Source organism: Saccharopolyspora sp. NFXS83 (assembly GCF_026241095.1).
In the GTDB taxonomy this organism is placed as follows: Bacteria; Actinomycetota; Actinomycetes; order Mycobacteriales; family Pseudonocardiaceae; genus Saccharopolyspora_C.
In genome coordinates this window covers 225,717-312,155 of record NZ_JAPFGB010000006.1, presented here as the reverse complement: position 1 = coordinate 312,155, position 86,439 = coordinate 225,717, and the positions used below count along the sequence as shown (strand labels likewise).

The window sequence follows — 86,439 nt, the reverse complement described above, 5'->3', positions numbered from 1 at the left end:
ACATCTACGTGGAGACGAACCCGCAGGCCGGGATGCTCAAGGTCGCCCAGGAACAGCCCACGGAACCGGCGCCCGCGAGCCGTGCACTCCGAGTCCGGCGCGCCCGCGCGTGCCGGGCAGGGGCGTGGGTGAGCGGACCGTTCGACCGGTCCCGGGCGAACGGTCCGCTCACGCCGGCGTCGGCCGGTGCGCTCGGGCGATCACTGCGCCGGGGGTTGCTGGACCGGGGCCTGCGGAGCGGGGGCCTGGGCCGGGATCTGCTGGGTGGGCGCCTGCCGGGCGGCGAGGCGGTTGGCGATCGCCTGCACCACGGCCTCGGTGCGGGCCGGGTCGTCGGCTCCGAAGACCTCGGTGACCGACTCGCGGATCGCCGGGCCGGCGGCCTCGGCGATCACCGGGCGCAGCGCCTCGGCCACCGCCTGCGGGTCGCCCGTCGCGCCCGCGTTGATCATCGCGGGGAGCTGGTACACCACGCCGTTGGTGTCCCGGATCGCGTCCACCGCGGGCACCAGCACGTGCTCGGCACCCGGCACCCGGGACGGCCTCGGCCCGAGCAGGGCGTTGAACATGTGCACCAGCAGGCCGATCGCGGTGTGGTTGCCCGCCTCGGTGCCCCAGCCCACGATCTGGCCCTGCGGTCCGCGCGGGCCGAACAGCTCGTGGTGGATCTCGTTGAGCTTCTGCGCCTGATCGGGAGTCAAGTCGTCCTCCGGAGTGGATGAGCTGAGCAGCCCCGCGAGCTCCTCGCGGGTACCGCGGAACGCGTTCGCGTCGACCGGTGCGTGCCCGGCGACGGTGGCGGAACTGGTGAACTGCAGGATCGCGACGCCGAGACCGCCGTAGCCGCCCCACTGGGCGTCGTAGAAGTCCCGGTAGCGCTCGTAGATCTCGCTGGCGTAGCCGCCCTCGTTGCTGGCGTAGCGCGAGTACCACAGCGGTGGTAGTCCGCCCAGCGGTGGCGAGCCGATCTGCTCCCAGTACCAGCGCGGCAGGTACAGCAGCGGCGACCGGTAACCGGCCGCCAGCAGGCGCCCGATGATGTCGCGGGACAGGTCGGGACCGCCGCCGCCGTCCTCCACGTCGAGGATCACCGGCACGTCGGCGGGCACCGTGTTGATGATGTGCCCGGCCTGCGAAGCGGCGCTCGATTCGGCGCGCTGGTAGTGGTAAGCGGCGACGAGCAGTCCGGCGGCGCGGGCGTTGCCGAGGTTCGCACCGAACCTGCTGTCGACGAAGGAACTCCCTTCGGTCGCTTTGAGGAAGGCGAACTCGAATCCCTCGGCCCGAGTGCGGCCCAGGTCGAACGCGCCTTGGTGGTGGGAGATGTCGATGCCGTAGAGCACGACCGGCCTCACCTCGCGTTGGTCGGTGGCGGTAGCGGGACGCCGTGGATGATCAGGGCACTACTGAGGGTAGTCACATTCGCGGGCGGAGTGGTGCTATTAGGAGAAATCGGGCCCGAAAAGCCCCGTGTTGAGACCGCTCGGACCGTTTTCTAGGGTTGGTCCGGAGATCGGCTTGAGCAGGGGAGTTGTTGTGACGCAGACCGCCGTGGTGACCGGAGCGAGCAGTGGGATCGGCGCGGCCACCGCCCGTCGCCTGGCCGGGGACGGTTTCCACGTCGTGGTGGCCGCCCGCAGGCAGGACCGCCTCGCGGAGCTCGCGGAGGAGATCGGCGGGCGGGCCCTGGCGCTCGACGTGACCGATCAGGACTCCGTCGCCGCGTTCGCCGCCGAGCTCGACGCCTGCGACGTGCTGGTGAACAACGCGGGCGGCGCGTGGGGATCGGACCCGGTCTCGGCGGGCAAGCCCGAGGAGTGGCAGCGCATGTTCTCGGTGAACGTGCTCGGCACCCTGCACGTGACCCAGGCGCTGCTGCCGCTGCTGCGCGCCGGTGGCGGCGGCACGATCGTCAACATGACGTCGACGGCCGCGTTCGTCAACTACGAGGGCGGCGCGGGCTACAGCGCGTCGAAGCACGGCGCCCACGCGCTGACCGAGACGCTGCGCCTGGAACTGGCCGGGCAGCCGGTCCGGGTCATCGAGATCCAGCCGGGCATGGTGCACACCGACGAGTTCTCCCGGAACCGCTTCCACGGTGACCAGGACAAGGCCGACGCCGTCTACGCGGACGTCGATCGGCCGCTGACCGCCGACGACGTGGCCGGGGTCGTGGCCATGGCGGTCGCCCAGCCGCTGCACGTCAACATCGACAGCCTCGTCCTGCGCCCCCTGGCCCAGGCGGCGCAGCACAAGGTGCACCGCGGCCCGCTGTTCGACTGACCCGGTCCGGGCTGCACGGATCGAGGAAACCTCAGCGTCGCTCCGGGGTGGTCATCATCGCTGGTGAGGCAGCGTGCGTCCGGCTTGATCACCACGGGTGGGGTGGTCAGCGCTCGGCGGTCGCTCCGACGGCGCCGAGGTAGCGGGAGAGGATCAGCCGGAGCGTCGGGACCTGGTCGAGTGCGTCGAAGTCCGGGGCGACCCCGCTGCGGGAGAACAGGGCGTCGGCCAGGCCCAGGACCCAGTGGGCGGCTCGTTCGGCGTCGACGCCGGGGTCGATCCGGCCTTGCTCGGCGGCCTTGCCGAGCAAGGCCGCGATGCCCTCGCGCAGGTCGCGGTCGTTGCGCGCGACCAGCGTCGCGAGCTCCTCGTCCCGCCCTGCCTGCGCGATCAGCTCGACGACCAGGCCGGAGTTGCGGCAGTCGGTGAGCGGCCGGACCAGGTGGTCGACCAGCTCCAGCAGCGCGGCCCACGGGTCCGGCGCGTTCGCCGCGCGGGTGAGCTGCGCGGCGTTGTCGCGGCCGTCCTGCTCGAAGATCGCGGTGAACACGGCGCGCTTGTTCGGGAAGTAGTGGAACAGGCTGCCGGAGCTGATGCCCGCGGTCGAGCAGATGTCGGCGGTCGTCGTGCGGTCGAAGCCCTTGCGCGCGAAGCACCCGGCGGCGGCGTCGAGGATGTTCCTGCGCCGCGCGGCGTAGCGGTCGGGGTCGACGGTGCGCATCAGTTCTGGTTCCGCTGCGGCCGGGGGCGGACGTACTGCTGCTTCTTCTCGTCGCGGACCAGGAAACCGGCGCGTTTGATCGCGTCGCGCAGCTGCGCGGCATCGGTGTCGTTGCGCTTCTTCAACGCGTGCGCGCGGGTCCGCAGCAGCGAGTCGGCGCGCACGCCGACCGCCGGGGTCTCGGGAACCCACAGCGCGAACTCGCCGCCGTGCGGGTCGGACTTCAGCCAGCGGTAGCCGTGCTCGTGGAACGCCGCGCGCAGGGTGGCGACGGGGATGCCGGTCTGCTCCCTGGCGAGTTCGTCGCCCGCTGAGTCCTGCAGCACCAGCGCGCCCCGGTCGAGGAACGCCGAGTCCACCTCGGTGCCCGCCACCTCGGACGGGGCGCGCCGTCCGCGGCGGAACTCGACGCGTTCCGGGGCCACGTTCACGCTCAGCCGGTCGGCCGCTTTCAGCGAGGAGAAGCCGATGCCGGCGAGCACGCCGAACCCGGCGATGCCGAGCGTGCCCGCGGGCTGCGGCAACGAGGCGATCAGCTCGAACATCCCTTGGAACGGGGCCCAGCGCAGCCCTGCCACCCACCCGGCGGCGAGCGCGACCAGCCAGCCGATCAGCCCGCCCAGCACGGGTAAGCCGATGACGGAGCCGTAGCGGAGTCGGACGGGTTCGACCGCGAGCGTGGCGTTCCCGGTGACCGGGGAGGAGTCCTGCGTCATGGGTCCATTATTAGAGCGCGTGCTCGGTTTAATTTCATCGGGGTCTTCAAGTGGCGATCGCCGGAAGTTCCTTGTGCAATGGGCGCCATGACGACGTCGCGGTGGGTAACGGTGGGAATGCTGCTCGTGGCGGTGCTGGGCATTGCGGGCGCGACCACCCCTGCGCTCGCCGGTCCGGCGGAGCAGGAGATCACGGTGGTCGGCACGGTCCAGGCGGGGGTGGAGCCCCGGTGCTCCCTGCTGCCAGGGCAGGGCCGCACCCCGTACCTGCTGGTCGGCGGCGATCCGTCAGTGGTGAAGCCCGGTGCGCACCTGGTGGTGCGTGGCCGACCGGATCCCGGCGCGCTCACCACGTGCATGCAGGGGACCCCGCTGCACGTGAGCGAAGCGCACCCCGCTTAGGGCCGGACGAGGCGGTACTTCAGCGGGGAACGCCGGCGGGGCCGGTCTGCCGTGGTCGGGGCGGCAGACCGGCCCCTTTTCCCGTCCGGGGCCGGGGCCTCGGGCGAGGAGCGAGGTTCCGGGCGCCGAAGGCGAGCTGCTGGCTTCCGGTCATGGCCCTGTGATGATCCACGATCGCCCACCGGCACGATTCCGGCTCCCGACGCCAGGACACCGGTCGGTGCGGTCGCGGCTGCCTGCGAGACGGGATCGGACGATCATCGGCGGAGCGGGTCCATGGCAATCGAGGAGTCCGCGGTCGCGGACGACGCACGTTTCCTGTCGGCGTTGAGCTCCGCGCTCGGCGGGCTGTCCGGGGTGCTGGCGGTGAGCCTGGACGGCTCCCGTGCCACTGGTGAGCAGCGATGGGGACCTCGCCCTCGGTGGTCGGGAGTGGTGGGAGTGGTGCGCGGTGTCACCTGTCCGGTTGCGCAGCGGACCCGGTTCATCACGCGGTGTGCGGGAGGCCACCACCGGTTAGGGACGAAGGGCCCGGTCGCACGACCCCGAATCGGGGCCACAGTGGGAAACGCACGAACTGACTGGTCCGCGCAAGGGAGAACCATGATGATCCGATCCCCGTTCGGAACGTTCCGCCCCGGGTCCCAGGATGCGGCCGGGTCGAGGGACGAGAGCACCGTCGGCGTTCCCGCACCGCGGGCCGACGAAGCCGCCACCGCGCCACCGCACTCGATGGTGCAGCCGCGCACGGGCACCGCGGCACTGGTGGTGTCCCGTGGCCCGGAGCAGGGGGCGGTCTACCCGCTGGAGCAGAACTGCACGGTGCTCGGCAGGCACCGCGACTGCGACATCGTGCTCGGTGACGTGACCGTGTCGCGGTACCACACCGAGGTTCGGTGGGAGGGCGGCCGGTTCGTCGTCCGCGATGCGGGTTCGCTCAACGGCACCTACCTGAACCGGCGGGTCGTGGACAGCGCCGAGCTCGCCGACGGCGATGAGATCTGGGTCGGGAAGGTCCGCTTCACCTTCTACGAGGGGCGCTGAACTCCCGCGCCAGGCGGCGGATGCCGTAGTCGGGTGCGTTAGTCCCTTTCCCTGCCGCCACACGGGCGTAGCATAAGAGCAGCCGACTCGTTCGGCGAAATATGCGAAGACTGATCGACAAACGATTTCCGGTGTTTGGTGGCGGAACGTCGCGGTCATTCTGCTGCTGGGAGGTCGAGCAATGAAATCACGGATTGCCGCGGCAGTGGCGCTCGGTTACTTCCTGGGGCGCACGAAGAAGATGAAGCTCGCGATCGTGGTGGGTGGCGTCCTCGCGGGGAAGAAATTGCCCACCGATCCGGCCGAACTGCTGCGGCAGGGCGTGAAATCGGTCGCCGGGTCCGACGAACTGAGTTCGCTCACCCGGGATGTGCGCGGTCAATTGGTGGAGGCTGCGAAAGCCGCCGCGACCGCGGCGGCGTCCAGGAAGATCGAGTCGCTCGGGGACAGCCTGAGCGAGCGGGCCGCCGGACTACGGGACGGGGCCGGGGAGGCCTCCCCGACCCGGAACGCGGGAGCCCCGGAGGCCGACGCCCCCGAAGCCCCGGAGGCCGACGCCCCCGAAGCCCCGGAGGCCGAGCAGGCGCCGGAGGCGGGGTCCGAGGCCGAGCAGGCGCCGGAGGCGGAGCGCCCGAGGGCGCGTGCCCGGCAGGGCACTCGGGGCACGCGTCCCGCGCGCCCGGAACACGCAGGTCGCGGGGGTCGCTCCGCTTCCGATCGTCCAGCGCCGCGTCGCGGTGCCGACCGGCCGAGTCGAGGTGAAGGCGATGCCTGAGGCAGGCAAGAGCCCGACCAAGGGCGCGAACCCGCTGCAGGATCTTCCGTGGGGGCGGCTCACGGACGCCGGGCAGGACCTGTTGTCGGCCGCAGCCGAGCGGGCCGCGGGGGCGTTGGGCGACCAAGCGAAGGGCCTGATCGGCAGGCTCACCCGTTACGCGGCCGACGGCGGTGGTGACTCCGGACTGATGGCGGCGGTCACCGGCGGCAAGAAGCTCACCGAAGGAGCCGGGCCGGTCAAGGCGATGCTCAGCGCAGGCAAGGACGTCGCGAAGAAGAAGGTGGGCGAAGTGCTCGGAGTCGGTGGTTCGGCGGGCAGCGGTTCGGCGAAGGTCGTCAACATCGTCGAGCAGTGCGACGTCGGGTTGCCGCTGCGGGTGGTCTACGACCAGTGGACGTGCTTCGAGGACTATCCGAGCTTCACGCGGAAGGTCGAGAGCGTCGAACAGGAATCGGATGAGAAGATCAATTGGCGCGCGCAGATCTTCCTGTCGCACCGGAGTTGGGAATCGACCATTCAGGAGCAGGTTCCCGATACTCGGATCGTCTGGCATTCGACCGGGTCCAAGGGATCGGTGGACGGGACGGTGACGTTCCACGAGATCACTCCGACGATGACCCGAATTCTGCTGGTCCTGGAATATCATCCGCAGGGATTCTTCGAGAAGACCGCGAACCTCTGGCGGGCCCAGGGCCGCCGGGTCCGTTCCGATTTCAAGCACATCAAGCGCCACATGATGACGCGCACGATCTTGGAGCAGGACGAGGTCGAGGGTTGGCGCGGTGAGATCCGGGATCGCGAAGTCGTCCGCACGCACGAGGACGCCGTGGAGCAGGAGCAGGCGGACCGCGAGGCGGAGGACGGTGGCGCTGAGGAAGACGGGTACGACGACCGCTACGCGGAAGACGACGGGTACGACGACGAGGACGACGGGTACGACGACGAGGACGAGTCCGCAGCGGACGGCCCGTCCGACGAGTCCGCCGCGCGGCGGCCGGAACCGGCACGTCGATCTCGGCGCGATTCCCGCGAACAGCGGGGTAGGTGATCTCGTGACGGTGGCCAACACCGGGCAGGGCGGGTCCGCGGTGGAACGCGGATCGGCCAACAGCCTGGCCGACGTGGTCGAAATGATCTTGGATAAGGGCTTGGTGATCGACGCCTTCGTCCGTGTGTCGCTGGTGGGCATCGAATTGCTGACCGTGGACGCGCGGATCGTGATCGCGAGCGTGGACACCTACCTCCGGTTCGCCGAGGCGACGAACCGGCTGGACCTCGATCAGAAGGGCGGCAAGGACCTGCCCGAGCTGATGCAGGGCATGGCGCAGGGCGGTGCCGAGGGCAAGACGAAAGGCGTGCTCGACGCTGCCAAGGACAAGTTCGACGAGGTTCGCGGTTCCGACGCGGAGCCGGAACGGGAACCTGCTCGGCCGCGCCGCGAATCGCGGGATCGGGGGCGGGGCCGATGACGACGCGGACCGATCAGGACGCCGCAACGGTGACGCAGGGCGTGTACGTGTACGGGATCGTCCGGGCGGGAGCGCCGGTGTCCGCGAAACTGCCGACGGTGGGTGGCAGCGGTGCCCTGCTCCAAGTGACCTGCGGTTCGCTCGCGGCGTTGGTGAGTGAGGTGGAACTCGACCGCCCGCTGGGCACGCGGGAGGACCTGCTGGCCCACGAGGAGGTGCTCGACACCGTCGCGGCGGAGTCCACGGTGCTGCCGTTGCGCTTCGGGGGTGTGGTGACCGATGTGGACGCGGTGCACGACGAGCTGCTCACCGAGCATCACGACCACTTCGCCGCGGTGCTGCACGAACTCGACGGCTTGGTGCAGTTCTCGCTGCGCGGTCGGTACGCGGACCAGGTGCACCTGCGCGAGATCGTCGCCGAGGTCCCCGAGATCGGCCGGCTGCGCGACTCGTTGCGCGAGGCCGCCGAGGACGAGGGCTACGCCGAGCGCGTCCGGCTCGGTGAGCTGGTCAGCGAGGCCGTGGAACGCACGCGGGCGCGCGACGTCGAGGTCGCGCTCGCCGCGCTGGACCCGCTTTCCGCGGCGACCGCGGTGCGGAAGGTCAGCGGGCAGGACGACGCGTTGAGCGTCGCGTTGCTGGTCGATCGGGACCGGATCGCGGAATTCGAGGACGGTGTCGACGATCTCGGGCAGCGGTGGGCGGACAGGGTCCGATTGCGCCTGTTGGGGCCGATGGCCCCGTACGACTTCCTCCCGGAGAGCTGACATGGGACTGATCAGCGGGATCCTCACCGCGCCGCTCGCCCCGATCCGCGCGGTGACGTGGGTGGCGGAGCGGATGAAGGAGCAGGCTGAGCGCGAGTACTACGACCTCGGCACGATCCAGCGCGGCATGGCCGAGGCGGATGAGCTCTTCGAGGCGGGCGAGATCACCGAACAGGAGCGGGACGAGTTGCACGACGGCTACCTGGCAAGGCTGTTCGAAGCACAGCGGCGCAGGTCGGGGGAGATGTGATCGATCATGCCGGGTGCATCGGACCGCGCGGGAAGCTCGGAACGGAACCGTCCGAGGCGGCGTCCGCCGCCGGACGAAGGCGCGCCGCCGGAGGCGGCGCCGCCCCGGTCGAGCCGGTTGCGCGCGCCCGAGGTGGCGCGGCTGGCGCTGGAGCAGCTGGAGGAGCTGATCGGGAGGTCGGCCGAGGGCGTGACCTCGTTGCAACGGGGCGAGCAGGGCTGGCTCGTCGGAGTGGAAGTGGTCGAGTCGCGCCGAGTCCCGGCGACGACCGACGTGCTGGCGCTCTACGAAGCGGAGCTGGACGAAGCGGGCGAGTTGTTGTCGTACCGGCGGGTCGAGCGGTACCCGCGCGGCGAAGGCTCGCGGTGACGGGAGGTGGTGGGCGATGACGGGTTCCGACGCCGGCGGCTCACGCGCTCCCGCCTGGTACGGCCAGCAGAACACGCCCGCGCGCCAGGAGGGGGCGAACCTGGCCGACATCTTGGAGCGAGTGCTCGACAAGGGCATCGTCATCGCCGGGGACATCCAGGTGAACCTGCTCGACATCGAGCTGTTGACGATCAAGCTGAGGCTGGTGGTCGCCTCGGTGGAGCGGGCCAGGGAGATGGGCATCAACTGGTGGGAGTCCGACCCGACGTTGTCGGCCGGCCACCGGGACCTGGTCGAGGAGAACCGCAGATTGCGCGACGAAGTCCGCCGACTGGAAGACGCGGCGGACCCGGACGCGATCGAGGAGCAGGGCAGTGACTGAGCCGATGAGCTACGTCTACGCGATCACCCGGGCCGGCGGTGACGCGGGACCGGGTGAGGTCACCGGCATCGGCGATCGCCCGGTGCGAGCGGTGCGCGCGGCGGGCGTGGTCGCGTGGGTGAGCACGGTCGACGCGGCGGATTTCGGCGAGGAGGGCCTGCGGGAGCACTTCGAGGACGTGCGGTGGCTGGAGTCGACGGCGCGAGCGCACAACCGGGTGATCGGCGCCGTTCCCACGCCGGTCGCGCCGTTGAGCCTGGCTACCGTGTACTACTCGGACGACCGGGTGCGCGAGGTGCTGACCGGCCGCGCCGGCGAGCTGCTGGAGGTGCTGGATCGCATCACCGGTCGCATCGAGTGGGGGGTGAAAGCGTTCGCCGATCCCCCCGCCGAAACCCCCGTGGAGCAGCAGCCGGAGGAAGAGTCGTCCAAGCGGCCGGGATCGGCTTACCTGGAGCGGATCAGGCGTCGCCGCGAAGGCGCCGAACGGCACCGGTCGGACGCCGCGGATCGAGCGGAGCGGCTGCACCGGCAGCTTGTCGCGCTGGCGCACGCCTCTCGGGTGCTGCCGGCGCAGAACCGGGAACTGGCGAAGTACGAGGGCACGATGGTGCTCAACGGCGCCTACCTGGTCGACGCCGACCGGTCCGCCGAGTTCCGCGAGGCCGCCCACGCCACTGCCGCCGACGGCGGCCTGCGCGCTGAGGTCACCGGGCCGTGGCCCGCCTACTCGTTCGCGGTGATCGGGGGCGAGGAGGCGTGACCCGGCCGGAGAACGCCGAGGTGGCGCACGCTCGGGACGACGCACCGGTGCGCGATGCCCAGGAGGTCGCGCTGGTCGATCTGCTCGACCGGTTGTTGGCCGGCGGCGTGGTGCTGACCGGGGACATCACGATCTCGCTGGCCGGGGTCGATCTCGTCCGGGTCTCGTTGCGCGCGTTGATCACCTCCATCTACGAGGGTGCCGCGGGTACCGAGCTGGAGGTGGGTGATGGCTGAGGAGGAACGGCGGGCGCGTGGTGGGTTGCCCCGCCGCATCGACGCCGACTCGGAGTCGGTTCAGCGAGACCTGTTCAAGCTGGTGCTCACGATCATCGAGCTGGTGCGTCAGCTCATGGAACGCCAGGCGCTGCGGCGCGTCGACTCGGGTGAACTGGCCGACCCGCAGGTCGAGGACCTCGGAGTGGCGCTGATGAAGCTGGATGAAGCGGTGACCGAGCTGCGGGAGCGGTTCGACCTGTCCGCCGAGGAGCTCAACCTCGACCTCGGTCCCTTGGGCCCGCTGCTGCCGCGTGATTGATCCCGCCCGGTTCACACCGACGAGCGCTGCTGGGCGAGCCGGGCGAAGTGCTCGTTGAAGATGCGGCGGGCCCGCCTGCGCAGCTGATCGCGGGTGGACATGTCGGAGCCCGCGAGCAGCCCGGTGCCGACCACGAGCGTGCCCAGCACGCCGATCTCGTGCGGCAGGTCGAGCCCGTCGGGCAGCTCGCCGTCCGCCACGGCCTCGTTGAGATGTCTGCGCAGCAATGAGCGCCACACCTGGTAGCCCTCGGTGAAGCCGCCCGAGGAGTCGTCCGACCACGACGCCAGCCACACCCGCCAGCAGGTGAGCCGTTCCTCGTCGACCGGCAGCAGCCCCTGGGTGGCGCGTTGCACCGCGTCGAGCCCGCGGCGTTCGCCGACGGCCTCCACGACGCGCTGGGCGGCGACCTTCCCGTTGTGCCGCAGCACCGCGTTGATCAGCTCGGCCTTGTCCTCGAAGTAGTGCGTGACCGATCCCGTGGACACCCCGGCCTCGGCCGCGACGGCGCGCATGGTGGTGGCGCCGAGCCCGCGGGTCGCGAGCAGCCGCCACGCCGCCTCCACGATGTGCTGGCGCGAGCGCGGGTCGCGGATCTTCTTGGCCACGTCGATTCCCCCGAAAAGTCAAAACGATTGTTCCGTAACGCATGCTACGTAACGCTCGTTCTAGATGTGCATCGCACTGTGGAGGGAGCCGACGATGGCCCTGGAGACACCGCCCGCCCGCGGCCCGTTCGCGGATGCGGCGGCGCAGGCGGGGCTGCTGCTGGTGTTCTCCTTGCGGACCGTGCGCGCCGGGGGCCGGGCGCTGCTCGGGCGGCGGCTGTCCTGGCGGGAATGCCTGGAGCAGTCCTGGTTCCTGGCGTCGGTGAGCACGGTGCCGGCGGTGCTGATGACGATCCCGCTGGGCGTGCTGGTGGCGGTGAACATCGGTTCGCTCGCCGGACAGCTCGGTGCGGAGAGCTACGCCGGGGCGGTGGTGGCGTTCGTGGTGGTGGGCCAGGCCGCGCCGCTGGTGTGCGCTCTGATGATCTCCGGGGTGGGAGGTTCGGCGATCTGCGCCGACCTCGGGGCGCGCAAGCTGCGCGAGGAGACCGACGCCATGGAAGTCATGGGGCTCTCCACGATGGAGCGCCTGGTGGTGCCCAGGGTGCTGGCGGCGGTCCTGGTGACGGTGCTGCTCAACGGCGTGGTCATGGCCATCGGTATCACCGCCACGCTGCTCGTGCACGTGCTGCTGGGCGGATCTTCCGGAGGATTCCTCGCGACGCTGACCGCGTACTCCGATCCGGGCGGGTTCCTGATGGCCGAGATCAAGGCGGGGACGTTCGCGGTCCTGGCGGCGCTGGTGTCGGCGTACAAGGGCCTCACCGCCAAGGGCGGCCCGAGCGGGCTGGGCGACGCGGTCAACGAGGCCGTGGTGATGGCGTTCGTGCTGGTGTTCGTGGCGAACACCGTGCTGACCGAGCTGCACCCGCTGCTGCTGCCGCCGAAGGGTGAGTTCTGATGGCAGACCTCCTGGTCCGGGCGGCGCGGCGCGGCGCGGTGCGGCGCACCCGCGGGTTGATCGACCTGCTGGTGTCGTTCGGGGTGCAGGCCACCTTCTACTTCCGGTCGATCGCGTCGGTGCCGTTCGCGCTGGTGCACTACGGCAGGCACGTGGCGCGGCTCGTCGCGGAGATCAGCTTCGGCGCGGCCTCGTTGTTCGCCGGGGGCGGCACCATCGGCGTCATCTTCGCGATGTCGTTCGTGGCCAGCACCCAGGTCGGGCTGGAGGGGTATCGGGGGCTGGACCTGATCGGGCTGACCCCGATGTCCGGGTTGATGTCGGCGATGGTCAACACCCGCGAGCTGGCGCCGCTGGTGGCGAGCATCGCGCTGGCGGCGAAGGTCGGCACCGGGTTCACCGCGCAGCTGGGCGCGATGCGGATCTCCGACGAGATCGACGCGCTGGAGTCGATGGCGGTGCGCTCGTTGCCGTTCCTGGTCAGCACCCGGATGGCGGCGGCGTTCATCTCGGTGGTGCCGCTGTACCTGGTGGGCCTGTTCGCGTCCTACATCGCGACGCGGGTCGCGGTCGTCACCCTGCAGGGCCAGTCGGGCGGTACCTACGACTTCTACTTCCAGCTGCTGCTGACCCCGTCGGACATCGGGTTCTCGCTGCTGAAGGCCGTGGTGTTCGCGATGGTGGTGACGCTGGTGCACTGCTTCTACGGCTACTACGCCACCGGCGGCCCCGAAGGCGTGGGACGTGCCGCGGGACGGGCGCTGCGCACCAGCATCGTCGCGATCACGTTCACGGACATGGTGCTGACGCTGCTGTTCTGGGGCTTGAGCCCCAGCCTGCCCGCGCTGGGGGTGCAGTGATGGTGGACCTGACGCGCGGCGGTGTGAGCCGGACTTCGCTGGCACTGCGCGGGATCGGCGGTGTCGTGGTGGTGCTGGGCGCGGCGGTGTTCGCGGTGCTGGGTGGCGGGGAGGCGTTCGAGTCCGACCCGACGGTGAGCGCGGACGTGCCCGCGGCGGCGGGGCCGGTGCGGGTGAACTCGGCGGTGCAGTACCGGGGAGTGGTGGTCGGTGAGCTCGCCGAGGTCAACGAGGGAACGGCGGGTTCCCGGCTGACGCTGCGGATGGATCCGTCCACGATGGACTCGATCCCGGCGGGCGTGCGGCTGCGGATCCTGCCGAAGACGTTGTTCGGGGACCAGTACGTCGAGCTCGCGGGCGCCGGATCCACGGCTGGCGGCGGGTTGGAGCCGGGGGCCGAGATCGCGGCGGACACCGATGCCGACACGGTGCGGATCTACCACGCCTACACCCGGATGTTCGCCCTGCTGCAGAGCTTGCGGCCCGCGGAGTTGCAGGTGGCGCTGGGCACGATGGCCGACGTGCTGCGCGGGCGCGGCGCCGAGCTCGGCGAGACCATCGACACGCTGCACGACCTGTCGGGCCGGTTCGACCCGGCGGAGGTGGTGGGCGAGCTCGGCGAGGTCGCCGGGCTCACCGAGCAGCTGGCCGGCGCCGCACCGGACCTGCTGGCGACCCTGGACGACGCGGTGGTGCTGTCGCACGCGGTGGTCGAGGAGCGGGAGAACCTCGCGGACCTGCTGGGTGCCGGGACCGAGCTCACCGAGCGGTCCCAGCAGTTCCTGGACGAGAACGCGGCCCGCGCCATCGAGGTCGTGCACGTCGCGCGACCGGCCTCGGAGGTGCTCGGCGGCAACGCGGACCGGATTCCCGAGACGCTGCGCAACCTGCGGGAGTTCACCTCGAACGTGAGCCGCACCTTTGTCGACGACCGCTTCCAGATCCGGGCGCCGGTGACGCTGGAGGACCCGCACCCGTACACGCCCGCCGAGTGCCCGCGCTACCCGGGCCTGGACGGGCCGAACTGCCCGGATGCCACGACGTACGGCGGCGCCGTCGGCAGCGTCGGAACGGCTCGCGAGAAGGGGGAGTTGGAGCGCATGTTCGCCAGTCCGGCCGACGCGCCTTCGGCGTCCGCGAAGGACGAACGCGCAGCGGTGCCGTCCGCCGGGGCCGCGCCGGACAGCGACCTGCTGGGACTGCTGTTCGGCCCGGTCGTGCGCGGAACGCAGGTGGTGACGCGATGAGCCTCACCGCGACCGCCGCCAAGTTCACCGCGTTCGTCGCCGTCTCGGTGCTGTCCGCCGTGCTCGTGGTGAACACGCTGAACCACCCGCTCGACGGCGGCACGCGCACCTACCGCGCTGAGTTCACCGACGCGCAAGGCGTCAAGCAGGGCAGCGAAGTGCGCATCGCGGGAGTGCGCGTCGGGGCCGTCGAGGACGTGCGGTTGCGCGACGGCACCGCAGTGGTGAGCTTCGCCGTGCTCGACGACCAGCCGCTGCCCGGCGGTACGCGCGCCGTGGTCCGCTACGCCGACCTGCTCGGCAGCAGGTTCATCGCGCTCGACGCCGGTGACGGCGGCGGCACGCTGCCCGCGGGCGCGACGATCCCGCTGGAGCGGACGCGGCCGGCGTTGGAGCTCACCGCGCTGATGAACGGCTTCAAGCCGCTGTTCGACTCGCTGGATCCGCAGGAGGCCAACCGGCTCGCCCACGAGCTGATCGCGGTGTTCCAAGGCGAGTCGGGCACGTTGACGAGCCTGCTGGAACGCGTGGTGTCGGTGACCTCCGGGCTCACCGAACGCGACCAGGTGATCGGCGAGGTACTGGTCAACCTCAACGCCGTGCTGGCCACCACGAGCGAGCACCGCGAGGAAGTGCGCCTGCTGATCGGCGGGCTGGGCGAACTGACCTCCGCGGTCGCCGAGGACCGGGGCCGCATCGCCGAAGCCCTCGACGCGGGCGGCACGTTGGCGAACTCGGTGCGCGGGTCGATGGACCAGATCACCCCGAACTTGACCCGCGACGTGGACGCGCTCGGCGCGATGTCGCAGGGCTGGGTGGACAACCAGCAGCGCTTCGACACCGCCGTGCAGGGACTTCCGGAGCTGGTCGCGAAGCTGAACCGGACCCTGGACTACGGCAGCTGGGTCAACATCTACGTCTGCAACCTGCGGGTGTCGGTCGGCGGGGCGCAGGTCGACCTCGGTGGCGGCCCGCACTCGGAGGTGTGCCGATGAGCCGCCGTCGCGACCGCGACCCGATCGTCGTCGGCGCCGTGGGCCTGCTCGTGGCGCTGCTGGTGCTCGGCGGCGTCGTGACCGTGCCGCAGCTGTCGTTCCTGTGGCGAACCAGGGAGTACACCGCGGAATTCGCCAACGCGGGCGGGCTCACCGCCGACGCCCAGGTGCACGTCGCCGGAGTGCCCGCCGGGCGCGTCACCGGCATGGACATCGCAGGGGACCGGGTGCGGGTGACGTTCCGGCTGGACCGCGAGCAGCGCCTCGGCGCCGCCACCTCCGCCTCGGTGCGCCTGGCGACCGTCATGGGCTCCCGCTACCTCGCGGTGGAACCGGCCGGGCTCGGCGAACTCGACTCCGTGATCCCGCGCGAGCGCACCCGCATCCCCTACAGCCTCGACGAGCTCGGCGCCGACGCCACGGGCACCGCAGGCGAGCTCGACCTCGAAGCGATGCGCCGGATGATGTCCACCGTCCGCGAAGCCGCCCCGCAGGACCCGGAGCTGCTGGGACGGGCGCTGACCGGGATCACCGGCGCGGCCGAGCTGATCGACCGCCACGACGCCCAGCTCGACGAGCTGCTCGACGGCGCGCGTGCGACGACGGCGACGCTGGTGGAGCAGCAGGACGCGCTGGTGGAACTGCTCGGGGACGCGGACCTGATCGTGCGCACCCTCACCGAACGCCGGGAGACGGTGCTGCGGCTGATCGACGACGTGGACATGCTCAGCGCGCAGCTCGACGGCTTCCTCGCGGAGAACTCCGCGAAGCTCGGGCCGCTGCTGAGCGATCTGCGCGAGATCACCGCGGCGCTGCGCCGCGACGAGCAGGCCATCGCGCGCACCATCGCCACCCTCGGAACGGCGGGGCGTTCGCTGGCCAACGCCACCGGCAATGGGAGCTGGGGCGACGTGTCGGGACCGGCGGGCCCGCTGCCGGACAACCTGCTGTGCCTCGCCGGGCTGGTCGAGGGGTGCCGATGAGCCGACGACCCTCCAGGTTGATCGCGCTCGGCTGCGCGGCGGCCCTGATCATCGCGGGCGGCTGGTACGTGCTGCTGCGGCCCGCGCCTCCCCGCGCGGTGTCGGCGGACTTCGCCACCGCTGACGGGATCTACCCCGGCAACAAGGTGCACGTGCTGGGCGTTCCGGTCGGCGTCGTGGAGCAGGTGAACCCGCGCGGACCGGTGGTGCGGGTGGTGATGCGGGTTCGCCCGGACATCGCGCTGCCCGCCGCCGCGCACGCCTACATCATGAGCCCGCAGCTGATCAGCGACCGGTTCGTGGAACTCGGCCCGGCCTACGGGGGCGGTCCCGTGCTGGCCGACGGCGCGGTGATCCCGGCGGAGCGGGCGCACTCGCCGATCCGCTGGGACGAGCTGATGTCGTCGCTGGACGCGGTGGTCTCCGCGCTCGGTCCGGACGGCGCGGGCGGAGGTGACGACCTCGGCGCGCTGCTGCACTCGGCGGCGACCGCCGCGGACGGCAACGGGCCGCGGGTGCGCACCGCGATCACCCGCCTCGCGGGCGCCACCGACGTGCTGGCGGGTGACCGGGAGCAGCTCGGTGAGCTGATCGGGAACCTCGACGTGCTGGTCCGCGCGCTCGCCGAACACCGCTCCACCGTGGACTCGTTGGCGGCGGGGGTGCGGCAGGCCAGCGAGGACTACGGCGGGCAGCGGCTGCACCTCGACCAGACCATCGGTCGGCTCGCCAGGTCGCTGGCGGAGGCCGACGCGCTGATCCGGGAGCACGGTGGCGAGCTCACCGGCAGCGTGCGCGACCTCGCGGGCACCACGGCTCAGGTCGCCGGGCAGCGCGAGCAGCTCTCCGAGGTGCTCACCACGCTGCCGCTGGTGTTCGGCAACTTCAGCCGGGCCGTGACCGAGGACGAGCGGCTGCGGATCCGGCTGAACATCTCCTCGAACCTCGCCCAGTTCCCCGCGACCGCGCGGCTGTGCGAGCGGTTCCCGGTGCCGTTGTGCTCCGGGCCGGGGCTGGTGAATCCGATTCCGCTCCCGCCGAACCTCGATCCGTTGCACACCATGGTGGGAGGCGGATGATGCGCAACCACGAGCAGGTCCTCCGGGGCGGTCCGCGCGTGTCGCCGACTGGCGGCTCCGCCACTGGCGAGGCGCCGGTCAGAACCCGTTCCGCGCGGACTTCCGCGCTGCTGCCGCTGGTCCTGGCCACCGCGCTGCTGACGAGTTCCTGCGGGCTGAGCCTGCACGAGCTGCCGCTGGGCGGGGAGGGAGACGGGCCTCGGGTCACCGCCGTGTTCAGCGACGTCTCCAACCTGCCCGCCGGCGGGGTGGTGCGGATCGGGCAGGCCACCGTCGGGCGGGTGCACGACCTGTCCACGGAGGACTTCAAGGCGGTCGCCCGGCTCGACCTGGTCCCCGGTTTGCGGCTGCCGAAGGACACCGCCGCGCGGCTGGAGCTGACCGCGGCGCTCGGCGAGCAGTTCGTGGTGCTGGAACCGCCCGCCGCACCCGCTTCGCCGGGCCTGCTCGCCGACGGCGACACCATCCCGCTGGCGCGCACCTCGCGCGGACCGGACCTGGAGAACACCCTCGCCGCGCTCGGCACCGTGCTCGGCGGCAGCGGCCTGGACCAGGCGCGCACCGTGGTCACCGAGCTCAACACCGCGCTCGGCGGGCGGGAGCAGAAGGTGCGCGACCTGCTGCACCGGCTCGACGCGCTGCTGTCCGAAGTGGACGCGAACCGCGCGGAGTTCGACGCCACCATCGACTCGCTGCACCGGTTGTCGGCCGCGACCGCCGCCGACACGCCGCTGCTGCGGCGGTCGCTGCGCGAGATCACCCCGGCGGTCGACGTGCTGCTGAGCCAGCGCGAGCGGTTCGAGCAGCTGCTGACCGGCGTGACCGCGCTCGGGCGCTCCGCCGACGGCGTCGTGCGGGAGGCAGGGCCCGCGTTCACCGCGCAGCTCGACGAGCTGCGGCCGGTGCTGGACTCGCTGGCCGGTTTCAACGGCGACCTCGCGAGCACGCTGACGGAGCTGCGCACGTTCCAGGTGAAGCTCGGCGGTGCCATTCCGGGCGACTACCTGAACCTCGACGGCACGCTCGACGTGTCCGGCACCCTGCTGCCGCTGCTGACCGGGCAGAACCCACCGCTGCCGAACGGGGCGGCAGATCGGTCCGACCCCGCGCGGGCCGACCTGGCGCCGTTCACGCCGCCCACGCCGCCCGGCTCCGCCGCCGAGCTGCTGACCGGAGGGACCCGATGAACCGCGCCGTGCTGGTCCAACTGGCCCTGTTCCTGGTGATCGCCCTCGGTTGCGGGGCGTTCGTGGCCGACACCGTGCTGGGCGGGAATCCGACGAGTTCGCCGATCCGCGTGGCGGTGCGGCTGCCCGACGCCGCGGGACTCGCCGAGACCTCCCAGGTCACCTACCGCGGCGTGCGGACCGGCGCGGTCGGTGCCGTCGACCTGGATCCGAGCGGCGAAGGCGTGACGCTGCGGCTCCGGCTCGACCCCGGCAGCCGAGTCCCGGCCGACGCGGTCGCCAGGATCAGCATGGACACCCCGATGGCCGTGCAGCACCTGGACCTGCAACCCGCCACCGACGCGCCACCGTACCTGCGCGACGGCGACGTGATCCGGGCCGAGGACACCAGCGCCCCCATGCCGCTGGACACCTTGCTGGTGCACGTCACCGACCTCGCCGAGAGCATCGATCCGCACGACGTGCGGGTGCTGTCCGACGCCGCCTCCACCGGGCTTAACGGGGCCGGTCCCGAACTGCGCCGGATCATGGACAACACCCGCGACCTCACCCGGCTCGCGGCAGAGCGGGAACCGCAGATCACCAACCTGATCGAGCAGGGGCCGCGGGTGCTGGGATCCGTCGACGGGGCGGGCGGCCTGCCGCGCCTGGCGGCCTCGATGCGGGAGCTCGCCGACGAGGCGCGGGCGCAGCAGCCGGCGATCCGCGGCCTCGCCCGGACGGTGCCGGGCACCACGCGGTCGGTGTCGGAGCTGCTCGCGCGCAACGAGGGGGCCGCCAGTGCGCTGCTGGGGAACCTGCTGGTCACCGGCGAGGTGCTCGGTGATCACGTCCCCGCGCTGCGGGAGACGATGACCGCGCTGCCGCAGGGGCTCTCCGACCTCGCGAGCATCGTGCACGGCGACGTCGCCGACTTCTACCTGGTCGCCGCTCAAGGACCCGCCTGCTACTACGGCACCGAGCGGCGCACCCCGACCGAGACGGCCCCGCGCGATCCGCAGCTCGGCTGGAGCTGCGCGCCCGGGCCGGGCCTCGAACAGCGGGGAGCCGACAGCGCCCCGCGTCCCGACTCGCCGTTGGCCGCCGCACCGGAGGCGGCCGTTCCGGCGCGGTACCCGGCGGCGCCGCCGGGTGCGCAGTCCGCTTCCCCGGACGCCGCGCCCGGCGGCGCGGTGAGCGGGGACGGCGGGGTCCTGGGGCCACGGCCGTGGTCCTCGATCATGTTCCAGGGAGTGCGATGACCAGCGACCGAGCCGAATCCGACCGCGACGCCGGGACGACCAGCACCCGCCTCCCGGAGGCGGACGGCCCAGGAACCTCCGCTGAGGGGGCGGAGGATTCCTCGACGGCCGGCGGAGAACCGGCCGTCGCCGAGGACCCGCCGGGCACGGCCGGTGGGGCATCGGAGTCCGCAGTGGAGGGTGACGCGGGCGGTCAGGCGCGGCTGCGCGCGCTGCGCAGGCCGCCCGTCCTCGCCGCCGCGCTGGCGATCCTGCTGCTGCTCGGCGGCCTCACCTACACCGGCGTGCAGCTCCGGGAGGCCGCGGTCCGCGACACCGCCCGCGCGGAGGCGCTCGCGGCGGGCGAGCGGTACGCGCTCGCCCTCACCACCTACGACCACCAGAACCTGCGGGACGACTTCGGGTCGGTGTCCGAGAACGCCTCACCCGAGTTCGCCCGCCAGTACAAGGAGGTCAGCGACGGGCTGACACAGCTCATCCAGCAGTACCAGGCGACGTCGAAGGGCGAGGTGCGGGGCGCGGGAGCGGTCCGGGCGGAGCCGGACCGGGCCGTGCTGGTGCTGTTCGTCGACCAGACGATCACCAACACCAACAGCCCGGAACCGAGGGTGGACCGGACCCGGATGCAGCTCACCCTCGTGCATCCGGACGGCAAGTGGCTCATCGACGACGTGAAGCTGGTCTGAGCGGGCCGGGCGGGCGCGGCCCGTCATCCGATTCCCCTTGATCCGGCAGGTTTTCCGCAGTGAGGAGCGAGTGACGTGACCATCGCAGCAGAGTGCGCCGAGGCCGCCGACGGACTGACCATCCCCGGTCTGCTCGCCCGCAACGCGCGCGACCAGCCGCAGCGGCCGGCGCTGAGCGGCAACGACACCACGTTGACCTGGTCGCAGCTGCGCGACGAGGTGGCGGCCGTGGCGCGCGGCCTGGCCGAGCGCGGGCTCGGCGCGGGGGACCGCATGATGATCATGATGTCCAGCCGCCCGGAGCACTGGATCGTCGACCTCGCCGCCACCCACCTGGCGGCTTTGCCCTGCACCGCCTACGCGACGCTGAGCACCGAGCAGATCGGGTTCGTCACCGCGCACAGCAAGGCCACCGTGGTCGTGCTCGAAGGCGCCGCCGAGCTGGACCGGTGGACGCCCGTGCTGGCCGGGAACACCGAGATCCGCGCCGTGGTGGTCCTCGACCCGGAGGTCGCCACCCCGCCGGGCGACGACCGGTTCGTGCGCTGGCACGAACTCCACGCCGACGGTGCCGCGCTGCACCGCGCTGATCCGGCGGTGTTCGAGCGGTGCTGGGCGCGCATCGCCTCCGACGATCCGCTGGCGATGATGTACACCTCCGGCACCACCGGCGACCCGAAGGGCGTCGTGCTCAGCCACCGCAACGCCGTCTACGAGGCCGTCGCCGTGGACCGCATCGCGCCCACCCCGGACGGTGCGCCCTCGGTGTCCTACCTGCCGCTGGCGCACGTCGCCGAACGCGAACTGGGCATCTACCGCGCGCTCTACAAGGCGCTGCACGTCTCGGTGTGCCCGGACGCGTCGCAAGTGGTGCAGACGCTGGCGTTCTTCCGCCCGCCCGCGTTCTTCGGCGTGCCGCGGGTGTGGGAGAAGATCACCACGGGACTGCAGGCCGTCCTCGCCCGCCAGGCCGAACCGCAGCGCGAAGTCCTCGCCCGCGCCCAGGAACTCGCCCTGCACGCGGTCCGGTTGCGCGGCCGGGGCGAGCCCGTGCCCGCCGAGCACGCGCAACGGCTCGCCGAGGCCGACGCCCAGGTGCTGCGCCCCGTGCGCGCGATGCTCGGCCTCGACGAGCTGCGCTGGGCCAGCAGCGGCGCCGCCCCGCTCCCGCTGCACGTGCTCGAATTCCTCGCGAGCCTCGGCATCGAGGTGCTGGAAGTGTGGGGGATGACCGAGACCACCGGCTGCGCCACCGCCAACACCGCCGACGCCTACCGGCCCGGTTCGGTCGGCAGGCCGGTGCCGGGCGTGGAACTGCGCCTCGGCGCGGACGGCGAGGTCTTCGTGCGCGGGCCGGTGGTCTTCCTGGGCTACCTCGACGATTCCGGCGAGATCGCCCGCGCCACCGACGACGAGGGGTGGCTGGCGACCGGCGACATCGGGTGGATCGACGACGACGGCTACCTGACCATCACCGACCGCAAGAAGGAACTCATCATCACCGCGAGCGGCAAGAACATCGCCCCGGCGAAGGTGGAGGGCCTGCTGCGGGCGCACCCGCTGGTCGGGCACGCGGTGGCCATCGGGGACCGCAAGCCGTACCTCACGGCGCTGATCGTGCTCGACGAGGAGACCGCGCCCGGGTGGGCGGCGGCGCACGGCATCAGCGGCGATCTCGGCGAACTGGCGGCGCATCCGAAGGTGCGCGCCGAACTCGACGTGCTGCTGACCGAGGTGAACGGGCAGCTCGCCCGCGCCGAGCAGATCAAGCGCTACGAGGTGCTGGCGCAGCCGTGGAGCGCGGAGAGCGGCGAGCTCACCCCGACCCTGAAGCTCAAGCGCAAGGTCGTCCAGGAGCGCTACGCCGCCGACATCGACTCCCTCTACGCCTGACTCGGGAGTGAACGGACCGTTCGTCCAAGGAGATCGGGCGAACCGTCCGTTCGCTCGGAGGGGCGCCGGGGCGAGCCAAGAGCGTCGGCGGGCAACCGCACCGCTTTGCGGGGGCCGATGCCGGTGGTGAACCGGTGGGGCTTCGCAACGGCTAGAAGATCGCTGATTCCACGCGGGCGGAGGGCTTTGCGAAGCTGTGGTTTCTCGCCGTCGACCGTGTCGCCGGTGACCGATCCGGCCGGGACGCCCACGTCCAAGGCCTAAATGATCAGTTCCCCGGCCAGGGGCATCGCGACTGAGGACGCCGAAGATCTCGTCATGGACCAGGGAAACCGGTACTTCCCTCCGAATCCTGCCAAGCGGTCGATGCTCCCGCCGTGGTGTTGATCTAGTTCGCCTTGCTGCTGGTGCCGGGCGTGTTGGCGGGCCGACTGTCGGGTCGCCGGTTCGAGGGCCGGGCGGGGCCGTGGGTGCGGGACGCGGGCGGCCAGGTGACGAGCTGCAGGCCCACCGCCGCGTTGAGGCATTCCTCCAGCTGACGTCGACTCCCTCCGCACCGCACCCGGGAGTGAACGGACCGTTCGTCCCACGGGATTGGGCGAACGGTCCGTTCACTTCGATGCGGGTGGGTTCGGGGGCCGGGCGGTCAGCTGGAGCGGCGGAGCCATTCGGGGTCGATGTCGGTGGGGGCCGGTGCGCCCAGGTCCTCGGGGGTGTAACCGCGCGGGTAGTTCGGGTAGGTGCTGTTGCCCGGATCCTGCGCCAGCTTGGATTCGGTGCGTTCCGGCATCCACCGCACCACCGCCGCCCGCAGCTTCAACGCGCCGCGGGCGCCCGCGCGCACCCAGGCGGGCGCCGCGCGGAAGCCGAAGGCGGTGAGCATCGGTTCGTCCAGCAGGGCGCGTGCGGCCAGCGACACCGCGGGGCGCAGCGGCTTGGGGAACCAGGAGCAGAACAGGTCCAGCGTGTAGCGGCCGATCAGGTGGTTCGTCTCGCTGTAGCGGAAGTGCTCGCGCTCGTACTCCGCCTTGAACCGGCGGAATTCGGCGAACGTCGGCGGGATGTCCTTGATGCCCATCCGCCTGCCGACGGCCTGGAAGTAGTGGAACGCCGCGTCGCGCTCGTGGGAGTGCAGGGGCCGCCAGCCGAAGTCGTCGATCCAGTCGATCGGGTCGTAGACGAAGGTCGACAGCACGTACAGCATGTCGTCGTTGGAGATGGTGTAGCGGCCGTGCGCCCGGTTGACCACGCGCAGCGCCTGCTTGCCGCGCTCGGAGTCGTAGCCGTGCTCGGCGATCTCGGCCATCAGCAGCGCGGTGTCGTCGTAGCGCTGCTGCGGGCGCTTCTCGAACTCGCCGGTCGCGGCCAGCAGGGCCGAGATGCTCGGCACGCAGTAGGTCCGGAACAGGGCGAACTCCAGCGCTCGCTGGTAGTCGAAGGGGAACTCGTAGCCGATGGAGATCTTGTAGATCTCGTGGTGATCGGTGACCGGGTCCAGTTCCGCGATGCGCCGCAACCAGGTGCGTGCCATGTCCAACCTCCCTTGCGGCCCGGTGGGCCGAGCCCTCGAGGTGCAACGAAACACGAACGCGGAGCGTGACGCGAGCGGCTGGTGGGGTCGGGCGGGCAACGTCGCGGCGCCGCGTGCGTCGAATCGCTTGCGATGAGCACGGCAGGGCAGCTCCCGTTGCGCTTACGGGCAGCGTAGTGAGGCCGGGGCGACCTTGTGGCGGCACGCGCGGGCTGTCGAGACTGGGCCGAGAGCTCCGCGCGGTGGGGAGAGGTGCTGTGCGACACGACCAATCCGAGCGGTCGTCGGCGGAGCGGGAACGAGGCCCGATCTCGCACAGGCCGGTTGCTCCCGCGCTGGGCGACCGTGCGGCACCGGTCGGCCTGATCGCGCTCCAACGCACGCTCGGCAACGCCGCGACGGCCGAGTGGGTGCGGCGCTCCCGCGAGCGCGGTCGGGTCGAGATCGCGAGCGGCGGCGGGCCGTGGGCACCGGTTCCGGCGGACCGGCACCAGCGAGCTGCCGGGGCGACGGCGCACGCCGTGCAGCGAGTCGAAACCGGTGCCGAACCGGAGGCAGCCGTGAGACCTGTCAGGCGGGGGGACGTCCGCGAACGGGAACGGGCGCTGAGCGAGAAGTGCGGCATCAGGATCGGGCCGCCGCAGGCGCTGGCCAGCTTGCCGCAGGGAGACTCGGGGCCGAACGAGCAGCTGATCGCCATCGAGCCGGACGCGAGCGGCAAGCACACCAGCTCCTACGACGCCGACGAGCGGACCATCGGCATCAGTTCTCGAATCCCCAGGAACGGTTCGCGGATGCCTACGCGGCCTACTACGACCCGGAACCCGTAGGCGATCGGCTGTCCCCCGAGGTGCGCGCTTGGTTCGCGGCTCGCGACGCAGCAGCCGGCGGAGCTCGCTCCGAGTGATCCGCGGTGGCCGCTTGGGGCGACCGCTCACGCCGATCGGTTCGGGGGCAACGGGGGGAACTCCACCGGGCCGCGCTGCCCGAGGCCGCGCACGGCCGCTCGGAAGTCCGGTGCGGTCAAGGATTCGGCCATCAGCCGCACCGATTCCGAGACGGCCCGCGGCCCGTCGAGGTCCATCCCGCGCCACACCTGCTGCTTGATCACCGCCATCGAGCGCGGTGAGCAGTTCTCCGCCAGCAGGCGGGCGTAGTCCTGGGCCGCGGGCAGCACCTCGTGCCGGGGCAGCACGTGTTGCACCAGGCCGAGTTCCTTCGCTTCGGCCGCTTCCACCTTGCGGGCGGACAGCAGCAGGTCCATCGCCGAGGCCACCCCGATGAGCCTGGGCAGCAGCCACGCGGTGCCGTACTCGCCGATGAGGCCGAGCTTGCTGAACGCGGTGGACAGCCGGGCTTGTTCGGCGAGGAACCGCACGTCGGCGAACAGGGCCTGCGCGAGCCCGAGCCCGGCGGCCCCGCCGTTGACCGCCGCGATCAGCGGCTTGCGCAAGGTCATCGGCAGGTGCGGCGGGTGGCCGAGCGAGGTCTCCAAGTCGGGGGCGTCGTGCCCGGCGAGCAGGTGCAGCGTGTCGGGGGCCGCTCCGCTGCAGAACCAGTCGCCGTCGCCGGTGACGACGACGGCCCGGACCGCCGGATCGTCGTCGGCTTCGGCGAGCGCGGTGTAGTAGGCGGCGAACATCGCGCCGTCCATGGCGTTGCGCAGTTCGGGTCGGGCGAGGTGGACGGTGCGCACGCCCTGGTCGGTGGTGCTGCGGATCCCGGTGGAGGTCGTCATGGCCGGTTCTCCTTGCGGTTCGGGCGGAACTGACCGGCGGGGCGCGAGTTCGCGGTCAGCACTGACTGTAACTGACCTGGCGGTCCGCGGGGGAGGACTCGATCGAGGGCGAGCCGCTCGCGGTCCGGCGACCAGCGCGCCGACGGGGTGAGGCAGGGCTCCGCGTTCGCGGACGTGTGAGCAGGCTTGCACCGCGCGTGACCTGTTCGTCCGGTACCGCGGCCTATCCTGTGCCCGAACCGCCGGGGCGAGCGCCGCGGTGGCCGAGGACGTGCCGGGAGGTCGTGGCAGTGGCGGAGACGAGGCCGGGCGGGATCCGCCCGCGCAACCGGCGGGAACTCATCCTCGAGGCCGCCTCGCGCCTGTTCTACGAGCGGGGCTACGCGCGGGTCGGCGTCAGCGACATCGCCGAGGCCGTCGGCGTCGGCCCCTCGGCGCTGTACCGCCACTTCAAGGGCAAGCAGCTGCTGCTGCGGCGGGTCGTGCTCACCCACCTGCAGCCCTTCGAGCGGGTGCTCGACGCCAAGTCCGACGACCTCGACGCGGTGGTGCGCGAACTCGCCGCGGCGGCGCTCGACCACCGGGAACTCGGCGTGCTCTGGCAGCGGGAGGCCCGGCACCTGCCCGCCGAGGACCGCGACGAGCTCAAGGACCAGCTGCGGGTGGTCGCGGGCGGGCTCGCCGACCTCGCGCGGGCCTGGCGCCCGGAGCTGGCCGAGGACGACGCCCGGTTCCGCGGCTGGTGCCTGTTCAGCGCGCTGACCAGCCCGTCCTACCACCGTGTCGAGCTGCCGCGCGCCCAATTCGAGGCCCTGCTGCGGGACATGATCGTCACGATCGTCGCGCTGCCGCCGCTGGTCTCCGGGCGCGGGACGGCGAACTCCGACGCCGACGCGCTGCTGCTGCAACGCGGCGGCGCGTCCCGGCGGCGGCAGCTGCTGTCGGCGGCGACCCGGTTGTTCGCCGAACGCGGCTACGCGGCCGTGACCACCGAGGAGATCGGGGCCGAGGTCGGCATCGCCGGTCCCAGCGTCTACAACCACTTCGCCAGCAAGCAGGAACTGCTCGACGCGGTGATCACCCGCGGCTCGGCGTGGCTGGAGATCGACCTCGGCCGCACGCTGGTCCGCTCCTCGGACGCGGCGGAGACGTTGCGGGCGCTGCTGTGGTCCTACATCACCTTCGCCCTCGACCACGGGGGGTTCATCGACATCCTCGTCGGCGAAGTGGGGCACCTTCCCGACCACGAACGGCACCGGGCGCGCCAGACCCAGCACGAGTACGTCACCGAGTGGGTGTCGCTGCTGCGGGAGGTCCGTCCCGAGCTCGACGCCGCCACCGCGCGGGTGCTGGTGCAGGCGACGTTGACACTGGCCAACGACATGGCCCGAACCGGGACGGTGCGCGCCCCCGAGGCGGTGCGGCGGGTGGGCGCGGCACTCATGTTCAGCAGCGGTCCATGAGTTCTTCTTGTGAAGCGCGTGCTAGCCGCTGTTCACTTCTTGCGATCCGCAGGGCGGTTTTCTAGGTGTTTCGACGTTCGGCGCAGGGTAGGCCGCGCTCACTTCTCGGTTGACTGACCGGGTGGGCTCGAACTAGCCTCCGAGCGGGGGACCCGGGCGTCGCGGACGGGCGGGTTCCGGTCGTGCGGACGCGAGCAACGGCGCGGTCCGCGGCGGTGCGGCCCGATCGCGGGCTCGCCGCCGACGAGGCCGCGACGGGCGGGCCCACGACCACGGAAGTCGTCCACGAGCGAGGAATGGCGGGGTCGCAGGAGCGATGAGCAGCGCGACGGAACCGGTGGGCGTGCCGCCGGCGGAGGAGCCGGACATCCACACGACGGCCGGTCGGCTGGCGGATCTGTACCGGCGCAACCACGAGGCGGTGCACGCGGGTTCCGACCGCGCGATCGAGCGCCAGCACGCCAAGGGCAAGCTGACCGCCCGCGAGCGCATCGACCTGCTGCTCGACGAGGGCTCGTTCGTGGAGCTCGACGAGCACGCCCGGCACCGCTCGACGAACTTCGGCCTCGACGCCGACCGCCCCTACGGCGACGGCGTGGTCACCGGGTACGGCACGGTCGACGGCCGCAAGATCTGCGTGTTCTCCCAGGACTTCACCGTGTTCGGCGGCTCGCTGGGCGAGGTCTTCGGCGAGAAGATCGTCAAGGTGATGGACCTGGCGCTCAAGATCGGCTGCCCGCTGGTCGGCATCAACGACTCCGGGGGCGCCCGCATCCAGGAGGGCGTGGCCGCGCTCGGCCTGTACGCGGAGATCTTCAAGCGCAACACCCACGCCTCCGGCGTGATCCCGCAGATCTCGCTGGTCGTCGGCCCGTGCGCGGGCGGCGCGGTGTACTCGCCCGCCATCACCGACTTCACGGTGATGGTCGACCAGACCTCGCACATGTTCATCACCGGCCCGGACGTGATCAAGACGGTGACCGGCGAGGAGGTGACGTTCGAGGACCTCGGCGGTGCTCGCACCCACAACTCTCGCTCCGGCAACGCGCACTACCTGGCCTCCGACGAGCAGGACGCGGTCGACTACGTCAAGGAACTGCTCTCGTTCCTGCCGTCGAACAACCTCTCCGAGGCGCCCGCGTTCGACGCGGAAGCCGAGGCCGGTTCCATCGCGGACAACGTCGGGGAGTCCGACCTCGAACTCGACACCCTGGTGCCGGACTCGCCGAACCAGCCCTACGACGTGAAGGAAGTCCTCGCCAAGGTCCTCGACGAAGGTGAGTTCCTGGAGGTCTCCGCGCTGTTCGCGCCGAACATCGTGGTCGGCTACGGCCGGGTCGAGGGCCGGAGCGTCGGCGTGGTCGCCAACCAGCCCACCCAGATGGCGGGCACCCTCGACATCGACGCCAGCGAGAAGGCCGCGCGGTTCGTGCGCACCTGCGACGCGTTCAACATCCCGGTGCTGACCTTCGTGGACGTGCCCGGCTTCCTGCCCGGCACCGACCAGGAGTGGAACGGCATCATCCGGCGCGGCGCGAAGCTGCTCTACGCCTACGCGGAGGCCACCGTCCCGCTGGTCACGGTGATCATCCGGAAGGCCTACGGCGGTGCCTACGACGTGATGGGGTCCAAGCACCTGGGCGCCGACATCAACCTGGCGTGGCCGACCGCGCAGATCGCGGTGATGGGCGCGCAGGGCGCCGCGAACATCCTGTACCGGCGCAGGCTCGCCGATGCCGCCGAGAACGGCGAGGACGTCGAGGCGCTGCGCGCGCAGCTGCAGCAGGAGTACGAGGACACCCTCTGCAACCCCTACGTCGCCGCGGAGCGCGGTTACGTCGACTCGGTCATCCCGCCGTCGCACACGCGCGGCTACCTGGCCCGTTCGCTGCGGATGCTGGCGGACAAGCGCGAATCCCTGCCCGCCAAGAAGCACGGCAACATCCCGCTGTAAGGAGCCGTAATGAGCAGCTCAGAGCAGGGCGCTCCACCGGAGCTCAGCGTGGTGCCCGGCGAGGACGACGGCACCGGTTCGGACCGGCGGCCGGTGCTGCGCATCGTGCAGGGCAAGCCCACCGACACCGAGATCGCCGCGCTGACCGCGACGCTCACCGCGCTCAGCGCGAGCGGCGGGGCGGCCGAGCCGGAGGCCCCGGTGTCGTACTGGGCCTCCCGCGGGGACCGGCTGCGGCACGGTCCGGCGCAGGCGTCGCCGAGTCCCGGCAGGGGCGCGTGGCGCTACTCCACCCGGCCGCGCTGATGCGGGCCGACCCGGACGTCGCCGCGCGCGGCGTCCGCGTACCGACCAGGCGATCCCCCGGAGCGGGATCCGCCGAGACAAGACCACTGCGGACAGGGATGGTGTGAACACCATGGGGTTGAAGAAGGTTCTGATGGCCAACCGCGGCGAGATCGCGGTCCGAGTGGTGCGGGCGTGCCGTGACGCCGGCATCGCCTCGGTGGCCGTCTACGCGGAACCGGACGCCGACGCGGTGTTCGTGCGGCTCGCGGACGAGGCGTTCGCGCTGGGCGGCGCCACCGCGGGCGAGTCCTACCTGGACTTCGAGAAGGTGATCTCGGCCGCGGTGCGCGCCGGGGCCGACGCGGTGCACCCGGGGTACGGGTTCCTGTCCGAGAACGCCGATTTCGCGCAGGCCGTGCTGGACGCGGGCCTGGTGTGGATCGGCCCGACGCCGCAGGCGATCCGCGACCTCGGCGACAAGGTCACCGCACGGCGCATCGCGCTCGCGGCGGGTGCCCCGCTGGTGCCCGGCACCAAGGACCCGGTCGCCGACGCCGACGAGATCGTCTCGTTCGCGCAGGAGCACGGGCTGCCGGTGGCCATCAAGGCCGCGTTCGGCGGTGGTGGCCGCGGGCTCAAGGTGGCCCGCACGATCGAGGAGATCCCGGAGCTGTTCGACTCCGCGGTGCGCGAGGCCGTGTCGGCCTTCGGTCGCGGCGAGTGCTTCGTGGAGCGCTACCTGGACCGGCCCCGCCACGTGGAGGCCCAGGTGCTGGCCGACCAGCACGGCAAGGTGATCGTGGTCGGCACCCGCGACTGCTCGTTGCAGCGCAGGCACCAGAAGCTGGTGGAGGAGGCGCCCGCGCCGTTCCTCAGCGAGGCGCAGCGCGCGCAGATCCACTCGGCCGCCCGCGACATCTGCTCGCAGGCCGGGTACCACGGTGCTGGGACGGTCGAGTTCCTCGTCGGTGCCGACGGCACGATCTCGTTCCTGGAGGTCAACACCCGGCTGCAGGTCGAGCACCCCGTCTCCGAGGAGACCACCGGACTGGACCTGGTCGCCGAGCAGTTCCGCATCGCCGCCGGTGAGCACCTGCACCTCACCGAGGACCCGACCCCGGTCGGCCACTCCATCGAGTTCCGCATCAACGGCGAGGACCCGGGCCGCAACTTCCTGCCCGCGCCGGGCACGGTGACGAAGTTCGTCGCCCCGGCCGGTCCCGGCGTGCGCGTCGACGCCGGCGTGGAGTCGGGCAGCGTCATCGGCGGGCAGTTCGACTCGCTGCTGGCCAAGGTCATCGTGACCGGCGCCGACCGCGCCCAGGCCATCGCCCGGTCCCGCCGGGTCCTGGAGGAGATGCAGGTCGAGGGCATCGCCACCGTGCTGCCGTTCCACCGCGCCGTGCTGCGGGACCCGGCCTACGTCGCCGACTCCGGTGCGGAGTCGTTCACCGTGCACACGCGGTGGATCGAGACCGAGTTCGACAACCAGCTGGCCCCGTTCGCCGACTCGGTCCCACCGGAGGAGGAGACCGCGCCGCGGCAGACGGTCGTGGTCGAGGTCGACGGCCGCCGGGTGGAGGTCTCGCTGCCCGCGGAACTGGGCGCGGGTGCCGCCCCGGCCGCTGGTGCGGCGAAGAAGAAGCCGCGCAAGCGGGCGTCCGGCGGCGCGGGCGCAGCCGTCTCCGGTGACGCGGTGACGGCGCCGATGCAGGGCACCCTGATCAAGCTCGCCGTGGAGGAGGGCCAGCAGGTCGCCAGCGGCGACCTCATCGGGGTGCTGGAGGCGATGAAGATGGAGAACCCGGTGACCGCGCACAAGGCCGGCACGGTCACCGGCCTCACCGCGGCACCGGGCGACTCCGTGTCGCAGGGCGCCGCGCTGTGCACGATCAAGGATTGAGGCGCCGTTCCTGGACCCGGTGAGCGACCGGGCGGGATCGCGGGCGGACGCGGCGGAATCCGCGCCCGCCCGCGGCGCCCGATCTCGTTGGCAGGACGGCGTGCGGCGGTCTTCCCGCGGTGCGGATGCATGTCCACTGTGGACCACGATGCGGACGTCGCGGTGCGGGATCCGGGAACCGAACTCCCCGTTGGAGGAATGATGGACGCGTTGTGCACCTGCCTGTGCCGCCAAGCCGGGCACCACGGGATCTGCCAGGAGACGCCGGAGCACGGGCTGCGGCTGCTGAGCCCGCAGCTCACGATGACCTCGACCGGCGAGGTCTGCCGCCCCTGCTACCAGGCCACGTCGGCCAGGTTCGCCGCCATCGGCAGGCGGCTGCCGCAACCCGCCTGACCCGGTCTTCCATCCCGGCCGGCGCGCCCGATGCGGGACTTTGGCCCATGTCAGCCGCCCCGCCCGGCCCTGCATCGTGGATCGCGGGGCAGGTCGGCAACTGCGCCAGGTCACGAAGGGACGAGATCATGGAGGGCGTGTCGGGTTTCCCGGCGGCGCTGGAGCTGGCGCCGGAGCAGGTCGAACAGGTGGTGCGGCTGGCGGGGCGCGCGCCATCCTTGCACAACCGGCAGCCCTGGCGCTTCCGGTTGACGCCCGACGTGATCGAGCTGCACGCGGATCCGTCGAGGCGGATGCCCGGTACCGACCCGCAGGACCGCGAGCTGCGGCTCGGCTGCGGTGCCGCGCTGTTCAACCTGCGGCTGGCGCTGGAACACGTCGGTCTGCGACCGCTGGTGACCTTGCTGCCGCGCGTGCACGAGCCGACGCTGCTGGCCGAGGTGCGCCGCGGCGGTTCGACGCGGGTGGGCACCGAGCAGTCCGAGCTGCTGCGCGCCATCACCACCCGCCGCACCAACCGGCGGCCCTTCCTGCCCACCCCGGTCCCGAAGGTGCACCGCAACGCGCTGTGCGGCTCGGTGTCCGTGGAGCACGCCTGGCTGCACGTCATCGAACGCGCGCAACGCGCGGAGCTGCTCGGCATGGTCCGCAGGGCGCACGACGAGCAGCTGCGCAGCGAACCGTTCCGCGCGGAGTTGGCGGCCTGGACCGGGCTGCGCGAGGGCGCCCCGGAGGGCGTGCAGGCGTCGTCGGCGGGGCCGACGCGGGAAGCGCAGGACGAGTGGGTGCTGCGGGACTACTCCGGTGGCCGGGAACGTCCGCGGGTGCCGGGCAAGGACTTCGAGGACGATCCGCTGACCTTCGTGCTGTGCACCTACAGCCAGGGCAGGCAGGCCGACTTGGAGGCGGGGGAGGCGTTGCAGCGGTTGCTGCTCACCGCGACCTCGCTCGGGCTGTCCTCGTCGATGCTGTCGCAGGTGATCGAAGTGCGGGAGACGCGCGCCGAACTGCGCGCGATGCTCGGCGGCACGCTGGAACCGCAGGCGGTGCTGCGGATCGGCTACGGCACGCCGGTGCCCCCGACGCCGCGGCGCGCGCCGGAGGAACTGCTGATCACCGGGTCCAACCCGGTGCCTGACGTCGTCGGCACCAGGACCGGGCGTTGACGGCCTGTCCTGGTCGCCCTCTGCTGGGCCCGCTCGTCCCTTCGTGGATCTCCTCAGATCCCATGCCGTCCGCGAGGCGCGACGGGCTTCGCCGTCCGTCCGGGACATGATGAGGAGGCGTCGTGCACGACCGCTGTCCGCGCGGGCAGGACCGCCGCTCGGGGCGGCGAACCGGTTTCCCGCCCGCACGCCTGCCGCTGCGCAGGGAACGACCTCCGTGCTCGCCCCGCAAGCCAAGATCGGGAATCGGGCGGTGGCGGGGATCGTCGAGGGCGATCGACGAGATGCCCGCAGCGCAGCGGGCGATCGTGGTGGACGGGGCCGATCGCATCGAGGAAGCGAAGGATCGGACCCGGCTGGACGGCGTGGTCGCCGGAGTCCTCTTCGAGATGAAGAGGATTCCGGGTGCTGAAGGCGCCTCGTGGCCGGAAGTGGAGCGGCAGCCGCGCCTGTGGATCGCTGACGGTGCCGGAGTGCCTGGGGTCGCACTCCCCTCCGGCCTACGGCCACAACCGCCGGCGCCGAAGCGCGGAGCAATCGCTGATCGCGGCGCGGTGGCGGTGACCGGTGCGTCCGGATCTCGCTCCGCCCGGTTCGCGGAGGGAACCCCTGCAGCGATCGTGAACCGTGGATCGACGCCCGGCGATGTGGTTCCCTCCCGGTGGGACGTCCCGCCCACAACGGCGTGAGCGGGCGTCTCGTCAGCTCCCGGACCGCTCGCGGGAGCGGATGAGCACTTCCACGCCGTCCAGTACGCGGGCCAGTCCGAACTCGAAGTGGTGCGCCGCGTTCGTCGCCGCGCCGTGCGCCGAACCCGCCGCGGTGCCCACCTTCGCCGCGGTGGGGAAGTGCTCCGGGTCGATCAACCGATCCAGCAGCGGCGCGTGCGCCTGCCACCATTGCTCGTCGCTGAGCCCGGTGCGGCGTTCGGCGTCGGCGGCCTCCACGGCTCCGCGCGCGGCAGTGCGCGTGTGCCCGAGCACCAGGCTCAGCACGGAGTCCATCTCGACCTCGGTGAGGCCGATGCCGTCGACGGTCCGCAGCTCGCGTTCGTACTTGGCGGTCTCCTGCGGGCCGAGCACCGGCCGGGCGGTCGCGATCTCCAGCGTCCACGGGTGCCTGCGGTGCAGTTCCCAGTTCTGCCGCGCCACGTGTTCGAGCCGGTCCCGCCAGCCGGTGAGCTCGGGGCCGGGCGCCTCGGTCTCGCCGTAGACGGTGTCGAGCATGACGTCGATCAGGTCGTCCTTGCCGGGCACGTAGGTGTAGAGCGACATCGTCCCGGCGCCGAGCCGTTCGGCGACGCCGCGCATGGACAGCGCGGCGAGCCCTTCCGCGTCGGCGAGCGCGATGCCGGCCCGCACGATCTCGTCCGCGCCGAGGCCCGGTTTGCGGGAACGGTGCTCCGGGGCGCGCCACAGCAGTGCCAGCGTCCGCGCCGGGTCCCGTTTCCTGATCACCATGCACGCTCCTGTTCGCCGCCCGATGCTCCGGACGCCGCGTGCCGGGGCCGGATTCGGCCACCTAGCCTAGCCAACCCGCCGCACCGCCTCACCGAACCCGATCACCACACCTCGCCACCCCGGCGCCTCGCGTTCCGAGTGAACGGACCGTTCGCCCAGTCTGGTTGGGCGAAGGGGCCGTTCACTTGAAGCTCGGCGTGCGGTGTCGGCTGGGTTGGATTGGGTGAACGGACCGTTCGCCCAATCCCGTTGGACGAACGGGCCGTTCACTTCGTCCGGGGTGCGGGCGCGGTGCGGTGGTGCGGCGGTATAAGGGGCGTATGCCTGCTGCTGGTACCACCGCTGTGGTGTTTCCCGTGCCCGGAGCCGATGCGGTGCTGCGCGCGGTCGGCGAGCGGTTCCCCGGTGCGGTGCGCACCGGGTTCCCCGCGCACATCACGGTCCTCCACCCGTTCCTGCCGCTGTCCGATGTGGACGATGAGGTGGTGGCGGAGCTGGCCGCGACGTTCGCCCGCCGCGGCCCGCTGCGGGTCGAGTTCGCCGTGGCCGACGAACCGCGCCACTTCGACGAGGGCTTCGTGGCGCTGCGCCTCGAACCGGACGGTGCGCTGCGCGAGCTCACCGCCGAGCTCTGCGCCCGGTGGGGCCTGCGCCCGTACGGCGGCGCCTACGGCGAGCCGGACCCGCACCTCACGGTCGCGCTCGACGTGGCGCCGGAGCAGGCGCGGCTCATCGCCGAGCAGGCGGCGGGCGCGCTCCCACCGCCCGCCGACCTCGCCGAGGCGTGGCTGGTGGTCTTCGACGGTGCCTGGTCGCTGCGAGCGCGCCTCCCGCTGGCTCCCGGCGGAACCCCTCAGTAGGCGCCGTCTTCGCCGTTGGCGGCGCGCAAGGTGCGCATGGCCTCGGCGAGCGCCTCCGACCGGTCCAGTCCCAGCGGTGCGAGCACGCGGCGGCGCAGGATCTCCGCGCAGGCTTCGCGCGCCCGCTCGGCGACGTCCCGGCCGTGGTCGGTGAGCACCGCGTAGGTGACGCGCCGGTCGGTGTCGCAGGGTTCGCGCACGATGAGGTCGGCGGCGGCGAGCCGGTCGGCGACCTTGGTGAACCCGCCGCTGCTGAGTGCGGCTTCGCGGGCGAGCCGGGTCATCGGCATCTTGTGCTCGGGGGAGCGCACCAGGCGCAGCAGGATGTCGAAGGAGCCGGGTGCGAGCGCGAAGCGCTCGGCGATCTCGCTCATCAGGCGGTCCTGGGTGAGGTGGTAGCCCTCGATGACCAGCCCCCACCAGGTGACGATCTCGTCGTCGTCGGTGCTGGGGTCGGGGCGGCTGCCGGGTACCGCCGCGCCGTTGCCGCCCGCTCCGTTGTCTGCGGTTCCGGTCGCCCGGACCGCGTTCGTGGCGCTGCCGCCGCTCACCTGGTCTCCCCTCGAATCGTGCGTTCGCGGTAGCGAGTCTACCTCTCCTATGTCTCGTGCGGAAATATCTTGCGTGGAAGACAAAACTCTCCTAAACTTCGTGCTGCGGAGCCGCGAGGCTCTCGATGTGGAAATCGGCCGGGCCAGTGTCCGGCATCGTGAAGGAGTTGATCATGGCCGACCCAGTCAAGCTCAGCGTCATCTACTACTCGTCGACGGGAACGATCAGCGAGATCGCGAACGCCCTGGTCGCCGAGGCGGAGAAGGCCGGTGCCGAGGTGCGCCTGCGCAAGGCGCCCGAGCTTGCTCCCGACGCGGCGATCGACTCGAACCCGGCGTGGCGCGCGAACATCGACGCCACCGCGTCGGTGCAGGAGGTCGCCGCCGACGACATCGTCTGGGCCGACGCGGTGATCTTCGGTTCGCCGACGCGCTACGGCAACATCGCCGCGCAGCTCAAGCAGTTCATCGACACCCTCGGCGGCGAGTGGCAGCAGGGCTTGCTGGCCGACAAGGTCTACAGCGGCTTCACCTCCAGCGCCACCAAGCACGGCGGCCAGGAGTCCACGCTGCTGGCGCTGTACAACACGTTCCACCACTTCGGCGGGATCATCGTGAGCCCCGGCTACACCGACGGCTCCAAGTTCGTCGACGGCAACCCGTACGGCACCAGTCACGTCGACGCCCAGGGGCAGCTCAAGGTGGACGACGAGACCCGCACCGCCGCCGCCGTGCAGGCGCACCGCGTGGTCGCGATCGCCCAGCGGTTGAAGAACGGCGCGTGAGCGCCCGCTGATCGCCGGTGCGGTGCGGGCCGCATCCCGCGCCGCACCGGTTCTTTCCGCCTGGTCCGTCTCGGTGGCCGTGCGGGCGGCGGAAACGTCAACGGCCCTCCCGCCGGGGGAGGACGCCTTCGGGGGTCCGCGGCGGAACCTCCCGGCGGAGGGTCGCCGAGAGCGCGTGATATCGCTCTCATGGCCGCGCCACCGCGCGCCGGTTCAGGTCCCTCCGTGGACGAGTTCCTTCCCAGGCTGGAGATTTTCGATGAGCATCGCGACGAGCGGTCTGCACCACGTCACGGCTATCGCGGGCGACCCGCAGCGCAACGCGGACTTCTACCTGCGGACGCTCGGCCTACGGTTGGTCAAGACGACGGTGAACTTCGACGACCCGGGCACCTACCACCTCTACTACGGCGACGAGGCCGGACGGCCGGGATCGCTGATGACGTTCTTCCCGTGGAAGGGCGCCCCGAGCGGCCGGCACGGCACCGGGCAGGCCACCACCACGTCGTTCTCGGTGCCGGAGGCGTCGATCGGCTGGTGGAAGCAGCACCTCGCCGCCCAAGGGGTCGAAGTCGGCCAGGTGCACAACCGCGACGGCGAGGACGTGCTGACCTTCCGCGACCCGGACGGGCTCGGGCTCGCGCTGGTCGCGCACCCGCAGGGCGATCCGCGCGCGCCGTGGGACGACGGTCTCGTTCCGGCCGAGCACGGGATTCGCGGGCTGCACTCGGTCACGCTGTCGGTTACCGACGAAGCGGCGACGGCTGCGATGTTCGACGGCCTCGGATTGTCCTTCGCCGCGCAGGACGGCAACCGGTTCCGGTTCACCGCGGGCGAGGGCGGCCCCGGCGCGTTCGTCGACGTGCTGGTCACCCCGGACGTCCCGCAGGGCCTGGTGGCGGCGGGAGCGGTGCACCACGTGGCGTGGCGCGCTCCGGACGAGGCGACGCAGGCGACGTGGCGAGAGGAGCTCCTCGGATCCGGGGTGGACGTGACGTCCATTTTGGACCGCCAGTACTTCCGGTCGATCTACTTCCGGGAGCCGGGCGGTACGCTGTTGGAGATCGCCACCGACGAGCCCGGTTTCACCGCGGACGAGCCGCTGCTGGAACTCGGCCGCGCGTTGAAGCTGCCGCCGTGGCTGGAACCGAAGCGCGACGAGATCGACCGGATGCTGCCGAAGCTGAACCTGCCCGCGGAGAACAACCCGGGGGCCACCGCATGAGCGAGCTGTCGCTGACCCACGACCACGTCGAGGGCGCCGCGGACGCGCCGGTGCTGTTGCTGCTGCACGGAACCGGTGGTTCGCCGGCGGATCTGCGCGGCGTCGCCGGCGAGCTCAACCCGCGATCTCCGGTGCTGGCACCGGCGGGCCCGGTCTCGGAAGGCGGCGCGGCCCGCTGGTTCCGCCGGTTGGCGGAGGGCGTGTTCGACACCGAGGACGTCGTGGCCCGCACGCACCAGCTCGCGGACTTCATCGCCGAGGCCACCGACGCCTACGGCTGGCACGGCAGGCGGCTGGTCGCGGTCGGATTCTCCAACGGTGCCAACATCGCCGCCGCGTTGACGCTGCTGCGCCCGGACGCGTTGCGGGAGGCCGTGCTGTTCGCGTCGATGCTGCCCGTGCCGGAGCCGCCGGAGCTGGACCTGTCCGGTTCGCGGGTGTTCCTCGGCAACGGCGAGGCCGACCCGATGGCCCCGACGGCATCGGCGAACGCCCTCGTCTCGGCACTTCGAACCCGGGGCGCGGAGGTCGCCGAGCAGTGGCATCCCGGCGGGCACCAGATCACTTCGACCGGCGTGAAGTCCGCCGCCGAGTGGATCTCCCGACGCTGACGCAGGTCGGGGAGGGAAGGAACGGGCCGTTCGCCGGGTGGGGTGAACGGCCCGTTCCGCGTCGGCGAGCCGACGTCGCCGGTCGGCCGCGAGCCGGAACGCCGATCATGGCTGCGGGCCGAGCGGCGTGTAGGTCAACGAGGAGGAGACCTCGCAGCGCGTGTTCTCCCCGGTTCCCTGGCACTGCGCCCCGCTCGACGGTCCTCCGGGCGCGTCGGAGCGCGAGGAGAGCTCGGTGTCCCCGTGCCCGGTTCCGGAGGAGCCGACCTCCATCCTCTCCGGTGCCGGCGCCGGAACCTGCGGGACGATCGCGGGCGCGACTTCCGCGCGCTGGCCGGGTGCGGGCGCGTCGGACAAGCACAGCGCGAGCACCGCGGCGGCGATCGGTGCGCCGAACACGACCACGCGACGGGTCCGGGCGGTTTCCCCGGCCCGCCCGATCGTCAAGTTCCCGTGCACCGCGCCGACCTGCACGGTGTGCTCGCTGGTTCCGGAGACGACGTTGTGCGTGCAGTTCGGATTTTCCTCGCTCATGAGACCCCCGTTCCGAGCGGAATCATGAGCAGCAGATTAGCCCGCCGAGCGGTTGCGCGGGAGCGAATCGGGTTCGGGAGACTCGCCCGGATTCATGAGCGGTACTCGCAGCCAGGCCGGATCGTGCCGAGCCGTACTGCTGCCCTTTCTCGCCGTGCCACTCGGCGCACGATTCTGCGCGTCGAGCGATTCACCGGCCGGAATGGGGTTACGCGTTCCTCGTCGCCGGTGCCGGGAAAGGGGAATACCGCACCTGTGCGGGCGGGTGCCGGATCAGGCGAGGAGCCTCTCCGCCGCACAGCAGCCGCAGGTGCGGGTGGGCGGGATCGCCCGAGCCGCCGCAACAACGGCACCGCACAGCAAAACCGAGGACTACGCGTACGAGATCCACCGCGCCGGTCGCTACCTGACCGATCCGCCAGACATCGACGCGCGGGTCGAAGCCCGATTGGAACGCCAACGTCGACTGGTGGATTCGACTCCGTTCGAGATGCGTGCCGTGGTGACGGAGGAGGTGCTTCGCCGACCGGTTGGCGGAGCAACAGCGCTGCGGGGCCAGCTCGAACACTTCGTGTCGATGGCGAAGCAACGGAACATTCTCTTGCAGGTACGGCCCTTGAGCGCTGGCGCCTACGCTTGCCAGACTGGTTCGCTCACCGTCCTCAGGTTCGAGCAGGGCGAGGACGTGGCATTCCTCGAGTATCCGCTGGGAGGCCGCGTCGTGGACTCGCGCGCGGAGTTTGCTGCGTGCCGGTATTTGTTCGTCGAAGTTCGCGCTTCCGCGATGTCGGCCGCTCAGTCGCTCGACCTTGTTCGCGGCATCGCTGACGACATCACGTTGCAAGAACAGGAGCAGGCACGAATGACCAGGGCGCGCCGCAGTGGGCAAGAGCAACCGGTCTCGAAGCGGTGGAAACCGCGTTGAGGTGGCGGTGAACCTGCCGGAGCTTGCCTCGGTCCGCGATAGCAAGCTCGGGGTGACGTCACCGACGGTGGTTGCTTCGACCGACGCCTTCTCGTCGCTCCTGGGGGCGGTCGAAGCCGGGCGCCTCGATCGCTGACGGTGTCGGGGGCGGGCAGCACCAGGTGGGCCGTGTGTAGGGTTTCCGCAGGGCGGTGCCGCGTTCGCCCCGGAAAGCGAGGAGTGTCCTGGTGAGTACCCGGAGCATGACGTTGTTCCTGATCAGGAGCCTCGTGTGCCTCGTCGTGGTGGTAGGTGCGGCCTTCTACATCGGCTGGTCCTGGCCCGTCGGGATCGCCGTCGGGCTCATCTCCCTCGCCGCCGTCGCGCAGGGCGGCGTCATCCTGTGGCAACGCGGGAAGAACCGCTCCCAGTAAGTCAGCTCAGGGCGTCGCAGCGGGTGGCCTGCGGGTCGGTCGCGGCGGCGGGGTCCCACCGGACGTCCGAGAAGGTGACGTCCATGCGCTTCTGGGAGAACACCACGAACGGGGTGTTGACCTTGCCCGGGTCCAGCTTCGACGTCAGTTCGTGGGACGGGACGCCGGTCGGGCGCTCCTTGCCTTCGGTGAAGCACTCCAGCGGGATCTTGACCGTGGTCCGCTTCTCCAGCGGCAGGTCGCGGAACAGGTCGGTGGCGGGGAGTTCGACCCCGCACGGGTAGTCGCAGTGCACGGCGATCCCGGCGTAACCCGTCGGCGGTGCGTGCAGCACCGCGTCGAAGACGAGCGCGCCGTCGGCCAGGTAGGGCGAGAGATCGACCGGAGGCGCGTCCCCTTTGGTCTGCACGTAGATCTGGGCGGGCAGCTTGTCGTTCCAGGCGACCCGGAGACCGCCGGACGTCGACTTGATCTGCGGCCCTTGGGCCAGTCCGTCCGTGAAGGACTCGCCGCGCCAATCGTTCAGCTCGGAAGCGCCGAAACCCGAGAACTCACCGGCGATCCTCTCGTCGTAGATGATCCGCGGGGCAGGAGGCGGCGCAGCGGGCAACTGCTGCGGTGCTCCGGCCGGCGTGGTGCCGCCGGTGGTCGTGATGAACGAGGCGACCGCGGCACCGACGAGCAAGACGGCCGCCGCGGCGATTCCCGGCACCAGCCACTTCCGGCGGAACCTCGACGACGCTCCGGCGGGCACGGTGGACGCGCCGATCGGTATCGAGGTCGATTCCGCCGAGCGCGCAGGCGCGGACACCTGGGCGGCGCCGAGCGCGACGGTGTGCTTCGGGTGCAGCGATCCGCGAACGGGTTTGTCGACTTCCTCGGCGATCAGCTGGGCCACGAGCGGGACGCGGGAGGAACCACCGGCGAGGAGCACGGCGGAGAGGTCGTCGGCGGTGAGTCCGGCGGATGCGGTGGTGCGGTGCAGCGCGTCGATGGTCTGCCGCACCGCGGGCGTGATCATCTCGTTGAACTCGAGGCGCGTGATGGTGACCTCGCGCGCACCGCCGGGCAGCGGGACGTGCAGCAGCACGTCGGGCTCGGAGGACAGCTCCTCCTTGGCCCGCAGGCACATCGCCTGGATCGCGGCGCGCGTCCGCGCACCCTCCGGATCGGACTGGTCGAGCTCGCTGATGGCCCCGTCCAGCCGCTCGTCGAGGTGGGCGCAGATCGCGTCGTCGAAGTCGGTGCCGCCGAGGTACTCGATCCCTTCGGGCGTGCCGAGGATCTCCATCCGGCCGTCGCGCATGCGCAGGATGGTGGTGTCGAAGGTGCCGCCGCCGAGGTCGTAGACGGCGATGACCTCACCGTCGCCGAGGCGGCGTTCGGTGGAGTAGTGGGTGGCGGCGGCCTCGGGTTCGGTGAGGAGCCGGAAGTCCCGGACGTCCGCGAGCCGGGGCACCTCGGCGAAGTGCTCGCGCCGGTACGGGCCCCACATCGCCGGGTAGGTCAGCACCACGGAATCCGGTGGCCCGCCGACGAGCCGGGCGGTGGTGGCGAGCACGTCGCTCAGCTGCGCGGCCATCAGCTCGGCGGGGGAGTAGCCGGTGCCGCCGAGGAACAACGGGGTCGGATCGCCCAAGCGGCGCTTGAAGTTGCGGGCCACGTTCCTCGGATCGGCATCCGGGTGCAGGGCGTCGTCCCCGGTCAGCAACGGGCCGTCGGGGGCGCGGTAGGCCACCGAGGGCACGATCACCGCAGGGGACATCGACACCATGCGAGTGCCGCCCGGCATGCTGAACGCCGCCGAGGTGAACGAGGTCCCGAGATCGATTCCGACGCCGTAACGCACTGCGCGTGCTCCCTTGAGGTCTCCGAAACCGCGGACATCATGAGCGGGTGTGATCAACAATAGCCCTCGCGCGATGCGGGGAACATGCCTTTCTTCTGGTGTTTCGGCGCACCTCCTCCTGATCGCGGCGACACCGGAACCCGGGCGGAACGCCGTCGACGAACCGGCTCCGACGATGGTGCGCCGCCCCCGGAAGTCGGCCTTCCACGCGGTCGAGCGGTGCACTACTGTCGCGTTCGCCCGGTGCCGGCCTGCTCGCGGGTCGGCTGGATCGAGGGTTAGGACGGCATGCCGAAGCCTCGCCGCGCGCACGAGCTCATCGAGTCCGTCCCACCTGGACGGTCCCTCGGGCCTCGTGCGGCGCTGGAGGAGCTGGCGGCGACGTTGCCCCGCCCGGTCCGGTTCGGCGGAGAACTCGGCCCCCGCGCCGGACAGGAGGTCGAATCCGGCTTCCACCACGCGGTCGCCGCCGTGCTGAACCTGCTGGCAGGGGCGGATGCGGCGTCCGAACCCGCGATCACCGTGGAGTTCGGGCGCGACGACGCGATGCGCGCCCGCGTCACGTGCCCGGCCGGGCCGCGATCGGCGAGCTACCTGCGCGCCGCGCTCGGCCGGGACGCCGAACGGATCGCCGCGCTGGGCGGCGCGCTGGACTGCGCGGTGGCGGACGGCACCGCGATCATCACCGCGTCGCTCGCGGACCGGACGGTGGTATCGCGCCGGGTCCGGGGCGGCGCGTTCGACCAGCGGGTTTTCGACCTCGTCCGACGGGGACGGCACGCGGTCGGCGACGGACCGGACCGGCACCGCTGGGACGCCGTCGAAGCGAGGTCGGCGATGCCGCCGCGCCTGGCCGTGGTGACCGACGATCCGGTGGACCCCGAGGCGGTGTCCGGCGCGGCGGCGGTCGGGGTCGACGTGGTCGTCGTGGACGGTCCCGCGGACGCGGCGCTGGCGGAGCGCTTCCTCGGCGAGGACGGTCCGCACGGATCGATCGACGCGGTGTTCTCCCCCGTGCCGCCGACCGCCGCGTTCCTGGCCGCACTGCGTCGAAGCGGGCAGCGGGTGGCGGTGAGCCGGTTCGCCGGGCTCGACCAGGCGGCGCGCGAACTGGCCGAACGGGCACCGGTGATCGCCGCTCGACGCGCGCTCGTGTCGGTGCGCGGCCTGATGTCCGGACTGCCCCAGGAGCACCCGCTGCGGTGGGAGGTGGACCAGCTGGCCACCGAGGCGCACGAGATCACCGAGCTGGACCTGCTCGACGAACTCCTCGCCGGGGAGGTCCGGCTGCACAACGGCGTCGGCGAGGAGGCGGCACGACTGCTCGGCGCGTGCGGCACCGATCCGCGCACCCGGCTCGCGTTGGACGCCGCGGCGGACGAGGAGCAGGTGTGCGCCGCCGCGCAGCGGGAGGTGCTGCGCTGGCGAGCGCAGGCCGGGGCAGTGGGCTTCGGCGGGCGGAACGCGGTGCTGTGCGAGGTCCTGGTGCGCACCGCGGAGGGACTGCTCAGCTCGGCGCGCACCCCCTGACGGCGCTCCGGCCGTTGTGACGGCTTCGTCCCGACGCGGCGCGGCTGCTGTCCGCAGCGGACGCGGTGCTCCGCGGCGTCGGCTCGGCCCAGCCGATTCAGGTGAACGGATCGTTCGCCTGACAGGACTGGGCGGACGAGGCGTTCACCTCGCTCTCCCGGTGGGTGTCCCGTCGTCGGCGGTGGCCGCGTGGCGGCCACGAGCGAGGTTATAGCCTCGACGTGTCGGCGAGTCGGCAACGCGCCCCGCTCAAGCCTCGGTTGCTCTCCGCTGTCGGCCGTATCAGGTGTCGTCAACGTCACGAGCAGTGCCCATGGATCAGTCGGTGAAGTCGGCGGTAGTGATGTGCGAGGCTATAAACATCTGGAAGGCGGGGCATGGACGAAGCAGTGGATGACGCGCGACCACATCGACGTCGGCCTCGGGATCCGGACCAACCGCCTGCTGCGGCGGCTCAGGGAGTGATCACGTCGTGAAGTTCGACCGGCGGATCTCCATCCTGCTGGCGCACGCGGTGCTGACGCAGGTCGTCACGTTCGTGCTCCGTCCCGCGACGACCTACCGCGCGCTGGAGCTCGACGTGCCCGCCTCCTGGCTGGGCGTGCTCTCCGGCAGCTTCGCGCTGGTGCCGCTGGTGCTGGCGCTACCGGCCGGGCACATCGTGGACCGGCTGGGGGAGCGGCGGGTCATGATCGCCGGTGGCGTGCTGCTGTGCGCGTCGGGCGCGTGCTTCCTGCTGCTGGGCGGATCGGTGCCGGGGCTGGTGGCGGGCAACGTGCTGCTGGGCACCGGGCACCTGTGCTCCGTGATCGGCCAGCAGGCGCTGGTCGCGAACAAGACGTCGTCGGCCCGGCTGGACGCGGCGTTCGGGTACTACACGTTCGCCGCCTCGCTGGGGCAGGCGGCGGGACCCCTGATGATCGTCGTGTTCGGCGGGTCGCAGGCCATCCCGGACACCACGCCGATCTTCTGGGGCGCGACGGCGCTCGCCGCCGCGCTGCTGGTGTGCTCGTTCGGCTTCACCGGCGGCGCCCCGTCGGCCGGGTCCGGGCCGGAGGGCTCGCCGGGCGTGCGCGAACTGCTGCGGCTGCCCGGTCTGCTCCCGGCGCTGAGCACGAGTTGCGTGGTGCTCGCGGCGGTGGACCTGTCGCTGGTCTACCTGCCCGCGCTCGGGGCGGAGCGCGGCATCGCCTCCGGCGTGGTCGGCGGGCTGCTGGGCCTGCGGGCCGTCGCCTCGATGGTGTCGCGGTTCTTCCTCGGGCGGAGCACGCGATTGCTCGGTCGCCGCCGCCTGCTGGCCCTGAGCCTCACCGCCTCGGCGGTGGGTCTCGCGCTCACCGCGGCTCCGGTGCCGATCTGGGTGCTCGCGGTCGCGGTGCTCGTCGCGGGTCTCGGGCTCGGGGTCGGGCAGCCGCTGACGATGTCGTGGCTGGCGGAGTCGACCCCGCCGGGGCTGCGCGGTCGCGCGATGTCGTTGCGCCTCACCGGAAACCGCGCGGGCCAGGTCGTGCTGCCCGGCGCGGTGGGCTTGGTGGCCAGCGGCGTCGGTGCCGCCGGAGTCCTGCTCGCCACCGCCCTCGGCCTCGCGGGCACCACCTTCCTCGCCCGCCGCCTCCCGCTCGGCGGCGCTGCGGGCGGGAACGGGAGGAGGTGAACGGACCGTTCGTCCGATCCCGTTGGGCGAACGGCCCGTTCACCCGGTGCCGGACCGCGGGCGGGTTCGACCTGGTCACGTCGTGGTGCAGCAGGCCTCGGTTCCGGTCGGGCCGAAGGTGGGGGAGTCGGCCTTCACCGCGTAGACCTCCCACGGCTCGCGGCCGGGGCCGTGCACCCACACCTTGTCCTGGCGGGCGTAGCAGCAGGTGGTGTCCTGCTCCGGTTCCGCGAACAGGCCGAGCTCGGTGAGGCGAGCGGTGGCGTCGGTGACCTCCTCGGTGCTGCCGACTTCGACGCCGAGGTGGTCGAGCGCGGTGTCCTGGCCGATCTCCCCTTGCAGCAGGACCAGTTTCATCGGTGGTTCGTCGACGGCGAAGTTCGCGTAGCCGGGGCGGAGCTTGGCAGGTTCCGCGCCGAGCAGCTTGCGGTAGAAGGCGATCGAACCCTCCAGGTCACCGACGCGGAGGGCGAGTTGCAGGCGGGACATCACGAACCCCTATCTAGACGTTCATCGAAACAGGCACCACGAGCTTGCGCCGTTGTTTCGACGTGTGTCAAGTTAGAAGCATGTCGAACCAAGAGCTCTGCTGCTCGCCGATGCTGCGGGAGCCGCTGAGCGCGGACCGCTCCGTGGAACTGGCCCGCGTCTTCAAGGCCATCGGTGAGCCGGTGCGGCTCCGGTTGCTGTCGCTGATCGCTTCGCACGCGGGCGGCGAAGCGTGCGTGTGCGATCTGACCGGCGCGTTCGAGCTGTCGGGGCCGACGATCTCGCACCACCTCAAGGTGCTGCGCGAAGCCGGGGTGATCGAAGGGGAACGGCGCGGCACCTGGATCTACTACCGGGTGCGCGCCGAGGCGCTGGCCGCCCTCTCGGACGTGCTCGCCCCCACGGCCTCGGACGTTCCCGCATGACCACCACCACTCCCGAAGCCGCGGTGACGGCGAGGCTGTCCGCGCTCGACCGGCTGCTGCCGCTGTGGATCGGGGCCGCCATGGTCGCGGGGCTGCTCGCGGGACGCTGGATACCCGGTCTCGGCCCGGCGCTCGACGCCGTGCGGATCGACGGCATCTCGCTGCCGATCGCCATCGGGCTGCTGGTGATGATGTACCCGGTGCTGGCGAAGGTCCGCTACGACCGGCTCGACGCGGTGACCGGGGACAAGCGGCTGCTGCTGAGCTCGCTGCTGCTGAACTGGGTCCTGGGTCCGGCGCTGATGTTCGCGCTGGCCTGGACGTTCCTGCCGGACCTGCCGGAGTACCGCACCGGGCTGATCATCGTCGGGCTGGCGCGCTGCATCGCGATGGTGATCATCTGGAACGACCTGGCCTGCGGTGACCGCGAGGCCGCGGCGGTGCTGGTCGCGCTGAACTCCGTGTTCCAAGTGCTCGCGTTCGCCGGGCTCGGCTGGTTCTACCTGTCCGTGCTCCCCGGCTGGCTGGGGCTGGCGCAGGCGGAACTCGCGGTATCGCCGTGGGACATCGCCGGATCCGTGCTGGTCTTCCTCGGGGTGCCACTGGTGGCGGGCTACCTCAGCCGCACGTTCGGGGAACGGATCAAGGGACGTGCCTGGTACGAGGGGACGTTCCTGCCGCGGGTCGGGCCGCTGGCGCTGTGCGGGCTGCTGTTCACCATCGTGATGCTGTTCGCGCTGCAAGGCGAGCAGATCACCACCCGGCCATGGGACGTCGCGCGCATCGCGGTGCCGCTGCTGGCCTACTTCGCGGTGATGTGGGCGGGCTCGCTGCTGCTCGGGCGGGCGCTGGGGATGGGCTACGCGCGTTCGGCGACGCTGGCGTTCACCGCCGCGGGCAACAACTTCGAACTCGCCATCGCCGTCGCCATCGCGACGTTCGGCGTGACCTCCGGGCAGGCGCTGGCCGGGGTGGTCGGGCCGCTGATCGAGGTTCCGGTGCTCGTCGGACTGGTCTACGTGTCGTTGTGGGGCAGGCGGTACTTCGCCCGAGCCTGAACTCGCGCCTTGAATTCGACCGCACGGCGAGGAGGAGCATGCCAGTGCCCGAAGTGCTGTTCGTGTGCGTGCACAACGCCGGCCGATCGCAGCTGGCCGCCGCGCTGCTCGACCACCACGCGGCCGGTCGCGTGACCGTGCGCTCCGCCGGTTCCGCACCGGCCGCCGAGATCAACCCGGCCGCGCGGGAGGTGCTGGCCGAATGGGGCCTCGACCTCTCCCGGGAGTTCCCGAAGCCGTTGCGCGCCGATGCGGTCGAAGCCGCGGACGTGGTGATCACCATGGGCTGCGGGGACGCCTGCCCCGTCTTCCCCGGCAAGCGCTACCTGGACTGGGCGCTCGACGATCCCGCCGGGCAGCCGATCGAGGTGGTCCGCCGCATCCGCGACGAGATCGACGCCCGGGTGCGCGGCCTGCTCGGAGAACTCACCGACGGCGAGGACTGAGCACCCCCGCGCCCCGAGGTCATCGCTGCCGGACGCGAAGTCCGCGGCCGTCCGGAGGAACGCCCTGCCCAGGGTGCTCGGGGATCACGCGGCTGCGGGGTGACGCGAACCGTCGACCTGGGCGCATCCGGCGAACGCCCCGCCACTGCCCGGTTTCCGCGCGTCCCGGAGCCACGGCGTTGGGCCGAACGTCGCCAACCTGCGACGATCCGTTGACAGCGCGCCGGAACCGCGAAGATCGTGGAAGTCGTTCCGCCCGAACTCGGGCGGGTGCCGAGAGGGCTTGCGATGACCGGATACCGGGGCCGGGCGCTCGGTGCGCTGATCGGCCTGCTGCTGTGCGTCCCGCTCGCTTCGCTGGCGATCGCGGCGCCACGAGCGGAGATCTGCAACCGGCACTGCGACGGGCGCGATCCGCGGCTCGCCACCGGAGACCGGATCCCGGTCAGCGCCGACGCGTCCGGGAGCACCGTCGAGCTGCACGTCGACGACGGCGACGCGATGGGCTGGGCCTCGGTCAGCGGCGCGGGCGAAGGCGACCAGGTGTGGCTGGACCGCTCCTTCGACGGCGGCAAGACCTGGGGATCCGGTAGCAGGCTCGGCGACACCACCGTCCCCGCCGGGCAGACCGGGTGGCGCACGCTCATGTTCAACGCCGACGACTGGAACGCGCGCGGAGTCGGCGCCCTGCGGGCCTGCGCCGCACCGGCGGGCGGCGACGCCGCGTGCACCGGCTGGGCGCGGCCGGACTGGAACGCGGGCAGCCGCAGCACCGCCGCCGCGACGGCGCTGATGATGCGCTACCGCCAGGACATCGGGCTGTTCGACACCGGAAACTGGTGGACCTCGGCGAACGCGCTCACCGCCTTGATCGACAACATCCGGGTCAGCGGGATGCGCGGGTACGAGTACGCCATCGCGCACACCTACGACCTCAACCTCGACGCGCAGGGCGGGGATTTCACCAACGAGTACCTCGACGACACCGGGTGGTGGGGCTTGGCGTGGATCGCCGCCTACGACCTCACCGGCGACGGCCGCTACCTGGAGACCGCGCGCGCGGACGCCGACCACATGGCCGCGCACTGGACTTCGGACTGCGGCGGGGGAGTGCTGTGGAACCAGCGCAAGACCTACAAGAACGCCATCACCAACGAGCTGTACCTGCAGCTCAACGCCGCGCTGCACAACAGGATCCCCGGTGACGCGACCTACCTGCAACGCGCTCGCGACGAGTGGGCGTGGTTCGACGCCAGCGGCATGATCAACGCGGCCGGCCTGGTCAACGACGGGATCACCGAGGGCTGCGCGAACAACGGCGACACCACCTGGACCTACAACCAGGGCGTGCTGCTCGGCGGGCTCGTCGAACTGCACCGGGCGACCGGTGAGCAGGAGCTGCTGGACCGGGCCCGCGCCTTGGCCGACGCCTCGACCGCTTCTGAGTACTTGAACCCGGGCGGGGTTCTGCGCGAGCCCGTCGAAGCCGACGACTGCTTCGGCGACGGGGCGTCGTTCAAGGGGCCGTACGCGCGCGGGCTCGGCGTGCTCGATGCGGCGCTCGACGACCGGCCCTACGCCGCTTACCTGGCGCGGCAGGCGGAGGCCGCGCACGCGAACGACCGCGACTCGCTCGACGCCTACGGCCCGCACTGGAACGGGCCGTACGTCGCGCCAGGCGACGGCCACGGCTGCCAGCACAGCGCGCTGGACCTCCTCAACGCCGCTGCGCAGGGCTGACGAGCGCGTTTCGGCCGAACGGTGCTGCGCGCGGGCGGGAAGATCCAGTCGAATTCGATCAGGACTCGCGCCTCGCGCGGGGCCGCACCACGGCGCCGCCCGGAGGAAGTCCACGGATCGATGCCGCATCTCTGCGGTAATCGGGGCATCGTCGTTCATTAGGGTGACGGCGGAATCAGGGGCCGCTCGTTCCGCCCCGGGTTCGCACACGTCGGGTGGTCGCCGGAGCCTGCCCCGACATCGTCCCTTCGTGGAGGTGAGCCATGGCCGGCACCGGTGATTCGCCCGAGACCAGTGACGACGAGCCGACGCTGCCCGAGCGGGCCGCCGCGCTGGTGGAGCTGCTGAGCCGGAACGCGCCCACGGCCGAGCAGCACCGCGAGCTCCCGGACGAGAACGTGCGGGCCCTGCGGGAAGCGGGCCTGTTCAAGGCGCTCACCCCGGCGAGGTTCGGCGGGCACCAGACCGACCTCCGCACGTTCGTGCGGGTCGTCTCCGAACTGGGCAGGGGGTGCGGCTCGACCGCGTGGGTGATCACCCTGATCAACACCTGCCACTGGATGGTCGGGCTCCTCCCCGAGAGGGCCCAGCAGGAGGTGTTCGGGGAGGACCCCGACGCCCGCGTCTGCGGAGTCATCGAGCCGAGCGCGTCCAGCACGGCGGTCGAGGGCGGCCAGGTCGTCACCGGGAAGTGGGCGTTCGCCTCCGGATGCGCGCACGCCCAGTGGGCGCTGGTGGGCATCCCGGTGGTCGACGACGCCGGCGAGCAGATCGACCAGGGCCTGGCGCTGGTCCCGATGGAGGAGCTCGAAGTCGTCGACACCTGGTTCGTCAGCGGGATGCGCGGGACCGGGAGCAACACGCTGGTCGGCGAGGAGATCTTCGTCCCCGAGCACCGCATCCTGTCGGTGTCCCGCGCGCTGCGGGGCGACTACCCGACCGAGCACGAGGACGAGGTGCTGTACCGGTCTGCGTTCGCGCCGGTGCTGATCATCATCCTGGCCGCGCCGCTGCTCGGACTCGCCCGCGGCGGTCTCGACGCGGTGCTGGGAACGCTGCACAAGGGCAAGAAGATCGCCTACACCTTCTACGAGAACTCCGAGCACGCCCCGTCCACCCAGATGCAGCTGGCCGAGGCCGCGCAGCTCATCGACACCGCGGAACTGCACCTCACCAGAGCGGCCACGGACATCGACACCTGGGCGGCCGGTCCGGAGTACATGCCGGAGTTCCACCGCACGCGGGTGCGGATGGACACCGGCTCGATCGCCGTGCGGACGCGCGAAGCCCTCGACCTCCTGCTCAACATCGGCGGCGCGGGCAGCTTCGCCGAGGCCAACCCGCTGCAGCGGATCTGGCGCGACCAGGAGGTCGCCGGGCGCCACGCGGTGATCAACCCCGCGATCGCGACCGAGATCTACGGCCGCGCACTGCTGGGGATCGAAGACCAGATCACGCCGTTGATCTGACCCGTCAGCCCGTCGTGGTGACGACGATGTCCCCGAGCACGGGGGCTTCGTCGCGCTCCAGGACCGACGACGTCGCCACCAGCCGCCCGCCGCCCTCCTGCCAGATCCGGGTGCGGATGGTCTCGCCGGGGAACACGACTCCGGTGAAGCGCGCCGCGTACGACGACATCCGGTGCACCTCGCCGCCGAGCGCGGTGTCGGCGATGGCCTTGCACACCACGCCGTAGGTGCACAGGCCGTGCAGGATCGGGGCGGGGAAACCGGCCGCCTCAGCGAACGCGGGGTCGGCGTGCAGCGGGTTGCGGTCGCCGCAGAGCCGGTAGAGCAACGCCTGCTGCGGCCAGGTGGGGGAGTCCGCGACGACATCCGGTTCCCGCTGCGGCGGTTCGGCCCGCTGCGAGGAGCCGCGGTGCCCGCCGAAACCTCCTTCGCCGCGGGCGAAGATGGTCGAGCGGGCCGTGCACACCGGGCCGGCCGCGTCGGTCATCGTGGTCTCCTGCACGATCACCGCCGCCTTGCCCTTGTCCTGCACGTCGACGATGCGGGTCGTCGCGTGCGCGCCGCCGGCGGCGGGGAACGGGCGGTGCACAGTGATCTCCTGGCCGCCGTGCAGCACCTTCGCCAGGTCGATCTCGACGCCGGGGAACGACAGCGCCGGTGGCTCGAACTGGCGCAGGTTCGGGGCCACCACCGCGAACGACGGCAGCACGTGCAGGTCCTGCTCGTAGGCGTAGCGGAGCTCGCCGGGATCGGTCGGCGGATTCCCGGCGCCGAGCGCGAGCTGGTAGAGCAGCACGTCGGACGAGCTCCACTCGACGTCCTGAGCGGCCACGGTCGCGCCGATCGCGACCTCGGGATCGATGGGCATGGGGTTCCCTCACTCGTAGCTGACGTGGACTTCGGCGGTGACCGGGAGCGACTGGCAGGCCAGCACGATGCCGTCGTCGAGGTCCTCCTGCTCCAGGATGTCGTTGCGCACCATGCTCACCTCACCACCGCTGATGCGGCACGCGCACGCGCTGCACGCGCCCTGCCTGCACGAGTAGGGCGCGTCGATTCCGCGTTCCAGCAGCAGGTCCAGCAGCCGCTGCCGACGCGGCCAGTCGAGCCGGTGGCGGGCTCCGTCGATGTCGACCTCGACGGTCGCGTCGGGCCGGGCGGCCCCGGGCGGCTCCGGCTCGTCGCCCCGCTCGAACGGGTTCTCCGCCAGGGACAGGAAGCGTTCGACGTGCAGCCGGTTCCTGGCGAAGCCGAGGGGCGCGAGCGCGCCGGACGCGACGTCCATGAACGCGCCCGGGCCGCAGACGAACGCCTCGTAGTCCGCGAACGGTTCCGCCAGCGCCCGCAGCGACGGCTCGTCCGGCAGCCCCTGCACGGTTTCCAGCCAGTGCACGACCGCGAGCCGCCCCGGATGCCGAGCGGAGAGCTCCCGCAGCGCCGCGGCGAAGATCACCGACTGCTCGTCGCGGTTCGCGTAGATCAGCACGATCCGGCCGTCGCCACCGGCCAGCACCGAGCGCACGATCGACATGATGGGGGTGATCCCGCTGCCACCCGCGAGCATCAGGAAGTTCCCGTCCAGCGACTTCGGCGTGAACCCGCCGTCCGGAGCCAGCACGTCCACTATGGACCCCGCGGTCGCGTTGTCGCACAACCAGTTCGACCCATGTCCGCCTGGGACGCGCTTGACGGTGACCCGCGGCGCGGAGTCGGTGTGCGGCGAGCTCGACAGCGAGTAGCACCGGGCCACCGACCCGCCGTGCTCGTCGGGGACGCGCAGCGTCAGGAACTGGCCCGGCCGGTAGGCGAACTCGCCGCCGTCCGGGACGGCGAAGACCAAGGAGATCGCGTCCGGGGTCTCCTCGACGACTGCGTCGACCTTCAACCGGTGCACGCCGGATTCGGAAGGTTCGGACATGACGCCCTCCTACTCCTGCTCCTCGACCGCCGAGCGGGTGTCCCGGATCGAGGCGGCGATGCTCTCGTGCAGGTCCGGGCAGCTCTCCACGTGGGCGGTGCTGCCGTCGCGGGCTCGGGCCGCCAGTTCCGGGCACTGCTCGGCCGCCGCCCCCGTCCACTGGATGCTGGTGTGCGACGGGCTGTTCTTCTTCGCCAGCACGCACGCGCCGCACCGGGCGCACTCGACCGGGCGCAGGCCCCCTTCCAGCTGTTCGCGGCGGTCCTCGGCGGTGCGCTCCCGCAGCCGCTCCCGCATGCGCGGGTCGTCGGCGAACGAGGGTGCCTTGGCCCAGCCGCCGCCGGCCGTGCTCACCGCCCGTCCGCTCGGCGCGCGAGGTTGTCGGCGACCTCCTGCTCCCACGCGATGTTCGCGCGGGTGGTGTCCACCTCGAACTCGAACCGCCCGGCCATGTCCTCGGTGACGTCGGCGGCGTCGACGTAGAACTGCTCGTACCAGCGCCGAAGCTGGTACACCGGCCCGTCCTCCTCGCACAGCAGCGGGTTGTCGATGCGGGTCTTGTTCCGCCAGATCTCCACGTCCTGGAGGAAGCCGACGCTGGTGTTCTTGGCGATCTTGCCCGCCATCTTGTCCGCCTGCTCGTCGGTGAGGCCCGGCAGCTTCTTCGCCAGCACCCCCCACTGCAGGACGAACGAGTTCTCCGTGACCGGGTAGTGGCAGTTGATCAGGATGGTCTCGATGGTGTGGCCCTTGTGCTCGTTCCACAGCCTGTCGATCATGTACGACGGCCCGTAGTACGACGCCTCCGAGCGGCCGAAGTTCTCCTCGCCCGCGTAGTTGGACTGCGAGCCGCCGACGTCCGGGCGCCCCTTGGTGTTGAGGTACTGGGTGGCGGTGTGGCCTTCGAAGACGTTCTTGAAGTACGTCGGGAACGCGTAGTGCACGTAGAAGAAGTGCGCCATGTCGACGACGTTGTCGATGATCTCCCGGCAGTTCGACCCCTGGATCAGCTCCGAGTCCCAGGTCCAGTTGCTCCACTCCGAGGAGTGCACCTCGGGCAGTTCCGGCACCACGACGTCCGGCGGCGGCGGGTTGCCCTCCGGGTCGTTCCACACGAACAGCTGCTTGTTGCGCTCCAGGCAGATCCACGCCTTGGTGCGCGCCCGCAGCGGAATCCGCTTGGCGTAGGGGATTCCGACGCAGCGGCCTTCGCCGGACCAGCGCCAGTCGTGGAACGGGCAGGCCACCGCGTCGCCCTTGATGGTGCCCTGGCTGAGGTCGCCGCCCATGTGCCTGCAGTACCCGTCCAGCACGTGCAGTTCGCCGTCGCCGGACTGGAAGACGACGAGCTTCGTGCCGAACGCCTCGACGGCGTGCGGCGACCCGTCCTTGAACGTCTCGGCGAGCCCCAAGCAGTGCCAGCCGCGGGCGAACCTGGTCGGCGGGGTTCCGACGTCGATGGTCCGCACTTCGCTGTCGCCGTTGTTCGACGCCTGCGTCATCGCTGTCTCCTCCGTCCGCCCCTGCCGGGGCTCGAAGCGTGGTTCGTCTCGGCTCGGCCGGTCGCGTCCGCCATGTGCAGCGCGGCCAGGTATCCGAAGGTCATGGCCGGGCCGAGGGTCGCGCCCGGTCCGGCGTAGGTGCGGCCCATGACCGCCGCGCTGGAGTTGCCCGCCGCGTAGAGGCCGGGGATCGGATCGCCGTCCTCGCGCAGCACCCGGGCGTGCACGTCGATGCGCAGCCCGCCCTTGGTGCCGAGGTCTCCCGGCACGATCTTCACCGCGTAGAACGGTGCGGCGGCCAGCGTGGCCAGGCACGGGTTGGGGCGGTTGAACGGGTCGCCGTAGTAGCGGTCGTAGGCGCTGCGCCCGCGCTGGAAGTCGGCGTCCTCGCCGTCGCGCGCGTGCTCGTTGAACCGGTCGACGGTGCCGCGCAGCTGATCGCGCGGAACGCCGATCTTGTCCGCGAGTTCCTCCACGGTGCTCGCGCGCTGGATCACGCCGGCCTCGTACCAGCGCTTCGGGAAGGGCTGGCGCGGTCCCAGGCCCGCGAACACGTAGCGGTCGCGGTAGCGCTGGTCGGCGATCAGCCAGGTCGGGAGGTTGCGCGCGGGCCCGTCGCCCGGCCCGTACATCGCGTGCACCGCGTCCACGTACGGCGCGGCCTCGTTGACGAACCGGCGGCCCTCGCCGTTGACCATGATGCAACCGGGCAGCGTGCGCTCGGCGAGGCAGAACCACGGGCCACCGGTCAGCGGGATCGACGGGCCCCACCAGGCGTCGTCCATCAGGTCCACCGCGGCGCCGAGGTCCTGACCGGTGCGGATCCCGTCGCCGGTGTTGGCCGCCGCGCCGACGGTCCACGCCGCGCCGATCGGTTCCCGCTGGTGCTGCTTGCGCATGACCTCGTTGCGCTCGAACCCGCCCGCGGCGAGCACGACGCCGCGCCGGGCGCGCAGCTCGACCCGCTCCCCGTCGCGGCGCACCACGACCCCGGTGACGCGTCCCGCGTCGTCCTGGACCAGGTCGAGCAGTTCGGTGCCCAGCCACAGCGGCACCCGCTGGTCGCGCAGCCCGGCCCGCAGCCCGGCCGCGAGCGCCTGCCCCCGCACCAGCAACCGCTTGCGCAGCAGGTTGGCGAGCACCCAGCGCGCACCGACCCGCAGGGCGCGCAGCGCGCCGCGCGGGTGGCGGGCGACGAGGTTGAGCCAGCGGAAATCGGCCTGGGTGACGGCGAAGTTGCGCGGGGACTTGGTGAAGTCCGGTTCGAGCCGGGAGAGTTCGTCGCCGAGCAGGTGCCCGTCCAGCGGTTTCGGTTCGATGGAGCGCCCGCCGGGACGGCCGCCGGGAGCCTCGGGGTAGTAGTCGGAGTAGCCCGGCACCCAGCGCATCCGCAGCGGGGTGGCGTCGAGCACGGTCGAGAGCATTGCGGGGCCGTGGGCCAGGAAGGCCCGCCGCAGCTCGGCGGGCGCGGTGTCGCCGACGATGTGGTCGAGGTAGGCGTCGGCCGCCTCGGCGGTGTCCGGGAGACCCCTGCGCGCGAGCACCTCGTTGTTCGGTACCCACACGCCGCCGCCGGAGCGGGCCGTGGAGCCGCCGAAGCGGGCGGCCTTCTCCACCACCACGACGTGCAGGCCCGCCCGCGCGGCGGTGATCGCCGCGGTCATCCCCGCGGCTCCGCTGCCCACCACCACGACGTCGACCTGGGAGCCCGCCGGGTCCGGTGTCGGGACGGATGCGCTCATGTCACCTCCATCGCTCTCAATACTGAAACAGGTTATAGTTTTATCCGCAGTGGCGCTACGGTGATTACCGGAAACATGGACTCGGGTCGGGGTTGTCGATGGAGAACCGGTTTCAATCGGAGGACGTCGTGACGGAGGAGCTGTGGGCGGACGTGGTGGTCGTGGGCTTCGGCGTCGCGGGCGCGTGCGCCGCCATCGAAGCCGCCCGCGGCGGAGCTGAGGTCGTGCTGCTGGACCGGTTCTCCGGAGGCGGTGCGAGCAAGCTCTCCGGCGGAGTCGTCTACGCGGGCGGCGGGACCCGCCTGCAGCGGGAAGCGGGCGTCGTCGACTCGGTCGAGGACATGTACGAGTACCTGCGGCTGGAGACCGGCGACGCGGTCTCCCCGGGCACGCTGCGGCGGTTCTGTGAGCAGAGCCCCGAGATGATCGCCTGGCTGGAGGAGTGCGGCGTGCCCTTCGGCAGCGGCCTGGCCCCCTACAAGACGTCGTACCCGAGCAACCGCCACTACCTCTACTACTCGGGCAGCGAAGCCTCCGGCGGTTTCCGCGACGTCGCCCGCCCCGCACCGCGCGGACACCGCGCCTACGGGCGGGGGACCTCCGGCAAGGTCCTGTTCGCCGCGCTGGCCGCCGCGGTGCGCGCCGCAGGCGTGCGGATCGTCGGCCAGACCCGCTGCACCGACCTGATCACCGACCCCGCCGGCCAGGTGCGCGGAGTGCGGTGCGAGTCGCTGGCCACCGCCTCCCGCCGCGCGCGGCGCACCCACCGGGTGGCGGCGGAGCTCGCCGCGAAACCCGGTCTCTACGTACCCGCGCTGGGCAAGCGCCTGCACGCGGTGGCCGAGCGGGTGGAGCGGCGCCGCGCGCGCCCGCTGCGCGTGCGGGCCAGGCGCGGAGTCGTGCTCGCCGCGGGCGGATTCGTGGCGAACCGGGAGATGCTGCGCCGCCACGCCCCGCTGTACCGGGGCGGGCTGCCGCTGGGCACGCGCGGCGACGACGGCAGCGGAATCCGGCTCGGCACCTCGGCGGGCGGCGCGACCGACAAGCTGGGGAAGGTCTCGGCGTGGCGGTTCATCACCCCGCCCAGCCCGTTCCTCGGCGCGGTCCTCGTCGACGAGCACGGCGACCGGGTCTGCGACGAATCCCGCTACGGGGCCGCGCTCGGCGACGCCCTGATCAACCACCACGGCGGTCGCGGCTGGCTGCTGATCGACGCCGAGCTGCGGCGGGAGGCGCTGCGCCGGTTGCGGGACCAGACCGTGTGGTTCCAGCTGATGCAGGCGCTGCACCTGCTGGGCAGGCGGTCTGTCAGCGCGCCGACCGTGGCCGAGGCCGCGGTCCTGGCCGGCATCGACCCGGTGCGCCTGCGGGAGACCGCGGAGGCGCACGACGGCGCGGCGGAGGGTGAGGATCCGGCGGGCAAACCGGCGGAGTTCGTGCGGCGGCTGCGCACCCCGCCGTTCACGTTGCTCGACATCTCGATCCGGCCCAGCACGGCCTACCCGTGCCCGATGCTGACCCTCGGCGGGTTGGTCACCGACGAGACGACCGGCGCGGTGCTCGACGACGACCGCGCCCCGATCCCCGGCCTGTACGCGGCGGGGCGGACCGCCGCGGGCCTGTGCTCGAACTCCTACGTCAGCGGCCTCTCACTCGCCGACTGCGTGTTCTCCGGGCGTCGGGCGGGACATCACCTCGCGGAACTCGACGCCGATGGGTGACCGCGACGACCGCGCCGAGCCCCCGGGCGTCCACCGTCCGCAAGCACCCGACAGTTCCCCCGGAGGCGACGTGCTCACCAGTGAACAACGCGACGAGCTGGCGCTGCGGCTGCGCAACGCCGAGCGGGACCGGGCGCCGATCGCGCCCCTGACCGACTCGCACCCGCGGCTCACCGCCGTCGACGCCTACGAGATCCAACTCGCCAACATCCGCCGCAGGCTGCCCGGCACCGAGGTCGCCGGGCACAAGGTGGGCCTGTCCTCCCCGGTGATGCAGGCGATGATGGGCGTCGACGAACCCGACTACGGCCACCTGCTCGCCGACATGCGCTTGTCGGAGGACCGGCCGGTCGCGGCATCGCGCTACTGCTTCCCGCGGGTGGAGGTGGAGGTCGGTTTCCTGCTCGGCGCGGACCTGCCCGGCGAATCCTGCACCGAGCAGGACGTGCTGGCGGGAACCGAGGCGCTGGTGCCCTCGATCGAGCTCATCGACAGCCGCATCACCGACTGGCGGATCAGCCTCGCCGACACCATCGCCGACAACGCCTCCTCGGCCGGTTTCCTGCTGGGGGCGGCCAGGATTCCGCCGGATGAGGTCGATCCGCGCGCGATCGACGCGGTGCTTCGGCGCGACGGTTCGCCGATCGCGGAGGGCAGCTCGGACGCCGTGCTCGGCAACCCGGCGACCGCGGTGGCCTGGCTGGCGCGCAAGGTCGCCGGTTTCGGAGTCCGGTTGCGCGCCGGGCACGTGGTGCTGCCCGGATCGTGCACGAGGGCCGTCGACGTGGCCGCCGGGCAGCGGTTCGAGGCCGAGTTCAGCACCGGCGGCCGGCACCTCGGTGCGGTGTCCGCGTCGTTCCGGTGATGGGGAACGTTCCGATGAGGGTTCGAGGAGCTTGATGATGAGTCCAGGCAGAGCGACCGCGGCGATAGTGGGTTCCGGCAACATCGGCACCGACCTGCTCTACAAGCTGAGCAGGTCCCCGGTGGTCGAACCCCGCTGGATGATCGGCGTCGACCCGGCGAGCGAAGGGCTGCGCCGGGCGGGTGAGCTCGGCGTGCGCACCAGCTCCGACGGGGTGGACTGGCTGCTGGAGCAGGACGACCGGCCCGACCTGGTCTTCGAGGCCACCTCGGCGGGAGTGCACCGCGCGAACGCGCCCCGCTACGCCGGCGCAGGCATCCGCGCGCTCGACCTCACCCCGGCCGCGGTGGGGCCGCCGGTGGTCCCGCCGGTGAACATCGGCGCGCACCTGGAGGCGCCCAACGTCAACCTGATCACCTGCGGCGGGCAGGCGACGATCCCGATGGTGCACGCGGTGTCCCGCGTCGCGCCGGTGAGCTACGCGGAGATCGTCGCCTCGGTCGCTTCCGTGTCGGCGGGGCCCGGGACCCGCGCCAACATCGACGAGTTCACCAAGACCACCGGCCAGGGCATCGAGACCATCGGCGGCGCCGAGCGCGGCAAAGCGATCATCGTGCTCAACCCCGCCGACCCGCCGATGATCATGCGGGACACCATCTTCTGCGCCGTCGCACCGGATTCCGACACCGACGCGATCGGGGACTCCATCACCCGCATGGCCGGTGAGATCGCCGAGTACGTCCCCGGCTACCGCCTGCTCGGCGAGCCGCAGTTCGACGCGGCCGACGGTCACCTCCGGGTCGCCACCTTCGTCGAGGTCGCCGGTGCCGGGGACTTCTTGCCGCCGTACTCCGGAAATCTCGACATCATGACCGCCGCCGCCGTGCGCGCGGGCGAGGAGCTCGTCCGAGCAGGCGCGCGCCCGGACACCGCAGAGGAGCGAATCTCGTGACCGAGCTGCCCAGGACGTTCTCCGAAACGCTCGACCTGCGGGTGACCGACACGTCGCTGCGCGACGGCTCGCACCACAAGCGCCACCAGTTCACCGCCGAGGAGGTGCGCGACATCGTCGCCGCGCTCGACGGCGCAGGGGTGCCGGTGATCGAGGTGACCCACGGCGACGGCCTCGGCGGTTCGTCGTTCAACTACGGGTTCTCCCGCACGCCGGAGCAGGAGCTGATCGCACTGGCGGCGCGCACCGCCGTGCACGCCCGGATCGCCTTCCTGATGCTGCCCGGCGTGGGCGTGCTCGACGACATCGTCCGCGCTCAGGACAACGGCGCCGCCGTGTGCCGGATCGCCGCGCACTGCACCGAGGCCGACGTCTCCGAGCAGCACTTCCGGCTCGCCAGGCAGCGCGGGCTGGAGACCGTGGGCTTCCTGATGATGGCGCACTCCCAGCCGCCGGAGTCACTGGCGAAGCAGGCGCGGATCATGGTCGACGCGGGCTGCCAATGCGTGTACGTCGTCGATTCGGCCGGCGCGCTGGTGCTGGAGCAGGTCGCCGACCGGGTCGCGGCCCTCGTCGCCGAAGTCGGCGACGAAGCCCAGGTCGGCTTCCACGGGCACGAGAACCTGGGCGTGGCGGTGGCGAACTCCATCGCCGCCGCGCGGGCGGGTGCCGTGCAGATCGACGGCAGCGCCCGCAGGTTCGGCGCCGGGGCGGGAAACACGCCGGTGGAGGCGTTCGTCGGGGTGTGCGACAAGCTGGGCATCCGCACCGGGGTGGACTTCTTCGCGATGGCCGACGCCGCCGAGCGCGTGGTGCGCCCGGCGATGCCGCAGGAGTGCCTGCTGGACCGCTCGGCGCTGATGATGGGTTACGCGGGCGTGTACTCCAGCTTCCTCAAGCACGCCGAACGCCAGGCCGAGCGCTACGGCGTGGACGCCGGGGACCTGCTGGTGCGAGCGGGGGAGCGCAAGCTCGTCGGCGGGCAGGAGGACCAGCTCATCGCCCTCGCGCTGGAGTTGCGCGACGAGGGGTGAGCCTCCCGGGGGCGAATCGCGTGGCGGGCGGCCACTCCGGCTGCCCGATCCACGACGGACGACTCGTCGCGACCGGTTCGGGCGGGAACGCGCTGCGGCTTTCGCGTCGCGGGCGGCCCGGCGGAGCGCTCGACACAAACGAGAACATGTTCTAGTATTGGCCCCGTTGTGATCGACGATCAGGGAACTTCGCGGAAGAGCAGTCCGCTTCGGTCTGCCGGCTCTCCGGCGGAACGGGTTCCACATCGTGCTCGTGCGGCGGGCGCGGGAACGGGAGCGCTTGGATGAGCGACCAGGACGGCCAACGGGTCATCGAGCAAGTGCGGCAGTTGCTCCCGGTGCTGCGCGAGCGCGCGCAGAAGGCCGAGGACGCCCGCCGGGTCCCCGAGGAGTCGATCGAGGAGTTGCAGCGGACCGGCTTCTTCAAGCTGCTGCAACCGGCGCGGCACGGCGGCTACGAGGCAGACCCCGTCGACTTCTACACGGCGGTGCGGCTCGTCGGCAGCGCGTGCGGCTCGACCGGCTGGGTCGCCTCCATCATCGGCGTCCACCCGTGGCACCTCGCGCTGTTCTCCGCGGAGGCGCAGGACGAGGTGTGGGGCGAGGACGCGAGCACGCTCGTGTCGTCCTCGTACGCGCCGATGGGCAAGGCGAAGCTGGTCGAAGGCGGCTACCGGTTGTCCGGGCGGTGGAGCTTCTCCTCCGGCTGCGACCACGCCCGGTGGGTGTTCGTCGGCGGACCGGCCTACAACGACGCGGGCGAGCCCGTCGACTTCTGCACCTACCTGCTGCCGCTGGGCGACTACCGCATCGACGACGTGTGGGACACCGTGGGCCTGCGCGGCAGCGGCAGCAACGACATCGTCGTGGACGACGTGTTCATCCCCGCGCACCGGGCGCTGAGCTTCATGGCGATGACCGAGACGCGGTGCCCCGGCCACGAGGTGAACACCTCCCCGCTCTACCGGCTGCCGTGGGGAACGGTGCACCCGACGACGATCACCGCGCCGATCATCGGCATGGCCCAGGGCGCCTACGACGCGCACGTCGAGCACCAGGGCAAGCGCGTGCGGGCGGCCTACGCGGGCGAGAAGTCCAAGGAGGACCCGTTCGCGAAGGTGCGGATCGCCGAGGCCGCCAGCGAGATCGACGCGGCGTGGCTGCAGCTGACCCGCAACATCTCCGAGGAGTACGAACTGCTCAAGGCCGGGCAGGAAGTGCCGATGGCGCTGCGGCTGCGAGCCCGCCGCGACCAGGTGCGCGGCACCGCCCGGTCCATCGAGGCGATCGACCGGCTCTTCGAGAACTCCGGCGGCCGGGCGCTGGCGACCGGCACCCCGATCCAGCGCTTCTGGCGCGACGCCCACGCGGGCCGGGTCCACGCGGCCAACGACCCGGAGCGCGCCTACACCATGTTCGGCACCGGCGAGTTCGGACTGCCGATCAAGGACTCGATGGTCTGATGGGAGAATTCGTGGCCACCGCAGAGGAAACCCAGCCGACCACCCGCGTCGCCGAACTGCCGTCGGGCCTGCGGTTGCAGTACCACGAGGCGGGCACCGAGCACCCGGACGCGGTGGTGATGCTGCACGGCGGCGGGCCGGGCGCGTCGGCGTGGAGCAACTTCAGCCGCAACTTCGAGGTCTTCGCGCAGCGGTTCCACACGATCGCCGTGGACCAACCCGGATTCGGCGGCTCCAGCAAGCCCACCGAACATGGCCAGTACTTCACCCACAGCGCCACCGCGCTGCGCGAGCTGTTCGACGAGCTGCGCCTCGACCGGGCGCACCTGCTCGGGAACTCGCTCGGCGGCGGCACGGCGGTCCGCTTCGCGCTGGACCACCCGGATCGTGCCGGGCGCCTGGTGCTGATGGGGCCGGGTGGGCTGAGCATCAACCTGTTCGCGCCCGACCCGACCGAAGGCGTGCGGCGGCTCTCTGAGTTCGGCGCACCTCCGGGCCCGAGCAAGGAGAAGCTCGAAGCGTTCCTGCGGGCCATGGTGCACGACCAGTCCCTGATCACCGACGAACTCGTCGAGCAGCGCTACGCGGCGGCCTCCTCCCCGGAGTCGCTGGCCGCGATGCGCGCGATGGGCGAGTCGTTCCGCCGCGCGGAGACCTTCGAGCAGGGCATGTTGTGGCGGGAGGCGTACCGCCTGCGCCAGCGGGTGCTGCTCGTGTGGGGCCGGGAGGACCGGGTGAACCCGCTCGACGGCGCGCTGCTGGCGCTGAAGCTGATCCCGCGCGCGCAACTGCACGTGTTCGGGGGCTGCGGGCATTGGGCGCAAGTGGAGAAGTTCGCCGAGTTCAACCGGATCACCCAGGACTTCTTGCTGGACTGACGACCGAGGGAGTGCGCGATGGGCATCCGTTCGCTGGGGTATCTGCGGATCGAGGCCACCGACGTCGAGGCGTGGCGGGTGTTCGGCACCAAAGTCCTCGGCATGATCGAGGGCGACGGCCCGGACCCGGAGGCCGTCTACTTCCGGATGGACGACTTCCCGGCGCGGCTCGTGATCGTGCCCGGCGAGGCCGACCGCCTCGCCCAGACCGGCTGGGAAGCCGCCAACGAGGCCGAGGTGCGCGAGGTGGCGCGGAACCTGGAGGCCGCCGGCGTGTCCTGCAAGGAGGGCGACGCCGCCGACCTCGCCGACCGCCGCGTCAACGGGCTGATCCGCTTCGAAGATCCCTCCGGCAACACCCAGGAGGTCTTCCACGGCGCCGAACTCCGGCACCGCCGCGTGGTGAGCCCCTACGGGCACCGGTTCGTCACCGAGGAGCAGGGGCTCGGGCACGTGGTGCTGTCCACCCACGACGACGCGGCGGCACTGCACTTCTACCGCGACGTGCTGGGATTCCGGCTGCGCGACTCGATGCGGTTGCCCCCGGAACTGGTGGGCAGGCCGTCCGACGGCGACCCGGCGTGGCTGCGCTTCTTCGGCTGCAACCCGCGCCACCACAGCCTCGCGTTCATGCCGATGCCCACGCCCAGCGGCATCGTGCACCTCATGGTCGAAGTCGCCGACGTAGACGACGTGGGCCTCACCCTGGACCGCGCGCACCGGCGGAAGGTGCCGATGTCGGCGACGCTCGGCAGGCACGTCAACGACCTGATGCTGTCGTTCTACATGAAGACCCCCGGCGGTTTCGACGTCGAGTTCGGCTGCGAAGGCAGGCAGGTCGAGGACGAGGACTGGATCGCGCGGGAGAGCACCGCCGTCAGCCTCTGGGGCCACGACTTCAGCATCGGCACGCAGGGGTGAAGTGACTTTGCAGAACGGCTTGCGTAGCGGGTCGCTCAGCGGAACCTCAGCGGCTTCCTCGCTGCGGGAGCCATTTCTCATGCATGTCCGATGCGCAGCGAAATGGCTGTCCTCGCGAGGAAGCCGCTGAGAACCCGCCGGTGGTCGCTTTGCTCCAGCTGGTCGCTGCTCAGCGGCTTCGCCGCTGACAAGATCGGAAGATCGTTGTGGGAGGGCTCGGGCATGGCTGGAAACATCGAGGTGGTTGGGGAAGCCGGGCCGAGTGGGCTTGATCAGGCTAGTTTTCGGCGGGTGCTCGGGCGGTTCTGCACGGGGGTCACCGTGGTGGCGGGGATGGACGGGGAGCGGCCGGTCGGGTTCACCTGCCAGTCGTTCGCCGCGTTGTCGCTGGAGCCGCCGCTGGTGCTGTTCTGCCCCGGCCGTACCTCGCGGACGTGGCCGCTGCTGGCGGAATCCGGGCGGTTCTGCGTGAACGTGCTGGCCGACCGCCAGGAAGCGGTGAGCACCGCGTTCGGCCGCGGCGGCGTCGACAAGTTCGCCGAGGTCGGCTGGCACCCCGGCCCGTCGGGTTCGCCCGTGCTCGACGACGTCCTCGCCTGGGCGGACTGCACGGTCGAAGCGGTCCACGAAGCAGGCGACCACTACGTCGTGATCGGCCGCGTGCAGGCACTCGGGGAGGGCGGCGCCCGGAACCCCCTGCTGTTCTACCGGGGCGCCTACGCGGGCGTCCGAGCCGAAGCGGGACCGCTGGACGCCCTCCTGGCCTGGCCAGGACAGGACGACTGGCTCTGAGAAGTCCTTGCGGAGTGGTCCGCGTAGCGGGCCCGGCGGCGGAACTTCCCCGAAGTTCCCGCCCGGGATTCATCGGCCTTCCTTCTCCCCTACGAAAATTTACGGTATACAACAGGTATGCCGAAGAGTCATGATTATGCCGCGACGGTGACCTGGACCGGCAACACCGGATCTGGCACGACCTCCTTCCGGGACTTCAGCCGCGACCACGTGGTGGAGGTCGCGGGCAAGCCGCGGGTGGAGGCATCGGCTGACGCGGCGTTCCTCGGCGATCCGGCCCGCCTCAACCCCGAGGACCTGCTGGTGGCCTCGCTGTCGGAATGCCACCTGCTCACGTACTTGGCGCTGTGCTCGAACTCGGGCGTGGTGGTGCTGAGCTACCGGGACGAGGTGCGCGGCGTCATGGCCGAGACCCCCGGAGGCGGAGGCCGGTTCACCGAAGTGGTGCTCCGCCCCGAGGTGGTCGTGGCCGAGGAGTCGATGTTCGCGAAGGCCGAGCGGTTGCACGAGCGAGCGCATCGCGACTGCTTCATCGCGAACTCCGTCAACTTCCCGGTGCGCCACGAGCCGCAGATCACCGTCGGGAGCTGAGGCGTGCACCGCGACCGGGGCGATCTGAAGATCGAGCCCCGAGGCGCCGGCGAGCTCCGTGCCGATCGGCCACGGCCCAGCCGGTCCCGGTTCCCGATGAATCGTGAACGTCCTCGTGCGGTGCGGAGATGAGCACCCGGCTGGCCGCGTACGCGGTGTGCGCGGACGACGGGCGAGTGCTGCTCGTCCGCTGCGCGGAACCGAACGGCGAGCACACCTGGAGCCTTCCGGGCGGCGGGGTCGAGCACGGCGAGGACCCGTTCGACGCGGTGGTCCGGGAAGTGGCGGAGGAGACGGGCTACGACGCGGTGGCCGAAAGCCTGCTCGGCGTCGGTTCGCGGGTGATCCCCGCGGCCGAGCGCTGGGTTCCCGGCCAGGAACCGCACCAGAACGTCGGCGTCTTCTACCGGGTCCGCATCACCGGGGCGAGCCGCGGCCGGAGCCGAACGGGGCGACGAGCGAGCCGGTGTGGACACCGGTCCCGGACGTCGTCCGCCTCCGGCGCTCCTCCCTGGTGGACGTCGGCCTCGCCCTGGTGCGGACCGCACCGGCGACCGGCCACGTCGATCCCGTCCCCGTCGGCGGCCTGGTCCAGCACTGAGCCGGTCGGTTCCCGCCGTCACCGCAGCTCGTGCTTGAGGACCTTGCCGCTGGGGTTGCGGGGCAGGGCGGGGCGGAACTCGACGTGGCGGGGGAGCTTGTAGTTCGCGAGGTGCTCGCGGCAGAACGTCAGGACGTCGTGCTCGGTGAGGTCGTGTCCGGAGCGCGCGACCACGTAGACCTTGCCGACTTCGCCGAGCCGGTCGTCGGCGACGCCGACCACGGCGGTCTCCGCGACCCCGTCGAGCCGGGCGAGCGCCTGCTCCACCTCCGCCGGGTACACGTTGAAACCGCCGCAGATGTACATGTCCTTAAGGCGGTCGGTGATGGTGAGCCCGCCGCGGGCGTCCACGCGGCCGACGTCGCCGGTGTGCAGCCAGCCGTCCGCGTCGATGGCGGCGGCGGTCTGCCTCGGGTCGTCGCGGTAGCCCAGCATGGTGTTCGGGCCGCGCAGCAGGACCTCACCGGCCTGGCCGGTCGGAACGGGGCGGCCGTCGGCGTCGGCGATGCGCAGCTCGAACCCGGCCGTGGGCCTGCCGCAGGTGTTCGCGACGGTCTCGTCGTCATCGTCGGGCCGGCACATGGTGGCGACGACGGCCTCGGTCAGCCCGTAGGCGGTGAGGACCGTGGAGAAGCTCAGCTCCCGCTGCATCCGCTCGATCAGCACCACCGGCACCGACGCCGCTCCGGTCACCGCGAGCCGCAGGCTGGAGAGGTCGTGCCCGGCGCGCGCCGGTTCGTCCAAGATGGACCGGTAGATGGTCGGGGCGCCGGGCAGCACGGTGATCCGCTCCCGCTGCACCAGGTCGAGCACCCCGCGGGTGTCGAACACCGGCATCGGCACGATCGTCGCACCGCGCAGCAGGCAGACCAGGATTCCCGCCTTGTAGCCGAAGCTGTGGAAGAACGGGTTCACCACGAGGTAGCGGTCCGCGGCGTCCACGTCGCCGTGGCAGGCCCACGCCTCGGCGACCGCGAGCACCTGCCGGTGCGCGCTGAGCACGCCCTTGCTGCGCCCCGTCGTGCCGGAGGTGTAGAGCATGTCGCTGAGGTCGGTGCCGCGCACGCTCGCGGCCACCTCGGACACCCGCTGGGCGGGCACGGATCTCGCACGCTCACCGACGTCCGCCCAGTCCGTGCAGCCGGGCACCGGTGGTTCGGTGGTCTCCACCGGCAGCCGCAGCACGGTGTGCAGCGCGGGCAGTCCGGGGATCGGCCCGCCTGAGCCGGATTCGCCGGAGAACCCGCCACCTGGGCCGTTCTCGCCCCGTTCCACCGCATCGGCGGAACCACCGCGCAGTTCCGCCGACCGATCGCGACCCAGGAACATGCCCGCCACGACCAGCGCGCTCGCCGAGCTCCGCTCCAGCACCTCGCGCGTCTCCACGGCGGTGAACCGGGTGTTGATCGGGACCAGCACCGCGCCGACGTGCAGCGCGGCCAGCGCGGCGATGACCCAGTGGTGGGTGTTGGGGGAGTTCACGGCGACCCGATCGCCCGGCCGGACGTCCTCGGCGAGCAGGAACCGGGCCAGTTCGCGCACCCGTTCGCGCAGCTCCCGGTAGGTCAGCCGCACCTCGTGCCCGCCCGAGTGGTCCACCACCGCCTCGCCGTCGCCGAACGACTCGGCCGCGCGGTCCAGCGCGGCGGGCACCGTGTCCGGAACTTGCGAGACGCCGCTCATGAGCTCAGATCCGTTCGATGATCGTCCCGGTGGACAGCGCGCCGCCCGCGCACATCGTGATCAGCGCGGTCGTGGCGTCCCGGCGTTCCAGCTCGTGCAGCGCGCTGGTGATCAGGCGGGCGCCGGTGCTGCCGACCGGATGCCCCAGCGCGATGGCGCCGCCGTTGACGTTGACCCGGTCCCAGTCGGGGCGGTGCACGTCGGCCCAGGACAGCACGACCGAGGCGAACGCCTCGTTCACCTCGAACAGGTCGATGTCGCCGATCTTCATCCCGCTGCGTTCGAGTACCCGGCTGGTGGCCTGAACGGGGCCGTCCAAGTGGTAGTAGGGCTCGGCGCCGACCAGGCATTGGGCGACGATCCGGGCGCGCGGGCGCAGGCCCAGTGCCTCGGCCCGGTCGGCGTCGGCCAGCAGCACTCCCGCGGCGCCGTCGGAGATCTGCGAGGCGGTGCCCGCGGTGTGCGATCCGCCCTCCAGCACGGGTTTGAGCGCGGCCAGCGCCTGCTCGCTGGTGTCGCGCAAGCCCTGGTCGCGGGTGACGAGGGTCGTCTCGCCGGTGGCGGCACCGTCGCCGTCGAGCACGGGTGCGCGGGTCTGCACGATCTCGCGGGCGAACCTGCCGTCGTCCCACGCGGCGCGGGCGCGCTGCTGCGAACGCACCCCGAACCGGTCGATGTCGGCGCGGCTCAACCCGCGGCGCGCGGCGATGCGGTCCGCGGCCAGGTACTGGTTCGGCATGTCGACGTCCCAGGAATCGGGCCTGGGGCGACCCGCCTCGGAGCCGACGTTGGCGCCCAGCGGCACTCGGCTCATCGCCTCCACGCCGCAGGCCATGCCGAAGTCGATGGCGCCGGTGCTGATCAGGCCCGCGATCAGGTGGGTGGCCTGCTGCGCCGAGCCGCACTGCGCGTCGATCGTCGTGCAGCCCGCCTGCTCCGGTAGTCCGGCGTGCAGCCAGGCGGTGCGGGTGAGGTTGCCCGCCTGCGCCCCGGCCTGCGTGACGCAGCCGCCGATGACCTGCTCGACGAGTTCGGGCGCCAAGCCGGTGCGATCCAGCAGGCCGCGTTGCGCGGCTCCGAGCACTTCCGCCGGGTGTAGGCCGGACAGCCAGCCCCGGCGCTTGCCGATCGGAGTGCGCGCAGCGTCCACGATCACCGGATTGCCCACGGTCGTCTCCCATCAGAGCGGACAGCCTGAAGGCAAATGTAGAACGTGTTCTCGTGCTCGGCAAGGGCTTGGGGGCGGCCTTGGCGGAGTCCTCGGAGCAAGTCGCTGTCACCGCCTGAATGGAGGACAGGTGCCCGGTTACTGGGGTTTACTTCTTGGAATGGCTGTGGTTCGGTTCACATAGAACACGTTCTCTTTCTTGATCTCGTGGCTCCGTGCGGACCGCAGGAGGTTGCCGTGGTCTCCCCCCACATCCCGGCCGGCTTCGACTTCACCGACCCCGACCTCTACGCCGAGCGATTGCCGATGCAGGAGTTCGCGGAACTCCGGCGCACCGCTCCGGTGTGGTGGAACCCGCTGCCGCGTGGCAAAGCCGGGTACGACGACGAGGGCTACTGGGTGGTGAGCAAGCACGCCGACGTCAAGGAGATCTCCCGTCGCAGCGAGGTGTTCTCCTCCCGGGAGAACACCGCGATCACCCGGTTCAACGAGGAGATGAACCGCGAGCAGATCGAGATGCAGCGGTTGATCCTGCTCAACATGGACCCGCCCGAGCACACCAAGCTGCGCAGCATCGTGTCCCGCGGGTTCACGCCGCGCGCCATCAACGGCCTCAGCGAGGCGCTCAACGAACGGGCCGAACGCATCGTGTCGGAGGCCGTCGCCGGTGGGACCGGCGACTTCGTCACCGACGTGGCCTGCGAACTGCCGCTGCAGGCCATCGCGGAGCTGCTGGGCATCCCGCAGGAGCACCGCAAGGACATCTTCGACTGGTCCAACCAGATGATCGCCTACGACGACCCGGAATACCAGATCGATCCGACCACGGCCGCGACCGAACTGCTCGGCTACAGCATGAACATGGCCGAGCAGCGCCGCGGTTGTCCGATGGACGACATCGTGACGAAGCTGGTGAACGCCGACGTCGACGGGCACAAGCTCAACGACGACGAGTTCGGCTTCTTCGTGCTGCTGCTGGCCGTCGCGGGCAACGAGACCACCCGCAACGCGATCACCCACGGCATGCAGGCGCTGCTGGAACACCCCGAGCAGTGGGAGCTGTTCAAGGCCGAGCGCCCGGCCACCACCGCCGACGAGATCGTGCGGTGGGCGACGCCGGTGATGTCGTTCCAGCGCACCGCGCTCGCCGACGTCGAACTGCGAGGTGTGCCGATCAAGCAGGGCGACCGGGTGGCGATGTTCTACAGCTCGGCGAACTTCGACCCCGAGGTCTTCGACTCACCGGAGCGCTTCGACGTCACCCGCGACCCGAACCCGCACGTCGGCTTCGGCGGCACCGGGGCGCACTACTGCCTGGGCGCGAACCTGGCGCGGCTGGAGATCGACCTGATCTTCCGGGCCATCGCGGAGCAGATGCCCGGCATCAAGAAGGCCGCCGAACCGCGCCGGCTGCGCTCCGGCTGGCTCAACGGGATCAAGGAGTTCCAAGTCCGCTACAGATGAGCCGCGCGGTCCAGGTGAGCGCTCCCTCCCCGGTGGAGGGAGCGCTCACCTGTCCACGACCGCGGTGGCCTCCACCTCGACGAGCATGTCCGGCTCGGCGAGGGTGGCGACGCCGATGCCCGTGAACGGCGGTAGCGGGGCGGTGCCGAGCTTCGCGGTGGCGCGGGCCACTCCCTCCACGAACATCGGGAACTTGTCGGGGGTCCAGTCGACGAGGTAGGCGGTCAGCTTCGCCACGTCGTCGAACGTCGCTCCGGCCGCCTCCAGCGCGGCGCCGATGTTGAGGTAGCACTGCTCGACCTGGGCGGTGAAATCGCCCTCGCCGACCCGGCCGCCGTCGGCGTCGCGGGCGACCTGGCCGGCGATGAAGACCAGCTTCGATCCGGTGGCGACCGAGACCTGCCGGTAGAGGTCGACCTTCGGCAACCCGTCCGGGTTCACCAGGCTGATGGCCATGCTGCGTGCCTCCTCGTGCCGAGCCCGCGGGCTCGTTCGGACCGGAAGGTCCGGTCTCTTGTGGTTACTCGGAAACCATAGGAGAGTGTGCGATGACGAGGAAGAACGCACTTTTCAGTGACCGAGGAACCACATGGTGACCAAGCAGCTCAAGGGCACGCCCGAGGACGCGGATCTGACGCGCGCGGACTCGCTGGCGCGGGAGATCTTCTCCGACATCGCCAACAAGTGGGCGTTGTTGATCATCGACGCGCTGGGGGAGCGGACCCTGCGCTTCACCGAACTGCGCGCGGAGATCGAGGGCATCAGCCACAAGATGCTCACCCAGAACCTGCGCATGCTGGAGCGCAACGGCCTGGTCGAGCGGACCGTGCACCCGACCGTGCCGCCGCGGGTCGAGTACGCCCTCAACGAACCGGGCCGCGACCTGCGCAAGACGGTCCACTGGATGTGCGACTGGACGCACGAGCACTTCCACCACATCGAGGGATCCCGCCGGAAGTTCGACGGCTGAGGAGCGTTCGGAGCGGCTTGACCGCGGGTCGAGCGAGGCCACCTCGCCGCCTGCCTTCGAATACGCGGGCTGCATCTGCCGTCCACGTCTTGTCAGCGGCGAAGCCGCTGAGCAGTGACCACCAAAACAAGCCGACCACCGGCGGGTTCTCAGTTGCTTCCTCGCGAGGACGGCTTTTTCCCTCGTGGCGGAGCCACTTGGGAAGAAGATCCCGCAGCGAGGAAGAAACTGAGGTTCCGCTACCTGGACGCCTGCGCACCAGGAGCGGAAAGGTTTCAGGGCGTGTGCAGCGTCGCCATGGCGCGGTCGAACTCCCAGAAGGCGCGCATGGACACGAGCCTGCCGTGTTCGTCCACCCGGTAGACGAACACGCCTTCGGCGTCCATGACGGAGCCGTCGGGCAGGTGGGTGCGGATGAAGCCGGTGTTGGCCACCTCGTCCCCGGCGGCGAACGAGTCGAGGACGTGGAACACCAGGCGCTCAGCGGTGGAGATCACCGCATCCCAGAAGGCCTCGATCCCCTCCCGGCCGTGGTGCCCGAGCCCGGTGGGGTCCAGCGGCGATTCGCCCACCGGGTCCTGGATCACGGCGTCCGGGGCGAACAGCGCGAGCCACTCCTGCTTGGCCCCGCGCACCACGGCGTCCATCGAGGCGCGAGCCGCCCGGCGGGCCGGGTGCTCGGCGTTGATGGCTTTCCAGACGACGTCGGCGTGCATGGGCACCTCTCGGTTCCGTGGCCGCGGCGCCGCGGCCCCATCTGGCGTGGTCGCGGCTCAGAACTTGCGGATGACGTCGTCGGCGAAGCGGGCGAGGGATTCCTTCTTGACCTCGACGTCCGCGTCGAAGCCGTGGCCCTCCAGGACCCACGGCACCACGATGGCGTCGGTGACCCCGGCTTCGGCCTGCTCCCGGTAGCCGTCCAGGCCGAACTTGTCGATGCACACCGCCTGGATCTCGAACGGTTCGTCGGCGCGGCCGTGCTCGGCGCGCAGCTCGGCGAGGCGGTCGATGGTGCCGCGCAGCTCGCCGAGCCGCATCATCGCCGAGGACCAGCCGTCGCCGCGCAGCGCGGCCCGGCGCAGCGCCCGCTCGGTGTGCCCGCCGATGTAGATCTGCACCCTGCTGCCGGGCGCGGGGGAGACGCGCAGGCGGTCGAAGTCGAAGAACTCGCCGTGGTGCTCGACCATGCCGCCGCCGAGGATCAGCCGCAGCACCTCGATCGCCTCGTCGACCCGCGGTCCGCGCCGCTCGAACGGCGCACCGCACCACTCGAACTCCTCCGGCGTCCAGCCGATGCCGATGCCGAGTCCGAAGCGGTCGCCGGTGAGCGCGGCCACCGAGGCGACCTGCCGGGACAGCAGCACCGGGTTGCGCGGGCCGAGCTTGAGCACGGACGTGTAGAACCGGATCCGCTCGGTCACCGCGCCCATCGCCGCCGCCGCGACCAGCGGGTCCGTCCACGGGGTCTCCTCGGTCCACATCCGCTTGCCGTCCGGCGTGTACGGGTAGTCGGCGGCGACGTCCTCGGAGTAGAACAGGGAATCCGGCAGCGCGATGGCGGAGAAGCCGAGCTCCTCGGCCGTCCGCGCGAGCTCGGTGAGCTGGTCCAGCGGGCACATGGCCACCGACAGCGTGAACTTCATCAGCGCACCCCCGGCCGCTCAGAACCGACGACCCACATCGAGAAGTACTGCGAGCCGCCGCCGTAGGCGTGCCCGAGCGCGGTGCGCGCGCCGTCCACCTGGTGGTCCCCCGCGCGTTCCATCACTTGCATCGCCGCCTCCGCGAAGCGCAACATGCCGGAGGCGCCGATCGGGTTCGACGACAGCACTCCTCCGGACGGGTTGATCGGCAGCCGCCCGCCGATGGCGGTCTCGCCTGCCTCGGTCAGCCGCCAGCCGGAGCCCTCGTCGGTGAACCCCAGGTTCTCCAGCCACATCGGCTCGAACCAGGAGAACGGCACGTAGATCTCCGCGACGTCGATCTCGGCCAGCGGATCGGTGATCCCGGCCTGCTTCCACAGCGCCGCCGCCGCGTCCCGGCCCGCTTGCGGGTTCACCTGGTCCCGCCCGGCGAACGTGGTGGGCTCGGTGCGCATCGCGGTCGCGTGGATCCACGCCACCGGTCGCGCCGCGGCCCGAGCGGCGGTCTCGTCGCCGAGCACGATGGCGCAGGCACCGTCCGACGACGGGCACGTCTCGTCGTAGCGGATCGGATCCCACAGCATCTGCGAGGCCAGCACGGACTCCACGGTCAAGTCCGACTGGCGCACGTGCGCCCACGGGTTCTTGCTGCCGTTGAGCCGGTCCTTCACCGCGACCATCGCCCCGATGTGCTCGGGGGCACCGGAGCGCCGGATGTAGGAGCGCACGTGCGGGGCGAAGTAGCCGCCCGCGCCGGCGCCCACCGGCATGCTGAACGGCGGCATGATCGACAGCGCCCACATCGCGTTCGACTCGGACTGCTTCTCGAACGAGACCGCGAGCACCCGCCGGTGCACCCCGCCCTGCACCAGGCTCGCCGCCACGTTCGAGGTCGACCCGCCGACGGAGCCCGCCGTGTGCACCCGGAGCAGTGGTTTCCCGTTGGCACCCAAGGCGTCCGCGAGCATCAGCTCCGGCATCATGACGCCCTCGAACAGGTCCGGTGCCTTGCCGACGACGACGGCGTCCACGTCCGCCCAGCCGACCCCGGCGTCGGCCATCGCCCGGTCGACCGCTTCGCGGCACAGCCCGGCCATCGACACGTCGGTGCGGCGGCTGGCGTGCCGGGTCTGACCGGTTCCGAGCACCGCGGCGATCTGCTTGCCCATCAGCCCTCCATCACGCACACGAGATTCTGCTGCAGCGCCGGGCCGCTGGTGGCGTGCGCGAGCACCTTGCCCGCCTCGCCCGACCACACCCGGCAGGCCGCCTCGCCGATCCGGGACAACCCGGCCGCGAACATCGGATTTCCGCACAGCGCGCCACCGGACGGGTTGATCCGCACCGAGTCGTCCAGCCCGATCGCCGCGCGCAGCAGGAGCTCCTGGTGGCTGAACGGGGCGTGCAGCTCCGCGACCTCGACGCCCACCGCGCCCGCGGCCCGGGAAGCGTCCGAAGTGGATGGTGACGCGGTGAGATCGCGCCCGCCCAGCTGCGCCGACTCCACGCGGTGCTCCAGGCCGGTGATCCACGCCGGTCGTTCGCGCAGCTCGCGGGCTCGGTCCGAGCTCGCCAGCAGCACCGCGGAGGCGCCGTCGGTGATGGGGGCGCAGTCGTGCGCCCGCAGCGGATCCGCCACGTAGGGCCGGTCCAGCAGATCGGCGACCCGCACCTCGCCGGACACCTGGGCGCTCGGGTTGTGCCGCGCGTCGGCCCGCGAACGGGCCGCGACCCGCGCCATCTGCTCTTCGCCGAACAGCCCGGACTCCAGCCCCAGTCGAGCCTGCAATCCCGCCACGGCCACCGAATCCGGCCACAAGGGGGCCACGAAGTACGGATCGAGCTGCATCGCCAGCGTCCGGCGCAGCTCGCCCGCCGAGGACTTGCCGAAGCCGTACACCAGCGCCGTGTCGACCTCACCGGTGCGGATCTTCACCCACGCCTCGTAGAGCGCCCAGGCCGCGTCCATCTCCACGTGCGACTCGTTGATCGGCGGGAACGCGCCGATCGCGTCGATCGCCGCGATGAACGAGAACGCCCGCCCGGCCAGGTAGTCCGACGAGCCGGAGCACCAGAACCCGATGTCCCCCTTGGACAGCCCGGTGCCGTCGAGCAGTTCCTCGAAGACCGGCACCAGCATCTCGACGCCGTTCGTGGTGCCGCGGGTGGCGCGGACGTTCGGCGCCTGGGCGAACCCGACGACGGCGACATCGCTCTCGGTCATTCTCGCGCTCCCTCACGATGTTCGGGTTTCCAGCGGGCTCGCGCGCTCACAGGTGGTGGGCGTAGGACTCGTACGGCGCGTCGGGCTCGCCCGTCGGGGTGAAGTGGTCGATGTTCTGCAACGTCGAGTCCCACTCCGCACGCGGTTTCCACTCGGCTCGCACCCGCATCCCCATCCGGACGTCTTCGGCGGCGCAGCCGAGCACCAGGTGCAGGAACGCGATGTCGGCGCCGTCGAGCAGCACGTAGGCCGCGACGTAAGGCGGCTTGATGCGCTGGCCGAGGAACGGGACGTTCACGATGCAGAAGGTGGTCACGATCCCGGTGTCGGGCAGTTCCACCTCTTCTTCGGTGGGCACGCCGTCGGTGGGGCAGGCGCCGCGCGGCGGGATGTAGACCTTGGCGCAGGCCGGGCAGCGCTGGCCCAGCAACCTGCCCTCGGCGAGTCCGCGCAGGTAGCGGCTCTCCTCGGGGGAGGCGGAATGCTGGTAGTGCAAGTGGATCGGCGTGGTCAGGGTGGTGACCGGCTCGTCCGCATCGGCCGGTGCGGACGGCTGCGGCGGGGCGTCGCCGTCGGCCGGGTCGAAGCAGGCGATGTCGCGGATGCCGCCGACCGGCTCCGCCGCCCACCTGGCGCGCACCCGCATCCCGGTGCGCATCCGGTCGGCCGATCCGGCGTCGACGGCGTGCAGCAGCGGGGTGTCGGCGCCGTCCAGCCGGATCAGCGCCCAACCGAACGCGTGCTCCAGCGGCTGGCCCTCCAAGGGCTGCGGAGCCCACGACCAGCTCAGCACGGTGCCGTCGGAGCCGACGTCCACCAGCTCGGCGAGGGGTTCGAAGGTGTCCGGGTCGTACTCGACGGCGGGGACGTGCACTCGGCCGTCCGAGCCGCGCACTCCGGTGATCCGCCGCTGCCGGAGCGCGGTGGCGAAGCGGCCGAGCACTGATCCCAGGGAACGGGTGTAGTCGAAACCGACTTCCAGCGGTGCGCTGAGCGGTTCGGAGGTCTCAGTCACGCGGATAAGTGAAACATGTTCTCGCCAAGGCGGCAATGTTCGGCGCAGGATGGGAGGCCCCGCGGCCCGCCCGGCCGCGACCGGAGGCGAGGAGGTTCGTCGTGCGGATCGGTCTGCAACTCGGGTACTGGGGAGCGGCTCCCCCGGACGGCGCCGGAGAGCTCGTCGCCGAAGCCGAAAACGCGGGGTTCGACGGGGTTTTCGCCGCGGAGTCCTGGGGTTCCGACGCGTTCACCCCGCTCGCCTGGTGGGGGGCCGGCACCAGCCGGGTCCGGCTGGGGACCTCGGTGGCGCAGCTGTCCGCGCGCTCGCCCGCCTCCTGCGCGATGCACGCGCTGACGCTCGACCACCTCTCCGGCGGGCGGTGCGTGCTCGGGCTCGGCGTCTCCGGGCCGCAGGTGGTGGAGGGCTGGTACGGGGCGCCGTTCGGAAAACCGCTGGCGCGCACCAGGGAATACGTCTCGATCGTGCGCCAAGTGCTCGCCCGCGAACGGCCCGTGCGCAACGACGGGCCGCACTACCCGCTGCCGGCGACCGGTCCGGGGGCGCTCGGGCTGGGCAAGCCGCTGCGGCCGATCACCCACCCGCTGCGGGCCGGCCTGCCGATCTGGCTCGGGGCCGAAGGGCCGCGCAACGTCGCGCAGACCGCGGAGATCGCCGACGGCTGGATCGCCGTGTACTTCTCGCCGCGCGTCGCGCCGCTCTACGAGCAGTGGCTGGCGGACGGTTTCGCCCGGCCCGGCGCTCGCCGCGACCGGGCGGAGTTCGAAGTCGCCGCCACCTGCCCGGTCGTGGTCACCGACGACCCGGTCGCGGAGAAGGCCAAGGTCAAGCCCTCGCTGGCGCTCTACATCGGCGGCATGGGGGCGGCCAAGATGAACTTCCACGCCGACCTGTTCCGGCGGATGGGATATCCCGAGGCGGTCGACGAGATCACCGCGCACTTCCTGGCCGGTCGGCGCGAGGAGGCCGTCGCGGCGGTGCCGGACGAGCTGGTCGACGACGTCTCAATCATCGGTGACCGCGGGCAGGTGCGCGCCGGAGTGTGGGCCTGGCGCGAGGCCGGAGTGGACACCCTGCTCGTCGGCTGCCGGGACGTCGCGCAACTGCGCGCCGTGGCCGATGCGGTGCTCGGTGCCGAGGACGAGTCCTTGCCGTCTGGGTGAAACACGTTCTAGCTTGGAGGTACTACCAGCACCTGGGAACAGGAGTGCGCCGTGACCGCAATCGGACTGTGGAAGATCGCAGCGGAACAACCCGGCCGCAAGGCCCTGGTCACCCCGGGCGGCGAGGAGATCGGGTACGGGCGGCTGGCCGCCGACGCCGACCGGATCGGCCGCGGATTGCAGGAGATGGGCCTGGAGCCCGGCGACAGCATCGTGCTGATGCTGCCCAACGGCGCCGACCTGCTCGCGGCGTACTTCGCGGCGATGCAGACCGGGCTCTACGTGGTCACGGTGAACTGGCACCTGGTCGGCGCGGAGGTCGCCTACATCGTCGAGGACAGCGGGGCGAAGGCGTTCCTGGCGCACGAGCGCTTCGCCGGTGCCGCGACCGGAGCGGCGGAACTGGCCGGACTGCCGGGTGATCGGTGCTTCGCGGTGGGGGAGGTGCCGGGCTTCCGCGCACTGGCCGAACTCGGCGCGGACGAGCCGGTCGCGCGGCCGGACGTTCGCACCGCGGGCTCGCCGATGCTCTACACCTCCGGTACGACGGGTCGCCCGAAGGGCGTCCGGCGCGCGCTCACCGGCGCGGATCCCGACGAGGTTCCCGTGCGGTCGCAGGGTTTCTTCGGCATCTTCGGGATCCAGGCCTTCGACGAGCACGTGCACCTGTGCGGGTCGCCGCTGTACCACACGGCGGTGCTGAACTTCGTGAGCATCTCCATCCAGCTGGGCCATCCGGCGGTGCTGATGGACCGGTGGGACCCGGAGCGGATGCTGGAGCTGATCCAGCGCCACCGCGTCACCCACACCCACATGGTGCCGACGCAGTTCCACCGGCTGCTCGCGCTGCCGGACGAGGTGCGCGACCGCTACGACGTCTCGTCGCTGCGCGCCGCGATCCACGGTGCCGCGCCTTGCCCGATCGAGGTGAAGCGGCGGATGCTCGACTGGTGGGGGCCGGTGGTGATCGAGTACTACGCGGCGACCGAGGGCGGCGGGACCGTGATCCCCGCGCAGGAGTGGCTGCGCAAACCGGGGTCGGTCGGGCAGGCGTGGCCCGGCTCGGTGGTGCGGGTGCTCGACGACGGCGGCGCGGAGCTGCCGCCGGGCGAGATCGGCACGGTCTACATGCGGATGGGCACGTCCCGGTTCGAGTACCACCAGGATCCGGAGAAGACCCGCAGCGCCCGGGTCGGCGACCTGTTCACCCTCGGCGACGTGGGCTACCTGGACGAGGACGGGTACCTGTTCCTGCGGGACCGCAAGAGCGACATGATCATTTCCGGTGGGGTCAACATCTATCCGGCAGAGATCGAGAACGTGTTATCGATTCACCCGAAAGTCGCGGACATCGCGGTGTTCGGAATTCCGCACCAGGATTGGGGCGAACAGGTCCAGGCGGTCGTCCAGCCGGCCGCGGGCTGCTCCGGTGGTGACGAGCTGGCGGCGGAACTGCTCGAGTTCGCCACCGAGAAGCTGGCGAAGTTCAAGCTCCCGCGCGGCATCGACTTCACCGAGCAACTGCCGCGAGACCCGAACGGCAAGCTGTACAAGCGGAAGCTCAAGGAGCAGTACACCTGAAGGCGTCGCGCTGAGCGGGCCGTTCGATCCGCTGCCGGATCGAACGGCCCGCTCGGGGCGAGCGGTGCTCACTCGCCGCGGAAGTCGGGGTCGCGCTTCTCGGCGAACGCGCGAGGCCCTTCCTTGGCGTCCGCGCTGCGGAAGACCTCCAGGCCCAGCCGGGTGTCCACCTGGAACGCCGCGTCCTCCGGCATGCCCTCGGTCTCGCGCATGGTCCGCAGGATGGCCCGGACCGCGAGCGGTCCGTTGGCGGCCACGGTCTCGGCGAGCTCCAGCGCGGTGCTCAGCGCTTCGCCGTCGGGCACGACCCGGCCGATGAGCCCGATCTCCTTGGCCTCCTCGGCGGTGAGGTGCCTGCCGGTCAGCAGGATCTCGGCGGCGAGGGTGTAGGGGATCTGGCGCGGCAGGCGCACCGCCGAGCCGCCCAGCGGGAACAGGCCCCACCGGCATTCCGAGACGCCGAAGCGCGCGCCGCGCCCGGCGACGCGGATGTCGGTGGCCTGCAGGATCTCGGTGCCGCCGGCGACGGCGGGACCTTCGACGGCGGCGATCAGCGGTTTCGTCAGCCTGCGGCCCTTCAGCAGTGGTTCGATCACCGACAGGTCGCGGCCTTCGGTGGTGTCGCCGGGGTGGCTGGTGGTCATCGCCTTGAGGTCGGCGCCCGCGCAGAACGCGCCGCCCGCGCCGGTCAGCACGCAGGCGCGGATGTCGTCGTCCTCGTCGACCTGGTCCCAGGCCTCCCGCATGATCGACATCATTTCGGCGGACAGCGCGTTGCGCTTGGCCGGTCGGTTCAGGGTCACGACCAGCACCTGCCCGTGCCGTTCCACCAGGCAGTCCGGTTCCTCGGTGGCCTGGGCGGGCGGGTGCGCCGGTGTTGCGGACATGGGTTCCTCCCGGGAGGTCGTGCGGGGCGACGTGACCGCCCGTGTGCGGGCTCGTTGGGGATGGCAGGCCGGTGCCGGCGGCTCGTCGGCGCGGCATGGTCCGAACCCGTGCCGCATTCCGGGGAATTCCGGGAATCAGGGCGGTTTCTGAACCGATCGGCCCGTTGCCTCGGACGATAACATGTTCTAGTTTCGATCGGGTGGCACACAACATCGCGGATCTTTTCGAGCACGCCGTCGACCTGACACCCGAGCGCGTCGCCGTGATCTGCGGCGAGGACCGGGTCACCTTCGCCGAACTGGAACGCCGATCGAACCGGCTCGCGCACCACTGGGCCCAGCGGGGGCTCGGCCGGGGCTCGCACATCGGTGTGCACACCCGCAACCGCATCGAAGCGCTGGAGGCGATGCTCGCCGCCTACAAGCTGCGCGCGGTCGCGGTCAACATCAACTACCGCTACGTCGCGGAGGAACTCCGCTACATCTACGCGGACGCGGACCTGGCCGCGCTGGTGCACGAACGCCGCTACGGCGACCGGGTCGCGGAGGCGCTGCCGCCGGGCCTGCGCAGCGTGCTGGTCCTCGACGACGGCAGCGACCAGGACTGCACCGCCCACGGCGGCACCGCCTACGAAGCCGCGCTGGCGGACTCCTCGCCCGAGCGGGACTTCCCGGCGCGGTCCGACGACGACCTGTTCCTGCTCTACACCGGCGGTACGACGGGCAACCCGAAGGGCGTGATGTGGCGCCACGAGGACGTCTGGCGCACGCTCGGCGGCGGCATCGACTTCATGACCGGTGAGCCGATGGCCGACGAGTGGCAGCAGGCCCGCGACGGCGCCGCCAGCGGCGGCCTGGTGCGATTACCGGCGGCCCCGTTCATCCACGGCGCCGCGCAGTGGGCCGCGTTCGGCAACCTGTTCGCGTGCAGCACCGTGGTCATCCTCCCGGAGTTCGACGCGCACGAGACCTGGCGGGCCATCGAGGACCACGGGGTCAACGTCCTCGCCATCACCGGCGACGCCATGGCCCGCCCGCTGATCGAGGCGCTCCACGAGGGCTCCTACGACGTGTCCTCGCTGGTGGCGATCTCCAGCAGCGCCGCGCTGTTCTCGCCGTCGGTGCAGGAGCAGTACCTGGAGGCGCTGCCGAACGTGGTGCTCACCGACTCCATCGGCAGTTCCGAGACGGGGTTCAGCGGCATCGGCGTGCTCAGCAAGGGCGGTGCGCGCACGGGGGGTCCCCGGGTGAAGGCGGACTCGGCCACCGCGATCATCGGCCCGGACGGGCGGCTGCTCGCGACGGACTCCGGCGAAGTGGGGCTGCTGGCCCGTTCCGGGCACGTGCCGCTCGGCTACTACAAGGACCCGGACAAGTCCGGCTCGGTGTTCGTGGAGATCGACGGCGTCCGCTACGTCGTGCCCGGCGACTACGCGCGCTACGAGTCCGACGGCACGGTCACGATGCTGGGCCGCGGCTCGATGTCGGTGAACACCGGCGGCGAGAAGGTCTACCCCGAAGAGGTCGAGGGCGTGCTCAAAGCGCACCCCGACGTGTTCGACGCGCTGGTGTTCGGCGTCCCCGACGAACGGCTCGGGCAGTGCGTCGCCGCGGTCGTGCAGACCAGGGACGGCACCGAACCGGCCTGGTCCGAGCTGGAAGCGCACGCGCGCAAGCGGATCGCAGGCTACAAGGTGCCCCGCAAGCTGTGGCTGGCCGCGAAGGTGCGCCGGTCGCCGAGCGGCAAGCCGGACTACCGCTGGGCCTGCACGCACGCCGAGCAGCACGAACCGGACGCCGTGAAGCACTCGGGCACCGCCGCGGTGGCCGACGCAGCCGAAAGGAAGCCCTGATGCGCACTGCCCTCTGCGACCGGCTCGGCATCGAGCACCCGATCGTCGGGTTCACCCCGTCCGAGCACGTCGCGGCGGCGATCAGCCGCGCGGGCGGGTTGGGCGTGCTCGGCTGCGTGCGGTTCAACGACGCCGCCGAGCTCGACGCGGTGCTGGACTGGATGGACGAGAACACCGGCGGGCGGCCCTACGGCGTCGACGTGGTGATGCCCTCGACGGTGCCCGCCGAAGCGGCCGACGTGGACTTGGAGGCGATGATTCCCGATGAGCACCGGGAATTCGTGCGCCGCACGCTGACCGCGCTCGGCGTGCCGGAGCTCCCCGACGACGAGAGCAAGGGCGACGCGGTGCTGGGCTGGCTGCACTCGGTCGCCCGCTCGCACGTGGACGTGGCGCTCAAGCACCCCGTGAAGCTGATCGCGAACGCGCTCGGATCGCCGCCGCCCGACGTGATCGGACGTGCTCACGAGCACGGCGTGCTCGTCGCGGCGCTGGCGGGCAAGGCCGAGCACGCCCGCAGGCACGTCGACGAGGGCGTCGACATCGTGGTGGCGCAGGGACACGAGGCGGGCGGGCACACCGGCGAGATCGCCACGATGGTGCTCGTGCCGGAGATCGTGGACGCCGTCGGCGAGGAGGTTCCGGTGCTGGCCGCGGGCGGCATCGGCTCCGGGCGGCAGGTCGCGGCGGCACTGGCGCTCGGGGCGAGCGGGGCCTGGATGGGCTCGTACTGGCTGGCCACCAAGGAGTACGCGATGACGCTGGGGGAGTCGGCGATGCAGCGGGCGCTGCTGGCGGCCGGCTCCAGCGACACGGTGCGCACCCGCATCTACACCGGGAAACCGGCGCGGCTGCTCAAGACCCGCTGGACCGACGCGTGGAGCGAGCAGGACGCCCCGTCGCCGCTGCCGATGCCGCTGCAGAACATCCTGGTCAGCGAGGCGCACCAGCGGATTATGCGGTCCGACGACCCCGAGGTGGTGTCCATGCCGGTCGGCCAGATCGTCGGACGCATGAACGCCGTGCGCGGCGTCGACGACGTGATGCGCAGCCTGCTGCGCGAAGCCGGCGAGACGTTCACCAGGCTCGACGGGATTCGCTGACCGCTCGCCGGAGGCTCCGCGGTCGTCGAGGGGTGGTCGCGGAGCCTCCGGCGTGCAGCGGCGACGTCTCTGATCAGCTCAACGCGGTGTCGAGCTCGACGGCTCGTTCCGGGGGCAGCGGTTCGAAGACCGGGTCGGGGCCGGGGCGCCACCAGACCGCGTCGGGGCAGTTCCAGCGCTGTGCGGCCAGTTCGCGCTTGAGGACCTTGTGCGTCTCGGTGCGCGGCAGGTCGGCGGCGAACCGGACGAACCGGGGCAGCTGCTTGGGGCCCAGGTCCGCTTGCGCGGCGAGGAAGCCACCGAGGTCGAGCGGGTCGTCGCCGGCGGGCACGATCGCGGCCATCACCTGATCGCCGATGCCGGGATCCGGCACGGCGTACACGGCGGCCTGCGCGATTCCGGGGTGCCGCAACAGGATCCGCTCGATCGGCGCGGTCCCCAGGTTCTCCCCGTCCACCCGCAGCCAGTCGTCGGAGCGGCCCACGAAGTAGCAGAAACCGTCACCGTCCAGGTAAGCGAGGTCACCGCTCCAGTACATCCCGCCGCGCATCCGCCACTTGTCGGCCTCAGGCGCCTGGTAGTACCCGGCGAACGCTCCCGCGCCGGTGGTGTTGACGAGTTCGCCGATCGCCTCGTCCGGGTTCGTGACCCGCCCGTCCCGGTCGAAGGACGCGGGCGGGCAGCGGCGCCCCGTCACCGGGTGCAGCACGTGGACACCCGGACCGGGCCTGCCCAGCGAACCCGGCGGCGCTTCCGGGCTGCGCGCGACGGTCACACCGCCCTCGGTGGACCCGAAGCCGTCCACCACCTGGCAGCCGAACCGCTCCGCGAACCGCGCGAGGTCGCGCTCGGCGCCCTCGTTGCCGTACACGACCTTCAGCGGGTTGTCCGCGTCGTCCGGCCGGGGCGGGGTGGCGAGGATGAAGGAGAGCGGCTTGCCGACGTAGTTCGCGTACGTCGCGCCGAAGCGGCGCGCGTCGTCGAGGAAGCCGGAGGCGGAGAAGCGCCGCCGCAACGCCACCGCCGCACCCGCCGCCAGACCCACCGCCCAGCCCGCGAACAGCGCGTTCGAGTGGAACAGCGGCATCGACACGTAGACGCCGTCGCTCCCGCCGAGCTCGAACCGGTCGGCCAGCATCCGGCCGGGGAAGGCGACCTTGCCGTGCGTGCAGCGGACGGCTTTCGGGTCGCCACCGGTGCCCGAGGTGAACAGCAGCGCCAGCAGGTCGTCGGGACCGGCCGCGACCGGCCGGAGCGGGGCGTCCCGGTGCGCCGACAGCAGCCGCGACCACTTCGGGGTGTCGATCAGGTGCACGTTCCCGTTCGCCGCGCCGAGGTCGGCCTCCGCGAGCAGGCCTGCGTAGCGCCGTTCGGTGAGCACCAGGCGGCAGTCCGCGATCCGGACGTCGCGGGCCAACGCCTCGCCGCGCCGCCCGGTGTTGAGCCCCACCAGCACCGCCCCGGACAGCGCCGCCGCACCCAGCAGGAACGAGAAGTCGGGAACGTTGTCCAGCAGCACACCGACGTGCCACGGGCCGCCTTCGCCGCGCAGGGAACGCAGGACGGCGGCGTGGTCGGCGCAGCGCTGGACGTGCTCCGCCCAGGTCCACTCCCGGTGTTCGAAGCGCAAGCCCGGACGTTCGTCGTCGGCGCGGGCGAGCAGGAGATCGGTGACGGTGGGCGTCGGCTCGAGCATGGCTGGCCTCCCGGGTCGCTGCTGCGTGGGTGATCGGGTGGCGGGATCCCAAGCGGCCCCCTCGCTGCGGGATCGATTTCTCGAGTGGCTCCGCCACGGGAGAAATCGCCGTACCCGCGAGGGAACCGCTGAGATCCCGCGGCGGTGCCGGTTGCTCCGGGGGGCGCTGCTCAGCGGCTCCGCCGCTGACCAGACGAAGATCACGAGCCGGGTGGGGCAGGACGCTCGATGGGCGGCGTCAGTCCAGGAGGGTGCCGTCGTCGGCCAGTGCCGTGCCGATGCGGTGCAGTTGAGCAGTGGCGCCGCCGAGGGCGAACTCGCGGCGCTTGGCCGCGACGAAGTAGCGGTGCAGGTGGTGTTCGAGGTCGATTCCCACGCCGCCGTGCACGTGGACCGCGGTGTGGGCGACGCGGTGCCCGGCTTCGGCCGCCCAGAACTTCGCGGTCGCCACCTCGGCGTCGCAGCGCAGGCCCTCCGCCGCGCGCCAGGCGGCCTGCCACATCGTCAGCCGGACCGCTTCGACGTCGATGTAGGCGTCCGCGAGCCGCTGCGACACGGCCTGGAAGGTGCCGATCGGGCGGTCGAACTGGGTGCGTTCGCCCGCGTACTCGGCGGTCAGCTCCAACGCCCGCTCCAGCACCCCGAGCTGCTCCGCGCACAACCCCAGCGTGCCGCGGGCTTCGAGCCAATCCGCGACGTCGGCGGCCTCGTCCCCGCCGAGCAGCCGGTCGTCGTCCAAGCCGACCCCGCTCAGCTCCAGCCACGCTTCGCTGTCGCCGTCGACGATTTGCTGGCGCCGCACCGCCACGCCGCCGTCGTCGGCCGCCACGACGAACACCCGCCGTCCGTGCGGAGTCGACGCCGGTACCAGGAAGAAGTCCGCCACCGCACCGGCGGGGACGGCCACCTTCACCCCGTTGACGCGCCACTTCGCGCCATCCCGTTCGGCGGTGGTGGACGGAGCGGCGGGTGCGGGATCGGCGCCTTCGGCGAACGCCGCGGTCAGCACGATCTCGCCGTCCCCTGCCGGGCGCGCCCACCGCTCGTGCTGGCGCGCGTCCCCGAACCGGACCACCGCGGAGGCCCCCGTCACCAACGACGGCAGGTACGGCACCGGCGTGACCGCCCTGCCGAGTTCGACCAGCACGGCGCACTGCTCCGGCAGCCCGCAGCCACCGCCGCCGAGCGCTTCCGGCAACGCGGCGTCGAGCACCCCGGCCTTGCCGAGTTCCGTCCACAGCGCGCGGTCGAACCGGTCCGGGCCGGATTCCACGTCGCGCAACCGGTCGGCGGTGACGTGGTCGGTCACGATGTCGCGGGTCAGCTCCGCCAGGTCGTGCTGTCCCTCGGTCGGTGCGAAATCCATCGTGGAACTCCTCGTGCAGACGGCGCCCGGACTCGGGCAGGGGCGGACGGCGGGTCCGGATCAGCTGCGGGACCGGGGCAGCCCGAGGCCGACGGTGGAGACGATGTCGCGCTGCACCTCGTTGGCGCCGCCGCCGAAGGTGAGGATCAGCGCCGAGCGGTGCATCCGCTCGATCCGGCCGCGCAGCGCGGCGCCGGGCGAACCGGCGCGGACGTGCCCCGCGGGGCCCAGCACTTCCATCAGCAGCCGGTACGCCTCGGTGGCCAGTTCGGTGCCGTAGACCTTGGTCGCCGAGGCCGCGGCGGGCGCGGGTTCGCGCTCGGCGGTCCAGGCGATCTTCCAGTTCATCAGCTTGAGCACTTCAGCGCCCGCGTGCACGCGCGCGAGGTGGGTGCGGACCCACTCCTGGTCGAGCACGCGGCGGCCGTCGGGAAGTTCGGTCTCCCGCGCCCAGTCCCGGACTCCCGCCAGCGCGGAGGTGATCGGCGCCGCCGAGGTCAGCGCGACCCGCTCGTGGTTGAGCTGGTTGGTGATCAGCGGCCAGCCCGCGTTCTCCTCGCCCACCAGCGCCGTGGCCGGCACCCGCACGTCCTCGTAGTAGGTGGCGCTGGTAGTCGGCCCGGCGACGGTGCGCACCGGCGTCCAGGAGAAGCCCGGCGCGTCGGTCGGCACGACCAGCACGCTAAGCCCCTTGTGCTTGCGGGCGTCCGGATCCGTGCGGCAGGCGAGCCAGATGTAGTCGGCGTACTGCACCAGGCTGGTCCACATCTTCTGGCCGTTGATCACGTACTCGCCGCTGTCGCGGACCGCGGTGGTGCGCAGCGCGGCGAGGTCGGTGCCGGCTTCCGGTTCGGAGTACCCGATGGCGAAGTGGATCTCCCCGGCGGCGATGCCGGGCAGGTACTGGGCCCGCTGCTCGGGGGTGCCGTAGCGCATGATCGTGGGCGCGATGCTGTTGAGCGTCAGGAACGGCACCGGAACTCCGGCGATCGCGGCCTCGTCGGTGAAGATGAGCT

Annotated in this window: 88 protein-coding genes (1 of these 88 cut by a window edge); 60 read left to right on the top strand and 28 right to left on the bottom strand. The window is 71.6% G+C overall.

Annotated elements, in window-relative coordinates; translation table 11 throughout:
* Positions 1-200: 200 nt before the first annotated feature.
* Entirely contained in the window at positions 201-1,355 is a 1,155-nt protein-coding gene (locus OOZ19_RS09645; protein ID WP_266089701.1) for a glycoside hydrolase family 25 protein, read from the bottom strand.
* A 181-nt stretch (positions 1,356-1,536) separates the two neighbouring features.
* On the opposite strand from OOZ19_RS09645, the gene OOZ19_RS09640 reads away from it, so the two are divergent.
* Positions 1,537-2,283: an SDR family oxidoreductase gene (locus OOZ19_RS09640; protein WP_266089700.1), complete on the top strand. Its 747-nt coding sequence runs from the start codon at positions 1,537-1,539 to the stop codon at positions 2,281-2,283.
* 106 nt (positions 2,284-2,389) lie between these two features.
* On the opposite strand, the gene OOZ19_RS09635 is transcribed toward OOZ19_RS09640, so the two are convergent.
* Positions 2,390-3,004 carry a TetR/AcrR family transcriptional regulator gene (locus OOZ19_RS09635; protein WP_266089699.1) on the bottom strand — a complete coding sequence of 205 codons (615 nt, stop codon included), beginning with the start codon at positions 3,002-3,004 and terminating at the stop codon, positions 2,390-2,392.
* Positions 3,004-3,720, bottom strand: a complete 717-nt coding sequence (locus OOZ19_RS09630) for a YqeB family protein (protein WP_266089698.1) — start codon at positions 3,718-3,720, stop codon at positions 3,004-3,006. Before OOZ19_RS09630 ends, OOZ19_RS09635 begins: the two co-directional genes overlap by 1 nt.
* A gap of 87 nt (positions 3,721-3,807) precedes the next feature.
* On the opposite strand from OOZ19_RS09630, the gene OOZ19_RS09625 reads away from it, so the two are divergent.
* The 12 genes from OOZ19_RS09625 (at position 3,808) to OOZ19_RS09570 (ending at position 10,481) form a co-directional block, all read left to right on the top strand.
* Positions 3,808-4,122 (top strand): hypothetical protein, encoded by a 315-nt coding sequence (locus OOZ19_RS09625; protein ID WP_266089697.1) that lies wholly within the window; start codon positions 3,808-3,810, stop codon positions 4,120-4,122.
* A 603-nt stretch (positions 4,123-4,725) separates the two neighbouring features.
* A complete protein-coding gene (locus OOZ19_RS09620; protein ID WP_416309414.1) occupies positions 4,726-5,166 on the top strand; it encodes an FHA domain-containing protein in 441 nt (146 codons plus the stop codon).
* Between the two features lie 181 nt (positions 5,167-5,347).
* Positions 5,348-5,941, top strand: a complete 594-nt coding sequence (locus tag OOZ19_RS09615; protein WP_266089696.1) for a hypothetical protein — start codon at positions 5,348-5,350, stop codon at positions 5,939-5,941.
* Positions 5,934-6,992 (top strand): SRPBCC family protein, encoded by a 1,059-nt coding sequence (locus OOZ19_RS09610; RefSeq protein ID WP_266089695.1) that lies wholly within the window; start codon positions 5,934-5,936, stop codon positions 6,990-6,992. Before OOZ19_RS09615 ends, OOZ19_RS09610 begins: the two co-directional genes overlap by 8 nt.
* A gap of 4 nt (positions 6,993-6,996) precedes the next feature.
* Positions 6,997-7,413 (top strand): gas vesicle protein GvpJ, encoded by a 417-nt coding sequence (gene gvpJ / locus OOZ19_RS09605; RefSeq protein ID WP_266089694.1) that lies wholly within the window; start codon positions 6,997-6,999, stop codon positions 7,411-7,413.
* Positions 7,410-8,180, top strand: coding sequence for a GvpL/GvpF family gas vesicle protein (locus OOZ19_RS09600; RefSeq protein ID WP_266089693.1), 771 nt, complete (start codon positions 7,410-7,412; stop codon positions 8,178-8,180). Before gvpJ ends, OOZ19_RS09600 begins: the two co-directional genes overlap by 4 nt.
* A 1-nt stretch (position 8,181) precedes the next feature.
* A complete protein-coding gene (locus OOZ19_RS09595; RefSeq protein ID WP_266089692.1) occupies positions 8,182-8,430 on the top strand; it encodes a gas vesicle protein GvpG in 249 nt (82 codons plus the stop codon).
* Between the two features lie 6 nt (positions 8,431-8,436).
* Complete coding sequence (locus OOZ19_RS09590; protein WP_266089691.1) at positions 8,437-8,799, top strand: gas vesicle protein GvpO; 363 nt, start codon at positions 8,437-8,439, stop codon at positions 8,797-8,799.
* 16 nt (positions 8,800-8,815) lie between these two features.
* Positions 8,816-9,181 carry a gas vesicle protein gene (locus tag OOZ19_RS09585; RefSeq protein ID WP_266089690.1) on the top strand — a complete coding sequence of 122 codons (366 nt, stop codon included), beginning with the start codon at positions 8,816-8,818 and terminating at the stop codon, positions 9,179-9,181.
* Positions 9,174-9,944, top strand: a complete 771-nt coding sequence (locus tag OOZ19_RS09580; protein WP_266089689.1) for a GvpL/GvpF family gas vesicle protein — start codon at positions 9,174-9,176, stop codon at positions 9,942-9,944. Before OOZ19_RS09585 ends, OOZ19_RS09580 begins: the two co-directional genes overlap by 8 nt.
* Positions 9,945-9,964: 20 nt before the next feature.
* Entirely contained in the window at positions 9,965-10,180 is a 216-nt protein-coding gene (locus OOZ19_RS09575) for a gas vesicle protein (RefSeq protein WP_266089709.1), read from the top strand.
* Positions 10,173-10,481, top strand: a complete 309-nt coding sequence (locus OOZ19_RS09570) for a gas vesicle protein K (protein ID WP_266089688.1) — start codon at positions 10,173-10,175, stop codon at positions 10,479-10,481. Before OOZ19_RS09575 ends, OOZ19_RS09570 begins: the two co-directional genes overlap by 8 nt.
* Positions 10,482-10,492: 11 nt before the next feature.
* On the opposite strand, the gene OOZ19_RS09565 is transcribed toward OOZ19_RS09570, so the two are convergent.
* The gene (locus OOZ19_RS09565) at positions 10,493-11,089 is read right to left on the bottom strand and encodes a TetR/AcrR family transcriptional regulator (RefSeq protein WP_266089687.1); all 597 of its coding nucleotides are present in this window, start codon (positions 11,087-11,089) and stop codon (positions 10,493-10,495) included.
* Positions 11,090-11,183: 94 nt separating this feature from the next.
* Between OOZ19_RS09565 and OOZ19_RS09560 the strand changes: the two genes are divergently transcribed.
* The 10 genes from OOZ19_RS09560 (at position 11,184) to OOZ19_RS09515 (ending at position 22,161) form a co-directional block, all read left to right on the top strand.
* Positions 11,184-11,990 carry an MlaE family ABC transporter permease gene (locus OOZ19_RS09560; protein WP_266089686.1) on the top strand — a complete coding sequence of 269 codons (807 nt, stop codon included), beginning with the start codon at positions 11,184-11,186 and terminating at the stop codon, positions 11,988-11,990.
* Positions 11,990-12,850 (top strand): ABC transporter permease, encoded by an 861-nt coding sequence (locus OOZ19_RS09555; protein WP_184478985.1) that lies wholly within the window; start codon positions 11,990-11,992, stop codon positions 12,848-12,850. The genes OOZ19_RS09560 and OOZ19_RS09555 overlap by 1 nt, the downstream gene beginning before the upstream one ends.
* Positions 12,850-14,097 carry an MCE family protein gene (locus tag OOZ19_RS09550; protein ID WP_266089685.1) on the top strand — a complete coding sequence of 416 codons (1,248 nt, stop codon included), beginning with the start codon at positions 12,850-12,852 and terminating at the stop codon, positions 14,095-14,097. The genes OOZ19_RS09555 and OOZ19_RS09550 overlap by 1 nt, the downstream gene beginning before the upstream one ends.
* The gene (locus OOZ19_RS09545) at positions 14,094-15,092 is read left to right on the top strand and encodes an MCE family protein (protein ID WP_266089684.1); all 999 of its coding nucleotides are present in this window, start codon (positions 14,094-14,096) and stop codon (positions 15,090-15,092) included. Before OOZ19_RS09550 ends, OOZ19_RS09545 begins: the two co-directional genes overlap by 4 nt.
* On the top strand, positions 15,089-16,075 hold the full coding sequence (locus tag OOZ19_RS09540) for an MCE family protein (protein WP_266089683.1): 987 nt from the start codon (positions 15,089-15,091) through the stop codon (positions 16,073-16,075). The genes OOZ19_RS09545 and OOZ19_RS09540 overlap by 4 nt, the downstream gene beginning before the upstream one ends.
* A complete protein-coding gene (locus OOZ19_RS09535) occupies positions 16,072-17,154 on the top strand; it encodes an MCE family protein (protein ID WP_266089682.1) in 1,083 nt (360 codons plus the stop codon). Before OOZ19_RS09540 ends, OOZ19_RS09535 begins: the two co-directional genes overlap by 4 nt.
* Entirely contained in the window at positions 17,151-18,341 is a 1,191-nt protein-coding gene (locus tag OOZ19_RS09530; RefSeq protein ID WP_266089681.1) for an MCE family protein, read from the top strand. The genes OOZ19_RS09535 and OOZ19_RS09530 overlap by 4 nt, the downstream gene beginning before the upstream one ends.
* Entirely contained in the window at positions 18,338-19,582 is a 1,245-nt protein-coding gene (locus tag OOZ19_RS09525) for an MlaD family protein (protein ID WP_266089680.1), read from the top strand. Before OOZ19_RS09530 ends, OOZ19_RS09525 begins: the two co-directional genes overlap by 4 nt.
* A complete protein-coding gene (locus OOZ19_RS09520) occupies positions 19,579-20,268 on the top strand; it encodes an Rv1363c family protein (RefSeq protein WP_266089679.1) in 690 nt (229 codons plus the stop codon). Before OOZ19_RS09525 ends, OOZ19_RS09520 begins: the two co-directional genes overlap by 4 nt.
* A 75-nt stretch (positions 20,269-20,343) precedes the next feature.
* Positions 20,344-22,161, top strand: a complete 1,818-nt coding sequence (locus OOZ19_RS09515; protein ID WP_266089678.1) for an AMP-dependent synthetase/ligase — start codon at positions 20,344-20,346, stop codon at positions 22,159-22,161.
* A gap of 646 nt (positions 22,162-22,807) precedes the next feature.
* Here the strand turns inward: OOZ19_RS09515 and OOZ19_RS09510 are convergent.
* A complete protein-coding gene (locus tag OOZ19_RS09510; RefSeq protein ID WP_266089677.1) occupies positions 22,808-23,692 on the bottom strand; it encodes an oxygenase MpaB family protein in 885 nt (294 codons plus the stop codon).
* Between the two features lie 257 nt (positions 23,693-23,949).
* On the opposite strand from OOZ19_RS09510, the gene OOZ19_RS09505 reads away from it, so the two are divergent.
* On the top strand, positions 23,950-24,522 hold the full coding sequence (locus OOZ19_RS09505; protein WP_266089676.1) for a hypothetical protein: 573 nt from the start codon (positions 23,950-23,952) through the stop codon (positions 24,520-24,522).
* A 104-nt stretch (positions 24,523-24,626) separates the two neighbouring features.
* Here OOZ19_RS09505 and OOZ19_RS09500 read toward each other — a convergent pair whose 3' ends face one another.
* Complete coding sequence (locus tag OOZ19_RS09500; RefSeq protein ID WP_266089675.1) at positions 24,627-25,430, bottom strand: enoyl-CoA hydratase-related protein; 804 nt, start codon at positions 25,428-25,430, stop codon at positions 24,627-24,629.
* A 290-nt stretch (positions 25,431-25,720) separates the two neighbouring features.
* Here OOZ19_RS09500 and OOZ19_RS09495 point away from each other — a divergent pair, with 290 nt between their 5' ends.
* The 6 genes from OOZ19_RS09495 to OOZ19_RS09470 all read left to right on the top strand — a co-directional run bounded on the left by OOZ19_RS09495 (position 25,721) and on the right by OOZ19_RS09470 (position 32,600).
* Positions 25,721-26,893: a TetR/AcrR family transcriptional regulator gene (locus tag OOZ19_RS09495; protein WP_266089674.1), complete on the top strand. Its 1,173-nt coding sequence runs from the start codon at positions 25,721-25,723 to the stop codon at positions 26,891-26,893.
* Between the two features lie 316 nt (positions 26,894-27,209).
* A complete protein-coding gene (locus OOZ19_RS09490; protein WP_266089673.1) occupies positions 27,210-28,847 on the top strand; it encodes an acyl-CoA carboxylase subunit beta in 1,638 nt (545 codons plus the stop codon).
* 9 nt (positions 28,848-28,856) lie between these two features.
* Entirely contained in the window at positions 28,857-29,153 is a 297-nt protein-coding gene (locus OOZ19_RS09485; protein WP_266089672.1) for an acyl-CoA carboxylase epsilon subunit, read from the top strand.
* A gap of 112 nt (positions 29,154-29,265) precedes the next feature.
* Positions 29,266-31,038 (top strand): acetyl/propionyl/methylcrotonyl-CoA carboxylase subunit alpha, encoded by a 1,773-nt coding sequence (locus OOZ19_RS09480; protein ID WP_266089671.1) that lies wholly within the window; start codon positions 29,266-29,268, stop codon positions 31,036-31,038.
* A 129-nt stretch (positions 31,039-31,167) separates the two neighbouring features.
* Entirely contained in the window at positions 31,168-31,434 is a 267-nt protein-coding gene (locus tag OOZ19_RS09475) for a hypothetical protein (protein ID WP_266089670.1), read from the top strand.
* A 128-nt stretch (positions 31,435-31,562) separates the two neighbouring features.
* The gene (locus tag OOZ19_RS09470; protein WP_266089669.1) at positions 31,563-32,600 is read left to right on the top strand and encodes an Acg family FMN-binding oxidoreductase; all 1,038 of its coding nucleotides are present in this window, start codon (positions 31,563-31,565) and stop codon (positions 32,598-32,600) included.
* Between the two features lie 701 nt (positions 32,601-33,301).
* On the opposite strand, the gene OOZ19_RS09465 is transcribed toward OOZ19_RS09470, so the two are convergent.
* Complete coding sequence (locus OOZ19_RS09465) at positions 33,302-34,060, bottom strand: TetR/AcrR family transcriptional regulator (RefSeq protein WP_266089668.1); 759 nt, start codon at positions 34,058-34,060, stop codon at positions 33,302-33,304.
* Positions 34,061-34,416: 356 nt separating this feature from the next.
* Between OOZ19_RS09465 and OOZ19_RS09460 the strand changes: the two genes are divergently transcribed.
* Positions 34,417-34,920: a 2'-5' RNA ligase family protein gene (locus OOZ19_RS09460; protein ID WP_266089667.1), complete on the top strand. Its 504-nt coding sequence runs from the start codon at positions 34,417-34,419 to the stop codon at positions 34,918-34,920.
* Here the strand turns inward: OOZ19_RS09460 and OOZ19_RS09455 are convergent.
* Positions 34,914-35,351 (bottom strand): MarR family winged helix-turn-helix transcriptional regulator, encoded by a 438-nt coding sequence (locus OOZ19_RS09455; RefSeq protein WP_266089708.1) that lies wholly within the window; start codon positions 35,349-35,351, stop codon positions 34,914-34,916. The genes OOZ19_RS09460 and OOZ19_RS09455 overlap by 7 nt on opposite strands.
* A gap of 293 nt (positions 35,352-35,644) precedes the next feature.
* Between OOZ19_RS09455 and wrbA the strand changes: the two genes are divergently transcribed.
* The 3 genes from wrbA (at position 35,645) to OOZ19_RS09440 (ending at position 38,092) form a co-directional block, all read left to right on the top strand.
* Positions 35,645-36,256 carry an NAD(P)H:quinone oxidoreductase gene (gene wrbA / locus OOZ19_RS09450; RefSeq protein WP_266089666.1) on the top strand — a complete coding sequence of 204 codons (612 nt, stop codon included), beginning with the start codon at positions 35,645-35,647 and terminating at the stop codon, positions 36,254-36,256.
* Between the two features lie 259 nt (positions 36,257-36,515).
* Positions 36,516-37,481 carry a ring-cleaving dioxygenase gene (locus OOZ19_RS09445; protein ID WP_266089665.1) on the top strand — a complete coding sequence of 322 codons (966 nt, stop codon included), beginning with the start codon at positions 36,516-36,518 and terminating at the stop codon, positions 37,479-37,481.
* Positions 37,478-38,092 (top strand): alpha/beta hydrolase, encoded by a 615-nt coding sequence (locus OOZ19_RS09440; protein WP_266089664.1) that lies wholly within the window; start codon positions 37,478-37,480, stop codon positions 38,090-38,092. Before OOZ19_RS09445 ends, OOZ19_RS09440 begins: the two co-directional genes overlap by 4 nt.
* Positions 38,093-38,197: 105 nt before the next feature.
* Here the strand turns inward: OOZ19_RS09440 and OOZ19_RS09435 are convergent, their stop codons facing one another.
* Positions 38,198-38,626 (bottom strand): hypothetical protein, encoded by a 429-nt coding sequence (locus OOZ19_RS09435; protein WP_266089663.1) that lies wholly within the window; start codon positions 38,624-38,626, stop codon positions 38,198-38,200.
* 316 nt (positions 38,627-38,942) lie between these two features.
* On the opposite strand from OOZ19_RS09435, the gene OOZ19_RS09430 reads away from it, so the two are divergent.
* The 3 genes from OOZ19_RS09430 to OOZ19_RS09420 all read left to right on the top strand — a co-directional run bounded on the left by OOZ19_RS09430 (position 38,943) and on the right by OOZ19_RS09420 (position 39,964).
* Positions 38,943-39,551 (top strand): DUF5753 domain-containing protein, encoded by a 609-nt coding sequence (locus OOZ19_RS09430; RefSeq protein ID WP_266089662.1) that lies wholly within the window; start codon positions 38,943-38,945, stop codon positions 39,549-39,551.
* Positions 39,552-39,558: 7 nt separating this feature from the next.
* Positions 39,559-39,687: a hypothetical protein gene (locus tag OOZ19_RS09425; protein WP_266089661.1), complete on the top strand. Its 129-nt coding sequence runs from the start codon at positions 39,559-39,561 to the stop codon at positions 39,685-39,687.
* Positions 39,688-39,778: 91 nt separating this feature from the next.
* The gene (locus OOZ19_RS09420; RefSeq protein WP_266089660.1) at positions 39,779-39,964 is read left to right on the top strand and encodes a hypothetical protein; all 186 of its coding nucleotides are present in this window, start codon (positions 39,779-39,781) and stop codon (positions 39,962-39,964) included.
* 1 nt (position 39,965) lies between these two features.
* On the opposite strand, the gene OOZ19_RS09415 is transcribed toward OOZ19_RS09420, so the two are convergent.
* A complete protein-coding gene (locus tag OOZ19_RS09415; RefSeq protein WP_266089659.1) occupies positions 39,966-41,813 on the bottom strand; it encodes an Hsp70 family protein in 1,848 nt (615 codons plus the stop codon).
* Positions 41,814-42,101: 288 nt separating this feature from the next.
* Here OOZ19_RS09415 and OOZ19_RS09410 point away from each other — a divergent pair, with 288 nt between their 5' ends.
* A complete protein-coding gene (locus tag OOZ19_RS09410; protein WP_266089658.1) occupies positions 42,102-43,343 on the top strand; it encodes a hypothetical protein in 1,242 nt (413 codons plus the stop codon).
* A 472-nt stretch (positions 43,344-43,815) separates the two neighbouring features.
* Complete coding sequence (locus tag OOZ19_RS09405; protein ID WP_266089657.1) at positions 43,816-44,997, top strand: MFS transporter; 1,182 nt, start codon at positions 43,816-43,818, stop codon at positions 44,995-44,997.
* A 75-nt stretch (positions 44,998-45,072) separates the two neighbouring features.
* Here OOZ19_RS09405 and OOZ19_RS09400 read toward each other — a convergent pair whose 3' ends face one another.
* Entirely contained in the window at positions 45,073-45,486 is a 414-nt protein-coding gene (locus tag OOZ19_RS09400; protein ID WP_266089656.1) for an ArsI/CadI family heavy metal resistance metalloenzyme, read from the bottom strand.
* Positions 45,487-45,566: 80 nt separating this feature from the next.
* On the opposite strand from OOZ19_RS09400, the gene OOZ19_RS09395 reads away from it, so the two are divergent.
* The 5 genes from OOZ19_RS09395 to OOZ19_RS09375 all read left to right on the top strand — a co-directional run bounded on the left by OOZ19_RS09395 (position 45,567) and on the right by OOZ19_RS09375 (position 50,624).
* Positions 45,567-45,911: an ArsR/SmtB family transcription factor gene (locus OOZ19_RS09395; protein WP_266089655.1), complete on the top strand. Its 345-nt coding sequence runs from the start codon at positions 45,567-45,569 to the stop codon at positions 45,909-45,911.
* A complete protein-coding gene (gene arsB / locus OOZ19_RS09390; RefSeq protein WP_266089654.1) occupies positions 45,908-46,969 on the top strand; it encodes an ACR3 family arsenite efflux transporter in 1,062 nt (353 codons plus the stop codon). The genes OOZ19_RS09395 and arsB overlap by 4 nt, the downstream gene beginning before the upstream one ends.
* A gap of 38 nt (positions 46,970-47,007) precedes the next feature.
* On the top strand, positions 47,008-47,415 hold the full coding sequence (locus tag OOZ19_RS09385; protein WP_266089653.1) for an arsenate reductase ArsC: 408 nt from the start codon (positions 47,008-47,010) through the stop codon (positions 47,413-47,415).
* Between the two features lie 288 nt (positions 47,416-47,703).
* Entirely contained in the window at positions 47,704-49,155 is a 1,452-nt protein-coding gene (locus OOZ19_RS09380; RefSeq protein ID WP_266089652.1) for a glycoside hydrolase family 76 protein, read from the top strand.
* A 263-nt stretch (positions 49,156-49,418) separates the two neighbouring features.
* On the top strand, positions 49,419-50,624 hold the full coding sequence (locus tag OOZ19_RS09375; protein WP_266089651.1) for an acyl-CoA dehydrogenase family protein: 1,206 nt from the start codon (positions 49,419-49,421) through the stop codon (positions 50,622-50,624).
* A 4-nt stretch (positions 50,625-50,628) separates the two neighbouring features.
* Here the strand turns inward: OOZ19_RS09375 and chsH3 are convergent, their stop codons facing one another.
* From chsH3 to kstD, 5 genes are read right to left on the bottom strand one after another with little or no spacing between them, the layout of a single operon-like run.
* On the bottom strand, positions 50,629-51,492 hold the full coding sequence (gene chsH3 / locus OOZ19_RS09370; RefSeq protein WP_266089650.1) for an enoyl-CoA hydratase ChsH3: 864 nt from the start codon (positions 51,490-51,492) through the stop codon (positions 50,629-50,631).
* Between the two features lie 9 nt (positions 51,493-51,501).
* A complete protein-coding gene (locus tag OOZ19_RS09365; protein WP_266089649.1) occupies positions 51,502-52,542 on the bottom strand; it encodes a ferredoxin--NADP reductase in 1,041 nt (346 codons plus the stop codon).
* A gap of 9 nt (positions 52,543-52,551) precedes the next feature.
* Positions 52,552-52,896, bottom strand: a complete 345-nt coding sequence (locus OOZ19_RS09360) for a hypothetical protein (RefSeq protein WP_323055111.1) — start codon at positions 52,894-52,896, stop codon at positions 52,552-52,554.
* Positions 52,893-54,044, bottom strand: coding sequence for a 3-ketosteroid-9-alpha-monooxygenase, oxygenase component (locus OOZ19_RS09355; protein WP_266089648.1), 1,152 nt, complete (start codon positions 54,042-54,044; stop codon positions 52,893-52,895). Before OOZ19_RS09355 ends, OOZ19_RS09360 begins: the two co-directional genes overlap by 4 nt.
* Positions 54,041-55,786 (bottom strand): 3-oxosteroid 1-dehydrogenase, encoded by a 1,746-nt coding sequence (gene kstD, locus OOZ19_RS09350; RefSeq protein ID WP_266089647.1) that lies wholly within the window; start codon positions 55,784-55,786, stop codon positions 54,041-54,043. Before kstD ends, OOZ19_RS09355 begins: the two co-directional genes overlap by 4 nt.
* Before the next feature lie 128 nt (positions 55,787-55,914).
* Between kstD and OOZ19_RS09345 the strand changes: the two genes are divergently transcribed.
* The 10 genes from OOZ19_RS09345 (at position 55,915) to OOZ19_RS09300 (ending at position 65,707) form a co-directional block, all read left to right on the top strand.
* Positions 55,915-57,507: an FAD-binding protein gene (locus OOZ19_RS09345; RefSeq protein WP_266089646.1), complete on the top strand. Its 1,593-nt coding sequence runs from the start codon at positions 55,915-55,917 to the stop codon at positions 57,505-57,507.
* 70 nt (positions 57,508-57,577) lie between these two features.
* Entirely contained in the window at positions 57,578-58,372 is a 795-nt protein-coding gene (locus OOZ19_RS09340; RefSeq protein ID WP_266089645.1) for a 2-keto-4-pentenoate hydratase, read from the top strand.
* A 37-nt stretch (positions 58,373-58,409) separates the two neighbouring features.
* Positions 58,410-59,324 (top strand): acetaldehyde dehydrogenase (acetylating), encoded by a 915-nt coding sequence (locus OOZ19_RS09335; protein WP_266089706.1) that lies wholly within the window; start codon positions 58,410-58,412, stop codon positions 59,322-59,324.
* Complete coding sequence (gene dmpG, locus OOZ19_RS09330; protein ID WP_266089644.1) at positions 59,321-60,358, top strand: 4-hydroxy-2-oxovalerate aldolase; 1,038 nt, start codon at positions 59,321-59,323, stop codon at positions 60,356-60,358. The genes OOZ19_RS09335 and dmpG overlap by 4 nt, the downstream gene beginning before the upstream one ends.
* Positions 60,359-60,642: 284 nt before the next feature.
* Positions 60,643-61,821, top strand: coding sequence for a 3-hydroxy-9,10-secoandrosta-1,3,5(10)-triene-9,17-dione monooxygenase oxygenase subunit (gene hsaA / locus OOZ19_RS09325; RefSeq protein ID WP_266089643.1), 1,179 nt, complete (start codon positions 60,643-60,645; stop codon positions 61,819-61,821).
* Positions 61,821-62,699: a 4,5:9,10-diseco-3-hydroxy-5,9,17-trioxoandrosta-1(10),2-diene-4-oate hydrolase gene (gene hsaD / locus OOZ19_RS09320; RefSeq protein WP_416309413.1), complete on the top strand. Its 879-nt coding sequence runs from the start codon at positions 61,821-61,823 to the stop codon at positions 62,697-62,699. Before hsaA ends, hsaD begins: the two co-directional genes overlap by 1 nt.
* A gap of 18 nt (positions 62,700-62,717) precedes the next feature.
* A complete protein-coding gene (hsaC, locus tag OOZ19_RS09315; RefSeq protein ID WP_266089641.1) occupies positions 62,718-63,620 on the top strand; it encodes an iron-dependent extradiol dioxygenase HsaC in 903 nt (300 codons plus the stop codon).
* Positions 63,621-63,842: 222 nt separating this feature from the next.
* Entirely contained in the window at positions 63,843-64,412 is a 570-nt protein-coding gene (gene hsaB, locus OOZ19_RS09310) for a 3-hydroxy-9,10-secoandrosta-1,3,5(10)-triene-9,17-dione monooxygenase reductase subunit (RefSeq protein ID WP_266089640.1), read from the top strand.
* Between the two features lie 117 nt (positions 64,413-64,529).
* Complete coding sequence (locus OOZ19_RS09305) at positions 64,530-65,003, top strand: OsmC family protein (protein WP_266089639.1); 474 nt, start codon at positions 64,530-64,532, stop codon at positions 65,001-65,003.
* A 128-nt stretch (positions 65,004-65,131) separates the two neighbouring features.
* Positions 65,132-65,707, top strand: coding sequence for an NUDIX hydrolase (locus OOZ19_RS09300; protein ID WP_266089638.1), 576 nt, complete (start codon positions 65,132-65,134; stop codon positions 65,705-65,707).
* Here the strand turns inward: OOZ19_RS09300 and OOZ19_RS09295 are convergent.
* Both OOZ19_RS09295 and OOZ19_RS09290 read right to left on the bottom strand, forming a co-directional pair.
* A complete protein-coding gene (locus tag OOZ19_RS09295) occupies positions 65,623-67,287 on the bottom strand; it encodes an AMP-binding protein (RefSeq protein WP_266089637.1) in 1,665 nt (554 codons plus the stop codon). The two genes, OOZ19_RS09300 and OOZ19_RS09295, sit on opposite strands and share 85 nt — an antisense overlap.
* Positions 67,288-67,291: 4 nt before the next feature.
* The gene (locus OOZ19_RS09290; protein ID WP_266089636.1) at positions 67,292-68,455 is read right to left on the bottom strand and encodes a steroid 3-ketoacyl-CoA thiolase; all 1,164 of its coding nucleotides are present in this window, start codon (positions 68,453-68,455) and stop codon (positions 67,292-67,294) included.
* A 237-nt stretch (positions 68,456-68,692) separates the two neighbouring features.
* Here OOZ19_RS09290 and OOZ19_RS09285 point away from each other — a divergent pair, with 237 nt between their 5' ends.
* The gene (locus OOZ19_RS09285) at positions 68,693-69,919 is read left to right on the top strand and encodes a cytochrome P450 (protein WP_266089635.1); all 1,227 of its coding nucleotides are present in this window, start codon (positions 68,693-68,695) and stop codon (positions 69,917-69,919) included.
* A 45-nt stretch (positions 69,920-69,964) separates the two neighbouring features.
* Here the strand turns inward: OOZ19_RS09285 and OOZ19_RS09280 are convergent, their stop codons facing one another.
* Positions 69,965-70,375, bottom strand: a complete 411-nt coding sequence (locus tag OOZ19_RS09280; protein WP_266089634.1) for a RidA family protein — start codon at positions 70,373-70,375, stop codon at positions 69,965-69,967.
* A 133-nt stretch (positions 70,376-70,508) separates the two neighbouring features.
* Between OOZ19_RS09280 and OOZ19_RS09275 the strand changes: the two genes are divergently transcribed.
* The gene (locus OOZ19_RS09275; protein ID WP_266089633.1) at positions 70,509-70,889 is read left to right on the top strand and encodes a winged helix-turn-helix transcriptional regulator; all 381 of its coding nucleotides are present in this window, start codon (positions 70,509-70,511) and stop codon (positions 70,887-70,889) included.
* Positions 70,890-71,164: 275 nt separating this feature from the next.
* Here the strand turns inward: OOZ19_RS09275 and OOZ19_RS09270 are convergent, their stop codons facing one another.
* Genes OOZ19_RS09270 through OOZ19_RS09250 form a run of 5 tightly spaced genes read right to left on the bottom strand, consistent with a single transcriptional unit; the run spans position 71,165 to position 75,777 of the window.
* Entirely contained in the window at positions 71,165-71,605 is a 441-nt protein-coding gene (locus OOZ19_RS09270; protein WP_266089632.1) for a nuclear transport factor 2 family protein, read from the bottom strand.
* Positions 71,606-71,662: 57 nt separating this feature from the next.
* Positions 71,663-72,532: a TIGR03619 family F420-dependent LLM class oxidoreductase gene (locus tag OOZ19_RS09265; protein WP_266089631.1), complete on the bottom strand. Its 870-nt coding sequence runs from the start codon at positions 72,530-72,532 to the stop codon at positions 71,663-71,665.
* On the bottom strand, positions 72,532-73,701 hold the full coding sequence (locus OOZ19_RS09260; protein ID WP_266089630.1) for a thiolase family protein: 1,170 nt from the start codon (positions 73,699-73,701) through the stop codon (positions 72,532-72,534). Before OOZ19_RS09260 ends, OOZ19_RS09265 begins: the two co-directional genes overlap by 1 nt.
* Positions 73,701-74,756 (bottom strand): thiolase family protein, encoded by a 1,056-nt coding sequence (locus tag OOZ19_RS09255; protein WP_266089629.1) that lies wholly within the window; start codon positions 74,754-74,756, stop codon positions 73,701-73,703. The genes OOZ19_RS09260 and OOZ19_RS09255 overlap by 1 nt, the downstream gene beginning before the upstream one ends.
* Positions 74,757-74,802: 46 nt before the next feature.
* Positions 74,803-75,777 carry a Zn-ribbon domain-containing OB-fold protein gene (locus tag OOZ19_RS09250; protein ID WP_416309415.1) on the bottom strand — a complete coding sequence of 325 codons (975 nt, stop codon included), beginning with the start codon at positions 75,775-75,777 and terminating at the stop codon, positions 74,803-74,805.
* Positions 75,778-75,872: 95 nt separating this feature from the next.
* Here OOZ19_RS09250 and OOZ19_RS09245 point away from each other — a divergent pair, with 95 nt between their 5' ends.
* Both OOZ19_RS09245 and OOZ19_RS09240 read left to right on the top strand, forming a co-directional pair.
* Positions 75,873-76,937: an LLM class F420-dependent oxidoreductase gene (locus tag OOZ19_RS09245; protein WP_266089627.1), complete on the top strand. Its 1,065-nt coding sequence runs from the start codon at positions 75,873-75,875 to the stop codon at positions 76,935-76,937.
* A gap of 51 nt (positions 76,938-76,988) precedes the next feature.
* Entirely contained in the window at positions 76,989-78,518 is a 1,530-nt protein-coding gene (locus OOZ19_RS09240) for an acyl-CoA synthetase (protein WP_266089626.1), read from the top strand.
* A gap of 68 nt (positions 78,519-78,586) precedes the next feature.
* Here the strand turns inward: OOZ19_RS09240 and OOZ19_RS09235 are convergent, their stop codons facing one another.
* Positions 78,587-79,405 carry a crotonase/enoyl-CoA hydratase family protein gene (locus OOZ19_RS09235; RefSeq protein WP_266089625.1) on the bottom strand — a complete coding sequence of 273 codons (819 nt, stop codon included), beginning with the start codon at positions 79,403-79,405 and terminating at the stop codon, positions 78,587-78,589.
* A 200-nt stretch (positions 79,406-79,605) separates the two neighbouring features.
* On the opposite strand from OOZ19_RS09235, the gene OOZ19_RS09230 reads away from it, so the two are divergent.
* Positions 79,606-81,258 carry an acyl-CoA synthetase gene (locus tag OOZ19_RS09230; protein WP_266089624.1) on the top strand — a complete coding sequence of 551 codons (1,653 nt, stop codon included), beginning with the start codon at positions 79,606-79,608 and terminating at the stop codon, positions 81,256-81,258.
* Entirely contained in the window at positions 81,258-82,361 is a 1,104-nt protein-coding gene (locus tag OOZ19_RS09225) for an NAD(P)H-dependent flavin oxidoreductase (RefSeq protein ID WP_266089623.1), read from the top strand. The genes OOZ19_RS09230 and OOZ19_RS09225 overlap by 1 nt, the downstream gene beginning before the upstream one ends.
* A gap of 73 nt (positions 82,362-82,434) precedes the next feature.
* Here the strand turns inward: OOZ19_RS09225 and OOZ19_RS09220 are convergent, their stop codons facing one another.
* The 3 genes from OOZ19_RS09220 to OOZ19_RS09210 form a co-directional block, all read right to left on the bottom strand.
* Positions 82,435-84,057 (bottom strand): long-chain-fatty-acid--CoA ligase, encoded by a 1,623-nt coding sequence (locus tag OOZ19_RS09220; RefSeq protein ID WP_266089622.1) that lies wholly within the window; start codon positions 84,055-84,057, stop codon positions 82,435-82,437.
* Positions 84,058-84,295: 238 nt separating this feature from the next.
* On the bottom strand, positions 84,296-85,423 hold the full coding sequence (locus tag OOZ19_RS09215; RefSeq protein WP_266089621.1) for an acyl-CoA dehydrogenase family protein: 1,128 nt from the start codon (positions 85,421-85,423) through the stop codon (positions 84,296-84,298).
* 60 nt (positions 85,424-85,483) lie between these two features.
* Positions 85,484-86,439: the 3' portion of an acyl-CoA dehydrogenase family protein gene (locus OOZ19_RS09210; protein WP_266089620.1), read on the bottom strand. 223 nt of this gene lie beyond the right edge of the window; 956 of the gene's 1,179 nt are visible here — the last part of the coding sequence; the start codon falls outside the window, past its right edge; it ends in the stop codon at positions 85,484-85,486.

Coding starts and splice junctions, on each gene's coding strand:
- hsaB (WP_266089640.1), top strand. CDS start 63,843: ATGGCTGGAAACATCGAGGTGGTTGGGGAAGCCGGGCCGAGTGGGCTT.
- OOZ19_RS09465 (WP_266089668.1), bottom strand. CDS start 34,060: ATGGTGATCAGGAAACGGGACCCGGCGCGGACGCTGGCACTGCTGTGG.
- OOZ19_RS09635 (WP_266089699.1), bottom strand. CDS start 3,004: ATGCGCACCGTCGACCCCGACCGCTACGCCGCGCGGCGCAGGAACATC.
- OOZ19_RS09490 (WP_266089673.1), top strand. CDS start 27,210: ATGAGCAGCGCGACGGAACCGGTGGGCGTGCCGCCGGCGGAGGAGCCG.
- OOZ19_RS09260 (WP_266089630.1), bottom strand. CDS start 73,701: ATGGGCAAGCAGATCGCCGCGGTGCTCGGAACCGGTCAGACCCGGCAC.
- kstD (WP_266089647.1), bottom strand. CDS start 55,786: ATGAGCGCATCCGTCCCGACACCGGACCCGGCGGGCTCCCAGGTCGAC.
- OOZ19_RS09630 (WP_266089698.1), bottom strand. CDS start 3,720: ATGACGCAGGACTCCTCCCCGGTCACCGGGAACGCCACGCTCGCGGTC.
- OOZ19_RS09520 (WP_266089679.1), top strand. CDS start 19,579: ATGACCAGCGACCGAGCCGAATCCGACCGCGACGCCGGGACGACCAGC.
- OOZ19_RS09270 (WP_266089632.1), bottom strand. CDS start 71,605: ATGCACGCCGACGTCGTCTGGAAAGCCATCAACGCCGAGCACCCGGCC.
- OOZ19_RS09610 (WP_266089695.1), top strand. CDS start 5,934: ATGCCTGAGGCAGGCAAGAGCCCGACCAAGGGCGCGAACCCGCTGCAG.
- OOZ19_RS09355 (WP_266089648.1), bottom strand. CDS start 54,044: ATGACGCAGGCGTCGAACAACGGCGACAGCGAAGTGCGGACCATCGAC.
- wrbA (WP_266089666.1), top strand. CDS start 35,645: ATGGCCGACCCAGTCAAGCTCAGCGTCATCTACTACTCGTCGACGGGA.
- OOZ19_RS09525 (WP_266089680.1), top strand. CDS start 18,338: ATGAACCGCGCCGTGCTGGTCCAACTGGCCCTGTTCCTGGTGATCGCC.
- OOZ19_RS09220 (WP_266089622.1), bottom strand. CDS start 84,057: ATGCTCGAGCCGACGCCCACCGTCACCGATCTCCTGCTCGCCCGCGCC.
- hsaA (WP_266089643.1), top strand. CDS start 60,643: ATGAGCGACCAGGACGGCCAACGGGTCATCGAGCAAGTGCGGCAGTTG.
- OOZ19_RS09600 (WP_266089693.1), top strand. CDS start 7,410: ATGACGACGCGGACCGATCAGGACGCCGCAACGGTGACGCAGGGCGTG.
- OOZ19_RS09380 (WP_266089652.1), top strand. CDS start 47,704: ATGACCGGATACCGGGGCCGGGCGCTCGGTGCGCTGATCGGCCTGCTG.
- OOZ19_RS09255 (WP_266089629.1), bottom strand. CDS start 74,756: ATGACCGAGAGCGATGTCGCCGTCGTCGGGTTCGCCCAGGCGCCGAAC.
- OOZ19_RS09400 (WP_266089656.1), bottom strand. CDS start 45,486: ATGTCCCGCCTGCAACTCGCCCTCCGCGTCGGTGACCTGGAGGGTTCG.
- hsaD (WP_416309413.1), top strand. CDS start 61,821: ATGGGAGAATTCGTGGCCACCGCAGAGGAAACCCAGCCGACCACCCGC.
- OOZ19_RS09595 (WP_266089692.1), top strand. CDS start 8,182: ATGGGACTGATCAGCGGGATCCTCACCGCGCCGCTCGCCCCGATCCGC.
- OOZ19_RS09435 (WP_266089663.1), bottom strand. CDS start 38,626: ATGAGCGAGGAAAATCCGAACTGCACGCACAACGTCGTCTCCGGAACC.
- OOZ19_RS09440 (WP_266089664.1), top strand. CDS start 37,478: ATGAGCGAGCTGTCGCTGACCCACGACCACGTCGAGGGCGCCGCGGAC.
- OOZ19_RS09275 (WP_266089633.1), top strand. CDS start 70,509: ATGGTGACCAAGCAGCTCAAGGGCACGCCCGAGGACGCGGATCTGACG.
- OOZ19_RS09485 (WP_266089672.1), top strand. CDS start 28,857: ATGAGCAGCTCAGAGCAGGGCGCTCCACCGGAGCTCAGCGTGGTGCCC.
- OOZ19_RS09375 (WP_266089651.1), top strand. CDS start 49,419: ATGGCCGGCACCGGTGATTCGCCCGAGACCAGTGACGACGAGCCGACG.
- OOZ19_RS09385 (WP_266089653.1), top strand. CDS start 47,008: ATGCCAGTGCCCGAAGTGCTGTTCGTGTGCGTGCACAACGCCGGCCGA.
- OOZ19_RS09560 (WP_266089686.1), top strand. CDS start 11,184: ATGGCCCTGGAGACACCGCCCGCCCGCGGCCCGTTCGCGGATGCGGCG.
- OOZ19_RS09215 (WP_266089621.1), bottom strand. CDS start 85,423: ATGGATTTCGCACCGACCGAGGGACAGCACGACCTGGCGGAGCTGACC.
- OOZ19_RS09265 (WP_266089631.1), bottom strand. CDS start 72,532: ATGAAGTTCACGCTGTCGGTGGCCATGTGCCCGCTGGACCAGCTCACC.
- OOZ19_RS09300 (WP_266089638.1), top strand. CDS start 65,132: ATGAGCACCCGGCTGGCCGCGTACGCGGTGTGCGCGGACGACGGGCGA.
- OOZ19_RS09445 (WP_266089665.1), top strand. CDS start 36,516: ATGAGCATCGCGACGAGCGGTCTGCACCACGTCACGGCTATCGCGGGC.
- OOZ19_RS09590 (WP_266089691.1), top strand. CDS start 8,437: ATGCCGGGTGCATCGGACCGCGCGGGAAGCTCGGAACGGAACCGTCCG.
- OOZ19_RS09585 (WP_266089690.1), top strand. CDS start 8,816: ATGACGGGTTCCGACGCCGGCGGCTCACGCGCTCCCGCCTGGTACGGC.
- OOZ19_RS09395 (WP_266089655.1), top strand. CDS start 45,567: ATGTCGAACCAAGAGCTCTGCTGCTCGCCGATGCTGCGGGAGCCGCTG.
- OOZ19_RS09625 (WP_266089697.1), top strand. CDS start 3,808: ATGACGACGTCGCGGTGGGTAACGGTGGGAATGCTGCTCGTGGCGGTG.
- OOZ19_RS09550 (WP_266089685.1), top strand. CDS start 12,850: ATGGTGGACCTGACGCGCGGCGGTGTGAGCCGGACTTCGCTGGCACTG.
- OOZ19_RS09510 (WP_266089677.1), bottom strand. CDS start 23,692: ATGGCACGCACCTGGTTGCGGCGCATCGCGGAACTGGACCCGGTCACC.
- OOZ19_RS09225 (WP_266089623.1), top strand. CDS start 81,258: ATGCGCACTGCCCTCTGCGACCGGCTCGGCATCGAGCACCCGATCGTC.
- OOZ19_RS09475 (WP_266089670.1), top strand. CDS start 31,168: ATGTCCACTGTGGACCACGATGCGGACGTCGCGGTGCGGGATCCGGGA.
- OOZ19_RS09335 (WP_266089706.1), top strand. CDS start 58,410: ATGAGTCCAGGCAGAGCGACCGCGGCGATAGTGGGTTCCGGCAACATC.
- OOZ19_RS09280 (WP_266089634.1), bottom strand. CDS start 70,375: ATGGCCATCAGCCTGGTGAACCCGGACGGGTTGCCGAAGGTCGACCTC.
- OOZ19_RS09545 (WP_266089684.1), top strand. CDS start 14,094: ATGAGCCTCACCGCGACCGCCGCCAAGTTCACCGCGTTCGTCGCCGTC.
- OOZ19_RS09540 (WP_266089683.1), top strand. CDS start 15,089: ATGAGCCGCCGTCGCGACCGCGACCCGATCGTCGTCGGCGCCGTGGGC.
- OOZ19_RS09295 (WP_266089637.1), bottom strand. CDS start 67,287: ATGAGCGGCGTCTCGCAAGTTCCGGACACGGTGCCCGCCGCGCTGGAC.
- OOZ19_RS09305 (WP_266089639.1), top strand. CDS start 64,530: ATGCCGAAGAGTCATGATTATGCCGCGACGGTGACCTGGACCGGCAAC.
- OOZ19_RS09555 (WP_184478985.1), top strand. CDS start 11,990: ATGGCAGACCTCCTGGTCCGGGCGGCGCGGCGCGGCGCGGTGCGGCGC.
- OOZ19_RS09530 (WP_266089681.1), top strand. CDS start 17,151: ATGATGCGCAACCACGAGCAGGTCCTCCGGGGCGGTCCGCGCGTGTCG.
- OOZ19_RS09410 (WP_266089658.1), top strand. CDS start 42,102: ATGCCGAAGCCTCGCCGCGCGCACGAGCTCATCGAGTCCGTCCCACCT.
- chsH3 (WP_266089650.1), bottom strand. CDS start 51,492: ATGCCCATCGATCCCGAGGTCGCGATCGGCGCGACCGTGGCCGCTCAG.
- OOZ19_RS09535 (WP_266089682.1), top strand. CDS start 16,072: ATGAGCCGACGACCCTCCAGGTTGATCGCGCTCGGCTGCGCGGCGGCC.
- hsaC (WP_266089641.1), top strand. CDS start 62,718: ATGGGCATCCGTTCGCTGGGGTATCTGCGGATCGAGGCCACCGACGTC.
- arsB (WP_266089654.1), top strand. CDS start 45,908: ATGACCACCACCACTCCCGAAGCCGCGGTGACGGCGAGGCTGTCCGCG.
- OOZ19_RS09500 (WP_266089675.1), bottom strand. CDS start 25,430: ATGACGACCTCCACCGGGATCCGCAGCACCACCGACCAGGGCGTGCGC.
- OOZ19_RS09615 (WP_266089696.1), top strand. CDS start 5,348: ATGAAATCACGGATTGCCGCGGCAGTGGCGCTCGGTTACTTCCTGGGG.
- OOZ19_RS09480 (WP_266089671.1), top strand. CDS start 29,266: ATGGGGTTGAAGAAGGTTCTGATGGCCAACCGCGGCGAGATCGCGGTC.
- OOZ19_RS09235 (WP_266089625.1), bottom strand. CDS start 79,405: ATGTCCGCAACACCGGCGCACCCGCCCGCCCAGGCCACCGAGGAACCG.
- OOZ19_RS09365 (WP_266089649.1), bottom strand. CDS start 52,542: ATGTCCGAACCTTCCGAATCCGGCGTGCACCGGTTGAAGGTCGACGCA.
- OOZ19_RS09620 (WP_416309414.1), top strand. CDS start 4,726: ATGATGATCCGATCCCCGTTCGGAACGTTCCGCCCCGGGTCCCAGGAT.
- OOZ19_RS09570 (WP_266089688.1), top strand. CDS start 10,173: ATGGCTGAGGAGGAACGGCGGGCGCGTGGTGGGTTGCCCCGCCGCATC.
- OOZ19_RS09470 (WP_266089669.1), top strand. CDS start 31,563: ATGGAGGGCGTGTCGGGTTTCCCGGCGGCGCTGGAGCTGGCGCCGGAG.